Raw genomic sequence first — 109,495 nt, 5'->3', positions numbered from 1 at the left:
CGCGTCGCATTTTCCCTGATGCAGAACAAGGACGCATACCAGGCAGGAAAGAGGGCTAAAAAACTTTGCCCTCAACCATAGAATCTCCCACAGGGGATGGACTACCCGCTTGCGTAGCAGCACGGCTTGCCGGTGGAGCGGTGGAGCGGTGGAACGGTGGGGCACAGGAAGTTTGGGGTTTTGGACAAGAAAGGTTGCAAGCTAACGATTTTCAACCTTAATCTTTGCCGCTTGTTTCAACGCCCCTTTCAGCGAGCCAAGGCCCGGATCCGATGTCCTCCGTTTTAAATGTGTTGTTGCCGATCTTCGCCCTGATTCTGGTCGGTTACCTGTGTCGCAGAACCAATCGCCTCGGCCCGACCGCCGCCTCGGAAATCAATCGAATGGTGGTCTGGCTGTGCCTGCCCGCCCTGCTGTTCAATGCCACGGCCACCGCCACATGGGAGCAGATCTGGCACCCTGGTTTCGTGCTGGTGTTTACCCTGTCGACCATGACGATGTTCGTCATCACGCTGCTGCTTCGTCGCAGGAAGGCCGGGCATTTTGCCGATGCCAGTATCGATGCGCTGAGCGCCTCCTACGCCAACACCGGTTACATCGGCATCCCGCTGTGCGTGATGGTGCTGGGCCAGAGTGGCCTGGAACCGGCGTTGATCGCCTCGCTGCTGGTGGTCTGCGTGCTGTTCGGCATAGCGCTGGTCTGCATCGAAGTCGGCTTGCAGAGCGAAGCCCATGTGCACCGTATCGTGCTCAAGGTGCTGCTGGCGCTGGCGAAGAATCCGCTGGTGGTGTCGCCGATTCTCGGTGCCTGCTGGGCGAGCACCGGGGCGCCGTTGCCGGGGCCGCTGGAGAAGTTTCTCAGCCTGCTAGGCGCCGCGACCACGCCCTGCGCGCTGATTTCGCTGGGGCTGTTCCTGGCCCAGAAACAACAAGGCCCGCGCCATGGCACGAGCCTTCTGGTGTTGATCAAGCTGGTCGCGCATCCGTTGCTGACTTGGTTCCTGGCATTCCGGGTGTTTCACTTGCCGCCGCTATGGGCCAACTCGGCCCTGCTGCTCAGCGCCCTGCCCACCGGCACCGGGCCGTTCATGCTCGCCGAATACTACAAGCGCGAAGCCTCGGTGGTGTCGAGCACCATTCTGATTTCGACCCTGGGCTCGTTGGTCACCCTGTCGCTGTGCATCTATTACATCAACGGATAATCGGCAGTAGCACGCTCCTTTTTTAGGAGCGCGCTTGCCCGCGACGGCGTCTGACCTGTTAACAACGCTTCACCGCCCTACTCAAATCGCTTTACTCGATAACGCCTGGGCAATGAAATCCGCCTGACGAATCGCCAGCGTGACGATGGTCAATGTCGGGTTTTCCCCTGCGCTGGTGGTGAACTGGCTGCCATCGGAGATGAACAGGTTGGGGATCTCATGACTCTGCCCGTGCTGGTTGCACACGCCGTCCTCTGCCCTGGCGCTCATGCGGCAGGTGCCCAGGTTGTGGGTCGAGGGGTACGGCGGCACGCGGAAGGTCTGCACCGCGCCCACCGATGAATACAGCGCCTCGCCCTGCTTGAATGCGTATTCGCGCATGGCCAGATCGTTGGGGTGGTCATCGTAGTGCACGTTGGCCACCGGCAGTCCGAAGCGGTCCTTGACCCCGTCGTTGAGAGTGATGCGGTTGGTGGCCTGGGGCATGTCCTCGCCGACGATCCACATCGCCGCCAGTTTGGTGTACTGCTCCATCACGTTGGTGAAGTCGCGCCCCCAGGCGCCCGGATCGAAGAACGCCGCCAGGAACGACGGCCCCAGCGATACCGTTTCCATCTCGTAGCCACCGACGAAACCACGGTCGGGCTTGTGGTGGATCTCGTCGCTGATGATCCCGGCCATGATGGTCCCGCGATAGAAATGCACGTCTTCCTTGAACGAAGCGAACACGCTGCCGGTGGTGTGGCGCATGTAATACTTGCCCACCGTGCCCGAACCGTTGGCCAGGCCATGGGGGAACTGGCTGCTGGCGGAGTTGAGCAGCAGACGCGGCGTTTCGATGGAATTGCCCGCCACCGCGACCACCCGCGCCTTCTGGCGTTGCTCCTTGCCCTGGGCATCGAAATACACCACGGCGTTGACCCGGCCCTTGTCGTCGTGCTCGATCTTCGCCACGTGGCATTGCGCGCGCAGCTCCAGCTTGCCGGTGGCTTCGGCAGCGGGAATCTCGGTGTACAGGGTCGACCACTTCGCGCCCATCTTGCAGCCCTGGAAACAGAAGCCCAGTTGCTGGCAGCCGGCGCGGTCCTTGCGCGGCTGGCTGTTGATCGCCATGTGCCCGGTCGAACACTCCTTGTAACCCATCTTCTGCGCGCCGTTGTACAGCACCTTGAAGTTGTTGTTGCCCGGCAGGCCGGGAATGTCGTTGGTACGGGTCACGCCCATCTTGTCTTCGGCACGGGCATAGTAAGGTTCAAGCTCCGCCAGGGTGACGGGCCAGTCCAGAAGATCCGCGCCCTTGACCGGTCCGTAGGTCTGCAGCGCACGAAACTCGTGTTCCTGAAACCGCAGGCTGGCGCCAGCCCAGTGCGTGGTGGTGCCGCCAACCGTCTTGCAGATCCAGGCCGGCAGATTGGGGAAATCCTTGGCCACCCGCCAGGAGCCGGAGGTGGTGCGCACGTCGCCCCAGGACAACTGGGAAAACGACGGCCATTCATCGTTGATAAAGGTGCCCGGGGACTGGCGCGTGCCCGCCTCCAGCAACACCACCGGCACGCCCTTCTGGCACAGCTCGTTGGCCAGGGTCCCGCCGCCTGCCCCGGAACCGATGATGACCACCACCGAGTCGTCGTCGAAATTGTAAGTCGTCATGATTTCTCTCCTCAGGCAGGTACAGCCGGGCTGGCATCGACAGGCGGGTTCGGCAACCATTTCAGGTCGTTGAATCCGCGGTGGATGTAGCCGCCTTTGGGAAAGGACGCGCCTTCATAGCCGAAGTGCTGGTAGGCCAGTTCGTTGCTGTACAGGGTGTTGACCGAGGTGCCGCGCACCAGCGCGAAAAACGGCTCGCCCTGTACGTCCTTGAGCAGGCTCACCTGTTTGTCCTCGGCAAGCTTGCTCCAGTCGCCACCTGCGCGCTGATCGAGATCGGCCAGGCCTTTCTTCAGCAGATCGGCGATACCCGGATCCTGAGCAGCCTTCTCGTCCAGGGCTTTGACGGAAAATGCATAGACGGCATCTTCCATGGTGTCATGGGGGAAAATCCTACGGATCACCAGCAACAGCTTGCTGCCGGTGGCGCTGTCCAGCGTGCTCATCTCCAGCGCCCAGGTCCTGCTCGGCGCCAGCAATGCTATAGGTCCGGAGGTAAACAACAGGGTTCCCAACAGCAATCCGCCACTGCCCTGCAGGAAGCGGCGACGATCGAGCATCAGGTCTCTCATGGCTTTTGTCCTTGTTATTTTTGTTGTCGGTGCAATAGAGCTCAATTGATAGTAGTAGCGCTGCCGGGCACAAGGTAATAGCGGTCTACTACGTGGTTATAAGCCCACCCTGTGTAGGAGCGCGCTTGCCCGCGACCGGCGGCAAACCCGCCGTAAAACCCGCAAACACCGAGCTTCAGACTCACCGCGTGGGCAGGGTTCGCTGCCGGTTCCCGGCAGGTCGCGGGCAAGCGCGCTCCTACAGTCCGCACAGTAGTAATCCAGTATTACCTCGCCCGCCCGGCGGCTTTCTAAACTGCCTGACCACTCCTCACGAGCAGCCTGCCATGTCCTTCCAGAGCGAAACCCAACCCGGTGTCTGCACAACGCCCGATGCCGTCACTCAGGATTACGTGTTCAACCACACGATGTTGCGGGTGAAGGATCCGGCGCGTTCGCTGGATTTCTATACGCGGGTGCTGGGCATGGGTTTGCTGCGCAAGGTGGATTTTCCAGAGGCGAAGTTTTCGCTGTTTTTCCTGGCGATGACCAAGGGCGTCGAGGTGCCGGAGGATGACGCAGCGCGGATGAGCTACACCTTCAGCCGCGAGTCGGTGCTGGAACTGACCCACAACTGGGGCAGCGAAAGCGATGACTCGCATTACCACAATGGCAACAAGGACCCACGCGGCTTCGGGCACATCTGTTTCTCGGTGCCGGACATCGAGGCGGCCTGCGCGCGTTTCGAGTCATTGGACGTGCCCTTCGTCAAACGCCTGGACAAAGGCATGAAGCACGTAGCCTTTATCAGCGATCCGGACGAATACTGGGTGGAGATCGTTCAGGCTGACCTGCTGGGCAATCTGGGCCAGTAATCAGCCTGCAAGCCGCCCTGCCCTTGGGCGGCTTTCGTGGCGATGTCAGTCGAGCGCCGCCACCACGGCGTCGAAAAACGCCACCGGTGAAACCAGCGTCCGGCGCAGCGGCTTGGGCTGGGCGCCGAAGGTGACGATCACCACTTTCTGCGCCGGATTAACGTAGATGTTCTGGCCCTGCATGCCGATGGCCGAATAGGCACCGTCCTTGATCGATTGCTCGGTCTGGGCCGGCCACCACATGTAGCCGTAGGCCAGCGGTTTGCCGTCCTTGAGGGTGGTCGAAGAGGTGGCCTGCCTGACCCAGCCATCGGGCAGGATCGACTGGCCGCCGATCTTGCCCTGGTTCATGAAAAACATCCCGAAACGCCCGAAATCCCGCAGCGTGGCGCTGATGCCGCTGCCGCCGATTTCGATGCCGTTGGGTGAGTCCAGCCACCACTTGGCGTCGTGCTCCATGCCCATGGGGTGCCAGATCTTCTGCGTGAGGTAATCAGCCAGGGGCATCTTCACCGCACTGCGCACGACCTCGGCCAGCACCTGCGCTTCGCCGGTGTTGTAGTTGTTCACCGTGCCGGGTTGGGCCGCTCTTGGCCGGCTGGCCATCAGTGCCATGGCCGCCCCTGGTGTCTGCGACATCTGCGCACGCAGCAGTGCCCGGCGATCCGATTGAGGGTCGGTGAAGGCCTCTGTCCACTTCACCCCGGACGCCATCATCAGCACGTTGCGCAGTGTGACGCCTTCGTAAGCGGTGCCTTTTAGGCGAGGTACGTAGTCGGTCACCAGGTCATCGACGCTCTTTATATAGCCGTCACGGATCGCCGCGCCCACCAGCGTCGAGGTAATGGATTTCGCCTCCGACATCGACATCCAGCGGGTTTTCTCGGTGTTGCCGAACTGGTAGATCTCGTAGGCGATCTGGCCGTCCTTGAGCACGAGCATCGCCGTCACGCTGTCCAGCGCCACGTAGTCGAACAGGTCGTACTTCTTGTCCTGCCAGGTGAACTGCACGTTTTCCAGTTGCTTGTGGTATCGCGGCAACGGGTAGGTGTGGCCGCCCGCGCTGATGGTGCGCGAGGGAAACAGGCGGTCGATGTTGCGATAGGTGCTGACGGCCAGATCCGGCAGCATGGTGCCTTCGTAGATCTGCTCGACGCTGCCGATCGGCTCGTGAGCGTGTGGGTATTCATAATCATCGGCCCAGGCATGGGAGCCAGCGCCAAGAGTCAGCATGCCCAACGACAGCATCAGCGGGTGAATACGCTGAAACGAACGGCAAACAACGCGTGCAATCATGGAACATCCTTGTGTAGGAATCGGGACGATTTAGCACAATACAGTTACAGAATCTCTTAACCTGAGTTTTGTAATTCTGTATGTGACAAAAGGCCTGGGCCGATCAGACTAGCCGTTCGTTTTTTCGAACAGAACAATTCAAATGATCGAACAGCCGTCCCCAGCCAACTCTAAACCGTCCCCTCGCCTGTTCAGCCTGTTTTGCCTGGCCAGCTACCTGCTGTCGATGGCCTATGGCTCGACATTCCTGCTGTCGCTGTTGATGAGCAGCCACGGTGGTAACGAGAAGAATGCCGGCACTATCATTTCAGCCGCCATGGTCAGCACCTTCGTTGCAGTGGTGCTTTCCGGCCATCTGTGTGATCGCCTCGGCGCAGCCCGCTCGGTTGCGCTGTGCGGGATTGCGCTGGTGGTGGCCAATCTGGGGTTCGCAGTCAGTGCCAGTCAGTTTCAACTGGTGGTGCTGTTCGGCTTTGTGCTGGGGATCGGTTGGGGCGTGTTCTACACCCTCGGGCCGATCATGGTGGCGATGATGGTCGAGCCCGCCCAGCGCGCCCGCTATTTCGCGCTGCTGTCGGGCAGCATGATGAGCGGCATCGGTTCGGCGCCGCTGCTCGGCAGGCTGGCGAGCCAGGCCGGTCTGCCCATCACCTGGGCATTCGTGCTGGCGGCGCTGGCGAGCCTGATGGGCGTCCTGGTGTTCTGGCGGCTGGCTGATGCGCTCAGGAAGCTGCCGGACCAGTCGGGCGCGGTCGCCTCGAAGCTGTCCCTGGCCGGTGCGTTGAGCGTGCTGCGTTCCAAGGCGGTGTTCGCGATTGTGATGGTGGGCCTGGGTGGCGCGATTTTCGGTGGGCTGTCGAGTTTCCAGACCAGCTATGCCCAGGCACGCTCGCTGGATTATTCGCTGTTTTTCGCAGGCTTCATGGGCGCCGCCATTAGCGGGCGGATGCTGGTGGCGGGGATCGTGGTCAAGCGCGATCCGTATGTGATGTCCTGCCTGCTGTCGGGGCTGATCGTGGTGTCGGTGCTGATGTTTCAGTTTCAGGTGAGCAGCAGCCTGGGCTATCTGCTGGCCGCCATCGTGCTCGGCGTCGGGTACGGCCTGACCTATTCGGTGATCAATGGTCTGGCGGCGAACGAAGCACCGACCGGCACCACGACCCAGTCGCTGCTGTTGTTCAGCCTTTCGTATTTCATCGGCGTGTTCGGCTTTCCGCTGTTGGCGGGCAAAGTGATCGTCGAGCATGGGTTGTCGACCATGCTGGGGATTCTGCTGGGGGTGGCGGTGCTGAACTGGTTGATCACGGCCGTGCGGCTGGTGTGGCGGCTGCGCCCGGCCGTAGCACGAAGCACACCGTAGGAGCGCGATTGCCCGCGACAGCGGCGGGCCAGATGACAGCAGCGGCGTCTGACCCACCCCTGTCGCGGGCAAGCGCGCTCCTACAGGTGTGTGTACCCCGGAAACAAAACCACCGCCTCAAGGGCGGTGGTTTTTTGTTGCGTGGCAGGTGCCGTCAGGCTCAGACCTTGACGACCCAGCCCGCCGGTCCTTCGATGTCGCCGAACTGGATGCCGGTCAGTTCCTTGTACAGGCGTTGGGTCACCGGACCCACTTCAGTTTCGCTGTGGAACACGTGCAGCTTGTCCTGGTAGCTGATCCCGCCGATTGGCGTGATTACGGCCGCAGTGCCGCAGGCGCCGGCTTCCTTGAACTGGTCCAGTTTGTCGATGAAGACTTCGCCTTCGGTGACTTTCAGGCCCAGGCGGGTTCCGGCCAGTTCAATCAGCGACAGTCGAGTGATGCCTGGCAGAACCGACGGCGAACGCGGGGTGATGAACTGGTCATCGTGGGTGATGCCGAAGAAGTTGGCCGAACCGACTTCCTCGATCTTCGAGTGGGTCAGCGGGTCCAGGTAGATGGCGTCGGCAAAGCCGTTTTTCTTGGCTTCGCTGCCCGGCATCATGCTGGCGGCGTAGTTGCCACCGACCTTGGCGGCGCCGGTACCTTGTGGCGCGGCGCGGTCGAAGCTGGAAATCACGAAGTTGTGCGGCTTCATGCCACCTTTGAAGTACGGGCCAACCGGGATGCAGAACACCGAGAAGATGAACTCGGGGGCCGTGCGCACGCCGATGTTGTCACCCACGCCGATCACGAACGGACGCAGGTACAGCGCGCCGCCGGTGCCGTAAGGCGGAATGAAACGCTCGTTGGCGCGGACCACTTCCTTGCACGCCTCGATGAACATGTCAGTCGGCACGTGGGGCATCAGCAGGCGCGAGCAGCTGCGCTGCATGCGTGCGGCGTTCTGGTCCGGGCGGAACAGGTTAATCGAGCCGTCTTTGGCGCGGTAGGCCTTCAGGCCTTCGAAGCACTGCTGGCCGTAATGCAGCGCAGTTGAACCTTCGCTGATGTGCAGCACGTTGTCTTCGGTCAGGGTGCCCTTGTCCCACTGGCCATCACGCCAGACGGACAGGAAACGCTTGTCGGTCTTGATGTAGTCGAAACCCAGCTTGTCCCAGTTAATGCTTTCGTTACCCATGACACCCTCTATTTCCTGGCCAGCGCGCCCGGCGTGCGCAGGGGCTGGCGTTTCTACAATATGGTCGTGAAGGCCCGGTACAGGACACGGCCCGTTCCGATGTTTCGCCATATTACTGATTTTTTGCCCGGCAAACCGCCCTCTCGCCACTTAATCTGAAGAATCCTGTGCCCATGGCCTGGATCATCGGCAACGAGCATCTTCCGCAGGGCCGGCATTGATGGGCAGAATGGCGCTTTATCACGTCAAGGAGACAAATGATGTCAGCAAAATTGCCGAAACATGGCGCCGTGCTGTTTGCCAAGGACCTGCCGCGAGTTGCCCGCTTCTATAGCGAACTGCTGGGCATGGCACAGACTGTGACTGAAACACGGCTGATCGTGCTGGAGTCGGACAGCTTTCAACTAGTGATTCACGGTATCCCCAAGGCAGTGGCAGATCGTCTCGACATCACCACCCCTCCCCAGCGCCGGGTCGATCTGCCGACCAAACTGGTATTCCCGGTGCCAAGCCTGGCCCAGGCCCGGGCTGATGCCGTAGCGCTGGGCGGCCAGGTGGATGCGCCGTCTGCCGAGTTCAAGGCTCGCGGCTTCGTGGCCTGCGACGGGTTCGACCCTGAAGGCAATGTGGTGCAGTTCCGCGAAGCCGCATTGTAGGGCCAGCGGGCAATCTGCGCCGCCTGTATCAAAAGCTGAACACTGCCCGTGCAGATCCGCAAATCTTGCCTATCGTGTTGTAATTCACATGAAACAGGAGCAAGGCCATGGGTATCGAGCAACTCTTCGCGGATCTGGGCAGTCTTCCGAGCATTCCCAAAGTGGCTCAGGACCTGATTCAACAATTCGACAACCCTTCGTCGAATCTGGAAAGCATCGCGCGCAATATTCAGAAGGATCCAGTGATTTCGGCGAAGATTCTGCGCCTTGCCAATTCCGCGCGTTTTCGCGGGGCGCGGGAATCGTCGAGCATCGAGGATGCCGCTATGCGCCTGGGGTTCAACACCCTGCGCACGCTGGTGCTGGCATCAGCCGTGACCGGCGCGTTCAAGGCAGGCCCCAGCTTTGACCTCAAGGGTTTCTGGCTCAAGAGCTTCCAAGTGGCCGGGATCTGCCGTCTGCTGGCCAAGCAGTCCGGCGCCGATGCAGAAATCGCCTTTACCTGTGGGGTCATGCACGACATCGGCGAGTTGCTGATCCAGACCGGCGCGCCGACCGTGGCCGAGCGCATCAACGCGGCCACCAGGACCGGCACCACCAGCCGTGCGGCGCTGGAGACCCTGCAATTGGGCTTCGGTTACCCGGAAGTCGGCGCGGAACTTGCGCGGCGCTGGCAACTGCCTGCGGTCATCCAGCACGCCATCGCCTACCAGGCACGCCCGATGCAGGCCCCTGGCGATGCCACTCAGGCGCGGATCGTGGCCCAGGCGCTGACCATCTCCGATGCGCTGGAGAGCCACGGCGGCGCAACCCCTGAAGCGCAACAGGCGGCTGATGGCCCGCTGATGGAGGGTATCGATCTGACCGCACTGTTCGCCGCCCTGCCAGCGGTGCTGGAGGCGGACAAGGCGTTTGCCGAGTTGTTGAATTGAGCGCCCCAGCTTCCACGCCAATCACGTAGCAGCACGGCTTGCCGGCGGGAGCGGTGTATCTATGAAGGATGTATTCACTGACACACCGCCCCCGCCGGCAAGCCGTGCTGCTACGGGGTTTCGTGTATGGCATCACCTCGTCTAGTATCAGCGCACCACCGCGCTGACGAGGCCTCGCGCATGTTCGATACATCCGCCCACTCCCCGGTCGAATCCCTGCTGCAACTGATGACCGATCGACGGTTCGTGGTGTTGACCGGTGCCGGGATCAGCACCTCCTCGGGCATTCCCGATTACCGCGACAGTGATGGCGTGCGCCGTGGGCGGCAGCCCATGATGTTTCAGGAATTCCTCAATGCCCCCGAGGCCCGCCGGCGCTATTGGGCGCGGGCGATGCTCGGCTGGCCACGGGTACGCGCCGCGCAACCCAACGCCGCCCACCAGGCGCTCGCCCGGTTGCAACAGCAGGGCCTGATCAGCGGCGTGATTACCCAGAACGTCGACACCCTGCATGACCAGGCAGGCAGCACCGATGTGATCGAGCTGCACGGCAGCCTGCACTGGGTGCTGTGCTTGGATTGCCGTCAGCGTACCGAGCGGGATTTGATCCAGCACAGCCTGCTTGAGCAAAACCCGTACCTGCTGGGCGTGGACGCGGTGCAGGCGCCTGATGGCGATACCCTGCTGGACCCGGCGTTCGAGGAGCGTTTTCAGGTGCCGCACTGCCCTCACTGCGGCGGCCAGCGGATGAAACCGGACGTGGTGTTCTTTGGCGAAAACGTCGCCCCACCCACTGCCGCCCGGGCCATGGCGCTGGTAGAGCAAGCGGACGGGCTGCTGGCCGTGGGCACCTCGCTGATGGCCTATTCGGCGTTTCGCTTGTGCCGGGCGATAGCCGATCAGGGCAAGCCGTTGGTGGCGATCAACCTGGGCAAGACCCGGGCCGATGATTTGCTGGATCTTAAGATTGCAGCGTCGTGCGAGGTGCTGTTGCCGGAGTTGGGGCAGAGGATGATCGCGTAACGCAGGCGTTCGTGGGGTTTATGTCCGATCACGGATCCGTAGCAGCACGGCTTGCCGGCGGGGCGGCCGCAAGATCGCTGACGCCGGCAAGCCGGACTGCTACGGGGCTGAGGGATGTCTAACGTTTTGTACCAGGCAGACATCTGTGGGAGCGGGCTTGCCCGCGAAGTCGGTGTGTCATTCGACATCGAGTCATCTGGTCTGCCGCTTTCGCGGGCAAGCCCGCTCCCACAGACCACCTTCACGGCTTGATCGTGAGCAATGCCGCCAGCGCCTTGTCCCAGATCTGTCGCGTGCGCAGCCACACCACTTCCTGCCAATCCGGGTCCGCCGGGTAGAACTGCTCGAGCAACCCCAGCTTGATCCGCCGACCGGTTTCATCCAGCGGGTCGCCGTGCATGTGCAACCAGTGATCGTCGCGCAGATGCCCGTGCACCTCTGCACCCGGATAGGTGCCGCATTCGATGACGAACGGCATCAGGTGCACGCCGGGCAGCGCGTCGAGCAGCATCTGCGAGGTGTAGCCAGTGGAGGTGGCCGCAACGCCGGTCTCACTGACCTGCCCCGCCCCGGTAATCAATGTGAACAGCCAGGGCCCGAACAGCGCCTTGGCGTCATCGAGCGCCGGATAGGCCGACTCGACGATACTCATCAGCATCGGGTGACCATAATCCCCGGCGCCCGTGTGGAGGTCGAAACAGGCGGCCACTTCAACGCCACTGAGGTGCCCGGCAACGATGCTGCGCAGGGTCCGGTTCGACCAGCTCGGCTCGCGTCCACCGTAGAACAGCCCGTCGGCAAAGTCGTACTGCCCGGCCTCTACCACTGACATCAGCCCCGGCCAACCCATTTGCGAAATGGCTGCTTCGAAAGCAGCATCGGCCTTGTCCCGCTGCGGACCCTGCAACTGCGCGCAGGCGTAAATGGCGTGGACATCCTGGTAGGCACGGTTGTCAGGCAGCGGCTTGCTGAAGTCCAGGTAATTGCGGTTCTGGTCGAGGTTGTCTTCGTTGACCCGGCGCATCCACGCCGTGCCCCAGGGGTTGATGAGGTGGATCATCAGCACCGCGACGCCCTCAGGCAGCTCGCGCCCCTTGAGGCTTTCCAGCCAGCGGCTCTGGCAATCCGAGCCGTAATAGCCTTCCACGCCGTGGGTCCCGCTCAGCGCCACCAGCACCTTGCGCGCATCAGGATCGCCGAGCCACGCGACGTCAGTGGCCAGGGTTTCACCGAAGGGGCCTGCAAGCGGATGGACGTACTCGGTCAATAGCGCGCCAGCGGCCTGGGCGGCGCGGAGAAAGCGCTCGCGCAATTGACTGTAGGAAGGCCTTTGCGGGAAAAAAGAGCTCATTGAAACCTCTAGGACTTGGGACTGTACAGCGCAGGTCGAAGCGACATGCTGCCCCACCCCCGCCGCCTCGGCAAGCACCCTGAACACCTCGAAACAGGCCCTCTCCGACACAATTTGCAACAACTACTACACTGCAAAACGAAAGCGTATCATCGCGCCCCTTCGTTTATTGCCCGGTACCTCACCATGTCCACACTACCACTCACCTCCGAACGTCGAGGCTGGTCTTTCTGGTGGAAACCGCTGGTGTTTCTGCTGGTGGCCGCCATCGGCCTGTACTACGTGAAATGGTCGCCGTATTACCTGAAGTCCTTCGTCGCCGCCGACACCCACAACATCGGCGGCTCGATCATCAATGACAACCCGGCCAACCCATGGATGGCGGCCCTGGCCTATGCGCAGGTGTACTTCCTGGCGATCTGGAAGGCGGCCGTGCTGGCGGTGATTCTCGGCTCGCTGCTGCAGGTGCTGATCCCTCGTGACTGGCTGCTGCGCCTGTTTGGCCGTGCAGGGCTGGGCTCGACAGTGCGCGGCGGCCTGTTCGCCCTGCCCGGCATGATGTGCAGTTGCTGTGCGGCGCCAGTGGCGGCGGGCCTGCGCAAGCAGAACGTCTCGGTCGGTGCGGCGCTGGCGTTCTGGATCGCCAACCCGGTGCTCAACCCCGCGACCCTGGTGTTCATGGGTTTCGTGCTGGGCTGGGGTTTTACCGCGCTGCGGCTGGTGGCGGGCGTAGTGCTGGTGGTGGGTGTGTCGCTGGTGGCCCAGCGCATCTCGCGCCCCGAAGCCTTGCCTGAAGAGGCCGTGGAAGCGGTGGCTGAAGCGGAAGCCGCCGATCAGGGCAGCTTGCTCAGCCGTTGGGCCAGGACCCTGTGGCAGTTGTTCTGGACCACCATCCCGATCTACGTGCTGGCGGTTCTGGTGCTGGGCGCGGCGCGGGTCTGGCTGTTCCCCCACGTGGACGGCGCCATGGGCAACAGCCTGCTGTGGCTGGTGCCGCTGGCCATCGTGGGCACGCTGTTCGTGATTCCGACCGCGGCTGAAATCCCCATCGTGCAGACGCTGATGACTCTGGGCCTGGGCACGGCACCTGCGGTGGCGCTGCTGATGACCCTGCCGAGCGTGAGCCTGCCGTCGCTCTTGATGCTGCGCAAATCCTTCGACACCAGGGTGCTGGTGGTGGTGGGTGTGTTGACCATGGTTATCGGTGTGGTCAGCGGGCTGGTTGGGGCGGCGGTGTTGTGATGTGAACCCATCACTGCCGCGTACGGGCACCCTGTGGGAGCGAGCTTGCTCGCGAAGGCGTCAGTACAGTCAAATCTGAATTGACTGACCCTGCGTATTCGCGAGCAAGCTCGCTCCCACAGGAGTTGGGGGGCTACGGAGCGCGGCGGTGTTGCAGGTACTCCACGATGGCCTGCTGATCGCCGGCGAATTCGATTCGCGGGTGTTTGTTGTCGCGCTGGTAGGCGTACATCGGGTCGTAGTATTCGCCCAGCATGGCGCTGATCCAGGCGCGGTGCTGCTCGACATCCCCACTGCGTTCCTGCTCTTGCAACGCGCTGTCCATGATCGCCGCCAGCCGCTGGTAGCGCTCGCCACCCAGGCGCCGGGTGATGCTCACCAGGCTCTGTTTGAGACGCTCGGCGTACCCCGCAAATCCGCTCTCAAGCCCCTGCACGACAATGAACTCGGCGCACAGATCAATCACATAATCCTTGAGAATCCGCTCGACCCTGCCTTCAAAACTGTCTTCGAGCCACACCATCGGCGCGGCCTGCATGGTGCGGTACAACGCAAGCGGCACGGCGCGGCTGCCGACGATGCGGCCTTCGTCTTCGATCACGAACTGATGCCGGTGCCTTGCGCGCTTCTTGAGAATGTCGATCGAGAGCCGGTTTTCGAAATCGATCTGCCCCGGCTGCGGCGTTGCGTGTTTGCCGAAGCTCGAACCGCGATGGTTGGCGTGACCTTCGAGGTCCAGCCCGTTGTCCAGGCGTTGCAGCACCTCGGTCTTGCCGGTGCCGGTCATGCCACCGATCAGCACGAAATCGCATTCGGCCACAGCCTGTTCGGTGACGCCGATCAAGAAGTTACGCAGCGCCTTGTAGCCACCAATGACCCGCGGGTACTCGATGCCCGCCTCGCCCTTGAGCCACTGCTGGGTGATCTGCGAGCGCAAGCCGCCGCGAAAGCAATACAGAAAGCCCTCGGGATGCTGACGGGTAAACTCGGCCCAGGCTTCGATACGCACCTGCTTGAGTTCGCCACTGACCAGCTTGTGACCCAGCTCGATGGCCGCCTGCTGCCCTTCCTGTTTGTAGGCAGTGCCGACCTTCTGCCGCTCGATGTCGTTCATCAGCGGCAGGTTGATCACGCCCGGAAACGCCCCCTTGGTGAACTCGACCGGGGCGCGCACATCCATCATGGGCACGTCGTGCAGGAAGATGTCGCGAAAATGAGCGCTGTTGTCGCGCATCAGAACACCTCGACGGCGAGTCGCTGTCGCTCGACCAGCTCGCCGATGGGCGCAAGGGCCAAGCCCAGTTCTTCGGCCAGCGCCAGGAACGCCGGCTCCTCGGCAGGCTCCACGGCAACCAGCAGGCCGCCGCTGGTCTGCGGATCGCACAGCAACAGTTTCTGCGCCTCGCTCAGCGCGCCGATGCGCTCGCCGTAGCTGTCGAAGTTACGGTGGGTGCCGCCGGGGATGCACTGCTGCTCGATATAGAAATCGACGCTGCCCAGACGCGGCACCGCCGCCGCGTTCAGGCGTGCGGTCAACTGGCTGCCGTCGGCCATTTCCACCAGATGCCCCAACAGGCCGAAACCTGTGACGTCGGTCATCGCGGTGACGCCCGCCAGCCTTGAGAAACGCGCCCCCGGTTTGTTCAGCGTGCACATCACATCGCGGGCCAGGCCTGCGTCTTCGTCGCGCAGCAGACCTTTTTTCTCGGCGGTGGTGAGGATGCCGATGCCCAGGGGCTTGGTCAGGAACAGCTTGCTGCCAACCGTGGCGGTGTCGTTGCGCTTCATGAAGCGTTTTTCCACCAGGCCCGTCACGGCCAGGCCGAAGATCGGCTCGGGTGCATCGATGGAATGGCCGCCCGCCAACGGGATGCCCGCCGCGTCGCACACTGCGCGGCCGCCGCGAATCACTTCACGGGCAATTTCCGGGGCCAGCACGTTCACCGGCCAGCCGAGAATGGCGATGGCCATCAGCGGATCGCCGCCCATGGCGTAGATGTCGCTGATGGCGTTGGTCGCGGCAATGCGGCCGAAATCGAACGGATCGTCGACGATGGGCATGAAGAAGTCCGTGGTGGACACCACGCCTTTTTCGTCATCGATGGCATAGACCGCCGCGTCATCGCGCGAGGCATTGCCGACCCACAGGCGCGGGTCGAGGTTTTGCGCGCCGCTGCCGGCCAGGATGGTTTCCAGGACTTTGGGCGAGATCTTGCAGCCGCAACCGGCGCCGTGGCTGTACTGGGTAAGACGAACCGTGTCGTTCATGGGAGCCCCCTGAGTTTCAAGGCGCTGAAGTCTATCAGAGCCGGTCAGCCCCGGGTCATTCGCCGGGCCGTGAGTACCTGCGCGAGCATCAGCGCGCCGACGCACAGCAGCGCCTCGCGCAAGCCGATGAAGTGTGCGGCAAAGCCGATCAGCGCCGGCCCCAGCAGAATGCCGCAGTAGCCGATACCGGTGATGATGGCGATCGCCAGCCCTGCCGGCACCACGGTCTGCGCGCCTGCCACCGAAGCATAGACCGGAAACGTATTGGACAGGCCCAGGCCAATCAGGGCGAAACCGAGCATGAACAGCGGCCAGGGTTGCAGCAGCACCGCCATGGCGAACCCGGCCAGCACCAGCACACCGCCGCCGATCAGCAATTTCATCGCGCCGAAGCGCTTTCTCAAGGCATCACCGCAGAAGCGGCCCGCAGCCATGGTCAGGGAAAACACTGCGTAGGCCGCACCCGCAAGGGCCAGGTCGATCTGGTGGGCACGGTTCAGAAAGACCGCGCTCCAGTCCAGGATCGCGCCTTCGACCAGCAGCGCGATGAAGCACAGCAAGCCAATGCCCACCATGTGCAACGATGGCCAGGCGAAGGGCGCCGACGGATCATCGGCACCGTAGGGCAGCAGGTGCCGCGCATGCCAGGCGAGCATTCCGCCGACCAGCGCCACTACCACCAGCACCGCCACCAGCGGCGATGCACCGCTCCACAGCAACGCGCCCATCAGGGCGGCGCTGACGATACCGCCCAGGCTGAACAGCCCGTGAAACCCGGACATCATGGGCCGCCCGTGGTCCTGCTCGACCATCAGCCCCTGCACGTTCATCGCCACATCGATGCTGCCTAGCCCCGCGCCGAACAATGCCAGCGCCATTGCAAGGGTGACGAACGAATCGAGCGTCGCGAGCAACGGCAGCATCGCGCAGATCAGCACGCCACCAATGATCGCCACGAAGCGGCAGCCCTTGCGCGTGGTCATCATCCCCGCCAGCGGCATCGCCAGCATCGAGCCCAGGCCGAAGCACAGCAGCAACAGGCCAAGCTGCGTCTCTTCAAGCCCGGCTCGCTCTCGGGCGAACGGCACCAGCGGCGCCCATGCGCCCAGGGACATGCCGGAGAGCAGGAAGGTGAGGCGGTAGCTCCACAGGTGGTTGAGGGTTGGGGTGCGCTGGGCGATGGACAAGTGGCAAGGCCTTACTGAAAGAATGAAAAAACATGATCCACCCACTCCCTGTAGGAGCGCGCTTGCCCGCGATTGCGGTGTGTCAGTCGTTGAACAACCAATTGACACACCGCAATCGCGGGCAAGCGCGCTCCTACAGGTGTTGTGGTGGTTTCTAACCTTACATCATCGGCGAGACCATGCTCACCACCCGCAACGCCAACCCCTCGTAGGCATCCAGGGTAATGGTGAACTCGCCCTCCTCGGTCAGGTCGCCCTCGACCCGCTCGTTGATGATGTCCACCACCGGCCCCGGGGCGATGCCGGGCAGGTGCAGGGTTTCGACAATGGCTTCCGGGCTGAAGTTGAGCGCGGTGATCTGCGTGCCCTTCCCGGCCGGCAGTTCGTGAACCATGATCAGCAGCCCCGGGTGTTCGACGTCCGGGATAAGGATCTGCCGGCTGGCGGCGATGTCGTAGGCGCGGCGCACCGCCAGGATCTTTTTCAACTGCGAGGCAAAGGAATCGGGCACCTGCAATTGCTCTTCCAGGCTGCCGTACAGCGTCCTGGCCCGTGGCATGCCCCCTGCGGACACCTGACTGTCGGGGTCCAGGTCCACCAGGTCGTAGGCCCCGCGATGAATCCAGCGGGTGTCGCCATCGCCCATCAGGTGTTCGACCTGCTCGGCCGCCAGCGGCAAGGCACCCACCAGGTCCCAGCCTGATAGCGCGAAAACGCCCGGCTGCATGGCGTTGAACATCACCAGCAGCAGATGGATGTGCTTGACCTGCTGGATGTCGGCCAGAGTAATCGCGTCCAGGTCACGAATCCCCAGCGCGGCAGTGATGATGCTGGCCGTGGTGCAGGACACGCCGTTGGTGACGAACTTGAGGTTGTACGGCGCGTGCTCGCCGGCCAGGCGCTCGTACATCTCTTCGCGAATGTGCTCGCGCAGGATGTTGCCGGGGAAGGTCTGGCCCATGTACAGGTACTGATCGTGGGCGTGCAGGGTCCAGAAATGCACCAGCTCCAGGGTCAGTTCGTCGTGGTTCTGCAAGGCGTGGATCAGCGACGCCGGGTCGATGCCGAAGTCATGCACCTGGCGCAGCATCAGGCGCAGGAACTCGGTGCGGCCGGTCAGCAGCGCATGCTGGTAGGCAGGCCGCGTGATGAAGTCATAGGACAGGTCCGCGCCGCCGTGGGACATGGCGGCGATGTCGTCGATGGTCAGGTTCAGTTCCTGGAAGCTGAACCCGCCAGCCTTGCGAATCGCTCCGGCCAGCAACTGGTTGCCGGTGATCGCCAGCGGGTGGCTTTCCGACCACGCCGTGCCGTCGGCCTTTCGCTCGACCCCGAGGAAACCGTTGGCGTCCAGGCGCAGCACCCGCGCGCCCATCACGTCAATGGCATGCAGCGCGTCGCCGATGATCATCTGCTGCGCGGCAAAGCTTGGGTCCAGCCAGTTCAGCGATGGCTGGCCTTCCTTGAAGTAGTGCAGGTACACCCAGCGCCGGCTCTTGCCGTCGACCCCGGTGATGACCGGCGTGGCGCTCCAGTCGGTTTCCTTGACGCCGGGCTCGAAAAAGATCACCCGCTGCAACTGGCCGACGATGTAATGCTTGTCGCGCAATATGTCGCACGTGGCCGGCGGCAGGTTGACGGCATCGCGCCCGGCGGGCACCTCGGGCAGCAATGGCCAGTCTTCCTCGCGGATTTCCACCATGTGGTAGAGGCCGGGATAATCCTCATAGGCCAGTTCGGCCAGGCGGAAATCCGCGCCCTTGCCGGTGTGGGACGGAATCACGTCGTCAACGATGACCGCGTTGTGCGCGGCGGCGATGCGGCTGAGGTTGAGAAACTGCGCATCGGTGCCAAGGTCGCTGTCCACTTCGAAGCTGATGCGGTCGAAGTTGCCGTCGATGCTCGGCGTGCGCTGGCGCCCTTTCAAGCCGCCGGATGCTTTCAGCGGGCCGTTGTGGATGCCCTGGATGCCGATTTCCGAGAGCGCGTGCCAGAGCTTTTCATCACCCAGGGCCTCAAGGACCGAGCCGCCTTCGCGGGTGATGATAGAGGCCGGATAGGCGGTGAACCACACCGAAGCGATGGCCGAAGCGTCTCGCGGCCGGGCCTGGGCGTAGGGGCGTTGCCAGAGCCGTCCCTGGCCGCCGTAGAGCTTTGCGCGTTGCTTTGCGGCGTTGAGCATCGACTGCTCAACCAGCCATTCCACGTACTGCTTGTCCGGTGTGGTCATAGGATCTGGGGCTCCGTCTCGATTGGGTCTGCGCCGTTGCTTATGTCTATGAGCCCTCATGGACGTAAACGTTGCATCCAGAACGGATTTGTTGCCCGCGCCCGGGTCTTAACCCCGCGCTGCGTTGACGATGAACTCCTGGTAACCCGAGCCGATCACGTAGAGCGCGAAATAGCAGAAGATCGCCGCCGACACCCAGTAGGAATACTTGAGCAGCCGGTCACCCAGCAACCTGCCGCCGTGGCTGGCCGCAAAGCAGATGAACACGCACCAGGCCACGCCTGCGCTGAAGAAACCGGAAAGAAAGAACGCCGTACTCAGGCTGCCGTGGCCGCCCGCCCGGGAGATGAGCGTACCGCCGACGGCTGCGAACCAGAGGATGGCCGTCGGCGAAGACACTGCCAAAAAGACCCCGCGTGAAAATTCGCGCAGGCCGGAGCGATTGTCGGCGTCTTCGGCCAGTGCCAGATTGTTGTGGCTGCTCAGGGCCGAGATGACCATTTTCACCGCGAAACCGATCAGCAGCACCGATCCGCCGAGCCAGAGCGCCCAGCGCACCCATTCGTATTGCAGCAGCACGGTCATGCCGGCCAGCGCCAGGATCGCATAGAACAGATCGCCGAAACAGGTCCCCAGCCCCAACCAGAAGCCTTGCAGATAGCCGCGTTGCATCGCCAGCGTGATCATTGCGATGTTGGCCACGCCAATGTCCAGGCACAGGGAAAGGCTCAGTAAAAAGCCGCTGGTAAACTCCATGTTGGGTATCCGTCGAGCTGTCGGTGGAAAGAAAGCGCGCAGGATAGCGGGTCCGGCGGGTTTTGCCGACCGGCACGATGGTGAAATCCAGCCATCTGTGGGAGCGGGCTTGCCCGCGAATGCGGTGTGTCAGGCGACCTCGATGGCCCTGCCCCGACGCTTTCGCTGGCAAGCCAGCTCCCACAGAGATTGAGGGTGACCCCGGGGGCGACGCTCAGGCCGCCGGTTGCTTGCGAAAGCTGGTGGCCATGCGGTTCCAGCAGTTGATGGTGGCAATGCCGACCGTCAGGTCCACCACTTCCCTTTCGCTGAACTCGGCGCAAAGCCGGTCATAAAGATCCCCTGCCATCACCGGCCGGTCCAGCAAGGTCACCGCATCGCACCAGGCCAGCGCCAGGCGCTCGCGTTCGCTGAACAGCGTCGAGTCCTGCCACACCACCAGGCTGTGCAGGCGCCGGTCGCTTTCGCCGTTCTTGCGCGCTTCGGTGGCGTGCATGTCGGCGCAGAAGGCGCAGTCGTTGAGTTGCGAAACCCGCAGTTTGACCAGTTCCATCAAGGGCTTGTCGACACCCAGGTCGAAGTTCGCCGCCTCAAGCAGCATCAACGCCTTGAGCGCTGCGGGGGATGCGGTGTAATAGTCCAGACGTGGTTGCACGGCGCGGTCCTGAGTGAGTTTCCCGGAGTCTCAATCTAGGCCCGCAGGCAGCCTGTCACCACGCCCAATCCCCCGAATTCGCAGCAGACCAATCGAACAGCCCCGCCAATAGGCCAATCCGGGTTTTTTTCAGTGCGCAGCTATCCCGCCTTCCCGAGCGCTGGCTAGAATTCTCGAGCATGGGCCAACAGAGCCCTGTCTGTTCAGGAGCCGTTCGTGGAACTTCATATTGTCATTCAGGGCCGCAAGGACCTGGCGAACCAGGTGTATGAGCAACTGCGCGACAGCATCGAATCCGGGCGCCTGGCCGCAGGCGTGCAATTGCCGCCGAGCCGCCTGCTGGCCGCGCAACTGGGGCTTTCGCGCAAGACCATATCCGACACCTACAGCCGCCTGACGTATGAAAACTACCTGGTGGGCAAGATCGGCAGCGGCACCTTCGTCAACACCCTGAGCCGCACCACCCAGCGCCAGCAGATCACATCGGACCTGGCCAGCCTTGCGCTGGTGAAGAAGTGGGCGAACATCTCCCTGCCGCTGCGACACCCCACACTGGAAGGCACCCTGCGCTGCGACTTCATTGGCGGCGCCACCGCCAAGACCCAGTTCCCCCACGACGAATGGCGCCGCTGCACCCAGTACGCCCTGCGCCAGATGTCCCAGGCACGGGGGTTCTATAGCCAGCCGGAGGGCCTGCCGTCGTTGCGCAGCGCCATTGCCGGACACATCGCGTTCTCTCGCGGCGTTCGTTGCGTGGCCGAGGATGTGGTGGTGTGCAACGGCGTGCAGCAGGCGCTGGACCTCATCGCGCGGGTCTTGCTGGAACCCGGTTGCACCGTGGCCATGGAAGACCCCGGCTACACCCCGGCGCGTCTGCTGTTCGCAGCCCAGGGCGCCAATGTGGTCGGCGTGCCGCTGGACGCCGAAGGCATCATCGTCGATCAGATCCCCGAAAACGCCCACGCCATCTACGTCACGCCGTCGCACCAGATGCCACTGGGCATGCCCATGAGCGTGGCGCGGCGCGAGGCCCTGCTGGAGAAAGCCCGGCGCATCGGCGCGATCATCATCGAGGACGACTACGACAGCGAATTCCGCTACGAAGGCCGCCCTACCGATTCGCTGCAGAGCATGGATCAGTTCGGCGTGGTCGCCTACGTCGGCACCTTTTCCAAGACCCTGCTGCCCGAACTGCGGCTGGGCTATGCGGTACTGCCCAAGGCGATTCTGGAAGCCGTGATCAAGGCCAAGCAACTGACCGACTGGCACACCAGCACCCTGCCGCAATGGGCGCTGGCCAAATTCATCAGCGAGGGCTTGCTCAACAAGCACATCCGCCGCTGCCACAGCATCTACGCCAGCCGCCGGGACCGCATCCTGGCCCGATTCTCCGGTGACCTTGCACCCTGGCTCGAAGCCATCCCGTCCACCGCAGGCTTTCACATGGCGGTGATGTTCAAGGTGCCGATCAACCTGCCGCTACTGATCGAACTGGCGCGCAAGGTGGAAATCGGCCTGTATCCGCTGACCGGCTTCTACAGCGATACACCGCCCCGGGACGGCCTGATTCTGGGATTCGGCGCCATCGAGACGCTGGACATCGACCCGGCCATGGACCGCTTGCGCGATCTGCTGGTGCAGATCAGTTGATGAGGTTGGCGATCAGCCTTCCAGGCGCTGGCCGAAGCTGACCGTCAGGCGGTTCCAGCTATTGACCGTGGAGATCAGCAGCGTCAGGTCCACCCGCTCGCTTTCGCTGAAATGCTCGGATAGCCAGGCATAGTCGCTGTCCGGTGCGTGGGTGTGGGCAATGCGGGTCACCACCTCGGTCCAGCCCAGGGCGGCCCGTTCGCGATCGCTGAACAGCGGCGACTCGCGCCAGACGGCCACCGCATAGAGCTTGCGTTCCGACTCACCCTGCAGGCTCGCCTCATGGGTGAAGCGATCCACCGACCAGGCACAGCCATTGAGCTGCGAGGTCCGCAGCTTGACCAGCGCCGCCAGCGTCGCATCCAGCGGCAAGCGGTTGACCGCCTGCTCCAGCGCCTGCATCGCCTTCATCGCCACGGGCGAGGCTTGGTGATAGTCGATTCGGGATGTCATGGCCAGGTTCGCAATAAGAGTCAGGCTGCCAGCTTATGCCTGCCACGTGGCCTGCCCAATAACCAATACCTTGAAAGATCGGGAAGCCAATGCCGCGTCGGTCGCAAGATTCGGACAGCGGTTGCGGGCAGAAAAATGCAGTTGTATGATGACTGTCAACTTTGCAATGTCCATCACAGCATGGTCATTGTCGCCACGCTTCATGCACACTCACCGATTCCCTTTCAGGCCCGCGCCTGATCGATACGATCCAACAATAACAGGAGAAGCAGATGCCTAACGTTCTCGGCCAGAACTTCATCGGCGGCGCCCGCAGCGGCCTCGGCGAAGCGCGCCACAAGAGCCTCGATGCCACCACTGGCGAAGCCCTGCCCTACGCCTTTCACCAGGCCACCGACGGCGAGATCGATGCCGCTGCGCTGGCTGCCAAAGAGGCATTCGGCGAATTCCGTCAGTTGAGCCCTGCCCGTCGCGCCGAGTTCCTTGACGCTATCGCCGACGAACTGGACGCCCTGGGCGATGATTTCGTGGCGCTGGTCTGCCAGGAAACTGCACTGCCGGCCGGCCGTATCCAGGGTGAGCGTGGTCGTACCAGCGGCCAGATGCGTCTGTTCGCCAAGGTGCTGCGTCGCGGCGACTTCCTGGGTGCCCGCATCGACCTGGCCCTGCCAGAGCGCAAGCCACTGCCACGCGTCGACCTGCGCCAGCAGCGTCTGGGCGTCGGTCCGGTCGCCGTGTTCGGCGCCAGCAACTTCCCGCTGGCCTTCTCCACCGCCGGCGGTGACACTGCTTCTGCCCTGGCCGCCGGTTGCCCGGTCGTGGTCAAGGCCCACAGCGGCCACATGGCCACGGCCGATCTGGTTGGCCAGGCCATCGTGCGCGCTGCCGAAAAAACCGGCATGCCCAAAGGCGTGTTCAACATGATCTTCGGCAGCGGCGTGGGTGAAGGCCTGGTCAAGCACCCGGCCATCAAGGCTGTCGGCTTCACCGGTTCGCTGCACGGCGGCGACGCCCTGTGCAAACTGGCGGCCAACCGTCCTGAGCCCATCCCGGTATTCGCCGAGATGTCCAGCATCAACCCGGTGGTTCTGTTGCCTGGCGCCTTGTCGGCCCGCGGCGCAGCCATCGCTGGCGAGCTGGCGGCTTCGGTGGTCATGGGTGCTGGTCAGTTCTGCACCAACCCAGGCGTTGTGATCGGTATCGCTTCCCCTGCCCTGACTGCATTCACCGAGCAACTCAAAGAGCACATGGGTGGCCAGGCGCCGCAAACCATGCTCAACGAAGGCGGCCTGCGCAGCTACAGCAAAGGCGTACAGAAACTGCTGGCGCACCCGAGCGTCACGCACCTGGCCGGCAAACCGCAGGAAGGCCGTCAGGCTCAGGCGCAGCTGTTCAAGGCTGACGTGAGCATGCTGCTCAACGGCGACGAACTGCTGCAGGAAGAAGTGTTCGGCCCGACCACGCTGCTGATCGAAGTGGCCGACGACGCCCAGCTCAAGGCCGCCCTGCAGGCCCTGCGTGGTCAACTGACCGCGACCCTGATCGGTGAAACCGCCGACCTGCAGAAGTACCAGTGGCTGGTGCCGGTGCTGGAAGAGAAAGTTGGCCGTATTCTGGTCAACGGTTACCCGACTGGCGTCGAAGTCTGCGATGCGATGGTCCACGGCGGCCCGTACCCGGCCACTTCCGACGCCCGCGGCACTTCGGTCGGCACCTTGGCCATCGACCGCTTCCTGCGTCCGGTGTGCTACCAGAACTACCCGGACAGCCTGCTGCCGGCCGCGCTGCAAAACGCCAACCCGCTGGGCCTCAAGCGCCTGGTCAACGGCGAATGGAGCACCGACGTCATCGCTTGATGAACGTTGTGCGGCGCTGAAATGAAAACGGCGCGTCCTCGACCGGGCGCGCCGTTTTTTCATGGGCGATTGCCAGCGCGGGCAGGCGCCTTTAGCATCGCCGCCTGCTCAAGTTTCCACGGAACCGAGACCATGAACGACGAATTACAGATCATCGACCTTGAAGAAGGCACCGGAAAAGCGGCGGTCAAGGGCGCGCTGATTACCACGCAGTACACCGGCACCCTGGAAGACGGCACCGTGTTCGATTCCTCTTGGGAACGGGGCAAGCCGTTCCAGTGCGTGATTGGCACCGGGCGGGTGATCAAGGGCTGGGATCAGGGCCTGATGGGGATGAAGGTCGGCGGCAAACGCAAGCTGCTGGTTCCCGCGCAACTGGCCTACGGCGAACGGTCGATGGGCGCGCACATCAAGCCTCATTCGAACCTGATTTTCGAGATTGAGCTGCTGGAAGTGCTGACGCGGGAGGATTGACGCACCTGCGTCGCCCTCACAATCGCCCCCGCCGGCAAGCCGTGCTGCTACGGGGTTGATGTCGTACGCACCACCGTAGCAGCACGGCTTGCCGGCGGGGGCGGACTCATTGACGCCATCGCCCTTCAGCTTGCCACACCCACCCGCGCCAACACCCGCGCCAGTTTGCGCGCCAACTCTTCTTCCTTGTACGGCTTCTGCACGATCAATTGCTGGTCGACGTCGAGGATGTCGATGTCGGCGAAACCGGTGATGAACATCACCGGCAATTCCGGGCGATCGCGCTTGAGCAGATCGGACAGTTCGGCGCCGGTCATGTTGGGCATGGCGAAGTCGGTGAGCACCAGGTCGATCCCGCTGTCGATTTTCTTCAATGCGTCGTGGCCGCTGTCGGCCTCTACCACCGAGTAGCCCAGGGAGCTGAGCATCATCGAGGTCACCGAGCGCACGTCGGGGTCGTCGTCCACCAGCAGGATGGTGCGGTGCAGGTCGTCGGGCTCGGCGTGGCCGGGCATGTCCGACTGGCTGATGACCGGCACGGCGGTCTGCGCAATGCTCGGCAGGTAGACCTTGATGGTGGTGCCGGCATCCTGGGCGGTGTCGATGCTCACCCCGCCGCCGGACTGCTTGGCGAAACCGAACACCTGGGCCAGCCCCAGCCCTGAACCCTTGCCCACGGCCTTGGTGGTGAAGAAGGGTTCGAAGGCCTTGGCCAGCACCTCCTCGCTCATGCCGCAGCCCGAATCGCTGACCGACAGCACCACGTAGGCACCCGGATCAGGGTCTTCAGGCCGCTGCGGCAGGCGATAGACGATCTGGTTCCAGGTGCTCAGGCGCAGTTGCCCGCCCGATGCCATGGCGTCCCGGGCGTTGATCGCAAGGTTGAGGATGATCATCTCGGTCTGGGTCGGATCGACCAGCGCGCTCCACAGGTCATCGGCCAGGCTGGTTTCGACCCAGACGCTGCCTCCCAGGGCCCGCCCCAGCAGTTCGCGCATTCCGGCGATGGTGTCGTTGAGGTTCAACGCCACTGGCTCCAGGCGCTGACGCCGGGAGAACGACAGTAACTGGCTGGTCAGCTTGGCCCCGCGCTCACCGGCTTCGCGAATGTTCTGCAGACGCTGGGGCGATTTGGTGAACACGCCCTTTTCCAGGTCGCGAGTGAGAAAGTTGGCGCTGGTCAGGATCACCGTCAGCAGGTTGTTGAAGTCGTGGGCGACGCCTGCGGTCAGTTGCCCCACTACCTCAAGACGCTGCATCTGCTGCAAGGCCGCCTCGACCCGTTCGCGTTCGCGAATCTGGTCACGCAAACGTTTGTTGGTCGCCGCCAGTTCGTCCATCACCGCGCGCTCGCTGGTGATGTCGCGCACTGCGGCGTACATCAGGCCCTCGTCCGGCACGATGGTCCAGGACAGCCAGCGATAGCCGCCCTCTGCATGGCGCATGCGATTGACGAAGCGGGTGGTGACGTTGCCCTCGGCAACACTGGCGGTCTCGCGCAACGTCGCAGCGAGGTCATCCGGGTGAATCAAATCGCACAGCCCCTGTGCCGTGAATCCCGCACGCTTGAAGCCCAGCGTCGCTTCCCAGGCCGGGTTCAGGGCAATCGGCGTCATGTCCAGGCGCAATACGCCCAGCAATTCCCGGGACAGCTCCCAGGTGCGGTCGCGCTCACGGGTGCGCTGTACCACGCGCTCACTGAGGATTTCATTGAGTTGCAGCAGCGCCTGGGAGGTGCGCTTGCGCTCGCTGATGTCCTGCATGACGCCAGTGAAGCGCACGCACTTGCCGTCCTCGAACAGCGAGCGCCCGTTGGAAAACACCCAGCGCTCCTCGGCGCCGTCGGTCACCAGGCGATGCTCGATCTGAAAGCCGGTGTCGGCAGTCAGCGCGGCCATGACCTTGCTCTGCAGCAGGTCGCGGTCGTCGGGATGGCAACGGGAGAACATGAACGCCATGCTGACCTGCGCCTCGGGAGGCAAGTCGTACAGGGTCTTGCAGCGCTCGTCCCAGAACAGGGTTTCGGTACGCGGATCGTAGGTCCAGACGCCCATGTCCGCCGCTTCGATCGCCAGATGGGCGCGCACTTCGGCGTCCTGCAGGGTCTGCTCGGCGCGCAGGCGCTTTTCCCGCTCGCGGACTTCGGAGACGGCGCGATTGACCGCCTTGGGCAGCATTTTCAGGTTCTGCTTGAGCACGTAGTCGATGGCGCCCATGCGCATCATCTCGACCGCGTGCTGCTCGCCGAAAATACCGGACAGAAAGATGAAAGGCGTCTGTGGCGACAACCGCAGCGCCGTGTTCAGCACCTCGCCGCCGGACGAGCCCGGTAACAGATAGTCGCTCAGGATCAGGTCAAAGTCCTGGGCCAGCAACTCGCGCTCCACGTCCTGGTGCGTATACACCAGGGTGGCGTCGATTGTCAGACCGCTGCTTTCCAGGGTCAGCAACGTCAGTTCGGCGTCGTGCGGGCTGTCTTCGACCAACAGCAGTTTGAGGAGCGGTAGCGGCATGAATAGTCGTCAATAGAGTGAATCGGTCCGTGCCGCCCGGTCTTGCGCAGGCGGCATAGCCCAATCAGGTAAACCGATCAGGACCCCGGACGGCGCGTCAACCGCAGTGAGCCTGGCGGCGGCTCGTTGAGAACGGCCCAGAAAACCCCGAGATCGGAGATTGCCGAGACGAATTCCTTGAATTCGACCGGCTTGACCACGTAAGCGTTCACTCCTAAAGAGTAGGCCCGTTGCAGGTCTGGCTCCTCACGCGAGGAGGTCAGCATGACCACCGGAATACTGCGCAGATCGTCACTCTCGCGGATGGCCTTGAGCACTTCGAGCCCGTCGAGTTTGGGCAGCTTGAGGTCGAGCAACAGCACCGCCGGGTTGCCTGCCGCACGGTCCTGATGCTGGTTGCGTCGGAACAGGTAATCCAGCGCCTCGGCACCGTCACGCAGAACAATCACTTCGTTGGCAAGCTGGCTGCGCTCGAGGGCTACCAGGGTCAGCTCCAGGTCGTTGGGGTTGTCTTCGACCAGAAGAATGGGTTTGAGCATTGGGCGTCTCCTTAGACACTCAAAGGGATACAGTCAGGCTGCGCTTGGGCAGCGATACATAAAAAGTGGCGCCCTGGCCGGGCTCACTGTGGGCCCAGACCGTGCCGTCATGGCGCTCGATGATCCGCCGCACGCTGGCCAGGCCGATGCCGGTGCCTTCGAATTCTTCCATACGGTGCAGGCGCTGGAACACGCCGAACAGTTTACCGGCGTACTGCATGTCGAAACCCACGCCGTTGTCGCGGATATACAACACCTCCTGGCCGTCTTCCTCGTAGCTGCCGACCTCGATCAGGGCCGCGGACTCATTGCGGCTGTACTTGATGGCGTTGGACAGCAGGTTGCGCATCGCCAGGTGCAGGAACGCGGCATCGGCGATCACCACGGGCAAGGGCTCGGGAATGCTCCAGGTCAGATTGCGGCCTTCGTAGTCGGGCTGCATCTCCCGGCGGATCGCATCGACCATCGCGTTGAGGTCGACTTGCGAGTAGCGCATCGCCGAGCGGCCCATCTGCGAGAAGCTCAGCAGGTTGTCCACCAGGGTGCCGGCAAAGCGCGCCGACTCGCCAATGTTCTCCAGAAAGCGCACGCCACGGTCGGACAGCTTGCTGCCTTCGATGTCACCCAGCAACTCGGCGTAGCCTGCGATGTGCCGCAGAGGCGCACGCAGATCATGGGACACGCTGTAGGAGAAGGCTTCAAGCTCCTTGTTGGATTTCTCCAGTTCTTCGGCCAGCGCGGCCATTTCCTCGGCCTTGCGCAGCACGATACCCAGCACCGCCGCGCGCAGTTCGACCACGCCCTCGGTGTCCAGTTCGTCCCAGGGGCGCGAGAAGCCGCGCACGGTTTCCTGCCACAGGGCGAAGCTGTGACGGGGGCTCAAGGTGCCTGAATCATCGACGGATTTTTCAGGCTTGCCCGCCCAGTTCACGACCCGGGTCTGCTCGGGACGGAACCAGATGATGTAGTTCGAATGCAGCTCGGAAATCGCCATCGCCAGCACGCCGCTGACCGACTGGCTCAGTTGCGGCAACTGCGGGATGTCGCGGCCAACGTTGTCGGACTGGAACACCTCGTGGGAGTCACGCTCGCTCAACCATTGGGTCAGGGCCTTGATCTGCTCGCGGTCGGGCGTGTCGCCGTAGACATCCAGCGTTGATTCGGAAATCACCGCCGCGCCCGTCGCGCCGACGAATGCCAGCAGCACGTCGGGCATCGAACGCAGGCCGCCGATCACGCTGTCAAGGTCAGCCATGGCCGCCAGCATCTGCACGATCTGCCGGCGCAGGCTCAACATGCGCTGGGTCTTGGCCTGGGCTTCCTTGGTTTCGATCTGCAGGGACAGCACACTGCCCAGCAATTCGCAGGCGGTGCGGGTCTGGAAACTGACCGAACGCGGCAATGCGTGATGGCAGGAAATCAGCCCCCACAACTGGCCGCGCACCACGATGGAAATCGACATCGACGCCAGGGTCTGCATGTTGCGCATGTACTGGAGGTGCACCGGCGACACGCTGCGCAGGGTCGCGAAACTGAGGTCCAGCGGCGCCCCTGTGACAGGGTTGTGCACCGGCACCAGTGGCGATGCCTGGTAGTTGGCGTCTTCGATGACCCGGATCCGGTTGGCCACGTAGAGGGCGCGTGCCTGGGCTGGAATGTCGGTGGCCGGAAAGCTCAGGCCCAGGTAGCTCGGGTAATCCGCATCGGCGAGTTCGGCGTTGACCAGGCCGTTACCCTCGCCATCGAACCGATAGGCCTTGACCCGGCCAAATCCCGTGATGCGCTTGACCTGCGCCACCGACCGCTGACAGAGCTGGTCGATGCTTTCGGCCTCGTTCATCTGGCTGATGAAGGTGCGCATCAGCGGGTAGACATTGCCGTAGGCCGAGGTCATGTCCCCTGAAGGCTCGAACTCGGCAATCAGTACCCGGTCGTGCCGGTGCGCCATCATCGCAACCGGCTGGCCAGCGCGGCCGCCGCTGCGAAACTTCACATCGCCGACATGAAACGGATTCTGGTCATCGTCATGCAGTGCGGCCAGGCGTTCGAGCAAGTGCTCGCAATCCTCGAACACGTCGGCAAGGCCGGCGCCGATCAACGCCTGCGGCTCAAGCCCCAGCCAGGTCATGACGTTGGCGCTGACCTGGGCGACGGTCATGCTCGCTTCGTCGATGACCAGCAGAAAACCTTGCGGCTGGATGCTGCCGGGAATCTGGATGGGCTCACGGGCGCAGTTATCGATTGCGCTTTGGTGAAGTTCCTGGCTAAGGGTCAAAACGGGGTCTCCTTCACCATCCGGCTCGCCTCGGGGGCGATCGCCAACGGTGGGTGCCTTTGCGTGGGCACAGAATAAATTGGCGCAAACAGTATCAAATATCACACATGGGTGGTTGGTCGAAAACGTCGCAGCAACGCCTGCGACATGAATCCTGGCCGGTCAGGCGTCCAGTACCGCCCTGATTTTGTCGAGCAACTCCACCATCTGAAACGGTTTGATGATCATGTCCATGCCCTCCCCTAGAAAATCCTGGCGGTTCACGGCGTTTTCCGCGTAACCGGTCATGAACAGCACCGGTACGTCGGGTCGCCAGGTGCGCATCTGTTGCGCCAGCTCACGACCATTCATCAACGGCATGCCGACATCGGTGAGCAGCAGATCCACCGTCGGATCATTCTCCAGCATCGCCAGCGCGGTCTTGACATCGCCCACCTGGGTGCAGCGATAACCTGCGTCAGTCAGTACCTCGTTGACGAACATGCGCACCGATTCAGTGTCCTCGACTATAAGGACATGTTCGCCTGCGCCAAGTTCGGCAGGCTTCGCACTCGCAGGCGCGACAGCCGTCTGGTCCAAGGCTGCGGGCAGCATCAGCGTCACTTCCGTACCATGGCCGATCACGCTGCGGATCTGCACATCGCCCCGGGACTGGCGGGCAAAGCCGTAGATGGTCGACAGCCCCAGGCCAGTGCCCTCGCCCAGGGGCTTGGTGGTGAAGAACGGGTCGAACACCTTGTCGATCAACTGGTGCTCGATGCCCACGCCGTCGTCGCGCACCGTCAATGCGATGTAAGGGCCATCCGGCAGGCGGGAGTTGCCCTGGGAGTACGCCTCGAAGGTGCTGATCCAGACATTGCCGCCCTCGGGCAGCGCGTCCCGGGCGTTGATCGCAAGGTTGAGCACCGCGCTTTCCAGCTGGCTGGCATCGACCATGGCCACGGCGCTGCGGGAGGTGAGCTCCAGGGTCAGCGCGATGCGCTTGCCGATGGTGCGGCTGAGCAGGTCTTCCAGGGAACGCACATGCTGGTTGACGTCGGTTGGTCGCGTATCCAGGGGTTGTTGCCGGGCGAATGCCAGTAGCCGATGGGTCAGCGCGGCTGCGCTCTTGGCCGACGCCAGGGCCGCATCGGCGTAACCGAGCACCTTCTCGGTTCGACCGTCAGCCGTGCGCTTCTTGATCAGCTCGAGGCCGGTGACGATGCCGGTCAGCAGGTTGTTGAAGTCGTGGGCAATGCCGCCTGTGAGCTTGCCGATGGCGTCCATTTTCTGCGCCTGCAGCAATTGCGCCTCGGTGCGCGCGTGCTCGGCGACCTTCTGCGCCAACTGGCTGTTGACGCTGTCCAGTTGCTGGCGATGGGATTCTTCCCGGCGCCGATGCTCGGTCACGTCCTCGACAAACACCAGGCTCAGGCCCGGAACCCTGTAGGGCGAAACCTGCCACTCGGTCTCCCGCAACTCGCCGCGAACCCGCATGGTCAGCGTGCCCTTCCAGCGTTCCTCGGCCTTGAGCGCGTCGCGCAGGCCGGCAATGGCGTGATCCTGGTCGTCGCTGAAACAGGCTGGCAGGGCGCCGGTAGCCGCCCCCTGGGCGATCAGCCGGGCGAAGGCGTGATTGCATTCATGAACGCTGAGCTCGCCGTCCATCACGGCAATGGGCGCAGACACGTTGACGAAAATCTCGCGAAAGCGGTTTTCGCTGTCACGCAGGGCAAATTCGGTGTCACGCACCCGCAACAGCGTGCGCAGGGTCGCCAACAGCACATCAGGATCCACCGGGTGCACCAGATAGGCATCGGCGCCCGCTTCGAGGCCGGTGATGATATCGCCGGTCTGGATCGACGCCGCCGATACGTGGACCACCGGCAGCAACGCCGTGCGCGGTTCGGCCCGCAGTTGGCGCACGATGTCGAAGCCGCTCATGTCCGGCAGGTTGACGTCCAGGATCAGCGCATCGGGAATCTGCTCGGCGATCATTGCCAGGCCATCGGTGCCCGTGCCCGCTTCCAGGACGCAGAAGCCCTGGCGCTCCATGCGCCGGCGCAAGGCATAGCGGGTGGCAACGTTGTCATCGACGATCAGCAGGCGCGTGTCAGCTTTCATCGACGTTATCCTCGGCCAGCGCCAGGGCAATCACCACATAGAAGGTGGACCCCACGCCAGGCTGGCTTTCCAGCCCCACCCGCCCGCCAAGCAGTTCGGCGAAGCGCTTGCACAGCGACAGGCCCAGCCCGGTGCCCCGCAGGCGCTTCTGCAGCGGCGAATCGACTTGGGTGAAATCCTCGAACAGCGCCCCGTGCAGTTCCTGCGCAATGCCGATCCCGGTATCGCTGACCGCGAAGCGAATTTCCTTGTCGCCCTCAAGCCGGGCCGAGACCCGCACCTCACCGCGCTGGGTGAACTTCAGGGCATTGGAGATGAAGTTGCGCAGGATCTGCGCCAGCTTCTTGTCATCGGTATACAGCCGCGGAAGGCCCACAGGCTCTTCGAAGATCAGGTCCACCGCCGAGGTATCGACGATGGGGCGGAACATGCCACGCAGCGCCGAGAACAGGTCGAACATGTCGAACCAGGCCGGCGAAATGGTGATGCGCCCTGCCTCGATCTTCGCAAGGTCCAGCAGGTCATCGACCATTTCGCTCAGCTCGCGCGCGGCGGTGCTGACGAAATCCACCTGCTTGTGCTGTTCGGGGCTCAGCGGGCCGTCCAGTTCGTCGCGCAGCAGGCTGGCGATGCTCAGGATCGAACCCAGTGGCGTGCGGAACTCGTGACTCATGTAGGAAAGGAAGCGGCTCTTGAGGTCCGAGGCCTGGCGCAGCTGTTCTGCCTGCATGTCCAGTTCGGCATACAGCGCCAGTACGCCCTGGTTGGTTTCGTCCAGTTCGGCGCGAAGCGCAGCGGCCTCGTCACGCAGTTGCCGAAGCTCGTCCGATTCCTCAAGGGTTTCGTGGGCAGGGTGGTCAGTCATCAAGCTTCTCCAGCGCCAATACCAGTACGGTCACGTCATCCCTGCCCCGACAATAATCGCGGTGCAACACCGCCGCGATGATAGCCGGATGCCGATACATCAGGCCCGGATAGTCATGCAGATTCCAGCGCGATTGCAGGCCATCGCTGTACATCACCAGCAGTTGTCCTGCGCATTGAGCGTAGTCCACGGCCAGCACCTTCCGGTACTGCAAACCGACGATGCCGGGATGGGACGCCATGCCGCGCATCTTGCCTTCAGAGACCAGCGCCGCGCCAATGTTCCCGATGCCGACAAAGCGCACCCGTTCATCCCGGCCTTCGAAGCGGGCGATAGCCACCGCGCCGCCGCGAGTGCCGCGCATGTCATGGTGAATGTCTTCGAGCAACATCACGGGGTCCGCAAAGGGTTCGCGAGCGAAGGCTGCAGCGCCAGCCCTGGCCGCCGTTTCAGCTTCCGGGCCATGGCCCAGGCCATCGATCATCAGCACGCTGACGCTCTGGCCGCTGACTGCGACTTCCCAGGCATCGCCGCAGGCCGGGTCATCGTGCAGCGAGTGCTGGCTGATGCCCACGCGCAAGTCCGTGAAGGCTGCCGTGCGCGGATAGAACCGGGTCAGCAGCACCGTGCCGCGGCTGTCGCTGTGCACGTCGAAGACCTGGGCCTGACGCAACATCGCGCCCAGTCCGATGCCCTGGGTGCCGCGGGTCGAGACGCCATCGGGCATGCAGACGTGGACGTCGAACCCCTGCCCCCGGTCGATCGCGATCACTTCGATGCCGGGCACTGCGGCGGGCAACGCACGCAGGTGCAGCTCACCCAGGGTGGCGTGCTTGAGGATGTTGCTGGCAAGCTCAGTGACCACCAGCGCCACGCGGCCAGAATCGACCGCATCGAACCCCAGTCCCTCGGCGAGCTTCTGGGTGGTGCGCCGGGCGTGGCCGACCTGGCTGGCGTCCTCGATTTTCAGCACCTGGGTCAGGCTGCTGTGCAGTTTCAGGTCCATTTGCAGATCGTCACGCGTGTCCCTGCGCCAGGCGCTGTGTCCAGTTCGAAGTCATCGACCAGCCGTTTGGCGCCGGTCAGGCCCAGGCCCAGCCCGCTGCCGGAGGTCCAGCCATCGGTCATCGCCAGCTTGATATCGGGAATGCCAGGTCCTTCGTCGCGAAACGTCAGCCGCAGCCCCGTCCGGCTACCGTCCTCGACGATCTGCCAGTCCATGTCACCGCCGCCGCCATAGACCATGGTGTTGCGCGCCAGCTCGCTGACGGCGGTCACCAGCTTGGTCAGGTCGATCAGGCGCATGCCGCACTCCTGCGCCAGTTTGCGCGCCAGTTGCCGCGCCAGCACAACGTCCTGCTCGGCATGGATGGCCTGGGTGCCGCTGCTGCGCACGTTCATTGTGAATACGTCCGCTCACGCAACAGCGTCATGCCCCGCTCGACGTTCAGCGCCGTACTGACGCCGGGCAGCGTCATGCCCAGTTCCACCAGGGTGATGGCCACCGCTGGCTGCATGCCCACCAGTACGGTTTCGGCGTCCATGATCCGCGACAGGCCCGAGATCATCCCGATCATGCGCCCGATGAAAGAGTCGACCATGTCCAGCGCCGAGATATCGATCAGCACGCCTCGGGCGGATGTCCGGCTGATGCGCTCGGACAGGTCGTCCTGCAGTTGCAGGGCGAGTTGGTCGTGCATGTCGACCTGAATGGTCACCAGCAGAAAGTCACCCATCTGCAGAATCGGAATGCGTTCCATGGACCTACACCGCCTTGGTGACGGTCAGGCCCAGGCGGCGCAACGCAAGCGCCAGGGCGTCGGCCAGGTTGGCTTTGGTGACCACGCCTTGCAGGTCCAGCCCCAGGTGCACGATGGTCTGGGCGATCTGCGGACGCACGCCGCTGATGATGCAATCGGCGCCCATCAGGCGAATGGCGGTCACGGTCTTGAGCAGGTGCTGGGCCACCAGCGTGTCAACGGTCGGCACGCCGGTGATGTCGATGATGGCGATTTCAGAACCGGTGTCGACGATGCGCTGCAACAGCGACTCCATCACCACCTGGGTGCGTTGCGAATCCAGGGTGCCGATCATCGGCAGCGCCAGCACGCCGTCCCACAGCTTGACCACCGGGGTGGACAGTTCCAGCAGTTCTTCCTGCTGGCGCTTGATCACGCCCTCGCGGGATTTCTGGTAGATGCGGATGGTGTGCATCGCCAGCAGGTCCAGCAGTTGGGAGATTTCCCAGGTCTGTTCAGCGAGCGCCTGTGGCTGGCCGGCGAAGGCCTCTTGCAGCACCGCGAACAGCGGGCCTTTGAGGGCAAAGATGAAGTGCGCGGTCTGCTGCGAATCCTGGCCTGCGAGGGCGCGCTGATGGGAGAGCTTTTCCAGGAACAGTCGGGTCTCGTCCCATTCGGCAGCGGTGATGCCCTGCGGCGCGCCGCGTTCGAGCGCTACCATCAGCAGATCGAGAAACTCGCCGGTTTGCTGCTTGACGTCATCACCCTTCAGGTTGCGCATGGCACCGCTGGCTTCAAGATCGGCCAGCCAGCGTGCAGACAACTGAGCTTCGGCACGTTTGAGGGAATCGACGGTGGTTTGTTGCAGTGCTGCCATGGCGTAGCTCCTGAGAATGGGCGCGACTTCTTGTCGGGCACAGCGCCCGATGACAAACAAACATAGGAGAAGAACATCGTCAGCGGATCGGTTTTTCAAAACCGTGCGCTAACTCCTTAAAGACAAAGCATTTTTAGTGCTGCGAATAAAGCGAAGGGAATACGCCGCTGCCTGGTTGGTGTCAAGGTAACATCACCCAGCGCCAAAGGTTCCATTACCTGATACGAATTTGAACGATTTTCTGCATGCCTTGAAATCCGCGCTTACCCGGCGCGGCCAAAAGCGTTCAGGGAAAGGGGTTCGGCACCGAAGGGTGTGGCGCAGGTGCGCAAGTCATAACGCAGCTCGGCGATGAGGTCGGCGACCGCACGAATGGTGGTCAGGTTGGCGATGGACAGCTCCTCGACCCGCATGGCCACCCTGCCGGTGTCCGGGTCAAAGATCTTCACCATCAAGGCGCCGCCGGGCATGACCGTGCATTCGCATGCCAGGGGCAGGAAAGCACTCTCCAGCGTCCTGCGCAGTTCCGGAGTAAACAACATCGCATCACCTCCTTGTGGGTTCAGGCAGGCGCCACCTCACCCTCCGCGCCCAGACCGAAAACTCATTGTAGCCGGGCGTTTTGCGCGCAACCGGCGGTATCACTGCGCTGTGCGCTGGCTCACAGAACCCGATGGGCTTATTTCAGTTTTCCGGACGCGCGCGCCATGCAACGCACCCGGCGCTCCTCCACACGCTGGGCGAACCAGGCGGTGGTGAGCTTGCGGGTGATCTTCGGGCTTTCCAGCACGATGCCCGGCAGGATCGCCCTGGGCAGCGGCCTGCCAGCAGCCTTGTCGGCCAGGGCATAGACTTGCTTGTAGAGATCGGTGTCCTCGAAGGCCAGGGTCTCGCCCTTCTCGAGGTCGCTGCGGATCGTGGTGTTGCGCATGCCCAGTTGCGTGTGCAGGCTGCGCACAGCCAGTTCGGTCTGGCCCAGCGACGGCCCGAAACCATAGGCGATCAGGTCGCCATCCAGGGCCAGGCGCTTGCCGGAGACCCGCGCCACTGCACTCTGGAACGCGGCGTTGCGGCTGGCGTACCAGCCGGCATTGAAGTCGGCGAAGCGGTACAGGGGTTTGTCATAGCTGACCGGATAGCCCAACAGGTGGGCTATCCCGAAATACATGCCGCCCCGTCGGGTGAACACCTCATGTCGGATGGAGCCCTCAACGGTGTAGGGATAATCCTGGGCCTGACGCTGGGCAAACTCGATGCTGACCTGCATGGGGCCTGCGGTGTGCACCGGGTTGAAGTTGCCGAACAGCGTGCGCCCCAGCGGCACCATGCCGATGAAATCATCGAAGATCAGGCTCAGGTCCTTTTCGGTGCGCGCCGCGCTCAGTCGCTCGTTGTAGGTCTTGCCGGTGGGTGAGCGAATATCCAGCGCGCTGCGCACCAGCAGGTTGGGAATGTGAGCTTTGCTGGCGCGGCGGTCGATTTCATCCTGGGCGATCTTGCCCATGCCGGGCACGGCGGGATCGACCTTGAAATTGGACTCCTGCTCGGTCACGGCCAGCACCGAACAGAGGTTCTCGACGGTGGGGTCGAGCTTCTGGCTTTCGAAGGCTGTGTAGATATCGGTGGCCCAACCTGGCCGGTCCGCGACACTGACAGGCAGCAGGCGCACGATTTCGCTGCGCACCACGTCCGGAGCGGGCGGCGGTGTCTGGTTGCGCTGGGTGCCGCAAGCGGCCAGAAACGCCAAAATGACCAGCAGGCCGATATTTCTGGCGGACCGTTCTACGCTCATTCTCAGATTTCCTCGCTGGATGTCGGCGCAGCCTATGCCCGATTGATAGCGCAGGTCCAATAGAGCCTATTTGAAAAGGAACCCGACATGCCTAGATCCGCACTCATCTTGGTGGATATCCAGAATGACTACTTTCCCGGCGGCAAATGGCCGCTGGTCGGTGCCGACACTGCCGCCGACAACGCCGCCAGGGTGCTCAAGGCCACCCGCGAGGCGGGTGATCTGGTGGTGCATATCCGCCATGAGTTCACCAGCGATGACGCGCCCTTCTTCACCCCGGGTTCTGCCGGGGCGAACCTGCATTCGAAGGTCGCGAACCTGCCTGATGAAACGGTGATGCTCAAGCACTTCCCCAATTCGTTCAGGGAGACCGGCCTTGAACAATTGCTCGATCAGCACGGCATCGAGGATGTCACGGTGGTCGGTTCCATGAGCCACATGTGCATCGACGCCACCACCCGCGCCGCAGCCGACCTGGGATACAAGGTCAAAGTCGTGCACGACGCCTGCGCCACCAAGGACCTGGAATTCAATGGCACCCTCATCCCCGCCGCCCAGGCCCACGCCGCGTATATGGCGGCGTTGGGGTTTGCCTATGCAGAGGTGGTGTCGACCCAGGATTTCCTGCAGCGCTGATTTCCGCGGTCCTGTACGCGCGCTCCTACAGCGATGGGGGGATGCCTGTTTAGAACGTGTCGCCTGGCATACCGCGATCGCGAGCAAGCTCACTCCTACAGGATTTTTGTTCGCCGGGTGCCAGGCGGCGGGTGCGGACGCTGTAGGAGCGCGCTTGCCCGCGACGGCGGCGGGACGGACGAAGGCGATTCAACTGATTCACCACGATCCTTTGTAGGAGTGAGCTTGCTCGCGATAACGGTTTGCCTGCTTGCGCATCATCGTCTGGAAGGCCGCCGTCGCGGGCAAGCGCGCTCCTACAGTGATGGGGGGATGCCTGTTGCGAACGTGTCGCCTGGCACACCGCGATCGCGAGCAAGCTCACTCCTACAGGATTTTGGTTCGCCAGGTGCCAGGCGGCAGGCGCGGACGTTGTAGGAGCGCGCTTGCCCGCGACGGCGATGCATGGGACACCACAGCATGCGCAGATGCAACGCCACCGCGGGCAAGCATGCTCCTGCAGATGCAAACGTTAGTGGACAGAAGAAGATTGATTGGTGTTGTACGATGACGTATAACGAAGACTTCGTATTGAGTTGTCCATCCAACGCTAATCACGAGCCTCTAATAAAAATGACAATGCACACACTCACACGCCACAACTACGCCTCCAAACCCTCCTCCCTGCACCGCGAACCCTTCTCGCGACCCTGTTGCAACAGACATCCATAGCCCACGACTGCCCTGACCAGGCTTCGATAGCACGCGCGCGAATGAGGCATGTCGTCTGACAACGGCCCACTGCCGCACGACCTCTTTGCGACACCGACACCCCACGCACCCCTTTGAGGGTACGGAGAGAAACATGGACCCAAGAATAACAATCATCCTCTGCCTGACCGCCGGCTACTTCATCGTCATGTCGTACATCGGCTACAGCGTGCGCAAACACGCCAAGAGCAGTGACGGCTTCACCGGAGGCGGCCGCAGCTTTCCTCCCTTTCTGATCGGCGCCCTGCTGCTGTCGGAATTCATCGGCAGTTCGGTGAGCATCGGCACCGCGCAAAAAGGCTTCGAAGCCGGCATTTCCGCCGCCTGGAACCTGGTCGCCCTGTCCATGGGCTTCCTGTTGCTGGCCCTGGTGCTCGCCAAGAAGTACCGCGAGACCGGCCTTAACACCATTTCCGGGATCCTCGCCCAGAACTACGGCCAGGGCACGCGCTACGCGGCCTCGGTGCTGACCATCTGCGCCCTGAGCATCGTTTCGGTGGCCTTGTATGCCAGCGGCGGCGCGGTACTGGCCGCGGTACTGAACATCGACAAGACCCTGGCGATCCTGCTGGTGGGTGTGATCACGGTGTTCTATGTCAGCGTCGGCGGCATGCGTTCGGTGGTCTACACCAACTTCGCCCACGCGGTCATCAAGTACATCGGCATCGTCCTGGCACTCGCCTTCGCGCTGAACGCCACCGGCGGTATCGGTGCGATGCAGGCCAGGCTGCCTGCCGCCATGTTCGATTTCACCGGTGTGGGCTGGGGGCAGATTTTCGCCTGGATGATCGGCGGCATCGGTTCGATCTTCGCCACGCAATACGTGATTCAGGCGCTGGTCAGCACCAAAGACCACAAGACCGCCAAGCGCGCGTGCTTCTACGTATCGTCGCTGATGATTCCGTTCGGCATCATGGCCGCGCTGATCGGCATGGCGAGCGCCTACCTGTACCCCGGCATCAAGTCCATCGACGCCTTCCCTGCCCTGATCGCCCACATGCCGACCTTCTCCGCAAGCCTAGTGGTAATCGGCCTGGCCGGTGCATTGTTCGGCGGTATCTCGGCCAACACCCTCGCCTCGGCAACCCTGGCGATGAAGGATTTCTACGACCCCTTCTTCAACAAAGAGAAGAACGATCGCAAATCGGTGGTGTTCATCCGTCTGGCCATCGTGGTGATCGGATTCCTGCCGCTGATCCTCGCGCTGTTCGCCGACAAGATCCTGCTGATCGCCTTCCTCGGCAAAGCCCTGCGCGCCACCCTGGCGGTAATCGTGCTGATGTGTTTCTACGCACCGAAATTCGGCTCGGGCCGAGGCGCACTGGCGGGCGTGATCCTGTCGGTCATCTCCACCATCGGCTGGTTCCTGGCCGGCAACCCGTACGGCATCGACAGTTCGTACTTCGCCCTGTTCGCCCCGCTGCTGACCATGGCCATCGCCGAACTGCTCAAGACCGGGCGTTCCGAGGCGCAACCTGTGTTAAACAAGAACGGCTGATTCCGTCTTCATCCGTGCAATCGGTGCGTGGCTCGCGCCGCACGAGCCACGCCACAAGGAGGAAAAAATGAGCGACAAGAAAGCTGATGTGCTGGTCTGGGGCCCGATGCATGCCTCGCTGACCGCAGGGCTGAACCGCGACTTCAACGTGCACAACCTCTGGGAGATCAAGGACCTTGACGCCTGGGTCGCTGAACACGGCGCCAAGGTGCGTGGCGTGGTCACCAGCGGTGTCTTTGGCACGGACAACGCCCTGCTGGAGCGTTTGCCCAACCTGGAAGTGGTCAACAGCTTCGGCGTCGGTTATGACGCCAACGACACCGATTATCTGGCCCGCCGCGGCATCAAGCTGAGCAACACCCCGGACGTGCTGAACAATGCCGTCGCCGAAACCGCACTGGCGCTGATGCTCTGTGTGTCCCGGCGTATCAGCGAGGCCGAGCGCTTCGTGCGGGCCGGCAAGTGGACCAGCGGGAAATTCCCGCTGGGCAACGACCTGTGCGGCAAGACCTGCGGCATCGTCGGCCTGGGCAAGATCGGCAAGACCATCGCCAAACGCGCCGCAGGCTTTGACATGAACATCGCCTACTACCGTCGTGGCCAGGCTTATGCCGATGTGTCCTACACCCATTACGGTGACTTGCAAGAGCTGGCCAGGGCTTCGGACTACCTGGTGGTGATCGTGCCGGGCGGCCCGGAAACCGAGCGCCTCATCAACCGTGACGTGCTCAAGGCCCTGGGTTCCAGATCCTTCCTGATCAACGTCGCCCGTGGCTCGGTGGTGGATGAACAGGCGCTGGTCGGCGCGTTGCTGGAAGGCGACATCGGCGGCGCCGGGCTGGACGTCTTCGAGGACGAACCCAATGTGCCGGCCGAGCTGATGAAGCTCGACAACGTGGTCCTGACCCCGCACATCGGCAGCGGCACTTTCGAGACGCGCCAGGCCATGGCGGATCTGGTGTTCGCCAACGTCAGCCAGTATTTCGAGGACAGCTCTCTCGTCACCCCGGTCCAATTGTGACCTGTAGCAGTTCGGCTTGCCGGCGGGAGCGGTATGTCAGTGGAAATATCTTTCATAGACACACCGCTCCCGCCGGCAAGCCGTGCTGCTACGTTTCGTCAAATCTCCCGACCGTAGGTCAGTCTTCACCCCCGCCTGCCAACTTTTCCGGATAATGCCGGTCCAATCGCGCCATTAGCGCTCGTAGCCTTTATTGAACAACCCGGGGGAATCCTGCTTGAACATTGCCGGTGTCATTTTTGATTGCGACGGGACCCTGGTGGACAGCGAACGACTGGCCGCCGGGCTTCTGCGTGACATTTTGCAGGAACATGAGGTTTCGCTGAGTCTTGAGCAGGTGCTGGGCCGCTTCCGTGGCGTGCAGTTTGCCCTGTGCATGGAAGGCCTTTGCCGCGATTATCCCTGGCTGCCCAACATCGAGATCGTCAACAGTTTCCGCGCCCGCACCCTGCCGCTGCTGCAGGAGCGCCTTGAAGAAATGCCAGGCGCGGTGGAGTTCGTGCGCAGCCTCTCGCTGCCCAAATGCGTGGCCTCCAACGGGCCGCGCAGCAAGATCGAAACCTGCCTGAGCACCGTGGGCCTGCTGGATGTGTTTCATGGTTTGATCGTCAGTGCCTACGAAGTGCAGGCCTGGAAGCCTTCGCCGGTGCTCATCGAGCATGCGGCGGATCTGCTGGGGCTCAAGCCCGAGGAATGCCTGCTGGTGGAAGACAGCGTGCCGGGCGTTCAGGCCGGCCTGGGCGCAGGCGCGCAGGTGGCCGGGTATGGACATGACACCGACTTTTCCGAGTTTTTCGACCACGCCAATTTTCACCGAGTGCAGAATTTCGGCGAGTTGCGCGAGTTGGTACAGCGCATCAGCTAAAAGCATCACACCGCTCCCGATTCGATTGAAAATCCATCCATTCGACGCTTGTTAGTCGCCCTTCAACCCGATACTGTATATAAAAACAGTATCGGGTATTTCCATGCAGCTGATCGACAAGCTGAGCATCCTCGCCGACGCCGCCAAGTACGACGCCTCCTGCGCCAGCAGTGCCGCGCCCAAGCGCAGCTCCGAGGGCAAGTCCGGGCTTGGCAACAGCACCGGCATGGGCATCTGCCACAGCTATACGCCTGATGGCCGCTGCGTCTCGCTGCTGAAAATCCTGCTGACCAACTTCTGCCTGTATGACTGCCAGTATTGCGTCAACCGCCGCTCCAGCGACGTGCCCCGGGCGCGCTTCACCCCTGAGGAAGTCGTCACCCTGACCCTGGATTTCTACCGGCGCAATTGCGTCAGCGGGTTGTTCCTGAGCTCCGGCATCATCCGCTCGGCCGACTACACCATGGAGCAACTGGTGCGCGTTGCCAAGCTGCTGCGCGAGGAACACGAGTTTCGCGGTTATATCCACCTCAAGACCATCCCCGAAGCCGATCCCGCGCTGATCGAGGAAGCCGGACGCTACGCCGATCGCCTGAGCGTGAACATCGAACTGCCGACCCAGGCCGGCCTGCAGACGCTGGCGCCGGAAAAGGAAATGGGCTCGATCAAGCAGGCCATGAACACCATCTACACCGGCCAGCAGACAGTGCTCAACGAACCCAGGGCGCCGCGCTTCACCCCGGCCGGGCAAAGCACGCAGATGATCGTCGGCGCCGATGACACCGACGACAGCACCTTGCTGCACACTGCCGAATCGCTGTACGGCGACTATCGCCTCAAGCGCGTCTATTACTCGGCGTTCAGCCCCATTCCCAACAGCCCGAAAAGCGTGCCGCTGGCCGCCCCGCCGCTGATGCGCGAGCACCGCCTGTACCAGGCGGACTTCCTGCTGCGCGGCTATGGCTACAGCGCGGGTGAACTGCTGGCAGGGCCGGGCCACCTGGCGCTGGACATCGACCCGAAACTGGCCTGGGCGCTGGAACACCGTGACGTCTTTCCGCTGGACCTCAACCGCGCCGAACCTGCGATGATCGCGCGCATTCCCGGCATTGGCATCCGCACCACAAAGCGGCTGGTCGAGTTGCGCCGCGAACGGCGAATTCGCTATGAAGACCTCACCCGCCTGCGCTGCGTACTGGCCAAGGCCAGGCCGTTCATCATCACCAGCGACTACCATCCACGTTCTGCCGAGAGTTCCAGTGTCTCGCTGCGTGAGCAGTTGCGTGACCGTCCGCAGCCGCAACAGATGGCGTTGTGGGCATGATCATCCTCGACTGCGACGACCGGTTCGACACCTGGCGCCAACAGGCGCGCTGGCTGTTGAGCCATCAGATCGATCCCGATCAGGTCAGTTGGAGCCTGCGCGAGGACGCCGACCTGTTCAGCACCGACCAGCAGTACCCTGACACGCCTGGGCCTTTTCAGGCGCGGGTGCCGATGGCCTTGCTCGACCTGCTGCAGAACGCCGGCCAATATTGCGGCGAGCAGCGCTGGAGTCTGTTGTACGAGGTGCTGTGGCGGGTCAGCCATGGCGACCGCACCGCGATGCTGGCCGGGGACAAGCTGGGCAGCGAACTGCATCGGCGCCTCAAGCGGGTCAGTCGTGAAGCGCACCACTTGCATGCATTCCTGCGTTTCGTTGCCCTGCCCGGTGCAGCCCATGGCAAGGATCTGGCGGTAAAAGCCGCGCTGCTGGAAACCCACAAGCTGCCGGAGTTCGTGGCCTGGCATGAACCGGCCCATGACATCCTGCTGACTGCCAGCGAACATTTCATCGGGCGCATGGGCAGGCATTGCTGGATGATCGCAACGCCCAAGGATGGCGTGTTTTACGACGGCGAGCGTCTGGTCTATCAGCGCCAGTGCCCCGAGGCCTGGAAGACCCTGGCGCGCAACGCCGAAGATCCCCACGGCGAATTGTGGCTGACCTACTACAGCCACATCTTCAACCCGGCGCGGCTCAACCCCAAGGTGATGCAAGGGCACCTGCCTGCGCGTTTTTGGAAGAACTTGCCCGAGGGGCCGCTGATTCCGGCGCTGATCAGCGAAGCGCGTACCGGCAAGCAGCGAGATGGTCAGGCCCGGCAGATTGCCGAGCGGCGAGGAAAGGTAATTCGCAAGAGCAGTTGATCAAGCCCTGTAGGAGCGCGCTTGCCCGCGACTGCGGTGTGCCAGAGACGCATGTATCAATGACACACCGCGGTCGCGGGCAAGCGCGCTCCTACAGGTCTGAATCCTGATATCACTGCCGATGCACCGCCGTCTGCATGCCTGCCGTACTCATCGGTGTTCCCAGCGCGGTGCCGAAGAAGCGCACGGCCTCGCTGCTGAGGTTACGGTGGATGTCCTCGCGGTCCACTCCCACCGGATCGGTGCACAAACCAGGCTGGGTCGCCCGTTGCAGGTCATCGCAAGGCGCCATGAACACAAAGTGTCCGGCCCCGGGAAACAGCTTGAAGTCCGACACCTCGGGTAACTTGCGCGCCAGGGCTTCGGCGTTCTTGTCGATGGCCAGCAATTCATCGCCATCGCCGCTGTAGAGCAGCACCGGCACATGCACCTCAGACAAGGTATGGCGACCGAACATCAAGCCCAGTGGCGCCATCAGCATCAAGGCGCCGACACGGGGGTCGGCCTGGGCGTGCAGGTCATCGCGGTCAGCCAGCAGTTCGCCCTGGGTCTTGCAGGCATCGCGGTCCTGAGGCCGCTCCATGCAGTACTGACGCAAGCGCTGCAGGTCAGGTTGGGCGCCGGCGAGAATCAGCGCGGTTTCGCCCCCTGCCGAGTAACCGATCACCCCCACTCGCCGGGCACTGACATAGGGCGAGAGCATCGGGTCCAGCAAGGCGGCGCTGATCGCTTCGGAAATCTGCTGCGGGCGGCCATACAGGTTGCTCAGGCTGCCCAGGCGGCTGTGGTCCAGATAGTTGTCACCGGGGTGAAACACCGCCACCACCACAAAGCCACGGCGCGCCAGCGAGGTGGCCAAGTCATGCTGGGCCAGCGGCGTACCGGCATTGCCGTGGGAAAGCATCAGCAACGGAAAGCGCCCCATGGCGATGGTGGCGTCCTGGGTGGCCTCGACGGGATAGCCCTGGACGCGGGTCATCTGGTCCTGGTCGGTGGACGGGTAAAACGCGTAGGCGTGCATGGGCCGGGAATCGAGAGGATCGAGGAACGTCAGCTCATGAAAGCCGACGCTCCAGTTCGCCAGTTCGCTGGCCTGCACCGAAATCAGGCTGCCGAACAGGGCCAGTACCATCGCTGCACAAAGACGCATCATTGCAATGCCCCTCACCTTGTCAATCCATGCCCTGGAATCCAGACCCGAGATGTCTGATGTCCTTGTAAATCGGCGGCTGTAGCCATATGACCGGCGCGCGCCGAATACATTCAACGCCGCTTTCAAAGCGGCTTGCAGATCAATAGTGCACAAGACGGGCCAAACTCTGGAGAAACAGAAAAACTGGCCATTCCACGTACTGCGTCGACCAAACCGGGCGGCGATTCTACCCGCAACCCTTACACGTTACTCGCAAAGAAATCGCAAAGCCTGTCGCCCGGCTGAACGGGTGGTGACAAGGGGCCATAAACGACAAAAGCCCCATCGTCCGCTGGCTTGGCGCCGTTGAACGATGGGGCTTGCGGTGACACTGTCTGCTACCTCGGTGCATCGCTACACAATGCGCCGCTTAACGCCTGAAGAGGTCAGACATCAGGCAAACAGGGTTTCCTCGATGTGTTTCTTCGCAGCGCTCATGGCGTTGGCACGTGGCTCGTCGCCATAGGCCAGGCCCTGTGCGTGGACGAATTGCAGGTCGGTGACGCCGATGAAACCGAACAGCACCTTGAGCAGGTCGTCGTGGCCGGCGCTGGTTGGCTGACCGCTGTGCAGGCCGCCGGCGGTGGAAACCACGATCACTTTCTTGCCTTTGCACAGGCCTTCAGGACCGGCTTCGGTGTAGCGGAAGGTACGGCCGGCAACGGCGATGCGGTCGATCCAGGCCTTGAGTTGGCTGGAGATGCTGAAGTTGTACATCGGTGCGCCGAGAACCACGACGTCAGCCGACAGGAATTCCTGCAGCACGGCTTCGTTGGTGTCCACTTCGCGGGCTTGAGCAGCGTCGCGGCCTTCAGCCGGGGTGCCTGCTGCGGCCAGGGTGGCGCCGGAGAAATGGCTCAGTGCGTCGTTCGCCAAGTCGCGGTACACCACTTCGGTGCCCGGATGGGCGGCGGTGAAGGACTCGACAACGCCACGGCTCAGCTGGCGCGAAGCGGAATGATCGCCGAGGATGCTGGAATCGATGTGCAAGAGTTTCATAACGGGCTTCCTGAGTGAGTATCGCCGCTGGGCGACTGAATGGTGATCATCCTACCGCGCAAGCCAATAGCTGATTAGTCGGCAAAAATGCGATAGTTTGTCCCACTCACAGGACAATCAGATTTAACCCATGCAAGATCTCAACGATCTCTACTACTTCGTCCAGGTGGTCGAGTGTGGCGGGTTTGCCGCCGCCGGCCGCGCGCTGGGCATTCCCAAGTCCCGACTATCCCGGCGTATCGCGGAACTTGAAACCCGACTCAACGCCAGCCTGCTGCAACGCACCACGCGCAAACTGGCCCTGACCACCATCGGCGAGCGCTATCTGCAGCACTGCCAGGCCATGTTGCTGGAGGCGCAGATGGCCGACGAAGCCGTGGCCAGCCTGTCGTCGGAGCCTCGCGGGCGCTTGCGGGTGTCTTGCCCGGTGGGCATGACCCATTGGGGCCTGAGCGACGTGGTGACGGCATTCCTCGAACACCACCCGCACGTGCAACTGGAGTTGTTGCTGGTCAACCGCCGCGTCGATCTGGTCAACGAGAGCATCGACGTGGCCTTGCGCGTACGAGACATCGGCGACGAAGACCCCAGCCTGATCGTTCGCCAGCTCTCGCCAGCCGAAGCGGTGCTGGTGGCCTCCCCGGCCCTGGCCGCCAGCCACAGCATCCAGACGCCCCAGGATCTGGCCAGCCTGCCTGCGCTGGGCGCCATCGACGCTGACCGCAAGGTGCATTATCAACTGGTGCATCAGGACGGTCGGCGCTTTGAGGTGGTACTGGAGCCGCGCCTGGCCATCGACGATTTCCCGATCCGCAAGGCGGCCGCGGTGGCGGGGCTGGGTATCACCATGCTGCCGATGATGAACTGCCATGAAGAGTTGGCCGACGGCAGCCTGGTGCGGCTGTTGCCCGACTGGTCAATGCCCGGTGGCAACCTGCAAGCCGCCTATACCCAGCGGCGCGGATCCTTGCCCGCCGTACGTGCCTGGATCGACCACGTGACGGCGGCGTTCTCGGGCCAGTCCATGGGCTGCGCCTGAATCAACTGAAATCCAGCGGCGCGGCCCCGGTGAAATGCCGATACAGCACCACCGAGCGCAGCATCAACTCGCGCCTGCGTTCGTAGGCGCTCGGCGCGCATTTGGCGTATTCGTCCAGTTCACGGCGCACTCGCCCCTCCGCGCCTTCGGCAGCAGCCTCCAGAGCGCGGTTGGCACAGGCGGGCAGCGAATTGCGGATGCGCACATTGATGAGCAGTTCCTCGGTCGCGCCCTCCCCGGGAGGCACCACGGCCAGGCTCTTGTCCCAGTATTTCGTGAGCCAGGCCTCGAGCAGCCAGATCTGCGCCTCCTTGGTGCGCAGCGCGGCGCGGACCCAGGTACGGAAGGTCTGCCAGTCCAGGGACGTCAGCGCCGGGTTCTTGTACTTTCTGCAGTACCCGACATTGTGCGGGTTGTTGAAATGCTTGAACGCGGCGCCTTCCAGGTCAACGTCGATGGCCAGCGGCGCGCACACGCCTGCCGCCCGCAACTGACCATAAACACCTCCCTGGGTTGGTGGATAGAGCGCGGGACTGGTCAACCGGGCGAACGCCGACCGATGCTCGGCGGGCACCACGCCGCTTTGCAGCACGTAGTCCATGAAGGCGATCAGGTCGCCCTGATCCAGATGGGCGATGCCGACGCCGCCCACGCCGTAGCTCATCAGATGCTTGCCGGCGTTTGCGCTGGTCTGGGCGCTCCAGTCGCTCATGGCCGGGTCCTGGGGCAGGCCTGCGGGGTCGTCGATGCCCCATTGCGCCACGCCGAGGGTCAGCGCCAGCAATCCCAGCCCCAACTGAGCCGCGCGGTCCGTGGGTCGGTCGCGGTAGTCGAGCATCAGGCCCTTGACGAAGTCGGCCTTGAGCGTCTCGCCCTTGATGTTGTCGTCGGCCATGGGCGACCAGCCACCGCGTTCCAGAATCTGCTCGACCACGGCGTCCGGCAACGACACCTGCGCCGCCTCTGCCGGGGCGATGGCAGCCGCAAGTTGCCTGAGGTTCAAGCCGGGCCCCACCGTGGCGCCAGCGGCCCACGGCAGACAAAACACCGCGCCGCCGAAAAGAATGTCGCGTCGTGTCAAAGGCATTGCGTTTCTCCAGATGCTGACCCGCCTGCCTGCAACGGCGTTGACCGGGTATGGCAATGCATCCTGCAAAAATGATGGGCGCGACCGATCCGCTCGATCACACCCTGTCGTAAAGGGTGACAGGCGCTACAAGACTGAATCTGTTAAAACGGACATCGGACAGATTCACTGATCGAACAGGAACCCTATGAACATCGAAGACGTCGCCGAGTTTTGCCTGGGCCTGCCAGGTGCGCGGGAAGATTACAAATGGGGTGGCGTGCGGGTGTTCTCGATTGCCGAGACTAAAATGTTCGCGGTAATGGGCCTTGCCGGCAATGACCTGTCATTCAAGGTGGGGCCTGATCTGTTCCTGGGCTACATCGACCGTCCGGGCGTGCGCCCTGCCCCGTACCTTGCGCGGGCGCACTGGGTCACCCTGACCTATCCGTTCGCAATGAGCAGCGAAGAGCTACGCGAGCTGCTGACCCGTTCCCATCAACTGGTGGTCAGCAAGCTGCCCAAGCGCCGGCAAGTGGCGCTCAGGCTCGATGCTTGAACACGTCTGCAAGTTTTACCACCCCGTAGCAGCACGGCTTGCCGGCGGGGCGATCTTGAGGGCGCCCCCGCCGGCAAGCCGTGCTGCTACGGGATCCGGCTCAATAAAAATGTCGGGCCAGGAAGTTGCCACCCAGCAACAGTCGATCAATCCAGAACAACTGATGCGCCAACACAATCAGCCAGAACACCGTCTGATACGACACCTTGCGTGTCTTGTGTCGAAACATCTGCTGCGCCACCAGCGCACCCGGCCAGCCGCCCAGTAACTCCGTGGCGTGCAGGAGTTTTTCCGGGGTGCGCGGCCCCTGCTTGCGGGCCTGGCTTTTGTCATGGCCATACAGGCCGAAGGCAATCGCGCTGAGCACCGGGTAAACCAGCAGCGGCAGCCACGAGCCGCCCCGCAGCCCGATGGAGATCACCCCATACAGCGGCAATGCGCAGAGCAAGGCCATGGCGGCGAGCTTGAACTTGAGAAACCGCACGGATGCCTTGTCCGTGCGGCTGGCGGTCCTGGTTTGCGCGCGCGGGCTCACCGCATCAGGCCTGGGCACTGGACCAGTCGACCCAGCCGAACGCCCAGGTCGCCAGGATCAGCAAGCCGAAGGCAATGCGGTACCAGGCAAATACTGCATAGCTGTGGGTGGCGATGAACTTGAGCAGGCCACGCACGGCGATCATCGCGAAGATGAACGAGGTGATGAAGCCCACCGCGAACACCGCGAAATCATCAGGCTGAAACAGGTTGCGGTATTTGTAGCCGGAGTACACCGACGCCGCGACCATGGTCGGCATGGCCAGGAAGAAGGAAAACTCCGTGGCGGTCTTGCGCGACAGGCCGAACAACAGGCCGCCGATGATGGTCGAGCCGGAACGCGAAGTGCCGGGAATCATCGCCAGGCACTGGGCAAAACCCACTTTCAACGCATCGACCCAAGTCATCTCGTCCACGGTGTTCGCATGCACCTGGTGCTCGCGGCGTTCGGCCCAGAGCATGACAAAACCACCCAGCACCAGCGCCGCAGCGACCGTGATCGGGTTGAACAGGTAATGGTGGATCAGGTCGGAAAACAGTACCCCCAGTACCACGGCCGGCAACACGCCGACGATCAGGTTGAGGGTGAAACGCTGCGCCTGCGGCTTTGTCGGGAGGCCTGTGACCACCTCGAAGATCTTGTGACGAAATTCCCACATCACGGCCAGGATCGCGCCCAGCTGGATGATGATGTTGAACGCCATCGCCCGTTCGCCACCAAACCCGATGAGGTCGGCGACAATGATCTGGTGCCCGGTGCTGGAGATCGGCAAGAACTCCGTCAACCCTTCCACTACCCCAAGTATCAACGCCTGTGCGGCGGTCCAAAGATCCATCATTCCCCCAAAAAAAATGGAGCCCGCTCATGGCGAGACTCTCTTGAAATGTTCTGAGCACTGTTACGCGAACGATAAACGGTCCGATGTCAAAAAATCGCATGAACAGTCAAGATTTGCGGTGCCATGCACTCGCGCGCCGCGATCCTACCAGAGCCTTGTGGCAAACGCTCTAGCAAGGCTGTGTCAGGATCGCGGCGCGCAGGGTTCGACAGCTCACACGTCGATAGTTCGCAACCTCTGTCGCAATCGTGCCGCCACAACGCACGCCAAACGGCTTACAATCGCCGGTCGATTCATTCCCCCCTTTTCGAATGCAGGAGTCTTCATGTCCGGGCTTGAGCTGTTCGCCGCAGCACTGGGTGTCATCGCCGTCTGGCTGACCGTCAGGCAGAACCCCTGGTGCTGGCCGATCGGCCTGGTGATGGTGTTGCTCTACACCTGGATTTTCTTCGACGTGAAACTCTACTCGGACATGCTGCTGCAGGTTGTCTATGCCGTGTTGCAATTGTATGGCTGGTGGCAATGGACACGCCGCAGCGAAGTCATCGAGGGCCGTCGCGTGACGTCCCTGGGGGCCGGCCCGCTGGCCCTGAGCCTGGCCATCGGCGCGGTGGTCAGCCTGGCGCTGGGCGCTGCGATGGCCCATTTCACCGACGCCGCCCAACCCTGGCTCGACGCGGCCCTGACCGGTTTCAGCCTGGTGGCCCAGGTGTGGATGGCGCAGAAGCGCCTGCAGTGCTGGCCGTTGTGGATCGTGCTGGATGTCATCTTCGTCGGACTGTTCCTCTATAAAGATCTGTATCTGACGGCGGCCCTGTATGGCCTGTTCACCTTGCTGGCCGTGCAGGGCTGGCGAGACTGGCGCGCCGATCCGGCCATGGCCCGTTGACGCTCCCATGAAGGTATTGGTACTGACTGGCCCGGAGTCCAGCGGCAAGAGCTGGCTGGCCGAACACATCCAGCGGCATTTCGGTGGCGAACGGGTTTCCGAGTACGTGCGCTATTTCATCGAGCAGGAAGAGCGTGACACCTGCTACGCCGACATCCCCGCCATCGCTCAAGGGCAATTGGCCTGGGAAGATGCCGCCCGCGCCCGCGCGCCTGAACTGTTGATTCTGGACACACACTTGCTCAGCAATATCCTGTGGAGCCAGACCCTGTTCGGTGACTGCCCGCCCTGGCTCGATCAGGCCCTGGCCTCAAGGCACTACGACCTGCACCTGCTGCTGTCCCCGGACGGCGTGGAGTGGGTCGGCGACGGCATGCGCTGCCAGCCGGGCTTTGCCGAGCGCTGGGCGTTTTTCGAAGGGTGCCGGAGCTGGCTGGTCGAGACCGGGCAACGGTTTGAAGTGATCGACGGCAGTTGGAGCTACCGCAAGGACCGGGCGTTTGCAGCGGTGCAGCAGCTGCTGGAGACTGCGCAAAGCTGAGTCGAATGGCGTGCATTCGACTGGTTTCTTATTGCCCGCCTGTCATTCGCGAATGACTTCGCTCTCTCACAGGACAACAGGCCGGGTTCAACGAATCTGGTGTTTGTGCAATAACCGGTAAAACGTTGGCCGGGATATGCCCAGCACCTTGGCCGCCACGCTGAGGTTGTCGCTGTGGCGGGTCAGCACGTCGCACAGGGCCTGGCGTTCGGCCCGTGATTTGTACTCGTCCAGGGTGCCCATGCTGGAGCTGATTTCTTCCTCGCCCAGCAACCCCAGGTCAAAGGCTTCGATCTGTCTGCCTTCGGCCAGTACCAGGCCACGGCGCACCCGGTTTTCCAGTTCGCGCACGTTGCCGGGCCAGTCGTGCTTGCCCATGGCCACCAGCGCGTCCTGGCTGAAATTGCGCGGCCTGCGCCCGGTTTCCTGGCTGTAGAAATGGGCGAAATGATTGGCCAGCAACGCCAGGTCACCATGGCGCTCCCGCAGCGGTGCCGTCCCGACTTGCAGCACGTTGAGGCGGTAGTACAGGTCTTCGCGAAAGCGCTTCTTGCGAATGGCGGCTTCGAGATCCACATGGGTGGCGGCCAGAATCCGCACGTCCACGGCGACCCGCTCCCCGGCTATTTCGATGTGCCGGTCCTGAAGAAAGCGCAGCAGATTGGCCTGCACGTCCAGCGGCAGGTCGCCAATCTCGTCCAGGAACAGCGTGCCGCCATGGGCCGCTTCGATTCGCCCCGGCCTGCGCTGGCCGTCTTCGTCCTGGCCGAACAACTCGACCTGCAATTGCTGCTCGCCGGTGACGCTGCAATTGATCGACACGAACGGCTGATTGCGCCGCTGGGACTGCATGTGCAGGGTACGCGCCACCAGCTCCTTGCCAGTGCCGGGTTCGCCACGGATCAGCACCGGTGACTCGGTAGGAGCAAGCTTGGTCAGCAGGCGCCGCAGTTCGCGGATCGGGCGGCTCTCACCGAGCATTTCATGCTCCGGCCCACTGCCGTAATTGGCGCCCTGGGCACGCAGCCGTGCCATGCCATAGGCGCGGCCCAGGGTGACCTGCACCCGGGCGACGTCGAACGGCAATGTGTGGAAATCAAAAAACCACTCGCAGACGAAATCGCCGATCAACTCTCGGCGCAGGTCGTCGGCTGTCAGCACCGCGATCCATTCAGTGTTGCTGCGGGTGATCAATTCCTTGATCAACTGCGGCTGCTCGAAATGCTGCGGCATCAGGCGAATCAGGCCCACGTCACACGGATGGGAGGCAGCCGACTCCAGCGCGCAGCTGTCCACTTCCCATCCGGCTATGCGCAGGCCGGGAATCAGGCGCAGACATTCATCACAGGGTTCGACAATTAACAGGCGGCGGATTGATGCCATCTCATGCATATCAAGTTCCTTGGCGCCACGATTCGAATAATATTCCGTAGCAAAAACATTTTTAGAAACAGTGTCTTGGCAGCCTTGAAATGTACATTAGCAATGTTTTTGACGCGCGCTTGGACCGTTTGAATCTAAGGCTCAGATCGAAAGGTGATTAGAAAGATCAAAAAGGCATTAAAAAGGTAATCAAACTACTGGATCAGTATTGAAACACCCGTCCACAGGCAGAAACGCCGGCTGTAAACGGCACGGATCGCAAAAAAACGTAGATAAATTGAAAAATATCGAAATATCTTGTGACTCAACACTGGGGGCCGGTCATCAGTACAAGTAGCTGAACCAATGACTCTGCCGACTGGGAAGCCCGCCATCGGTGATTGAATGTTACGGGCACTTGAGGACTTTCCATGAACGCCCCTTTGCGCTTTAACGATGCTTTGCTGATCGCCGGTCACGCCTTCGAACCCTTCCAGTGCGTGGCCTGGTCCGCACAGGATGGCAATGGCGAGCTGAGCCTGACGGTCGTCGATCGCACCAGCACCCGCATTGGCCGCAAACAGATTCCAAGCAGCACCTACCGCGATCCGCAGCAACTGGCCCAGGCACTGGAACAGGCCCGCGCCGAGATCAGCGGTGAAGGTTACCGTCTGGAGCCGTGGACCATGCCAGCCTGAAAAGCGGCAGCGCCCCCAAGATCGCCCCGCCGGCAAGCCGTGCTGCTACGGGGCCTCGGTGAACTCAGATCCCGAGCACACCACATACCCGTAGCAGCCGGGCTTGCCCGCGGGAGCGATGTTGAGGGCCCCGACGCCGGCGAGCCGGACTGCTACGGAAAAGGGGGTGTATGCAAAATTGGCGTACGCAGAAAACCTCGTAGCAGTCCGGCTTGCCGGCGTAGCGATATCAGGGTGTTCACCCGCCCCAGCCGCTACCCAAGCTCGTCGATGTGCCGATACTCGGCATCCAGCAAGCGAGCAAGCTCATGCGCCCTGCCCAGCCGGATCGGTCCACGTTCGATATCGATCAACAGGCTCGGGCAGGCAAACGCGCTGACCGGCGAAATTTCCTTGATACGCCCATCGGTCAGAATCACCACCCGCTGCGCCTCCGCCGGGTAACGATCAAGCCGTTTGGCCAGCCATTCCCCCGCCTGCCCGATCGCTTCAAGCAATGGCGTGCCGCCCCCTGCACCCAAGGCTTCAAGCCAGGGCTGCAACGCCGCCCCTGCCTTCAATCCATGCTGCTGCCACCGCGCGCCGCCACCACTGGCGGTGAGCAAGGCCAGCCGCGCCCGCTGGCGATAAGCGTCATCGAACAACTGCGCCAACAGCCCTTTGGCCTGGCTCAAGGCGTGGTGCCGCCGGGTCGAAGCCGATGCGTCGACAATCACCAGCCACAGCGCCTGCGCCTTGTGTGTACGCGGCTGACGGACCAGATCGGCGCGGCGCTGCGGGCGGCCGCGCAGCAGTGTCGGCACCCAGGCAATAGCGCCTTCGCCACCGGCCCGGACTGGACCGCTCTTGCCGCCGTCAAGCCTGCCCGGCCGGGGGTTGGCATTCGCCCCCATGCTCTTGCGGGGGCGAATGCCTAAGGCTTTTTTGGCCAGCTGGGCACTTCACGCCGTGCGCCACTGGCAACGGGCTGCGCCGGCATCTGGCCCCAATTGCCCTCGCCCTGTTGCGGCGGGTTTTGGCTCGCCTGGCCAGAGCTGTCCTGATTCGGCGCGGTTGACTGCTGCGGCGGGCTTTCGCGACGACGATGGCGCAAGGCAAATTCGGCCACTGCGTCGATGTCCTCGTCCGCAATGGCTGACGCCCCGCGCCAGGCCGCATGGGCCCGAGCCGCCCGCAACCACACCAGGTCCGCACGCAGACCATCGACACCGGCCGCAAAGCAGCGCTCGGTGATCTTCGAGAGGCTCGCATCATCCAGCTCGATGCCAGCCAACAAACTGCGTGCCGTTTCGCAACGCGTCTTCAGCGCCTGCTGCTGCCCGGCCCACTGCTCGCAAAACGCCTCAGGCGCTGCATCGAAATCCAGGCGGCGACGAATGATCTGCCCGCGCTGTTCAGGCACCGTCTGCCCACTCAGGGCGACGTTCAAGCCAAAGCGGTCGAGCAGTTGCGGGCGCAGTTCACCCTCTTCCGGGTTCATGGTGCCAATCAATACGAATCGCGCTGGATGCTTGTGGGAAATGCCGTCACGCTCGACCAGGTTGACCCCACTGGCCGCGACATCCAGCAACAGGTCCACCAGGTGATCAGGCAGCAGATTGACCTCATCCACATACAGCACGCCGCCATCGGCCTTGGCCAGCACCCCCGGAGAAAAACTGGCCCGGCCCTCGCCCAGCGCCGCATCCAGGTCCAGGGTGCCCACCAGCCGTTCCTCGGTGGCGCCCAGCGGCAAGGTGACGAACTGACCACTGGCCAACAGGTCGGCCAGCCCGCGAGCCAGGGTCGATTTGGCCATGCCGCGGGGCCCTTCGATCAGCACGCCGCCGATCTTCGGGTCGATGGCCGTCAGGCACAGCGCCAGCTTCAGCTCGTCGGCACCGACCACGGCAGCCAGCGGGAAATGTGGGGTGTCGGTCATAGGCAACTCAGGTCTCTTCTATATCCAGCAACAGGTTTTCCAGCGCCTGGCGATACTCGCCCGGTTCCTGCCACAAACCGCGCTGCTGGGCTTCGAGCATGCGCTCGGTCATGTCGCGCAAGGCATCGGGGTTGTGCTGCTGGATGAAGTCCCGGGTGGAAGCATCGAGCAGGTAGGCATCGGCCAGCAGGGCGTACTGGTGATCGTCGATCAGTTCGGTGGTGGCATCGAAGGCGAACAGAAAATCCACGGTCGCGGCCATTTCGAAGGCGCCCTTGTAGCCGTGGCGCTTGACCCCTTCGATCCACTTCGGATTGGCCGCCCGCGAGCGCACCACCCGGTTGAGTTCTTCCTTGAGGCTGCGAATCTTCGGCAGGTCGGGCTGGCTGTGGTCGCCATGGTAACTGGCGACGGTTTCGCGGCTCAGGCTTTCGGCTGCCGCCAGCATGCCGCCCTGAAACTGGTAGTAATCATTGGAGTCCAGCAGGTCGTGCTCGCGGTTGTCCTGATTCTGCACCACGGCCTGCACCTTGCTCAGGCGGCGGGCGAAGTCGTTGCGCGCCGGGGTGCCTTCGTCGCCTGCGCCATAGGCATAGCCGCCCCAGTTCAGGTACACCTCGGCCAGGTCCTCGCGGGTCTGCCACAGGCGGCCGTCGATGGCGTTCTGCACACCTGCGCCATAGGCGCCGGGCTTGGCGCCGAAGATCCGCCAGCCAGCCTGTTTCGCCGCCTGCTCGGCACTCAGCCCTTCGCGCTCGAACTGCTCGCGCTCCTGGCGCACGCGGGCGGCCAGCGGGTTCATGTCATCCGGCTCATCCAGCGCGGCCACGGCCTGTACAGCGGCATCGAACAGGCGGATCAGGTTGGCGAAGGCATCGCGGAAGAAGCCGGACACCCGCAGCGTCACATCCACCCGCGGACGGTCCAGCAGACTCAGCGGCAGGATCTCGAAGTCATCGACCCGCTGGCTACCCGTGGCCCACACCGGGCGCACGCCCATCAGCGCCATGGCCTGGGCGATGTCATCGCCGCCGGTGCGCATGGTCGCCGTGCCCCAGACTGACAACCCCAGTTGACGCAGGTAATCACCATTGTCCTGCAAGTGCCTTTCCAGCAAGAGATTGGCCGATTGAAAGCCGATTCTCCAGGCGGTCATGGTCGGCAGGTTGCGCACGTCCACCGAGAAGAAATTGCGCCCGGTGGGCAGCACATCCAGCCGCCCGCGACTCGGCGCGCCGCTGGGGCCGGCAGGCACGAAACGGCCACCCAAGGCATCCAGCAGGCCACGCATTTCCGCAGGGCCGCAGTGATCCAGCCTTGGCGCCACGACTTCTAGCACCGCATTAACAATGAGTTCTAATTCATTGTTTTCAATCAATTTATAGCCATGCTGGTTATCAAGGATCTGCGTCAGCATCTGCTGCGCGTACAGCTCCAGACGCTCGCGGGTATCGCCGGTCGTGCGCCAGGGATCTGCACTGACTTCATGTAGTTCCTGAGGTTTCGGACCGCTCCACGGCTCGCCCAACGTACAGTCCAGCGGGTCGAAGCCCAGCTCGAACGCATGGCTCAAGGCACGCAACAGACTGGCTTGCGCACCTTTGCCATCACCGCGCGGCACTCGCAGAATCGCCAGCAGCGTGTCGATGCGCAAGCGGCCTTCCGGGGACTGGCCGAAGACGTGCAAGCCATCGCGAATCTGCGACTCCTTCAAGTCGCACAGGTAAGTGTCCAGGCGTGGCAGCCAGATGGCCGCGTCGGCATCTGCGTCCAGCCCTTCATCCAGCGCCAGCTCGCGGTCGATGTGGGTTTCGCGCACCAACCGCAGGATGTCCTTCTGCAGCTCGCGCGCTCGCCGTGGGTCGAGCAACTGCGCCTCGTAGTATTCGTCCGCCAGCAGTTCCAGATTGCGCAACGGCCCGTAGGTTTCGGCGCGGGTCAGCGGCGGCATCAGGTGGTCGATGATGACGGCCTGAGTGCGGCGTTTGGCCTGGGCACCCTCGCCCGGATCGTTGACGATAAAGGGATAGATGTTGGGCAACGGCCCCAGAATCGCGTCCGGCCAGCACTGCTCCGACAGCCCGACGCCCTTGCCCGGCAGCCACTCCAGATTGCCGTGCTTGCCCACGTGAATCACCGCGTGGGTGCCATAGGTCTGGCGCAGCCAGAAGTAGAACGCCAGGTAGCCATGGGGCGGGACCAGGTCCGGGTCGTGGTAGACCGCGCTGTGATCCACGTTATAGCCCCGCGCCGGCTGGATGCCGACGAAGGTCAGGCCCAAGCGCAGCCCGGCGACCATCATCCGCCCGTTGCGGCACATCGGGTCGTTCTGCGGCGAGCCCCAGCGCTCGATCACCGCCTCGCGATTGGCCTGGGGCAAGGCGTCGAACGCCGCCAGGTAGTCGTCCATCGCCATGCTTTGGTGGCAGGGGCGTTGATCGAGGCTATCGGGGTCGTTGGTCACGCCGCCCAGCAAAGCGTGTATCAGTGCGGTGCCGCTTTCCGGTAGGTCCTGGACCGGGTAGCCCTCATCCTGCATGGCCTTGAGTATGTTCAAGGCCGCCGCCGGAGTGTCGAGCCCGACGCCGTTGCCGATGCGCCCGTCGCGGGTCGGGTAGTTCGCCAGGATAAGCGCCACGCGCTTGTCGGCATTGGCGGTGCGCGCCAGCAACACCCAGCGTCGCGCCAGCTCGGCGACGAAATCCATGCGCTCGGGTTGCGCCCGGTAGCACACCACGTCGGACTGGCTGCGCTCGCTGCGCCAGGCCAGGTCTTTGAAACTGATAGGGCGGCTGATGATGCGCCCGTCCAGTTCCGGCAGCGCGATGTGCATCGCCAGATCCCGCGAACCAAGGCCCTGCTCGCTGGCCTGCCAGGCGGGTTCATTGTCCTGGGCGCAGATGGCCTGGATCACCGGCACATTTAGACGGAACGGTCGCAAATGCGGCGCTTCCGGGCTGGACTGGGCAAAGCCGGTGGTATTGAGGATCACCTCGCACTCGGCCTGATCCAGCCAGTCCTGCACGGCGTCCAGGCAGGCCGGCTCCTTGAGGCTCGCCACGGCGATGGGCAACGGGTTCAATCCCTGGGCCACCAGTCGCTGGCAGAACACGTCGATGAAGCCGGTATTGGCCGCCTGCAAATGCGAGCGGTAGAACAGCACCGCGGCCACGGGATGATCGACCTGCCATTCGGCCTGCCAGTCAGCCAGGGTCGCGCTGGCCTTGTGCGGGTGATAGATCGCCGTGCGCGGCAGGGTTTGAGGTTCTTCCCAGGCGTAGTCGCGGTCCAGCCAACGGCTGGCCAGGCAATTGAACAGCTGCAGGGCATTGTGCTTGCCGCCCTGGCGCAGGTAGTGCCAGAGCCGCTCGCGGTCCTCGGCAGGTTCAGTGCTCAGGTCGCTGAGTTCCGGGTCGGGGCGGTCGTCGCCCGGCACCAGAATCAGCTTCACGCCCGCACCTTTTCTGGAGGCCGCTGCCAGCTCCACCAGCCGTTCGACGCCGTAACGCCAGTAGCCGATGCCACCGTGCAGGGAAATCACGATGACTTTGGCGTGGCGCAGCACTTCGTCGACATAGAGGTCGACCGAGGCATGATTCTGCACCTGCATCGGGTTCGCCAGACGCAGACTGGGGTAATCGTCAGGCAGCTGCTGGGCGGTTTCGGCCAGCAGCGCCAGATGGGAATCACCGCTGCACAGGATCACCAGATCGGCAGGCGTCTGTCCCAGGTCGGCGATGCTGTCGTCGGGGACAAAGCCGCCGGGCTGGGTGCGCAGCAGGTGCATGGATCAGCCCTGAATCGCAGCGCGCAATTGGGCTTCGAGCACGGCGGCGTCCAGATCCTGACCGATCAGCACCAGATGGCTGACGCGTTCTTCGTCGGCTTTCCAGGCGCGGTCGAAGTGCTTGTCGAAACGCGTGCCCACGCCTTGCACCAGCAGGCGCATAGGCTTGCCGGGAATCGCCGCGAAACCTTTGACCCGCAGAATGCCGTGTTGCACCACGGCCTGGGTCAGGGCATCGAGCAGCAGCGCTTCGTCGGCCTGGGGCAGCGAAATGGAAATCGAGTCGAAGGCGTCGTGATCGTGGTCATCGTGATCGTCGCCTTCGTGGTGATCGTGGTGGGTCTTGCGGCCATCGATGTGCAGCTCGGACTCGGCGCCCAGGCCCAGCAACACGTTGATCGGCAACTGGCCCTTGCTGGCCTCGATGATTTTCACCGCAGGCGGCAGTTCTTCGGCGACTTCGGCACGCACGGCAGCCAGCGCCTGGGCATCGAGCATGTCGGCCTTGTTCAGGACCACCAGGTCAGCACTGGCCAGTTGGTCGGCGAACAGCTCGTGCAGCGGCGATTCGTGATCCAGGTTCGGATCGAGCTTGCGCTGGGCGTCGACCTGATCCGGGAACGCGGCGAAGGTACCGGCCACCACCGCAGGGCTGTCGACCACGGTGATCACCGCGTCAACGGTGCAGGCGTTGCGGATTTCCGGCCACTGGAAGGCTTGCACCAGGGGTTTTGGCAGGGCCAGGCCCGAGGTTTCGATGAGGATGTGGTCCAGATCGCCGCGACGGGCAACCAGCTCCTGCATCACCGGGAAAAACTCTTCCTGCACGGTGCAGCACAGGCAGCCGTTGGCCAGTTCGTAGACGCGGCCGTTGGCTTCTTCCTCGGTGCAGCCGATGGTGCATTGCTTGAGGATTTCGCCGTCGATGCCCAGCTCGCCAAACTCGTTGACGATCACCGCGATGCGGCGGCCTTCGGCGTTGTCGAGCATGTGGCGCAGCAGCGTGGTCTTGCCCGAGCCCAGAAACCCGGTAACGATGGTGACGGGGAGTTTGGCCAGTGTTTTCATCGGATGCCCTATGGGGTAGCGGCGGGCAAACAGGACGAGAACCGCGCAGCCGTCGCGCTGGACAGGCCTGCTGTTCGATTCGCCACCGGATCACCCCGCCCGGTTGTAATGAGAATTCGTGGACGTGGCGTCCGCTTCGAGGCAGGTCTCCTGGCTCACGGTGGCGAGGCTGACGCGGGTCAGGCCGCTCGCGTCCATCGCGCCTTCCCGCTCGCGCAGTGGCTGTGCAATGAACATGACCGTTTACAGTTGCGGGGGCAGCTGTGGCGTCAAACCACATTCCCTTCTTAGCACCGCAGCCTGCTTGACAGGCACAACGGTGAACCTCAAGTGCGCAAGGCTACGCAGTGCCTTGGCGAAGGTCAACGAGCAAACCGGGTGAACGGGCGCAAACGCGCCTTGCGCCGATTGACTGATCCTGCGCCCCATGCTCTCCTACACACCTTGTTACGGGTGCCCTTCACAGGGTGAAACGGGAAACCGGTGCGTGCGAGCCCCTTGGCTCGTGCAAGTCCGGCGCTGCCCCCGCAACGGTAAGCGAGCGAAGAGTCAGATCCACTGTGTCGGTCAGCGATATGGGAAGGCGATTCTTGAAGGCCGATGTCAGGCCCCTCGCAAGCCCGGAGACCGGCCCGACAACGTTCACATAACAAACCCGCGGTGGGCGGGTGCAGTTGCGTTCATCACTGACGTGCGTCAGTGGTGTGCCTTGCGCCTTCCCGTTCGCTGAAACTTTCAGAGGGAAGCGCCATGTCGATCAGCACGACCAACCAGACCAGCACCCAGACCGCCAGCTCCGCCGGCACCCAGAGCCAGCGCCTGACTGCCGCCGTCAGCGCGATGATTCTGGGCGCGTGCCTGGTTTATTTCGCGGGTTTCTCGCACATCGACGCCGTGCACAACGCCGCGCACGACACCCGTCACAGCTCCGCCTTCCCTTGCCACTGAGACCTGCCGCCATGTTCAAGCGTATCGCTCAAACAGCCGGTTTCACTGGCCTGCTCGCAGCCCTGCTGCTGACCCTCGTGCAAAGTTTCTGGGTCGCGCCGTTGATCCTGCAAGCCGAAACCTATGAAAAGGCCCCCGCCGCCGAAATGCACGAGCACGCCCACGAGCATGGCGACGCAGCCATGGCCGGCCACGTGCACGACGAAGAAGCCTGGGAGCCGGAAGACGGCTGGCAGCGCGTGCTGTCCACCACCGGCGGTAACCTGGTGGTCGCGGTGGGCTTCGCCCTGATGCTGGCGGCGCTTTACACCTTGCGCGCTCCGTCGAAAACCAGCCAGGGCGCACTCTGGGGCCTGGCCGGTTTCGCCGTGTTCGTCCTCGCCCCTACCCTGGGCCTGCCGCCGGAACTGCCGGGCACTGCCGCCGCCGACCTGACCCAGCGCCAGATCTGGTGGATCAGCACCGCCGCCTCCACCGCCGTGGGCCTTGCGCTGATCGTGTTCGCCCATAACTGGCTGCTCAAGGTGCTGGGCGCGGCCATCCTGGTGGTGCCGCACATCGTCGGCGCCCCGCAGCCGCTGGTGCATTCGGCACTGGCGCCTGAAGCGCTCGAAGCCCAGTTCAAGATTGCCTCGCTGCTGACCAACGCGGTGTTCTGGGTGGCGATGGGCCTGATCAGTGCCTGGCTGTTCCGTCGTCATGACGCCCACGCTGCACAGCCTGGCCTGAACCACGCGGTATGAATAAGGCAGCCGCGAGGCCGATCCTGGTGATCGGCCTGGGCTGCCAGCGCGGTTGCCCGGCACTGGTGCTGCGCGGTCTGATCGAGGTGACGCTGGTCGAGCATCGGCTGGCACTGTCAGACATCACGGCCCTGGCTTCCATCGACAGCAAGTCGACGGAGCCGGGGTTGCTGGAACTGGCCGAAGAGCTTGGATTGCCGCTGCATTTTTTCAGCGCTGCAGAAATGGCAGTGTTCGAACCGCAACTGACCCATCGTTCACTGATCGCCTTCGACACCACCGGCTGCTACGGTGTGGCGGAGAGCGCGGCGCTGGCGTTGGCCACACGCTTGACAGGCCGTGCGTCCAGGCTGTTGATAAAACGGCGTAAAACCTCCCGCGCCACTTTTGCGCTGGCCTCGAACCTGTAGGAGCGCGCTTGCCCGCGACGGCGGTGTATCAGTCACACCTGTGTCGTCTGGCACACCGCCGTCGCGGGCAAGCGCGCTCCTACAGGGTGAGATTTGATTTCGGAGATGCAATGACTGTTTTTTTCATCGGTGCAGGCCCAGGCGATCCGGATCTGATCACGGTCAAGGGCCAACGGTTGATCCGCACCTGCCCTGTCATCATCTACGCCGGATCACTGGTGCCAGAGGCAGTTCTGGAGGGGCATTCGGCGGTCCAGGTGGTCAACAGCGCCGAGTTGCACCTGGAACAGATCATCGCCTTGATGAAATCCGCTCATGCAAACGGCCAGGATGTGGCCCGCGTGCACTCCGGCGACCCGAGCCTGTACGGCGCCATCGGCGAGCAGATTCGCTGCCTGCGTGAACTCGGTATCCCGTTCGAAATCATCCCCGGGGTGACCGCCACTGCGGCGTGCGCTGCGTTGCTGGGCACCGAACTGACCCTGCCGGACATCTCCCAGAGCGTGATCCTGACTCGTTACGCAGACAAGACCGCCATGCCGGAGGGTGAGGAACTGGGGGATCTGGCGCAGCACAAGGCGACCATGGCGATCCACCTGGGGGTCAACAACCTGGGGAAAATCGTCGCCGAACTGACGCCGCACTATGGTCAGGATTGCCCGATAGCCGTGGTTCACCGGGCCAGCTGGCCGGATCAGGACTGGGTGGTCGGGACCTTGGCGGATATCGAACAGAAAGTGCAGGCCAAGGGGTTTCGACGCACGGCGTTGATTCTCGTGGGCCGGGTATTGGGCAATGACGTGTTCAGCGAATCATCGCTGTACCGCGCAGGGCATGCGCATTTGTTTCGCCCTTGAGCCCGCTCCCGCCGGCAAGCCGTGCTGCTACAGGATGGCGGGCACCGATGAATTTTGTGCCTTGCCTCGGCCCCGTAGCAGCACGGCTTGCCGGCGGGGACATTCTCAAGATCGCTCCCGCTGGCAAGCCATGCTGCTACGGGGTATCGACACCATGAAAAAAGCCCCGAACCAGTCGGGGCTTTTTTGCAGCGAAACACTCAGTAATAAGCGTTTTCTTTCTGCGTGTGGTCGGTCACGTCACGTACGCCCGACAGCTCAGGGATGCGCTCGAGCAGTGTGCGCTCGATGCCTTCCTTGAGGGTCACGTCAGCCTGGCCGCAGCCTTGGCAGCCGCCGCCGAATTGCAGCACGGCGATGTTCTTGTCTTCTTCCTCGACCACGTCGATCAGCGTCACCTGGCCGCCGTGGCTGGCCAGACCCGGGTTGATCTCGGTCTGCAGGTAGTAGTTGATGCGCTCGTTGATCGGGCTGTCGGCATTGACCATCGGCACCTTGGCGTTCGGCGCCTTGATGGTCAACTGGCCGCCCATGCGGTCGGTGGCGTAGTCGACCACGGCGTCGTCCAGAAAGGCCTCGCTGAAGGAGTCGATCCAGGCCGTGAAGCTCTTGAGGCCGATGGCCTTGTCTTCCGGTTTTTCTTCGCCCGGCTTGCAGTAGGCAATGCAGGTTTCAGCGTATTGGGTGCCAGGCTGGGTAATAAACACGCGGATGCCGATACCGGGGGTATTCTGCTTCTGCAGCAGATCGGCCAGGTAATCGTGGGCGGCATCGGTAATGGTAATAGCGGTCATGAAAATTCCTCGCAGACGTGGGGCGCAGTCTACGCCATTCCACGTCAACTGACAAAGTCCTAGTATTTCACTCAACTAATGCGAATGAAAATAAATTCTCATGAAAGCGCGGCCTCACGGGACGTCCTGCGGCTGTCCAGCCAGCCCTTCATGCGTCGGTACAGGCCCTTCTCGATCCACTCGTAACTGAGCCAGGCGCCCAGCGCGATCACCGGCACGCAGATGGCGAACGCCAGGTATGGGTTCAGGCCATAGCGCTCGCTGGCCAGCCAACCCCCATACAGCACCAGCACGTGCAGCAGGTACACCGAGTAGGAACAGTCGCCCATGGTCTTCAGCAACCTACTGCCGCGCATGTACGGTTCCAGCGAGATGCACGCCACCACGATCACCGCGCTCGGCAGGCCCCAGTTGACGATCCGTAGATCCGGCGGCAACTGCTTGATGGTCAGCAACGCCCCGCCGATGGCCAGCAGGGGCAGCCACAGGCGCTCGGTGATCCAGCCGCGACGGTAAGCGACGCCGATGCCGATACCCAGCAGGAACTCATAGACGATGTCATTGGCGTAAAAGCGGCTGATGAGGCCCGAGCGGCCCAGCACGTCGGTCACGGCGAACAGCGCGGCGGCAATGATAAGCGGTCGAAGGCGTTGCTGGAACAGGAAGACCATGGAAAACAGCACGTAGAACAGCATTTCGTAGTTGAGGGTCCAGCCGACGTTGAGCGTCGGATAGAGGCCATAGCCGCCGGGGTTTTCCGAGGGGATGAACAACAGTGAGAGGATGAAGCTCTGCCAGTCCACCACCTGATGGGGCAAGAGCGGATGGGCGACCACCACCAAAAGGCCCATGACCAGGGTGTAGAGCCAGTAGGCCGGCACGATGCGGATGATGCGGTTGAGCATGAAGCGGCTGGCGGGAATGTCCTTGTCCACCGTGGAGAGGTAGATCACAAGGCCGCTGATGACGAAAAAGATGTCGACGCCTACAGCGCCTTTCTCGGTGAAGAACCGGCCAATCGGGCCGCTGGGATGAAAATCGAAAAAAATCTGCATGAAGTGGTGACACACAACGACCCACGCGGCGAGTGCCCGCAGGGCCTGAACCGAAATCAACATCTGCAACCTCTTGCTTGTCCGGGCTTGACCCACCCTCCAGAACCTCGAAAACGCCATGCCGGGCACGACTGCTCACAGGGTCCGACTTCGACTTTGGCGAAAAGGTTCGGCAAGACTGACGGGCTGCATAATGGCTGCAGGCCATGATTTATAAGGCTTTTCCGGTTTTACCCCGCGTGCATGGGGGTGACATCAATGCGTCGGGCAACGCAAAAAAATGTAGCAGCACGGCTTGCCGGCGGGGGCGGCCTCAAGATCGCCCCCGCCGGCAAGCCGTGCTGCTACGGATCTGATATCACTCAGAGATTCTCGTACCGATTCATATCCAGCACCCCCGCCTCCTGCGGCTCGGTCTCCTGGATGTAATGATCAAGGTCATGGAAATAGGTCCAGAACAGCGGATGGCTGCGGCGCACGCCCCAGCGTTCGACGATCTTCTCGAACGCTTCCTTGTGGTCATGGGCCTTCTCCATCGCATCCACGAAGGCACTCACTTCATTGGCCGGAATGTTGAAGATGAAGTTCGGGTAGCTGCTCAGCACCCCGGGGTAGATCGTCAGGTTGTCCAGCCCCGGCTGATAGCGGTACGCCTCGCCCAGCAGGAACGCCACGTTACTGTGGGCGCGGTTGCGCAGCATGCTGTAGACGATGCGCTTGCCGGTGCCGTCCTGGATCCGCAGCATGGTCGCTTCCGGCAACTGATTGATGACCTTGAGCCCTGCCGCAGGGCGCGCCACCAGCCGGCTCAGCGACTGTTCCACATCGCTGAACACCGGCCCCACGCCCGGACGCGAACAATAGGCGCCCGAGCAGCGGTTGATCGGATCGGGAGCGGCGTTGAGCGTGCCGGCGCGCTCGATCAGCTTGCGTTCGAAGTCGCGCTTAGGGTCTTTCTCATCGAGTTTCATGCCGGTCGGGGTGTCATCGTCGATGGCCTGATAGTCCAGCCACATCTTCACTTTGCCGCTGTTCTGGTACCAACTGCCCAGGATGTCGTCGCGCTTGTCGGCCGGCATCAGGCGCAGGAAATTGACCTCCGCGCCATTGCGGATCAGGTCGAAATACAGACGCGTCTGCACCTGATGGGACACGTTGCCGTACACATCGAAGTTCACCACCAACTGGTAATAGGTGCGCTCCAGCAGCGGGTAGTCGAACAGCCACACGGTGGTTGGCAGGTCGCCGATCAGGCCCTTGTTCACCGTGGCGCTGTCGAAGTGGCGGAAGATGGTCAGCAATGCGTTGTCGTTGCCCGCCCACAGCGTCGCCCAGCCCGGTGGCGGCATGTGCGCGTAGGCATCGCTGCGCAGGTCTTCGTAGGCATTGCGCTTGTCGCGGTAGTTGTGCCAAAGGCTCAGGACACTGCCCACATCATCGTCCTGCCCCGGCATCGCCAGCAACGGCGTGGCCTGGGCGCGGTACGCCGCATCGGTGATGTAGCGATCGTGGGCCGGTTCCTGGAACAGCGCCCAGAAATGGTCGCGAATCACGTCGGTGGCGATCTGCCCTCGGCACACCGGCCCGCGAATGAAGGTGCGCACAAAGTATTCGGCGTTATCCAGCATGAACTGGTAACGGGCCACCGCCGGGATTTCCTTGAAGGTGTCGAACGGGTTGGCTCGACGCTGCGGGCCGTAGCCCGGCAGCGAGGTGGCGTGCCAGTTGCCGCTGTAGAACAGTTGCTTGACCCGCGCCAGCTTCTGCGGCCCCATCGGGTAGGTGATGTGGGTCTTGTGCACGATCACGCCCTGCACCGGCATCAGGCGGTAATAGAAGGTGGTGCCGGGGTCATCATCGGGGCGACGGGTAGCGATCAGGTCCACCGGCTGGCCACTCGGCGTGCGCGAACGCACCCACTGGAAGAAATGCCCCTGCTGGCCATCGGTGAAATAGATGTGCGCGAGGAACAGGTGCTCGTACAGCCAGCGCGCCACCAGCGCCTCGGTGGAGCCTGGGCGATTGAACAGGCTTTCCCATTCGTTGATCTGCGCGGCCTCTCCTGCGCTCGGCTGCAGCGGCGTCTGCTCGACCGGCGCACCGGCGGCCAGCCAGGTCTGCAAGGTGTTGTACTGGGCGTCGGTCAAGCCGGTGACCGCCAGCGGCATGCCCTGCCCCGGATGCGACTTGGCGTAGCCCTCGAACTCCTGGGGCAACGGGCACATGTTCTCGCGGTTGAGGCCTAGCACGATGTCGTCCGGCAGCTTGGCGTTGGGCACCAGCGGCGCGCTATGGCCGAACTCCAGCATTTTCGCCAGCAAGGCGGCCTGGTTGCTCTGGCCGTCGAGTACCGAATAGAAGCCCTTCTTGCGCCAGGCTTCCGGACCCTGGGCGTCATAGAAAATCCGCGACGGCGCGATCGCCTGGCTGCGGTCGCCCTGGTACACCGGCACTTTTGACGCCCCGCGCAGCACACCTTCGCCGCTGCCCAGGTTCAACTGGCAGGCGGCGTCGTTGCAGGCATGGCAGGCCACGCACTTCTCGGTGAAGATCGGCTGGATGTCGCGGCTGTAGGAAATGGCCGGGTGTGGAGAGACGGGTTGCGCAAGGGGTGACTGCGCGAACGCTGCACCGCAAAACAATAGGGCCAGGGAAATGGCGAACACGCGATGCAACATGGAACGGACGTCCTGAATATTTAAACCTGCGACGATTCTACCCGTGGCGAGCTGCCATCAACATGAGCAGAATTCATGAAAAAGCTGCAACGGTTTAAAAGCGTACAGGTTTGCTATTATTTCGCACCTTTCATCGTCACCTTTTTTGTCTTTTCCTGGTTCGGGTAACCCTATGTCAGATCGCAGCGCGCGTCTTCAAGCACTCCAGCAGGCTCTCAAAGAGCGCATCCTGATACTCGATGGCGGCATGGGCACCATGATCCAGAGCTATCGCCTGGAGGAAGAAGACTACCGCGGCAAACGCTTCGCCGACTGGCCAAGCGACCTCAAGGGCAACAACGACCTGCTGGTGCTGACCCGCCCGGACGTGATTGGCGCCATCGAGAAGGAATACCTGGACGCCGGCGCCGACATCCTCGAAACCAACACCTTCAACGCAACGCAGGTGTCCCAGGCCGACTACGGCATGGAAGCGCTGGTGTACGAACTGAACGTCGAAGGTGCGCGCCTGGCGCGTAAGGTCGCAGACGCCAAGACCCTGGAAACCCCGGACCGTCCGCGCTTCGTCGCCGGTGTACTCGGCCCGACCAGCCGCACCTGCTCGCTGTCGCCAGATGTGAACAACCCCGGCTACCGCAACGTCACCTTCGATGAACTGGTCGAGAACTACACCGAGGCCACCAAGGGCCTGATCGAAGGCGGCGCGGACCTGATCCTGATCGAGACCATCTTCGACACCCTGAACGCCAAGGCGGCGATCTTCGCCGTGCAGGGCGTGTTCGACGAGATCGGCTTCGAATTGCCGATCATGATTTCCGGCACCATCACCGACGCCTCGGGCCGTACCCTGTCGGGCCAGACTACCGAAGCGTTCTGGAACTCGGTGCGTCACGCCAAGCCGATTTCCGTGGGCCTGAACTGCGCCCTGGGCGCCAGCGACCTGCGCCCGTACCTGGAAGAGCTGTCGAACAAGGCCGACACCCAGGTCTCCGCCCACCCGAACGCCGGCCTGCCGAACGAATTCGGCGAGTACGACGAAAGCCCGGCCGAAATGGCCGCAGTGGTCGAAGAGTTCGCCCAGAGCGGCTTCCTCAACATCGTCGGCGGCTGCTGCGGCACCACCCCTGCGCACATAAAGGCGATTGCCAACGCGGTGTCCAAATACGCGCCACGGGCCATTCCGGACATCCCGAAAGCCTGTCGCCTGTCGGGTCTGGAGCCGTTCACCATCGATCGCCAGTCGCTGTTCGTCAACGTCGGCGAGCGCACCAACATTACCGGTTCCGCCCGTTTCGCCCGCCTGATCCGTGAAGACAACTACACCGAAGCCCTGGAGGTCGCCCTGCAACAGGTCGAAGCCGGCGCCCAGGTGATCGACATCAACATGGACGAAGGCATGCTGGACTCGAAGAAGGCCATGGTGACCTTCCTCAACCTGATCGCAGGCGAGCCGGACATCTCCCGCGTGCCGATCATGATCGACTCCTCGAAATGGGAAGTGATCGAAGCGGGTCTGAAGTGCATCCAGGGCAAGGGCATCGTCAACTCGATCAGCATGAAAGAAGGCGTCGAGCAGTTCATCCACCACGCCAAACTGTGCAAGCGCTATGGCGCAGCAGTGGTGGTGATGGCGTTCGACGAAGCCGGCCAGGCCGACACCGAAGCGCGCAAGAAGGAAATCTGCAAGCGCTCCTACGACATTCTGGTCAACGAAGTGGGCTTCCCGCCAGAAGACATCATCTTCGACCCGAACATCTTCGCCATCGCCACCGGTATCGAAGAGCACAACAACTACGCCGTCGACTTCATCAACGCCTGCGCCTACATCCGTGACGAACTGCCGTATGCCCTGACGTCGGGCGGCGTGTCCAACGTGTCGTTCTCGTTCCGTGGCAACAACCCGGTGCGCGAGGCGATCCACTCGGTGTTCCTGCTGCACGCGATTCGCAACGGCCTGACGATGGGGATCGTCAACGCCGGCCAACTGGAGATCTACGACGAAATCCCGGCCAAGCTGCGTGAAGCGGTGGAAAACGTGGTGCTCAACGTTGATGCAGAGGGCACCGAAAAACTGCTGGCCATTGCCGACGAGTTCAAGGGCGACGGTTCGGTCAAGGAAGCGGAAACCGAAGAGTGGCGCGGCTGGGAGGTCAACGAGCGCCTCAAGCACGCGCTGGTCAAGGGCATCACCACCCACATCGTCGAAGACACCGAGCTGTCGCGCCAGTCGTTCGCACGCCCGATCGAAGTGATCGAAGGCCCGCTGATGGCCGGCATGAACGTGGTCGGCGACCTGTTCGGCTCGGGCAAGATGTTCCTGCCGCAGGTGGTGAAATCCGCCCGAGTGATGAAACAGGCCGTGGCGCATCTGATTCCGTTCATCGAAGCGGAAAAAGGCGACAAGCCGGAAGCCAAGGGCAAGATCCTGATGGCCACGGTCAAGGGCGACGTGCACGACATCGGCAAGAACATCGTCGGCGTGGTGCTGGGCTGTAACGGCTACGACATCGTCGACCTGGGCGTGATGGTGCCTGCAGAAAAAATCCTGCAGGTGGCCAAGGAAGAGAAATGCGACATCATCGGCCTGTCCGGCCTGATTACCCCGTCGCTCGATGAAATGGTCCACGTGGCCCGCGAGATGCAGCGCCAGAACTTCAGCCTGCCGCTGATGATCGGTGGCGCGACCACCTCCAAGGCGCACACGGCGGTGAAGATCGAGCCCAAGTACAGTAACGATGCGGTGGTCTACGTCACCGACGCCTCCCGCGCCGTGGGTGTAGCGACGCAGTTGCTGTCCAAGGAACTGAAAGCCGGCTTCATCGAGAAGACTCGCGCCGAGTACGTCGAAGTGCGCGAACGCACCTCGGCCCGCAGCGCCCGCACCGAGCGCCTGAGCTACAGCGCGGCTATCGCCAAGAAGCCGCAGTTCGACTGGGCCGGGTATGAGCCGGTGAAGCCGACCTTCACCGGGGTCAAGGTACTGGAAGACATCGACCTGAACGTGCTGGTGGATTACATCGACTGGACGCCGTTCTTCATTTCCTGGGACCTGGCCGGCAAATACCCGCGCATCCTCACCGACGAAGTGGTGGGCGAAGCGGCGACCTCGCTGTTCAAGGACGCCCAGGAACTGCTGCGCAAGCTGATCGACGAGAAGCTGATCCGCAGCCGCGCGGTGTTCGGTTTCTGGCCGGCCAATCAGATTGACCACGACGACATCCAGTTGCTGGACGACAACGGCCAGCCATTGGCGAAACTGCACCACCTGCGCCAGCAGATCATCAAGACCGACGGCAAGCCGAACTTCTCCCTGGCCGACTTCGTGGCGCCAAAAGACAGCGGCGTGACCGACTATGTGGGCGGTTTCATCACCACGGCAGGCATCGGTGCCGAGGAAGTGTCCAAGGCGTATCAGGACAAGGGCGACGACTACAACGCGATCATGGTCAAGGCCCTGGCCGACCGTCTGGCCGAGGCCTGTGCCGAGTGGCTGCACCAGCAGGTGCGCAAAGAGTACTGGGGTTACGCCGCTGATGAGCAACTCGATAACGAGGACCTCATCAAGGAGAAATACGCAGGCATCCGCCCTGCCCCAGGCTACCCGGCCTGCCCTGACCACACCGAGAAAGGCGTGCTGTTCGACCTGCTGGACCCGACTCAGGGCGAAGGCAAACCCGGCATCAGCGGCGTGTTTCTTACCGAGCATTACGCGATGTTCCCGGCGGCGGCGGTCAGCGGCTGGTACTTCGCCCATCCACAGGCGCAGTACTTTGCCGTGGGCAAGGTCGACAAGGATCAGGTCGAGAGCTACAACGCCCGCAAAGGCCAGGAAATGCGCGTCACCGAACGCTGGCTGGCGCCAAACCTGGGCTACGACGAGTAAGCCCGGCCACCCCGGCGGCGTCTGAACCACCGCTTTCGCGGGCAAGCCCGCTCCCACAGATGTTGCGGTGTTCATCAATTCCGGGGCAGACCCAGACCCACTGTGGGAGCGGGCTTGCCCGCGAAAGCGTCAGACCTTTCACATCGGCGGCGTCTGACCCGACGCCGTCGCGGGCAAGCGCGCTCCTACAGGTGTTGCGGTGTTCATCAATTCCGGGGCAGACCCAGACCCACTGTGGGAGCGGGCTTGCCCGCGAAAGCGTCAGACCTTTCACACCGGCGGCGTCTGACCCGACGCCGTCGCGGGCAAGCGCGCTCCTACGGGGCTGCGGGTAGCTTCTGCCCGAAGAGCGAAGCAGCGCGGCTTGCCGGCGGGCTGGCGCGAAGCGGCAGTAGATCCTGAGCATCCGGTTTGCCTGACACACCGCGGCAGCCGGTTTTACTGGCGCTGCGCACCAGCCCGCCGGCAAGCCGTGCTGCTACGGGGTGGGATCGTTAGGGCGGCTGGGTTAAAGCCAGTTGCCCCCACGCAGGCAATATCGCGGCTATCCTTTCTTCAGCCCTTTTGCCGGCGCTGGAGCGAACATGGACAATCCATCCAACGACCCACCTGACAACAAGCCCCCAACACTCTGGCAGATGCTGCACAGCGTCATGGCGGCAGCATTCGGCGTGCAAAGCCAGAAGAACCGGGCGCGGGACTTCACCCACGGCAAGCCGTCGCACTTCGTGATCCTGGGCATCGTATTCACCGCAGTGTTCGCACTGATCCTGCTGGGCATCGTGCAACTGGTGCTGCACTTCGCCCTGCCCTGAGCCCTGCGTTTTTCAGTTGCTCCCCACCTTCACAAAGGGATACGCCACCCCCTCCGGGCTGCGGCCCTGGGTGAACTGGCGCACATCGATTCCGTAATCGTCACGGCTGTTGGCCTGCATGAAGCGCTGGCTGTCCTTGCGCTCACGAAGCTGCATCGCCGATACACGCCAGGTACCGAAGGGCTGGCGGGTCTGGCTGTCGGCCTTGTCGTAATCATCGAGCAGCACCAAGGCCCAGCCCCCGAGGGTGAAATGCCCGCCGGCGTCGACGCTCAACGTGCCGTCGTGCAACGCCTGCAACGCGGCGGTGGAATCGTTGATGGTGCCCACCAGAACGTCCTTGCCCGGCTGCTTGCCGGTTTCGCGCACGGCGTCCATCACGCCAAATGCCATCAGGTCGCTTGCGGCCCAGATCAGGCTGACGTCGGGATAGCGCTTGAGCAACACCTGCGCCTGCTCGTAGGCCCGGTCGCGGCGCCAGCCACCGAGCACGATCTGTCGCAACCGCACCTGAGGGAATTCGGCCAGTGCCCGGTAAAGCCCGCGCTCCCGCTGCAGCGACACCGGCGTGCTGTTGGTACCCGAGAACGCCAGCATGTCGATGAACTGCCCCGCCGGCACTGGCGGATGGGATTCGATCAGGCGCCTGGCAACCAGATAGCCGCCCTCTTCATCGTTGGCGACCACGCTGCCGAGAAAATCCGGGTAGCGACTGCGCAGGTCGCCCAGGATGCTCAATTGGTTGGAGGTAAAGGTGTTGTTGACCGCGACCAGCTTGACCCCGCTGCCCACCGACAGGCGCAGCACTTCGGGTGCGACGTTCAACTCGTTGGAGAACACCAGGTAATCAGGTCGGGCAGTGCCTTGCAGCGCCTGGCGCGCAAAGGTGAGCAGCGTGCGGGTATCGCGGTCGGTGTAGTGGATGGTCAGGTTCATGGCCAGCCGGTCGGCCGCAGCCTGCATGAAGCGGGAATAACTGGACCAATACGGATCCTGGGCCGAGCCCGGGTTGAGGAACACCACCGAAGCCGCCCACGCATTACCCAGCCACAACCCACCCACGACGAGCATGAGGCAGCCACTGAAAAACCTTGCCATCGGACACCGAGCCTCACGCCGAAAACGATACAACCGACCTGCATCAGGCCTGCTTATACCTTATCGGCAAGCGTCGGGTAAGCTCTACCCCGCGCATTGATACTCGGTGCCGGCGTTACTGGTGACTCACCCAGAACACCGCAGCGCCTACGACCAGAATGATGATAAAGAGAATCGCCCAGGCGTCTACGTGACTGTCGGACTTGGCAGGTTTAGGGTGGGATCGGCTCATTGCATCGCCTCTTGTCTGTCTTATTGTCGATGAGACATGGAACTGACCGAAGACGGTTGACCCCGGCCTGAACCTGAGTAAAGTCCAGGGTTATCCCTCTCACAAGTGTGGTCATGAGCAGCCGACGGGTTGCTTATCGCTTTTAGCTATTTGCATATAAAGAAACATCACTTTTGCGCATATTCTCAAACTGCTATTGTCCCCCCGGCCTCGTTGGAGGCTGCGCGACCGTGCGCGCAGATTTGTTTCGGACCCTGAATGCAGGCGGCATAGCATCGCCTCTCAGCTGGTCCAAGCAGCAGTGAACCGCCTGAGAACAGGACCACCATGTACGTATATGACGAGTACGATCAGCGGATCGTCGAGGACCGCGTCAAGCAGTTCCGCGACCAGACCCGCCGCTATCTGGCCGGCGAGCTGAGCGAAGAAGAGTTCCGCCCGCTTCGCCTGCAAAACGGCCTCTATGTCCAGCGCTTCGCCCCGATGCTGCGCGTGGCTGTGCCTTACGGCCAGTTGACGGCGCGCCAGGTGCGCATGCTGGCGAAAATCGCCCGCGACTACGACAAGGGCTACGCGCACATCAGCACCCGCCAGAACGTGCAGTTCAACTGGCCGGCGCTGGAAGACATCCCTGACATCCTGGCTGAACTGGCGACTGTGCAGATGCACGCGATCCAGACCAGCGGCAACTGCCTGCGCAACGTCACCACGGACCAGTTTGCCGGCGTCGCAGCCGACGAGCTGGTTGACCCGCGCCCATGGTGCGAGATCGTGCGCCAGTGGACCACCTTCCACCCTGAATTCGCGTACCTGCCGCGCAAGTTCAAGATCGCGATCAACGGTTCCACCTCCGACCGCGCCGCCATCGAAGTCCACGACATCGGCCTTGAGCCGGTCAAGAACGCCGCTGGCGAACTGGGCTTCCGCGTGCTGGTGGGCGGCGGTCTGGGCCGTACCCCGGTGGTCGGTGCGTTCATCAACGAGTTCCTGCCCTGGCAGGACCTGCTGAGCTACCTGGACGCCATCCTGCGGGTCTACAACCGCTACGGCCGTCGCGACAACAAATACAAGGCCCGGATCAAGATCCTGGTCAAGGCGCTCACGCCTGAAGTCTTCGCCGAGAAGGTCGAGGCCGAAATGGCCCACCTGCGCGGCGGCCAGACCACCCTGACCGAAGCCGAAGTGCATCGCGTCGCCAAGCACTTCGTCGATCCGGAGTACAAGGCACTGGCCGACTACAGCGCCGAACTTGCGAACCTGGACCAGGAGCACGCAGGCTTTGCCCGCTGGCGCTCGCGCAACGTGCTGGCTCACAAGAAGCCGGGCTACGTGGCCGTGACCCTGTCGCTCAAGCCGACGGGCGTTGCGCCTGGCGATGTGACCGACAAGCAACTGGACGCCATCGCGGATCTGGCCGATCGCTACAGCTTCGGCCAGCTGCGCACCTCCCACGAGCAGAACATCATTCTGGCCGACGTCGAGCAGAGCCAGTTGTTCACCCTCTGGGGCGAGCTGCGTGAAGGCGGTTTCGCCACGCCGAACATCGGCCTGCTGACCGACATCATCTGCTGCCCTGGCGGCGACTTCTGTTCGCTGGCCAACGCCAAGTCGATCCCGATTGCCGAATCCATCCAGCGCCGTTTCGACGACCTGGACTACCTGTTCGACATCGGCGAACTGGACCTGAACATTTCCGGCTGCATGAACGCCTGTGGTCACCACCACGTCGGCCACATCGGCATTCTGGGCGTGGACAAGAAAGGCGAAGAGTTCTATCAGGTATCCCTGGGTGGCAGCGCCAGCCGCGATGCCAGCCTGGGCAAGATCCTGGGCCCTTCCTTCGCACAGGACGCCATGCCGGATGTGATCGAGAAGCTGATCGACGTCTACGTTGAGAAACGTACCGAAGACGAACGCTTCATCGACACCTACCAGCGTATCGGCATCGACCCTTTCAAGGAGCGCGTCTATGCAGCGAATCATTAAGAACAACGAAGTCATCGACGAGACCTGGCACCTGCTGCCCAAGGACACCGAGTTCGACAGCCTGTCCAACTGCGACGACCTGATCGTGCCGCTGACCCTGTGGCGCGACCATGGTCACGCGCTCAAGGCCCGCGACGGCGGCCTGGGCGTGTGGCTGGACAGCGACGAAGAAGCCGAGGAAATCGGCGATGACATCAAGCACTTCCAGGTCATCGCCCTGAACTTCCCGGCGTTCACCGATGGTCGCAGCTATTCCAATGCGCGCCTGTTGCGTGACCGCTACGGCTTCAAGGGCGAGCTGCGGGCCATTGGCGACGTGCTGCGCGACCAGTTGTTCTACCTGCATCGTTGTGGCTTCGACGCCTTCGCCATTCGCGCGGACAAAGACCCGTACGAAGCGCTGGAGAGCCTCAAGGACTTCTCCGTGACGTACCAGGCTGCAACCGACGAGCCGCTGCCGCTGTTCCGTCGTCGCTAAGCCGACCTTTCGGCCAGCAACAAAAAGCCCCGGTTTCTTACGAAGCCGGGGCTTTTTGTTTGGGACATACACCCAACCCTGTGGGAGCGAGCTTGCTCGCGAAAGGGCCGGTACGTGCAACACATCTTACAAATCCGACCCGACGCCTTCGCGAGCAAGCTCGCTCCCACAGACTCAGCGCAATGAAATCATCGCGGTTTACCAGAACCGCTGCTGGGTCAGGCGGCTCCACCAGCCGGTCACCAGGCGGTCCACCGAGGTGCTGGCCGCAAGGCCCACGCGTTCCTGCAGACTCTTGCGCTCGGCATAATGCAGGTGGAACACCTCGGCGGTCTTGGCCTTGTCGGCCAGGTACTCGTCACTGGTCTTCAGTTCGTCCACCAGCAGCTTGTCCTTGGCTGCCATGCCCAGCCACACCTCACCGGTCGCCACTTCATCGATCTGCAACTGCGGGCGATAGCTGGCGACGAAGTTCTTGAACAGCTCGTGGGTGATGTCCAAGTCCTGCTGGAACTTCTCACGGCCCTTCTCGGTGTTTTCGCCAAACACCGTCAGCGTGCGCTTGTATTCACCGGCCGTCAGCACTTCAAAGTCGATGTCGTGCTTCTTCAGCAGACGGTTGACGTTGGGCAGTTGCGCCACCACCCCAATGGAACCCAGCACGGCGAAAGGCGCACTGATGATGCGGTTGCCGATACACGCCATCATGTAGCCGCCGCTGGCCGCGACCTTGTCGATGCAAATGGTCAGCGGAATGCCGGCCTGACGAATCCGCGCCAGTTGCGAGGAGGCCAGCCCGTAGCTGTGGACCATGCCGCCACCGCTTTCCAGGCGCAGCACCACTTCGTCCTTCTCGGTGGCCAGCGACAGCAACGCGGTGATCTCGTGGCGCATGCTTTCAGTGGCCGACGCCTTGATGTCGCCGTCGAAATCCAGCACATAGACGCGCGGCTTGACCTCGACCTGCTTCTTGTCCTTTTTCAGTTCCTTGGCCTGGGACTTGCGCAGCGCCTTGAGCCGCGCCTTGTCCAGCAGCGAGCCTTCCAGGCGGTCACGCAGGCCCTTGTAGAAATCGTTGAGTTTGGTCACATGCAACTGCCCGCCACCACCACGGCGACCGCGGCCGCGCAGCGAAGCGATGACAATCAGCACCATGACGATGGCAACCACCACGGTCACGGTCTTTGCCAGGAAGCTGGCGTAATCGAAAATGAACTCCACAGAGGCTCCTTACCTGCACGTCAGAACCTTGAACCAAGGCCCGTTCACAAATCGCGAATGACCCCAGCATACCGGCGCGCCTCGCGCCGGGCCAGCTACACGACTGTCAAAGATCATGACAATCGCACAATTCAAACAAGCGTATGTTTTTTTATTGACAGACCCCGCGCCCTGCTCATAACCTCGCTTCACTTTCAGCGTGTCGGGATGACGCGAACGTGGGCAGCATCTACCTCATAAGACATGGCCAGGCCTCCTTTGGTGCGGACGATTACGACGTTCTGTCGCCCACCGGCTATCGTCAGGCAGAAGTGCTCGGCGCGCACCTGGCACAACTGGGTCTGAGCTTCGACCGTTGCATCAGCGGCAGCCTGTTCCGCCAGCGTCATACGGGCGAAACGGTGATGGCCCAGCTGGACGCCGCCGGTTTCAAACAGCCCGCGCTGGAAATCGACCCCGGCTTCAATGAATTCGATGCCGAAGGCGTGATCCGCGCGCTGCTGCCGGCGATGCTTCCCGATGAACCCGAAGCGCTGGAGATCATGCGCAACGCCGCGCACAACCGCGCCGAGTTCCAGCGTCTGTTCGCGCTGATCATTGGCCGCTGGCTGGGCGGCGAGCACGACACCCCGGCACTGCAAAGCTGGCTGGCATTCGTGGCGCAGGCGCAGGCTGGCCTTGGGCGGATTCTCGACAGCGCAGCCCCTGGCGAGCGCATCGCCGTGTTCACTTCCGGCGGCACCATCACCGCCCTGCTCCACCAGATCACCCAGATGCCTGCGCTGCAGGCGTTCGAGCTCAACTGGCAAATCGTCAACACTTCGCTTAACCACCTGAAATTCCGTGGTCGCGAGGTGTCCCTGGCTTCCTTCAACAGTAGCGCCCATCTGCAACTGATGAAGGCGCCGGAGCTCATCACCTACCGCTGAGCCCGGCCAAATGCACCGCAAGGTGCCTGCAAATCACTTATCTAAAAGGATGACACCATGACTTCCGTAGCCGATGCCGTACAAGCCATGAAAGCCAAGTTCGACCCAAGCGCCGCTGCCGGCCTGGACCTGGTGTTCGGTTTCCGTATCGACGAATCCAAGCACTTCTCGCTGATCGTCAAGGACAAGACCTGCGAACTGCAGGAAGGCGAAAACCCTGACGCCCAGGTGACCCTGGTGATGGACGGCGAGACCCTGGCGGGCATCGTTTCCGGCGAAACCGACGGCATGCAGGCCTTCATGGGCGGCAAGCTGCGCGCCGAAGGCGACATGATGCTGGCGATGAAGCTGAGCGAGCTGTTTCCGTCGTAAGACGTGGCAACAACCCCTGTAGGAGCGCGCTTGCCCGCGACCGCGCCGTTTCAGACGGCACAGCGTGCGCAGGCACACCGCCATCGCGGGCAAGCGCGCTCCTACAGAGATCGAGCCAGACCGAAGCCTCCGGGCTTCGGTTTTTTTTGCTCTACGGTTTATGCACACCGCGAATCAAAGCGGCTGATCGCCCTGTAACACGCTCGCCTATAAGGCCCCGTGCACGTTGTTCCAGAGCCTTGCTCGCATTAGATTAGCCAATGATCCTGACCAACCAAAATAAACAGCAGGGATAAGCATGGCCTTAACCGACCAGTCCACCCAGGTTCGATCCGGCGAAGAACTCGACGCTGCGCTTATCGACCCTTACCTCAAGGCCCACATTCCGGGCCTGCGTGGCGAGCCGCAGATCAGCCAGTTTCCCGGCGGGGCCTCCAACCTCACCTACCTGTTGGCCTACCCCGATCAGGAGTTCGTCCTGCGCCGTCCGCCTTTCGGCCACAAGGCCAAGAGTGCCCACGACATGGGCCGCGAATTCCGTATTCTCAACCAGCTCAAGGACGCCTTCCCTTACTGCCCCAAGGCCTACGTGCACTGCACCGATGAAGCGGTACTGGGCGCCGAGTTCTACGTCATGGAGCGGGTCAAGGGCATCATCCTGCGCTCCGAGCTGCCCGCCGAACTGAACTTCGACGCTGCGCAGACCGAGGCGCTGTGCAAGAGCTTCATCGACAAACTGGTGGACCTGCACCAGGTCGACTACAACGCCTGCGGCCTGGGCGATCTGGGCAAGCCCCAGGGTTACGTCGAGCGGCAGATTCGCGGCTGGACCGAGCGCTATGAGAAGGCCCTCACCGCCGACGCGCCAAGCTGGGAGAAGGTCGCGCGCTGGCTGGACGACAAGAAGCCTGCCGACCACCCGGTGTCGAGCCTGGTGCATAACGATTACCGCTTCGACAACGTGATCCTCGACCCCGTCAACCCGATGCAGATCATCGGCGTGCTCGATTGGGAGCTGACCACCCTGGGCGATCCGCTGATGGACCTGGGCAACAGCCTGGCCTACTGGATCGAAGCCAATGACCCTGCACCCGTGCAGATGATGCGCCGCCAGCCCAGCCATGCGCCGGGCATGCTGACCCGCGAGCAGTTCGTGGCCTACTACGCCGAACGTTCGGGAATCCGCATCGACAATTTCGATTTCTATTACACCTATGGCCTGTTCCGCCTGGCCGGGATCGTGCAGCAGATCTACTACCGGTTTTTCCACGGCCAGACCCAGGACAAGCGCTTCGCCCAGTTCATCCACATGAACAAGCTGCTGGAACACATGGCCCTGCAGGTCATCGACCGCTCCGCGCTCTAACCTCTGACGATTGCGACACGATAAGGAAGACAACATGTCCAAGACCCACTTGTTCGACCTCGATGGCAAGATCGCCTTCGTTTCCGGCGCCAGCCGCGGTATCGGCGAGGCCATCGCCAAGCTGCTCGCGCAGCAAGGCGCCCACGTCATCGTCTCCAGCCGCAAGATCGAAGGCTGCCAGCAGGTGGCCGATGCGATCATCGCTGACGGCGGCAAGGCCACTGCGATTGCCTGCCACATCGGTGAAATGGAGCAGATCACCTCGGTGTTCGCGCGCATTCGTGAGGAATTCGGCCGGCTGGACATCCTGGTCAACAACGCGGCCACTAACCCGCAGTTCTGCAATGTGCTGGACACTGACCTGGGCGCGTTCCAGAAGACCGTGGACGTGAACATTCGCGGCTATTTCTTCATGTCCGTGGAAGCCGGCAAGCTGATGCGCGAGCACGGCGGCGGCAGCATCATCAACGTGGCGTCGATCAACGGCGTCTCGCCGGGTATCTTCCAGGGCATCTATTCGGTGACAAAGGCTGCGGTCATCAACATGACCAAGGTGTTCGCCAAGGAGTGCGCGCAGTTCGGCATTCGTTGCAATGCGCTGCTGCCGGGCCTGACCGACACCAAATTCGCCTCGGCGCTGGTCAGCAACGAGAAGATCCTCAATACCGCGCTGCAGCAGATCCCGCTCAAGCGCGTGGCCGATCCGGGCGAGATGGCCGGCACCGTGCTGTACCTGGCCAGCGATGCGTCGAGCTACACCACCGGCGTGGCGTTGAATGTGGATGGCGGGTTTCTGTCCTGACACCCAACCTCTGTAGGAGCGCGCTTGCCCGCGAATGCGCCATTTCAGGCGGCACAGCGTGCGCAGGCACACCGCCATCGCGGGCAAGCGCGCTCCTACGGGGCTGAGGTGAATTTGAGGGTTCGCTGATGGAATAATGATTCCATCCGAGCCCGGCAGCGAATACATTTTCCGCATAACAACATCCCGTCAAAGGAACTGCTGTCATGCGCGAATCGACTCTCCCCACCTTGGGCATCGGCCTGATCGGCACGGGCTTCATGGGCCGGGCTCACGCCCTGGCGTTCCAGAATGCCCGCACCACCTTCGATCTCCCGGTCAACCTCAAACTCAGCGCCCTGGCCGACGCCGATGCCGCCCGCGCCGAACAATGCGCCCACTCCTGGGGTTTCGAGCGCAGCCACGCTGACTGGCAACAGTTGATCGCCGATCCGGCCGTGGACCTCGTGGCCATCACCACCCCCAACCATCTGCACTACCCCATGGCCATGGCTGCGCTGGAAGCGGGCAAGGCGGTGTACTGCGAAAAGCCCCTGGCGGTGAGCCTTGAGCAAGCCCGGGCCATGCAGCAGGCCGCGCAAAAGGCCGGCGTGGTCACGCGGGTGGGCTACAACTACCAGCACAACCCGATGATCGGCCTGGCCCGGCAGATGATCGAAAGCGGTGAGCTGGGCCAGATCATCAGCTTTCAGGGCGAGTTCAGCGAAGACTTCATGGGCGATCCGCAGCAGCCGTGGTCCTGGCGTTGCGAGCAGGCCCACGCCGGTGGTGCGCTGGCGGACCTGGGCAGTCATTTGCTGGCCATGGCCCGCTACCTGTTGGGCGATGTGCAAGCGGTGTGCGCCGACGCCCAGACCGTCCACGGCCAGCGCCCGGCGAGCAAGGGCAGTCACGAGCAGCGTGCGATCGGCATCGACGACCAGACCTACGCCCTGCTGCGCTTTGCCAATGGCGCGCGGGGCACCTTTGCCAGCAGTTGGCTCAAGCATGGGTACAAGAACCACCTGAGCTTCGAGATCAGCGGCACGCTGGGGACTCTGTCGTTCGATCAGGAACGCTTGAACGAGCTGCGGCTGTATCGCGCAGGCGCACCGGGGCGTGATGGTTTCCAGCGTATCCTGGCCGGCCCCACGCAAGCCGGTTATGCGGCGTTCTGCCCGGCGCCGGGGCACCAGTTGGGGTACAACGAGTTGAAGACCCTTGAGGTCCATGCCCTGATCCAGGCGTTATGCGGGAAAGGCAACGAAGGGCCGGATTTCGCCGAGGCCCTTGAGGTGGAACGGCTGGCCAGTGCCATCCGCATCGCGGCCAGGGAGATGCGGTGGGTGACGGTTTCGGATGTCTGAAGCGTTCACCCGCTTTTGATTCTGGCCGGAGGCCGTAGGAGCGTAGCTTGCTCGCGATCTACCGCGAAGCGGTAGCAAAATCAGGCACCTCAGTCGTGTCAGCAGTACGGCGTGGGCAGGGTTTACTGCCGGTTCCCGGCAGATCGCGAGCAAGCTACGCTCCTACGCCCTCCGGGCAGAATCAAGAGCAATACCGCACCAAAACGGCAATCCTCGCTGGTAGAATGCCGCGCTTCCGGGCAGCCATTCTGCCCGTCTGCCAAGTAAGCCCTTGCCCATGCCGTTCGAACTCACCGTAGACCCCACCACGCTGCTGGTGCTCGCCCTTGTCGCCTTCGTTGCCGGTTTCATCGATGCCATCGCCGGTGGCGGCGGATTGCTGACCACCCCTGCCTTGCTCACTGCCGGTCTGCCACCGCACCTGGTGCTGGGCACCAACAAGCTCAGCTCGACCTTCGGTTCGGCCACGGCAAGCTTCACCTTCTACCGGCGCAAGCTGTTCCATCCCGCGCAGTGGAAACGCGGCCTGATCGGCACGCTGATCGGCGCACTGGTGGGGGCCGTCGTCGCGCACTACCTCCCTGCCGAACTGCTCAACCAGATGCTGCCAGTGATCGTCTTCGGTTGCGGCCTGTACCTGCTGGTCGGCGGCACGCCCAAGGCGCCGCTGGACAGCGACGCGCCGATCAAGACCCGCTGGCAGTTTCCCCAGGGTTTCGGCCTGGGCTTCTACGACGGTGTCGCAGGCCCCGGCACCGGAGCATTCTGGACCGTCAGCACGCTGCTGATGTACCCGGTGGATCTGGTCAAGGCCAGTGGCGTGGCGCGCAGCATGAACTTCGTCAGCAACGCGGCGGCCCTGACGATCTTCGCCATCAACGGCTCGGTGGACTGGGCGATTGGTCTGGTCATGGGCTCGGCGCTGATGGTCGGCGCGTTCCTGGGTGCCCGCACCGCCATCCAGGGCGGCGCGAAGTTCATCCGCCCGGTGTTCATCACCGTGGTACTGGCGTTAACCGTCCGCCTGGCCTGGCAGCACTGGTTCAGCTAAACCCAGGCGCTCGGCCAGATACAGGTCGATGAGGTAACGCGCGATCGAACGGCTGGCCGGTAACGGCGGCATGTCGTGAATGCTGAACCATTGCGCATCTTCGATCTCGTCGGCCTGGGGCACGATGTCGCCGCTTTCATACTCGGCGTGGAAACCCAGCATCATCGAGTGCGGGAACGGCCAGCACTGGCTGCCCTTGTACTGGATGTTCCTGACCTTGATCCGCACCTCCTCCATCACCTCGCGGCGCAGGCAATCCTCGGCCGATTCCCCCGGCTCGGCAAAGCCTGCAAGGGTGCTGTAGACCCCCGTGACGAAACGCGGCGAGCGCGCCAGCAGCACTTCATCGCCGCGGGTCACCAGCACGATCATGCTCGGTGAAATGCGCGGATAGGCGCGCAGGTCGCAGTCCTTGCAGTACATCGCCCGCTCGCCCGGCACTTGGGTCGTCGCCTGGCCGCAACTGCCGCAAAAGCGGTGTTCCCGCGCCCAGGTGCTGATCTGCGCGGCGTAACCGAGTTTCTGGAAAACGTCGATGTCATCCGCCAGCATGAACTGACGCAACGTCTGCCAGTGGGTGCCAGGCAGCTCCACCGCGTGCTTGAGCACCTGCACATAGACCGGCTCGCCGTCGAAATGGCCGATGCCATGCTCGCTGAGCAAAGGCAGATCCTGCTGCTTGAGCCACTGACGGGGGAACATCACCCCGTTGCCGTCGAGCATGAAGCCCTGATCACTGTGAACTACGGCCCAACCGCCTGCGCTCTGGGTGTCGAGCACAGCGGTGGTCCAACGCCTGGGGCGCGTCATGAAAGCACTCCTCTAATGGGCAACCTCGCCGCTCGGCGCGCGCCCACAGAGGTGCGCGTCAGGTTCGGCGGCGTCGGGTGCCTGCGAATCCGGGGTTGCCGGTCAATTGTCGAAGACCGGCTTCTGTTTGCCCATATGGGCAACCATGGCCAGTTTAAGGTCCGCTGATTGCAACATGGCAGCGTTCCACGTGGCAACGTATTCAAGCCCGTCATCGACACTGTGGTCGCGCATGTAGCCGATCATCCGCTTGCTGCCGGCGACGGCAATCGGCGACTTGGCGGCGATTTCCCTGGCGATGCCAAACACGCCTTCGAGCAGCTGTTCATGATCGGCGAAGGTGCGGTTGACCAGGCCGATGCGCAGCGCTTCGCTGGCGTCCACGTTGCGCCCGGTGTAGGCCATCTCGCGCATCATGCCGTCGCCGATCAGCCGGGGCAGGCGCTGCAGGGTGCCGACATCGGCGGCCATGCCCATGTCGATTTCACGGATGGAAAAGAGCGCGTCGTCGGCTGCGTAACGCATGTCGCAGGCGCTGATCAGGTCGATGGCGCCACCGATGCAGTAGCCCTGCACCGCCGCCAGCACCGGCTTGCTGCAACGGTCGACCACGCTGAATGACTCCTGCATCTGCAGGATCTTGCGCCGCAGCATCCGGGCGTTGCGCCCTACGTCCTTGCCCAGTTCGTTGGCCACCTGGGCCAGCATCATCAGGTCGATGCCAGAAGAAAAATGCTTGCCCGCACCGCTGAGCACCACCGCCCGCACTTCATCGGTGTCTTCGATCCAGTGGAAAATATCGACGATCTCGCTCCAGAACGCCGCGTTCATGGCGTTGATCTTTTCCGGGCGATTGATTTGCACGTGGGCGATGTGGTCGGTCAGTTCGACCTTGAAAGCGCTGTAGTCGGACACGGCGAAGATCCTTGAATGGCCTGCGGTGGGTGTGAAATCCAGACAGGCGACTATATCAAGCCCGATTTTCGGTCGCAGGCCACGGTTGCGCCATTTGCCGGACCAATGCCGAGCAGAATCAGTGACCGTCCATGTCTGCCCTGGCCCGAAGAATGGAACCGCCGCCTGGCTGTACGGTCCAGAATGATGGCAGCGAGCAATCGCACATCCTTGTCATGTTCGTTGCCCCGGCGGCAGTCTCAGGACGGCTCGCCACTCTTTCTCAAGTCGCATGAGGGCGATACTTGACTACATCAAAAGCAGCAACCGGCATCGTGGGCCTGGACGACATTCTGTCCGGCGGTCTTTCACGCAGCCACGTCTTCCTTCTGGAAGGCGAACCCGGCACCGGCAAGACCACCGTTGCCCTGCAATTTCTGCTGGCAGGCGCTGCTGCGGGCGAGCGTTGCCTGTATATCACGCTGTCGGAGACCGAGCGCGAACTGCGCGACGGCGCCCGCTCCCACGGGTGGGAACTGGACGAACAGATCAGCGTATTCGAGCTTACCCCGCCCGAAGACCTGCTCAATGCCGAGCACCAGCAGAGCCTGCTGTACTCCTCGGACCTTGAGCTGGGCGAGGCCACCCGGCAGATCTTCGACATCGTCGAGCAGGTCAAGCCGTCGCGAGTGGTGATCGACAGCCTCTCGGAAATCCGCCTGCTGGCCCAGAGTTCGCTGCGCTATCGTCGGCAGATCCTGGCGATCAAGCACTACTTCTCGCGGTATGACGCCACCGTCATCCTGCTCGATGACCTGACCACCGAACTGCTGGACAAGACCGTGCACAGCGTGGCCCACGGCGTGATCCGCCTTGAGGAACTGACCCCCAACTACGGTGCCGAGCGTCGGCGCCTGCGGGTGGTCAAGTATCGCGGCCAGCGCTATCGCGGCGGTTATCACGACTTCAACATCCTGGAAGATGGCGTGCATGTGTTCCCGCGCCTGGTGGCTGCCGAGCACCGCTCCGCCTACCAAAGCAACCAGTTGAGCAGCGGCATCGAGGAACTGGACGCGTTGCTCGGTGGTGGCGTCGACAGCGGCTCCAGCACCCTGATCCTCGGCCCTGCCGGTACCGGCAAGTCGCTGGTCAGCCTGGTGTTTGCAGCTGCCGCCGTGATGCGCGGCGAGCGGGTTGGCCTGTTCATCTTCGATGAAGAAATCGGCCTGCTGTTCGAGCGCATGCGCAAGGTCGGGCTCGATCTGGCTGCGCTGCAGGAAACCGGCAATCTGCTGATCGAACAAGTGGACGCCGCCGAACTGTCACCCGGTGAGTTCTCCCACCGTGTACGGCGCAGTGTCGACGAGTTGCAGATTCGCACCGTGGTCATCGACAGCGTCAACGGCTACCGCGCCGCCATGCCGGAAGAAAATGCGCTGGTGCTGCACATCCATGAGCTGCTGCTGTACCTTAATCGCCAGGGTGCATCGACGTTCATCACTGTGGCGCAGCACGGCCTGGTGGGTGACATGCAGTCGCCGGTGGACATCACTTACCTGGCCGACACCGTGATCCTGTTGCGCTACTTCGAGGCGCTGGGCAAGGTGCGTCGAGCCATCTCGATCATCAAGAAGCGCACCGGCAGCCACGAATCGACCATCCGGGAATACCGCATCAGCCGCAACGGCCTTAGAATCGGCATGCCGCTGGAAGCCTTCCAGGGCGTCTTGCGCGGGGTGCCGCAATACCTTGGCGAAAACAATCCGCTACTGCAGGATGAGGAAGTGTGAGCACACCGGGACAACTATCAGAACGGGCAATCATTCTCGCGCCCCACGGCCGCGACAGCCAGATTGCCTTGATGATCCTGCAGGAAGCAGGCTTCCCGGCACTGGTCACCCACGATCTGGCGGGCCTGTGTCGGGAGATGGCATCCGGTGCCGGCCTTGCCATCGTCGCCGACGAGGCGCTGCGCGGTGTCGATCTCAATCCATGGCTGACGCTGCTGGCGAATCAGCCTGCCTGGTCCGACCTGCCCATCGTGCTGCTGACCCACCACGGTGGGCCGGAACACAACCCTTCTGCGCGGCTTGGCAAGATGCTGGGCAATGTGACCTTTCTCGAGCGGCCGTTTCACCCGGCGACCCTGGTCAGCCTGGTGACCACCGCCGTGCGCGGCCGGCGCCGACAGTACGAAGCCCGCAGCCGCATGGAGGATCTGCTCGAAAGCGAGCAGCGCCTGCAACACGCGCTCAAGGCCGGACGGCTGGGTTCATGGCAACTGGAGGCCGAGCACTTGCAGCTCGATTGCTCGGCGATCAGCAAAGTGCACTTCGGACGCGATGAGCACGCATCGTTCAGCTACCACGACTGGCTGGAGTCGGTGTACCCGGAGGATCAGCCGCGCATGCAGTCCACGCTGCAGCACACGCTGGACAGCGGCGAAGATTTCATCATCGAGTTTCGCAACGTCTGGGCCGATGGCTCGCTGCACTGGGTCGACGCCCGCGCCCGGGCCATTCGCGGGCGCAACGGTAGGGTCAGCCTGCTGGTGGGCGTGACCTCGGACATCACCGAACGCAAACGGGCTGAAACCCAGTTGCGGCGCCTCAACGAAACCCTCGAGCAACAGGTCGAGGAGCGTACCTCGCAGTTGCGCCACAACGAAGAAGTGCTGCGCCAGTCGCAGAAAATGGAAGCGGTCGGCCAGCTCACCGGCGGCATCGCCCACGACTTCAACAACATGCTCACCGGCATCATCGGTAGCCTTGAACTGCTGCGGCGGCGGATCGCCCGTGGCCGCACCGACGACCTGGACGGTCTGATCGACCTGGGCGTGACCTCGGCCAATCGCGCCGCCGCCCTCACCCATCGGCTGCTGGCATTCTCCCGGCGTCAGTCGCTGGACTCAAAGCCGGTGGAGATGAACGAGCTGGTGCGCTCCATGGGTGAGCTGCTGCACCGCAGCGTCAATGAAAGCATCAGCCTGGACATGTGCCTGGACCCGCAACTGTGGACCGCCGAGGCCGACCCCAACCAGCTCGAAAGCGCCCTGCTCAACCTGGTGCTCAATGCCCGGGACGCCATGCCCAACGGCGGCATGCTGATGATCGAAACCTTCAACCGCAACCTGGACCGCCACTTCACCAACGCCCACGAGAATCTGCTGCCCGGGGATTACGTGGTGCTGAGCGTCACGGACACCGGCAGCGGCATGCCGGAAAACGTGATCAACCGCGCCTTCGATCCATTCTTCACCACCAAACCGATTGGCCAGGGCACCGGGCTGGGCCTGTCGATGATCTATGGCTTCAGCAAGCAGTCCCACGGTCATGTGTCCATCGACAGCCAAGTGGGCCATGGCACCACCGTGCAACTGTTCCTGCCCCGCTTCCATGGCAATAAGGATGAGGCGGACGTGGCACTGGATCACCCACCGGCCGGAGCGCTGGAGGGCGAGACGATTCTGATTGTCGAGGACGATCCGGCGGTGCGGGCGCTGGTCAGCCAGGTCCTCGGCGAGTTGGGCTATGCGTATCTGGAAGCGGCAGACGCGGTGGGTGCGGTGCCTATCCTGGAATCTGGCCAGCGCATCGATCTGATGATCAGCGACGTCGGCCTGCCAGGCATGAACGGCCGGCAACTGGCCGATATCGGCCGCCAGATGCGGCCTGAACTCAAGGTGCTGTTCATCACCGGCTACGCGGAAAACGCAGGCGTCAGGGCGGGCTTCCTCGAGACCGGCATGCAGATGATCACCAAGCCCTTCGCCTTCGACCAGTTGACGGCCAAGGTCCGCGAAATGATCGAGGGCTGAGCCCGGCCTTGCCCTCGGGGTCGTCCTCGAAAACGTCCCCGCCGGCAAGCCGTGCTGCTACGGATTCACTGGCGTTCACACCACCTCACCAGCCTACACCGCCCCGTAGCAGCCGGGCTTGCCCGCGGGGGCGTCCTCAAGATCGTCCCCGCCAGCACCCCGTGCTGCTACGGGTTTGAGTTGTTCTGTCGAACGGCAGGATGCAGTATTCTCCCATCGCCCAAGCGCGATGGAACGGTCAGCCATCGCCGTGGTTCTAAGAGCACATGCCCGTTCACCCTCGAAAAGTGCCACCCTACATGGAACGACTCCGACCTGAAGACGCCATCGGCATTGCTGCGGATGCGGCGTGGTTCTTGCCCGGCACCGGCGAGGTCAGCAGCCTGCTGAAATCCGCCCTGCATCAGCGCTCGCCTCTGGGCCCGCCGACGCAATGGTCCCACAGCCTGAAGACGCTGATGGCGACCACCCTTCCCGTTCAGGCGCAAATCGTCATCTTCTGGGGCCCGCACTACGTCGCGTTGTACAACGACGCCTACGCCCCCACCATCGGCGACAAACACCCCGGTGCCCTCGGGCGGCCGGCCGTGGAGTACTGGGCGGAACTCTGGGATGACCTCGAACCCTTGCTGCGCGGCGTGCGCGAGACCGGCCAGACCTTCTCCGCCAAGGACCGCCCCTTCTACATCAAGCGCAGTGACCGGGGTGAAACGGTGTATTTCGACGTGTCCTACTCGGCCGTGCGCGAACAGGACGGCTCGGTAGGCGGCGTGCTGTGCATCGTCACCGAAACCACCCAGCGAGTGCAGTTCGAGCGGCGCCAGGCCTTTCTGGTGGAGCTGGGCAAGGCACTGCCTTCGTTCAATGATCCAGATGTCATCCAGGCCCATGTGCTGCGTCAACTGGGCAACGAATTCGAGCCTGAGACCATTCGCTTTGCAATCAGCGAGGACGACGGCGAAACCTTCGAACGCCGCCAGTCCTACGAGCGCGGGCGGCTGTTCCGTGATGGCGAGATCCTGAAATGGGACAGCCTGACCCTGAGCCAGTTGCGCGCAGGCTACGTGATCTTCCACCATGAAAGCGGCGCCCGCAGTGGCATGCCGGATCCTGATATCTTCGCCTTTCTGGAGCACGAACCGCCCGCCCGCGTGGACATTCCGGTGATTCACCATGGCAAGCTGACGGCCGTCATGAGCATCAGGCCCGCCGCCCTGGAAACCTTTGGCGGCCACCACCTGCGCCTGACCCGGGAAGTCGCCGAGCTTGCCTGGCTGTGGATCAACCACGCCAAGGGCGAGCGCGATCTGCGGCGGCTCAATGAAGAACTCGAAGAGCGCGTGGTCAGCATCGTCGGCGAACGGGAAAGGGTTCTGGCGCAGTTGCACGAGTCGCGCAAGATGGAGATGGTCGGGCAGATCGGCGGCGGCATCGCCCATGACTTCAACAACCTGCTGACACCGATCCTGGCTTCGCTGGAACTCATCGGCCGCAGGACTGACGACACCGGCACCCAGAGACTGGCCAGCAGCGCCATGCAGGCCGCCGAACGCGCAAGGGCGCTGGTGGGCAAACTGCTGACCTTCGCCCGCCGCCAGACCCTCAAGCCCGAGCGCGTGAGCCTGGGGCACCTGGTAGGCGAGCTCCAGGACCTCGTCGAACGCTCGCTGGATGCGGGAATCGACCTCGACATCGCGATCCCTGCCAGCCTGCCCGAGGTGTTCGTGGACCCGCAGCAACTGGAACTGGCCGTGCTCAACCTCGCCGTCAATGCCCGTGATGCCATGCCCGAAGGCGGCCGGTTGTCGATAACCGCCGCCGAGAAATCCCTGACCGCGCCCCGTGGCTCGATGCCCGCTGGCCATTATGTCAGCCTGACCGTGGCTGACACCGGCTGCGGGATGACGCAAGACATCCTGCAGAGCTGCCTGGAACCCTTCTACTCCACCAAGGGCGCGGGCAAAGGCACCGGGCTCGGGTTGTCGATGGTTCAGGGCCTGGCGGTGCAATCGGGTGGCGGGCTCGACATTGCCTCCCGCCCCTGCGAAGGCACACAGATCACCCTGTGGCTGCCGCTTGCCTGACCTCAGCCCCCGTCTGGTCTGGATCTGTGGGAGCGGGCTCGCCCGCGAAAGGGGTGGGTCAGGCACCCTCGTAACGTCAGGCCTGACGCATTCGCGGGCAAGCCCGCTCCCACAGGGTTTCGGTACGCCCGGAATTTGCGATCACCCCCGGCCCCGTAGCATTCCGGCTTGCCGGCGTCGGGGCCCTTGAGACCGCCAACGCCGGCGAGCTGGACTGCTACGGGGAAATTGATTGAAGGGTTGAGGGCATTGGCCAGCGCCTCGGGATTTTTCTATCATGGCGCCTCGAATCCTGCCCGAGGTCACCATGAACACGCCCCTTTTTCGCGACGCCACGCCGGCGGACGTCTCCCGCTGCTATCAGATCGAGACCTCGGCCTACGAAGGCGACGAAGCCGCGACCCGGGAAAAGATCGCTATCCGCATCGACCAGTACCCGCAAGGTTTCCAGATTCTCGAACTGGACGGCGAAGTGATCGGCTTTATCAACGGCGGCTGCGCCCATGAGGTGGTCATGTCCGATGAGGCGTTCAAGGAGCTGATCGGCCACGACAGTGACGCGCCGAACGTGGTGATCATGTCGGTGGTGCTGGACCCCGCTCATCAGGGCAAAGGCTATGCCTCGCTGATGATGCGCCACTTCGTGCAGCACATGCGCGGGCTGGGAAAACGCACTATCCACCTGATGTGCAAGGATCGGCATGTCGAGCTGTACGCACGCATGGGCTACCGCTACGTCAAGCCGTCGGACTCCGACCATGGCGGCATGGCGTGGCATGAAATGGTGATGGAGCTCTGATCCATCACTCGACGCCCAACACCTTGCACATGAACACCCGGGCGAAACCGTTCTCGGTCGCCCGGTGTGTCTCGCGATAGCCAAGCCTGGTGTAGATCTCGACGTTCTCCACCATCCGCTCATGGGTATACAGCCGCACCGCGTGGCAGCCGTTGCTCAGCGCATACTCCTCACAGAACGCCATCAGCCGCTTGCCGCCGCCTTTACCTTTGAAGCCGGGCGCGACGGCGATGTTTTCCAGCAGCAGCCCGTCGCCCTCGACAATCATCACCAGCACCCCGACCACCTGCCCGGCATCGGTCAGCACGAAGGTGCCGGGCTGCGCAACCACCTGCCGGTAGTCATCGAGCATGGGCGCCGGCTTGCGGCCGATGCGGGGAATGTACGGGGCGTAGGCGTCGTGGACCAGAGCCGTGATGCTGTCGACATCTTCGGGGCCAGCGCGGCGAATGACGGGTTCGTTGTGCAAGCGTTCTCTCCCGGGCCAATGACGATTGTGAGCGCCAAGCATGGGCCAGAAGATGCACGCTTGCCAATGCCGGGACCGGAGAAAAACAACGCAGGGGCTGATCGTAAGCGGCCAGGCGTGGTGGCCGAGAACGGGCAGCCCCTGGGTTGAAACTAGCCCAGCTCGCGCTTGAGTTGCTCGCGATCCAGAGCGCCATCCCAACGGGCCACCACCAGCGTCGCCACACCGTTGCCAATCACGTTGATGAGCGCTCCGCCTTCGGAAATGAAACGGTAGACGCCCAATACCAGCACCAGCCCGGCCGCAGGAATCACATCCACTGAAGCCAGAGTCGCCGCCAGGGTGATGAACGCACCGCCGGTAACGCTGGCAGCGCCCTTGGAGGTCAGCAGCAGGATCAGCAACAGCGTCACCTGGTGATAGAGCGACACGTCGATATCCAGCGCCTGGGCGATGAAGATCGCCAGCACCGTCATGTTGATGCAGCTGCCATCCAGGTTGAAGCAATAGCCGGACGGTACCACCAGGCCCACCGTGGACTTCTCGCAGCCGAGTTTTTCAAGCTTGCCCATCAACCGCGGCAAGGCCGATTCGGATGATGAAGTACCGAGCACAAGCACCAGTTCCTCGCGGATGTATTTAAGGAACTTCCAGAGGCTGAAACCTGCAATCCGCGCCACGACATTGAGCACCACGAACACGAACACAAGCCCCGTGACGTAGTAGCACACCAGCAGGTTCACGTAGGCGCCCAGCGACTGCACGCCGTATTTGCCGATGGTGAACGCCATGCCGCCGAACGCCCCCAGCGGCGCCAGGTACATGACGATCTTCAGCATGCGGAAGAACGCCTTGGCCACAAGGTCAATGGTGTCCAGCAGTGGCCGCCCCGCTTCCCCCAGCAATTGCAGACCGAACGCGAACAGGACCGAGATAAACAGGACCTGCAGGATCTCGCCATCGGCAAAGGCGCCGAACACCGTGCTCGGCACGATATGGGTGATAAAGCCCACCACGCTCTGGTCATGAGCGGCCTTGGCGTAACCGGCGATGGCCGTGCTGTCGAGGGTGGCCGGGTCAATGTGCATGCCCACTCCCGGCTTGAACAGGTTGACACCGATCAGCCCGATGACCAGCGCGACGGTGGTCAACACTTCGAAGTACAGCAACGACTTGAAACCGATCCGGCCAATTCGTTTCAGACTCTGCATGCCGGCGATGCCGCTGACGACGGTGCAGAAGATGATCGGCGCAATCAGCATCTTGATGAGCTTGATGAAGGTGTCCCCCAAAGGCTTCATCTGCTCGCCCAGCGCCGGGCTGTAATGCCCCAGGATCACGCCGAGGATGATTGCGAACAGTACCTGCACGTACAGGTGGTGATAGATCGGCTTGCGCCGTGCCGTTGCGGGGGCAGCGGCAAGGGTGTCGATTGAAGAGCTGATTGTTTTTGTCATGGCTCTACCTGATGGGGTTGGATTTTTGAGGTCGCGGCGGCTCAGCTCACCACATTGACGGGCTTGCCGGCCGCGAAGGCCGCGATGTTGCTGGCCAGGACGGTTTTGAGCCGGGCCACGCTGCTCTGGCTAGCCCAGGCCACATGCGGCGTCACCAACAGATTGGGATGGGTGTGATGCAGCAACGGGTGGTCGGCGCGGGGCGGCTCCACGTGCAGCACGTCCAGTGCCGCGCCAGCCAACTGGCCGCTCTCCAGCCCCGCGAGGACTGCGTTTTCATCGACGAGCGCGCCCCGTGCAGTATTGATAAGGACAGCGCCTGGCTTCATCCGGGAAATTTGGCCAGCGCCAATCAGATAGCGGGTCTGGGGTGTCAGCGGGCAATGCAAGGTCAGTGCATCGGACCTGGCCAGCACCTCGTCGAAAGCCGTATACCCTTCCCTTGTCCGCTGGGCACCCTGGTGCTCGGCGAACAGCACATTGATTTCAAGCGCTTTCGCCAGGCGCGCCACGCGGCTGCCGATATCGCCGCGTCCGACGATGCCAAGGGTCGATCCCTGGAGGTCTTCGATAGGCGCGCCGTGTACGCAGAAATGCGAAGACTCAGGCCACTGGGTGGCGGAGAAACTGCGGTAAGCGAGCAAATGGCGACGCAGGGCGAACAGCGATGCGATGACCGATTCGGCGACACTGACGGCGCTGTACGCCGGAACGTTGCAGACCGTGATGCCCTGATCGCGACAGGCCGCGATGTCGACGCAGTCGTAGCCGGTCGCGGCGACGCAAATCAGTTTCAGGCCCGGTAGCTGTTCAAGCGTCGCACGATCCAGACGCACCTTGTTGGTAATGGCTGCATCAGCATCCCGCAAGGCATCGAGCACCTGGTCGGGCGATGTTTTTTCACGCAGGTTCCAGACCGTGGCTTGCGCCGGGCGCGGCAAGGCAGACGGCAGGCTCGCGCCGTCGAGAAATACGATATTCATGGCGTATCCTTTAGTGTGCGTTCGGCGCGAGCGGCTCGGAGATCTCGATCAGGTTAAGGTCCGGATCGCGCACGTAGACCGAACGGATCGGCCCGTTGGCGCCGGTGCGCTGCACGGGGCCTTCGATGATCGGCCAGGCCTGGGCCTGAAGGTGGGCGATCACTTCATCGAGCCCGACACTTGCGATGAAACACAGGTCCAGCGCGCCCGGTACCGGCAAGTGCGCCTTGGGTTCGAACTCACGTCCGCGCTCATGTACGTTGATCTTCTGATCACCGAAACGAAAGGCGGTCCGCCCGGCGCCAAAGGTCTCGAGGCGCATCCCCATTATCCGCACATAGAAGTCCTTGCAGGCTGCAATATCGGTGGTGGTCAGGACCAGATGGTCGAGGTGGTGGATCATGGCGCACGCTCCAGTTCGGCGTTGGCGACTTGCCTGCTCAGTGAATGAACATGCTCGGGGATCGGGTGCAGGTCCAGGCGGCGGCCGGCCTTGAGGATCTGACTCGGCGTCGGGTGGCCGATCAGCCCGGGCAACCTGGCCGATGCGGCCAGTACCCGATCCAGATCCATGCCGGTGTCGTATCCCATCAGGTCCAGCATATGGACCAGATCTTCCATGCAGACGTTGCCACTGGCACCAGGTGCGTAGGGGCAACCACCCAGCCCGCCCAAGGAGGCGTCGAAGCGGTCGATTCCGGCCTGCAACGCGGCGAGAGTGTTGGCCAGGGCCATGCCTCGCGTGTTGTGAAAGTGCAGCGTGAGCTGCAACTCGGGAAAGCGCTCACGGACCTGCCGCGACAGTGACTCGACCTGCGAGGGGTAGGCCATGCCCGTGGTGTCACACAGCGTGATGCCACGCACGCCCAGCGCCGCAAAACGCTCGACCCAGCCCAGCACATCCCGGGCAGGCACGTCGCCCTGCATCGGGCAACCGAACACCGTCGACAGCGATACGTTCACCGCCACCGGACTCTTCCCGACAACAGCAATCACCTCTCTCAACTGCTCAAAGGACTGCTCGCGGGTCATGCGCAGGTTCGAACGGTTGTGCGGCTCGCTGACCGACATCACCAGGTTGGCTTCGTCGATACCGCAGCCAAGCGCTCGCTCCGCGCCGCGCACGTTGGGCACCAGCACCGTGTACTCCACTCCGGGCTTGCGCCGGATACCGGCCATCACCGCCTCGGCATCGCGCAGCGCGGGGATGGCTTTGAGCGAGGTAAACGAGGTGACTTCGATCTTGGCGTAGCCACACTCGCTGAGCGAGTCGATCAGGGCAATCTTGTGCTCGGTTTCGATAAAGGTCTTTTCGTTCTGGAAGCCGTCACGGGTCGCGACTTCCTGCATGAACAGGCGTTTCATTACGCTCACTCCTTCTTGTTGTCGTCAGATCACGCCACGTGCGCGCCAGGCTTCACGGGTGCGGGCGTCGATGCCCAGCCCTTGCAAGACCTGATCGGTGTGCTGGCCCAGCGTGGGTGCACGGGACCGCACGCTTCCAGGTGTAGCGTCGAGCTTGGGCACGATGCCCGGCAGGATCACCGGTGTACCGTCGTCCAGTTCGCTGCAGAGCAGCATGTCGCGGGCCTGATAATGAGGATCAGCGGCGATGTCGGCGGCATCGTAGATCTTGCCCGAGGGAATGTTGGCGTCCTTCAACCCGGCCAGTACCTCATCCAGAGAACGCTCGGCAGTCCAGGTCGAAATCGCGGCATCGATCCGCGCCACGTGCCGCACACGACCATCGTTGTGCATCAGCTCAGGATCGTCGGCCAGGTCCATGCGCCCGATCTTTGCCATGAGGCGTCGGTAGATGCTGTCGCCGTTGCCAGCGATGAGGGCGTATTTGCCGTCCAGGCAACGATAGGCGTTGGTCGGCGCGATACCCGGCAGGCTGCTTCCGGCAGGTTCGCGCACGGTGCCGAACACCGAATACTCCGGAATCAGGCTTTCCATCATGTTGAACACCGACTCGTACAGTGCGACGTCGACCTGTTGCCCCGCTCCGCCGTTGCACTCCCGATGCCGCAACGCCAGGAGCACGCCGATGACACCGTGCAATGCCGAAAGCGAATCACCCATCGAGACGCCGACGCGTACCGGCGTACGACCGGGCTCGCCCGACAGATGCCTCAGCCCGCCCATGGCCTCCCCGATGACGCCGAAGCCGGGCAGGTCGCGATAGGGGCCGGTCTGGCCATAGCCGGAGACGCGCAGCATGATCAGGCCGGGATTGATGGCTGCCAGCACGTCCCAGCCCAGGCCCCACTTTTCAAGGGTTCCGGGGCGGAAGTTTTCGATCAGGATGTCTGCGTCCGCAACCAGTTTCCTGACCACGTCGTGGGCTTCGGCCTGGCGCAGGTCGAGGGTCACCGATTGCTTGTTACGTGACTGGGCGGCCCACCAGACGGAAGTGCCGTTGTGCAGCAAGCGCCATTTGCGCAGCGGATCACCGCTGGCAGGAGGCTCGATCTTGATCACTTGCGCGCCGAATTCGGCGAGGATCTTGGCGGCGAAAGGGCCGGCAATCAGTTGGCCCATCTCGACCACCTTGATGCCTTCCAGGGGTAGGCTCATGACGTTTTCCGTTCTTGTTGGATTCGATGAGCCGATCATCCACGCAAAATCTTCGAGTGAGAATTTCAAAGTTTTCCACTACCCTTTCCAAAATGGAAAAGGAAACAGCTCCATGCTCAATCTCCTGCCGCTGGACTTCGTGTCACTGCGACTGTTGGTACTGACTGCCGATCACCAGAACCTCACCAAGGCCGCCGACGCGGCCCACATGACGGTGTCGGCGGCGAGCAAGCGCCTGGCGGAACTGGAAAGGCTAACCCAGTGCACGCTCTTCGTGCGTCTGCCAAGGGGATTGCAATTGACGCCCGCGGGCAAGGGACTGGCCGAACACGCCCGCCAACTGCTCGACGGCGCCCAGCGCATGGCCCACGACGCCAGTGATTACGCCAGCGGAGTGCGGGGGCACGTGAGGTTGTTCGCCAACACCTCGGCGGTGATTCAGTTCCTGCCCCAGGACCTGACCCGTTTCCTGTCGACGAACCCTCATGTCCGTATTGGCCTGGAAGAAGCCCTCAGCGAAATGACCATAGAGGCCGTGGAAGACGGCCGCGCGGACATCGGCATTTTCGCTGACAACATCCCGGCCCCCAGGCTCGAAGTGCGGCCTTATCGAAGAGACCGTCTGGTGGTGCTGGTGCCGCAAGCCCACCCCTTGGCCCGGCGCGAGCGCGTGCATCTGGTGGACACCCTGGACTACGACTACGTCGCGCTGAATCAGGGCAGCTCGCTGCTCAGGCGCATCAGCGACGCCGCCACCCGCACCGGCAAACTGTTGAAGGTGCGCATCCAGGTCTCCAGTTTCGATGGCATCTGCCGGATGATCGATGCCGGATTAGGGATCGGTATCCTGCCGCTGGGCTCCGTGCAGCCCGGCCTGTTGGACGCCAAACTTCGCGCTATCACGCTGGAAGACGAGTGGGCCGCCAGGACATTGTTCGTGGGTGTGGCCGACGCGGCCAGATTGTCGCCGGAAGCGGCCAACCTGTTCAGCTACCTGAGTGATCTGGAGCCGCCCGCGCTCGGTTGACCGCTACGAGCGAGCCTCAAGGCTCCTTCTTCAACGCAGGCAAATTCCACCCATACCTGAGCGACAGCATACGCACCCCCGTGCACAGGGCAATCGCAAGCCAGGGGCTGAAGCGATCGTCGATCACCTGGGTATCGCCCAGCAACTGGACGAACGCCCCGGCAAACGCTGCAAGGGCGTAGATTTCCTTGGTCAGGATGGCGGGTACCCGGCCCAGCAGGATGTCGCGGATCACCCCGCCACCCACTGCCGAGATGACCCCGAGCACGATAGACAACTCGACATGGGGAATGTGGGCGAAGGTCTTGTGCACGCCGAATGCGGCAAAGAAGCCCAGGCCCACCGCGTCGAAAAACAGCGTGGGCTGGGCCAGCTTGAGCAACTGGTTCTGGAAGAACGCCGCCAACGCCACCGCGACGATCACCAGGCTCAGGTATTCGATGTTCACCAGCCCCGCCGGTGGAAACACGCCGATGCACAGGTCACGGATCACCCCGCCGCCGCACGCGGTGACGAATGCCACGACGAACACGCCGAAGATATCCAGCCGCCGATGGATCGCCGCCATCGCGCCGCTCAAGGCAAAGACGAAGGTGCCCATCAGATCGATATAGCGAAAGACTTCAAAACCCATCGAGCCGCCCTGCCTGACGTTGTGTGGCGATGCGCGCTGAGCATGGGGGGTTATCCGCGAATCGGCAAGGTCGACGGATCAATGAGGGTGAACAGTCCAGGCCACCAGCCGGGCAACCACCGGGCGCACGATGAGCACGCAAACGAACGCTGACGGCATGGCGACCCGATAGGCATTCATCACGCTTTCCATGTAATGCTCGCCAACACCGAATTCGGCAAGGGTAATGACCAGGCACATGAGAAACGCCATGATGGTCGCCATGTAGAGGGCGAACACATAGGGCGTCATGGGGTTGGGGAAGCGGATACGCGAGGGTTTTGTAGTCGTCATGTTTTCCATTGAGTGCTCCCTGTCAGTCACTGGGTTTGAGTGAGCGGCTAACCTAACAACTCCCTGAAAGCCTCGGTAGACGCCTTATGCTTGATTGATCATTAAGTAAATTCTACGAATCAAAGCAGACAGAAGGGATTCAATGGACATTCTGGGTCTGATCCACACATTTATCCGGGTGATCGAAAACGGCAGCATCGCCGCAGCGGCCCGCGCCCAGGGCATGAGCCCGGCGGCGGTCAGCCAGAGCATTACGCGGCTGGAAACCCACCTGGGTGTGCGCCTGCTTTCGCGCACCACCCGCAGCATGGCACTCACCGAAAGCGGCGCGCGTTACTTCGAGAAGGTGCGGCACATCCCCCATGACATCGAGCTTGCGTCCCAGGCCGCCGCGGTCGCTACGGCGCCACAGGGACCGTTGTGCATCGCCACGACCACAGCTTTCGGGCGATACGTGCTCGCACCGCTGCTGCCCGCATTCAAGGCTGCCTATCCGCGCATCAACATCGAACTGATCTGCACTGACCGGCGTGTCGATCACAGGCTGGAGGGTGTTGACGTCAGCCTGCGCATCGACGCGCAACTCAACGAGCAACTGATCGCCCGGCGCATCGCCTCGATCCCGTTCGTGTTCTGTGCCTCGCCAGGCTACCTCGAAGGCGCGGGGGTGCCGACAACGCCGGAAGACCTGCAACAGCATGCCTGCCTGGTGTTTCGCTACCCCACTGACGGGCGCTTTCTGCCCTGGCATTTCAGGCGCGATGGCCAGCGTTTCGAGGCTAGGGTCAATCCTGGATTCGTGTGCGACGACATCGACACCATCGCCCAGATCGCCCTGAACGGCGGCGGGATCGCACGGCTGGCCAGCTTCATTGCCCAGCCACTGATCGACAGCGGGCGGCTGGTGCCGTTATTCGAACCAGCCAGCCGCAGCGCCACCTGGGCCGAATCCGAACCCATGCAGGTTTACGCCTGCGTCAGCGAGCGGTCGGCATTGAACGCCAAGGTGCGGGCATTCATCGAGTTCGTCGAGCGGGCCATGCAAACCGACTGGCCCGTCAGCCCATCAGAAACTTGAACGCCCACAGCGCCGCCATCCCCAGCGCCAGCGTCAGCACCGTGCTTTTCGTGGCCCAGGCCACCAGCGCCGCGACGCAGGCTGCGGGCAGTTGCGGGTTGCTCGCCACCCATTCGCCCGGCCCTGCGGGGTAGACCACGGCGGGCAACACCAGCGCGGAGAGCACGCTGGCCGGCACGTAAGGCAATGCGCGGTTGAGCAATGCCGGAATGCGCCAGCGGCCATGGATTTCAACGAAGGACAGGCGCAGCAGGAAGGTGCCGATCCCCGCGCCCAGAAACATGCCCCACATCGACAGATCGTTCATGGCGTTTGCCCCTCGACTTGCGGCGCGCGGTTGCGCACGTTCTCGGTCAGCAGCCCCGCCGCGACCCCGCCGATGGCTGCCGTCACCAGCCCCAGGTTATAAGGCAAGCGGGCTGCCAGCACGGCCAGCAACCCACCGACCACCGCAGCCGCAAGACTTGGAACGTTGCGGATGGCCGGCACCAGCAGCGCCAGGAACGACAGCGGGATGGTGAACCCTAGTGACCACGCCTGCGGCACCTTCGCCCCCATCAGGATGCCCGCCAGCACTGACAGGTTCCACACCAGCCACATCGCAAGGGCCGTGCCTGCATAGAAATGATGGGCGAAACGCCCCAGCTCCCCCGAAGCCAGCTTGAAGCTGCACAGCGCAAAGGACTGATCCGACAGCAGATAGGACAGCGGCCAGGTCCAGCGGCGCGGCAACCCGTGCAGGTGCGGCGCCATGGACGCGCTGTACATGATGAAACGCAGATTGATGATCAGCGCCGTCACTACGATCGCCACCGGCACCACGCCCTGATGCAGCAGTTGCAGGGCAACCATCTGCGCGGAGCCGGAATAGAAGATCAGGGTCATGCTCATGGCGGTGGCCGGCGACATGCCCATGTCGATGGCCATGACCCCCGTTACCAGCCCGAACGGCACAACGCCCGTTGTCAGGGGCAGCAGCGCGCGCACCCCGGCCATGAACGCAGCTGTTGCAGATCCGAAAGCCATGTGGGTCCTCGTTGTTATTATTTGCCAACTCAGGCGCCCGCGAGCGCGTTGTGCGATAGAGTGTAAGCGCCGCTGGTGGATGGGCAGAACCGACTTTTTCTTCGCACAATCAGGCATTTTTTGTTATGGCCAACGGCCTTTTACCCGACCACGCGTTGATGAAGATGCCGTCGTTCAAAGCGATGCGCTCGTTCGTGGCAGCCGCCAAGCACCGCAATTTCTCGCGGGCAGCCCAGACCCTGTGCGTCACCCAGGCGGCGATCAGCCGTCAGATCCGCGACCTTGAGCTGTACCTGGGCACCGAATTGTTCATCCGCACCGGGCGCGAATTGGAATTGACCGAACAGGGTGTCGCGCTGTTCGACGCCGCGCAGTTGTCGTTGCTCAACATCTTTCAGGCCACCGAACGCATCCGCCGGGAACAGCACGACAGCCGTCGCATCACCCTGTGCTGCTCGCCGGCCCTGTCGGCGTTGTGGCTGTCGCCCAGGCTTCGGGGTTTCATCGAGGCCAATCCGGACGTCGATCTGAACGTCATCACCACCGCGCATTTCCTCAACATGGAACCGGGCATTCACCCCGATATTTTCATCACCAAACGCACCGACGCGCGCCCAGGCTACCTGCACATCCCGCTGTTTCACGAGACTGTATTTCCGGTGTGTACGCCCGCGTTTCTGGCCGCCAACCCGCAGTTGTGCACGCCCGAAGGCATGCGCCAGAGCAGGCTGCTGGACCTTGACCCTTATGGGCGTTCGCAGTTGTCGGAGCAGGTGGACTGGGACGTGTGGTTCGCCTTCCAGTCCCCGGACCTGCACATCCCCGCCGCCCGCAGCCAGCCGTATTTCAGCAGCAACGACTACAACCTGCTGATTCAGATGGCCCTGGACGGGCAAGGGCTGGTGCTGGGCTGGGATCACCTGATCCGCCATCACCTGCAGCAAGGCCGGCTGGTGCGGCCAGTCGAGGACCAGATGATCCTGCGCGAATCACTGCAGTATCTGGTGATCAACGAACAGCAGGCTCAGGATCCTGCCGTGGGGCGGCTCAAGGACTGGCTGATCGCGCAGTTCGCCTGAGTCGCCCGGCGCACCGAGCGATCAGGGCTCGACTCCTTCCAGTGCATTGCCCACCGTCTCGATCAACAGATCGGCATGTTCGCGCTGGAAGGCCAGTAACGGCCGGATCTTGAGAATGTTTTCCAGAGGGCCAGCGGCACTGATGAGCACACCCTGCTCGCGCATGGCGTTGACCACCTTGCGCGTCTGCGCCGCCGCTGGCTGCTTGGTGGCTCGATCGGTGACCAGTTCCACCCCGAGAAACAGCCCGGCCCCGCGCACGTCGCCGATGATCGGATAACGCTCGGCCAACTGACGCAGCCCTGTCAGCAGGTACTGGCCCATCTCATGGGAGCGCGCCTGCAACTGCTCGTCGCGGATCACGTCCAGCACAGCCTGGCCTGCGGCGCAGGACACTGGATTGCCGCCAAAGGTGTTGAAGTAGCGCATGTTCTTGCCGAAATGATCGACCACCTCCGCCCGCCCTACCAGCCCGGCAATCGGCTGGCCGTTGCCCATGGGTTTGCCCAGGGTCACGATATCCGGCTGCACGCCGTGGCGCTGGAAGCCCCACATGTTCAGGCCCGTGCGAGCGAATCCGGACTGGACCTCATCGGCGATGTACAGCAGCCCCTCGGCCTGGGCCAGCGCGATGCCCTGGGCGAGAAATCCCGCAGGTTCGGCCAGCACACCGTCACTGGCAAAGATGCCGTCGAGCAGGATCGCCGCCGGACGAATGCCCTGGGCGCGCATGTCCTCGATGGCCGCCTGCACATCGGCGGCAAACACCTGCGCGACATTCTCGGCTCCCAGGCGATAGGCATCCGGCGCACGCACCGTTCGCACGTGGGGCGGCAACACCATGGCAGGCCCCAGTGAAGGCGAGAGTTCAGCGATATCCCCGGTCACCCCGTGATAGGCGAACCGGGTGATGATGACCCCGGTGCCGCCCGTGAACTGCCGGGCGATGCGCAAGGCCAGGTCGTTGGCCTCGCTGCCAGTGCAGGTGAACATCACCCGCTGCAGGTGCTCGGGAAAGGTACCCAGCAACTGCTCGGCGTAATCGATGATGCCTTCCTGCAGATAGCGGGTGTGGGTATTGAGTTGGGCGGCCTGGCGGGCAATGGCTTCCACCACCCGTGGATGGCAGTGGCCCAGGGACGCCACATTGTTATAGGCGTCCAGATAGCGCCGCCCCTGATCGTCATACAGCCACACGCCCTCACCGCGCACCGTGTGCAGCGGATGCTCGTAGAACAACCGGTATGCGGTGCCCAACACCCGGCTCCGGCGTTCGATCAGCTGCCTTTCGTGCTCCGAAAGACGCTCGGCATCGCCGGCGGTAAATCCGTTGATCATGCTCATGGGCTCACCTTCTGCCGGCACGCGGCAACTATTCTGTCGTGGATCTGGGCGTCGGACACCTCGGCCAGCCCCATCAGGCTGTCACGGGCACGGTACGAATTGCGCAGGATGTACTCGCGGTTGTCCGGGTGCAGGTCCGCTCGCCAGAAATTGATGCACAGCGACAGCGCCACGCGGGTCGAGATCAGCACCGGCAACAGTTCCAGTTCGTCGATGCCCAGCGGATTGACCCGATGATAGGCGCCGATCATGTCCAGTGCCGGCTCCAGCACATCCCCCGCTCGCCCCAGTTGATAGGACGCCGCGACCGCTACGTCGTTGACCCGCGGCGCGTGGACCATGTCGCCGAAGTCCAGGATATTGCGCAGTACGTCGGGCTGATCCGGATCGACGATGATGTTGTGCGGATTCATGTCGTTGTGAATCACCTGCTTTCTCAACCCTGAAAGCCTGGGCCGCGCCTGCTCTTCGAAGCACTCGAGCCTGCGGCGAACCTGGTCACGCAGCGCGCCCTGCTCGATATGGTGCAACAGCGGCTGCATGCGTTCGGCGTGCTGCATGTCCCACAGCAGCACGTGCCCGGCGGCCGGGTGGTTGAAGCCTTCCAGAGCGATGTCGAAACGGGCCAGCGCGTGGCCCAGATTCTGGCGAAACAGCGGCGAGGTGTGACCCACGCGATGCAGCGGCAGGCCGTCGACAAACGACAGCAGCCTGACCAGCATGGGCTGACCGCCGATCTCGACCTTCTCCACGAACTCGCCGTTGAGCGAAGGGTAGACGCGCTGCACCGGCAGATCGGGGTCGCGCTGCTCGATCAGGCGCATGGCCTGGTTGTGGAAGTCCACCACCTCGGGGCTTTCCAGAGGGTGGGACATCTTCAGCAGGCACGACGAACCATCGGCGAGCATGACGCGGAAATTCAGGTCGCGCTCGCCGCCCATTCTTTCCAGGCTCGCGCTCAGGCCATAGCATCGCCTGAGCACATCAAGGACCTGCGCCTCGGTCACTTTCGCCGGGGCAGCCTGCAACAGGCAGGCTTGAGTCAATACAGTATCGAGCGACATCTTCTGGCTCCTCGCTCAGGTAATACGGGCCTGCCTGCGACCGCACAGGCCCGCCGCATCATTTGTTGGCCCAGGCAGTGAAGCGCTCTTCCAGGTCTTCGCCGTGATCGATCCAGAACTCCGCGTCGGTGGCCCGGGCGTTCTGCAGGTTTTCAGGCGACGTCGGCAGCTTCTTGCCCACCGCAGCATCGACCAGCGGCACCGCGTTCTTGTTGCTTGGCCCGTAGGGAATCGTCTCCACGAAATTTTTCTGCTGCACAGGCTCGCTGGCGAACGCAATGAACCTCTCGGCCAGCGCCTTGTTCGGCGAGCCTTTCACGATGGCCCAATGGTCCAGGTCATACAGGCTGCCGTTCCACTGCATCGCGAACGATTGCCCGTCATTCTGCGCCGACGTCACACGGCCGTTGTACGCCGAGGTCATGACCACGTCACCTGCTGCCAGCCACTGCAACGGCTGGGCGCCGGACTCCCACCACTGGATGTCGGGCTTGATCTGGTCCAGCTTGCGAAACGCCCGCTGAACGCCTTCCTCGGTGCCGAGCACCTTGTACAGGTCTTCCTTGGCGACACCATCGGCCAGCAGCGCGAACTCAAGGCTGAACTTGGCGCCACGACGCAGGCCGCGCTTGCCCGGATACTTCTTCACATCCCAGAAATCGGCCCAGCTCTGGGGTGCATTCTTGATTTTCCTGGGGTCGTACGTCAGTACGGTAGACCAGATGAAAATGCCGATCCCGCAATCACTGACGGCAGCGGGAAGAAAATCCTCTTTCTTGCCGATGCGCGACCAGTCCAGCGGTTCGAACAGGCCCTCGCTGCAACCGCGCAGCAGTTCCGGGGTTTCGACTTCGACTACGTCCCAACTGGTCTTGCCGGTGTCGGCCATGACCCGGATCTTGGCCATCTCGCCGTTGTAATCGTCGGCGGTGATTGCGACTCCCTTTTGCGCGGTGAACGGCGCGTAGAACATCTTCTCCTGGGCCTGGCGGTTGTTGCCGCCGAAGGAGACCACGGTGAGTTTTTCGGCGGCGCTCGCGCTGCCTGTGAGCGCGGTAAGCGCTGTGAGTGTCAGTACAGCTGCAAACTTTTTGTTCATGCGTCTCTCCACATTCGCTACGTGCGTTAGCGGCAGCTTTAAGGGATGGCAGGTCGTTTTTTGTTTTTGGCAGCGGTGTAGCGGTCAGCGCCGGGCGTCGAGCGTCCGGTGGCTGGCGTCAGGGATGAGCCTGGGCGCGGCTCATTAGTACCATATTTGGAATATGATGCATCATAATTTTTTGTGGTGTAGGCTGAGCCCTGCAATCCACTTCCAGGAGGCGCGACTATGACCGGGCAACGAACACTGCTTCTGACAGGCGCAAGCCGCGGTATCGGGCATGCGACGGTGAAACATTTCAACGCGGCGGGCTGGCGGGTCTTCACCGCTTCCCGGCAGGACTGGACCGAAGGTTGTCCGTGGGCCGAGGGGCTGTTGAACCATATTCATCTGGATCTGGAAGACATCGACGAGGTCCGCCGTAGCCTTCCGCTGATCCGCGAAAAGCTCGGTGGCCGGCTGGATGCGCTGGTCAACAACGCAGGGATTTCGCCCAAAGGCGAGAACGGTTCACGGCTGGGCGTGCTGGAGTCCGACTACGCGACCTGGCTTCGCGTATTCAACGTGAACCTGTTCTCCACCGCGCTGCTCGCCCAAGGCTTGTTCGATGAGCTCAAGGCGGCCCAGGGTTCGGTCATCAACGTCACTTCCATCGCTGGCTCGCGGGTGCACCCCTTTGCCGGGGTCGCCTACGCCTGTTCCAAAGCCGGGCTCGCGGCGCTGACCCGGGAAATGGCCCACGATTTCGGCCCCCATGGCGTGCGGGTCAACGCCATAGCGCCGGGTGAAATCGAAACCTCGATTCTGTCGGCGGGCACCGAGCTGATCGTCGAGCGTGACATCCCCATGCACCGCCTGGGCAGGCCGGAGGAAGTCGCCTCGCTGGTGCATTTCCTCTGCACCAACGGCGCGGGGTACATCAATGGCGCGGAAATCCACGTCAATGGCGGCCAGCACGTGTAAGGCGCTGGAAATCCCGGCCGGAAACTCCCATCATTCAGGCCGGGCATCTGCCGTGAACGAGCAATACATGAGCCACCCCTACCCCATCCAGACCCTTAATCACTCCTACCTGGGCAGCGGGATCTACGAGCTGCTGCGTGAATCGTTGATCACCGGACGCTTTAAGCCCAACGACCGCCTGCGCATCCGCGACCTGGCCGAGCAACTGGGCACCAGCGTGACCCCGGTGCGGGACGCCATCCTGCAACTGGCCAAGGAGCAGGCGCTGATCCTCAAGACGCCCCGGGACATCCGCGTGCCCATGCTCACCGTGGCGCAATACGCCGAGATCCGCAGCATCCGCCTGGCGCTGGAGGGCCTGGCTGCAGAAACCGCCGCGGGCCTTGTCACCGATGCGGAGCTGATCGATCTGCAAGCCTGCATCGACAGAAACATCGCGGCGATCAACGACCAGGACCTGACTGCCGCCCTCAAGTGCAATCAGGAGTTTCACTACGCCCTGACCACCATCGCCCGCATGCCCGTGCTGGCCGGTATGCTCGACAGCCTGTGGATGCGCACCGGGCCCTTGATCGCCCAGGCCTACGCAAGCTTCAACGAACGCATGGCCATCGATCATCACTGGGAAGTGCTCGACGCGCTCAAGCGCCGGGACGGACCGGCTGCGCGCGCGGCGATCTGCTGCGACATTCTGGACGGCAACCAGAAGATGGTGGAGTACCTTCAAGCCGGTGAAGCCAATACCTAGGCCAGGAGTTCGGTGATCCACTGAATCTGGCGGGTCAGTTCCTGGACTTTCTGTTCGGGAACGGCCTGGGCGCGGGCGAATTGAGCGAGGGTGCGCTGCTTGAGGCGCAACATGCGCTGCCACTTGAGCAGGAAATCGGCGCTGCGCAGTTGCATCTGCAATGGGCCGAAGTAGAGCTCGCGGTCGCTGTAGGTTACGGGCCCCGAGGGTTCGGCGACGATGATCTCGTAGAAGAAGCGATTCTCGTGCAGCACCTGCTCGGCCACGATGCGATAACCCTGGGTCATCAACCAGAGGCGCAGGGGCTGCTCGCCGCCGTTGGGTTGCAGGATCAGCAGTTCCTGGCCATTGAGGCGTGCCTGGTCCTGTTCGAGGATGTCGCGAACGGTCTCGCCGCCCATGCCGCACAGGGTGATCGCGGTGATTGCATCCTGTGATTCGATGGCCGCCAGACCGCTGGCCAGACGCACGGTGATCTGCTGTTCCAGGCCGTTGTCACGCACAGTGCGCTGCGCGGCGTGATAGGGCGTCAACGCCACCTCACCCGCCACCGCCGTCGATATCACGCCACGCTTGACCAGCGCCACCGGCAGGTAGCCATGGTCCGAGCCGATATCCGCCAGCCGCGCGCCCGCCGGCACATACGCCGCGACCCGCTCAAGGCGCATGGACAATGTCTGTTCGTTCAACCGCCGTTCCTCAATCCACACCACCCGGCACCTGCCACCGGATCGGGCGGCGATTGTGCCGGGCGCATCCCTGGACAGCAAGCCGGACACAACCACCCACGGGGGCGATCTTGAGGACGCCAACGCCGGCAAGCCGTACTGCTACGGCTTCGGTGAATCCATTAGAACGCAAGAAATAACCATAACCTGTGGGAGCGGGCTTGCCCGCGAAAGCGTCAGGCCAGGCGACCTTGTAGCGCCTGGGCTGTGGCATTCGCGGGCAAGCCACGCTCCCACGGATTCAAGGGCGCCAACGCCGGCAAGCCGTACTGCTACGGCTTCGGTGAAATCCATCAGAACACAAGACAACCCACAGCCTGTGGGAGATTCTATGGTTGAGGGCAAAGTTTTTTAGCCCTCTTTCCTGCCTGGTATGCGTCCTTGTTCTGCATCAGGGAAAATGCGACGCGG

At 62.8% G+C, this 109,495-nt stretch carries 98 protein-coding genes and 2 riboswitches; of the genes, 44 read left to right on the top strand and 54 right to left on the bottom strand.

Going from position 1 to position 109,495, the window contains the following annotated elements:
* Positions 1-272: 272 nt before the first annotated feature.
* The gene (locus ACIPOO_RS25740) at positions 273-1,202 is read left to right on the top strand and encodes an AEC family transporter (protein WP_400610738.1); all 930 of its coding nucleotides are present in this window, start codon (positions 273-275) and stop codon (positions 1,200-1,202) included.
* A gap of 81 nt (positions 1,203-1,283) precedes the next feature.
* Here the strand turns inward: ACIPOO_RS25740 and ACIPOO_RS25735 are convergent, their stop codons facing one another.
* Complete coding sequence (locus ACIPOO_RS25735; RefSeq protein ID WP_400610736.1) at positions 1,284-2,852, bottom strand: GMC family oxidoreductase; 1,569 nt, start codon at positions 2,850-2,852, stop codon at positions 1,284-1,286.
* Between the two features lie 11 nt (positions 2,853-2,863).
* Positions 2,864-3,424: a tat (twin-arginine translocation) pathway signal sequence gene (locus ACIPOO_RS25730; protein ID WP_274133421.1), complete on the bottom strand. Its 561-nt coding sequence runs from the start codon at positions 3,422-3,424 to the stop codon at positions 2,864-2,866.
* Between the two features lie 326 nt (positions 3,425-3,750).
* Between ACIPOO_RS25730 and gloA the strand changes: the two genes are divergently transcribed.
* Entirely contained in the window at positions 3,751-4,278 is a 528-nt protein-coding gene (gene gloA, locus ACIPOO_RS25725; RefSeq protein ID WP_400610734.1) for a lactoylglutathione lyase, read from the top strand.
* Between the two features lie 45 nt (positions 4,279-4,323).
* Here gloA and ACIPOO_RS25720 read toward each other — a convergent pair whose 3' ends face one another.
* Positions 4,324-5,574, bottom strand: a complete 1,251-nt coding sequence (locus tag ACIPOO_RS25720) for a serine hydrolase domain-containing protein (RefSeq protein WP_400610732.1) — start codon at positions 5,572-5,574, stop codon at positions 4,324-4,326.
* 142 nt (positions 5,575-5,716) lie between these two features.
* On the opposite strand from ACIPOO_RS25720, the gene ACIPOO_RS25715 reads away from it, so the two are divergent.
* The gene (locus tag ACIPOO_RS25715; RefSeq protein WP_400610730.1) at positions 5,717-6,934 is read left to right on the top strand and encodes an MFS transporter; all 1,218 of its coding nucleotides are present in this window, start codon (positions 5,717-5,719) and stop codon (positions 6,932-6,934) included.
* Positions 6,935-7,094: 160 nt separating this feature from the next.
* On the opposite strand, the gene ACIPOO_RS25710 is transcribed toward ACIPOO_RS25715, so the two are convergent.
* Positions 7,095-8,114 carry a branched-chain amino acid aminotransferase gene (locus tag ACIPOO_RS25710; protein ID WP_274133417.1) on the bottom strand — a complete coding sequence of 340 codons (1,020 nt, stop codon included), beginning with the start codon at positions 8,112-8,114 and terminating at the stop codon, positions 7,095-7,097.
* Between the two features lie 260 nt (positions 8,115-8,374).
* Here ACIPOO_RS25710 and ACIPOO_RS25705 point away from each other — a divergent pair, with 260 nt between their 5' ends.
* From ACIPOO_RS25705 to ACIPOO_RS25695, 3 genes are all read left to right on the top strand, one after another.
* Positions 8,375-8,770, top strand: coding sequence for a VOC family protein (locus ACIPOO_RS25705; protein WP_400610728.1), 396 nt, complete (start codon positions 8,375-8,377; stop codon positions 8,768-8,770).
* 107 nt (positions 8,771-8,877) lie between these two features.
* Entirely contained in the window at positions 8,878-9,702 is an 825-nt protein-coding gene (locus ACIPOO_RS25700) for an HDOD domain-containing protein (protein ID WP_400610726.1), read from the top strand.
* A gap of 180 nt (positions 9,703-9,882) precedes the next feature.
* Positions 9,883-10,725: an NAD-dependent protein deacetylase gene (locus tag ACIPOO_RS25695; RefSeq protein WP_400610724.1), complete on the top strand. Its 843-nt coding sequence runs from the start codon at positions 9,883-9,885 to the stop codon at positions 10,723-10,725.
* Positions 10,726-10,966: 241 nt separating this feature from the next.
* Here ACIPOO_RS25695 and ACIPOO_RS25690 read toward each other — a convergent pair whose 3' ends face one another.
* Positions 10,967-12,076: a DUF2817 domain-containing protein gene (locus tag ACIPOO_RS25690; RefSeq protein WP_400610722.1), complete on the bottom strand. Its 1,110-nt coding sequence runs from the start codon at positions 12,074-12,076 to the stop codon at positions 10,967-10,969.
* A gap of 186 nt (positions 12,077-12,262) precedes the next feature.
* On the opposite strand from ACIPOO_RS25690, the gene ACIPOO_RS25685 reads away from it, so the two are divergent.
* A complete protein-coding gene (locus tag ACIPOO_RS25685; protein ID WP_400610720.1) occupies positions 12,263-13,318 on the top strand; it encodes a permease in 1,056 nt (351 codons plus the stop codon).
* Positions 13,319-13,451: 133 nt separating this feature from the next.
* Here ACIPOO_RS25685 and mnmH read toward each other — a convergent pair whose 3' ends face one another.
* The 6 genes from mnmH to ACIPOO_RS25655 form a co-directional block, all read right to left on the bottom strand.
* Entirely contained in the window at positions 13,452-14,552 is a 1,101-nt protein-coding gene (mnmH, locus tag ACIPOO_RS25680; protein WP_400610718.1) for a tRNA 2-selenouridine(34) synthase MnmH, read from the bottom strand.
* Entirely contained in the window at positions 14,552-15,586 is a 1,035-nt protein-coding gene (selD, locus tag ACIPOO_RS25675; protein WP_400610716.1) for a selenide, water dikinase SelD, read from the bottom strand. Before selD ends, mnmH begins: the two co-directional genes overlap by 1 nt.
* 44 nt (positions 15,587-15,630) lie before the next feature.
* Positions 15,631-16,773, bottom strand: coding sequence for an MFS transporter (locus ACIPOO_RS25670; RefSeq protein ID WP_400610714.1), 1,143 nt, complete (start codon positions 16,771-16,773; stop codon positions 15,631-15,633).
* A gap of 160 nt (positions 16,774-16,933) precedes the next feature.
* Positions 16,934-19,003, bottom strand: a complete 2,070-nt coding sequence (gene treS, locus ACIPOO_RS25665) for a maltose alpha-D-glucosyltransferase (protein ID WP_400610712.1) — start codon at positions 19,001-19,003, stop codon at positions 16,934-16,936.
* A gap of 108 nt (positions 19,004-19,111) precedes the next feature.
* Positions 19,112-19,759 carry a LysE family translocator gene (locus ACIPOO_RS25660; RefSeq protein WP_274135792.1) on the bottom strand — a complete coding sequence of 216 codons (648 nt, stop codon included), beginning with the start codon at positions 19,757-19,759 and terminating at the stop codon, positions 19,112-19,114.
* Between the two features lie 214 nt (positions 19,760-19,973).
* Positions 19,974-20,414 (bottom strand): carboxymuconolactone decarboxylase family protein, encoded by a 441-nt coding sequence (locus tag ACIPOO_RS25655; RefSeq protein WP_400610709.1) that lies wholly within the window; start codon positions 20,412-20,414, stop codon positions 19,974-19,976.
* Positions 20,415-20,630: 216 nt separating this feature from the next.
* Between ACIPOO_RS25655 and ACIPOO_RS25650 the strand changes: the two genes are divergently transcribed.
* On the top strand, positions 20,631-22,064 hold the full coding sequence (locus ACIPOO_RS25650; RefSeq protein ID WP_400610707.1) for a PLP-dependent aminotransferase family protein: 1,434 nt from the start codon (positions 20,631-20,633) through the stop codon (positions 22,062-22,064).
* A gap of 12 nt (positions 22,065-22,076) precedes the next feature.
* Here the strand turns inward: ACIPOO_RS25650 and ACIPOO_RS25645 are convergent, their stop codons facing one another.
* Complete coding sequence (locus tag ACIPOO_RS25645) at positions 22,077-22,517, bottom strand: carboxymuconolactone decarboxylase family protein (RefSeq protein ID WP_274135795.1); 441 nt, start codon at positions 22,515-22,517, stop codon at positions 22,077-22,079.
* Between the two features lie 272 nt (positions 22,518-22,789).
* On the opposite strand from ACIPOO_RS25645, the gene ACIPOO_RS25640 reads away from it, so the two are divergent.
* Together ACIPOO_RS25640 and ACIPOO_RS25635 are read left to right on the top strand one after the other, a co-directional pair.
* Positions 22,790-24,373: an aldehyde dehydrogenase (NADP(+)) gene (locus ACIPOO_RS25640; RefSeq protein ID WP_400610705.1), complete on the top strand. Its 1,584-nt coding sequence runs from the start codon at positions 22,790-22,792 to the stop codon at positions 24,371-24,373.
* Between the two features lie 132 nt (positions 24,374-24,505).
* On the top strand, positions 24,506-24,847 hold the full coding sequence (locus ACIPOO_RS25635) for an FKBP-type peptidyl-prolyl cis-trans isomerase (RefSeq protein WP_400610703.1): 342 nt from the start codon (positions 24,506-24,508) through the stop codon (positions 24,845-24,847).
* A gap of 125 nt (positions 24,848-24,972) precedes the next feature.
* Here ACIPOO_RS25635 and ACIPOO_RS25630 read toward each other — a convergent pair whose 3' ends face one another.
* The 11 genes from ACIPOO_RS25630 to ACIPOO_RS25580 all read right to left on the bottom strand — a co-directional run bounded on the left by ACIPOO_RS25630 (position 24,973) and on the right by ACIPOO_RS25580 (position 37,550).
* Complete coding sequence (locus ACIPOO_RS25630; RefSeq protein WP_400610701.1) at positions 24,973-27,360, bottom strand: response regulator; 2,388 nt, start codon at positions 27,358-27,360, stop codon at positions 24,973-24,975.
* 77 nt (positions 27,361-27,437) lie between these two features.
* Positions 27,438-27,899, bottom strand: a complete 462-nt coding sequence (locus ACIPOO_RS25625) for a response regulator (protein ID WP_274135799.1) — start codon at positions 27,897-27,899, stop codon at positions 27,438-27,440.
* A gap of 19 nt (positions 27,900-27,918) precedes the next feature.
* A complete protein-coding gene (locus tag ACIPOO_RS25620) occupies positions 27,919-30,174 on the bottom strand; it encodes an ATP-binding protein (protein ID WP_400610698.1) in 2,256 nt (751 codons plus the stop codon).
* Positions 30,175-30,336: 162 nt separating this feature from the next.
* The gene (locus tag ACIPOO_RS25615) at positions 30,337-32,277 is read right to left on the bottom strand and encodes a response regulator (RefSeq protein WP_400610696.1); all 1,941 of its coding nucleotides are present in this window, start codon (positions 32,275-32,277) and stop codon (positions 30,337-30,339) included.
* Entirely contained in the window at positions 32,267-33,142 is an 876-nt protein-coding gene (locus ACIPOO_RS25610) for a sensor histidine kinase KdpD (protein ID WP_274135803.1), read from the bottom strand. The genes ACIPOO_RS25615 and ACIPOO_RS25610 overlap by 11 nt, the downstream gene beginning before the upstream one ends.
* Positions 33,135-34,148, bottom strand: coding sequence for an ATP-binding protein (locus ACIPOO_RS25605; protein WP_400610694.1), 1,014 nt, complete (start codon positions 34,146-34,148; stop codon positions 33,135-33,137). Before ACIPOO_RS25605 ends, ACIPOO_RS25610 begins: the two co-directional genes overlap by 8 nt.
* Positions 34,139-34,543 (bottom strand): anti-sigma regulatory factor, encoded by a 405-nt coding sequence (locus ACIPOO_RS25600; protein WP_400610692.1) that lies wholly within the window; start codon positions 34,541-34,543, stop codon positions 34,139-34,141. The genes ACIPOO_RS25605 and ACIPOO_RS25600 overlap by 10 nt, the downstream gene beginning before the upstream one ends.
* On the bottom strand, positions 34,540-34,902 hold the full coding sequence (locus tag ACIPOO_RS25595; protein ID WP_274135807.1) for an STAS domain-containing protein: 363 nt from the start codon (positions 34,900-34,902) through the stop codon (positions 34,540-34,542). Before ACIPOO_RS25595 ends, ACIPOO_RS25600 begins: the two co-directional genes overlap by 4 nt.
* A 4-nt stretch (positions 34,903-34,906) precedes the next feature.
* Positions 34,907-35,758, bottom strand: coding sequence for an STAS domain-containing protein (locus ACIPOO_RS25590; RefSeq protein WP_274135809.1), 852 nt, complete (start codon positions 35,756-35,758; stop codon positions 34,907-34,909).
* Positions 35,759-36,021: 263 nt separating this feature from the next.
* Positions 36,022-36,300 (bottom strand): DUF1652 domain-containing protein, encoded by a 279-nt coding sequence (locus ACIPOO_RS25585; RefSeq protein ID WP_274135811.1) that lies wholly within the window; start codon positions 36,298-36,300, stop codon positions 36,022-36,024.
* Positions 36,301-36,437: 137 nt separating this feature from the next.
* Positions 36,438-37,550: a DUF1615 domain-containing protein gene (locus tag ACIPOO_RS25580; protein WP_400610689.1), complete on the bottom strand. Its 1,113-nt coding sequence runs from the start codon at positions 37,548-37,550 to the stop codon at positions 36,438-36,440.
* 87 nt (positions 37,551-37,637) lie between these two features.
* On the opposite strand from ACIPOO_RS25580, the gene ACIPOO_RS25575 reads away from it, so the two are divergent.
* The 6 genes from ACIPOO_RS25575 (at position 37,638) to ACIPOO_RS25550 (ending at position 44,510) form a co-directional block, all read left to right on the top strand.
* A complete protein-coding gene (locus ACIPOO_RS25575; RefSeq protein WP_274135815.1) occupies positions 37,638-38,186 on the top strand; it encodes a cysteine hydrolase family protein in 549 nt (182 codons plus the stop codon).
* An 844-nt stretch (positions 38,187-39,030) separates the two neighbouring features.
* Positions 39,031-40,434: a sodium:solute symporter family protein gene (locus ACIPOO_RS25570; protein ID WP_400610687.1), complete on the top strand. Its 1,404-nt coding sequence runs from the start codon at positions 39,031-39,033 to the stop codon at positions 40,432-40,434.
* Positions 40,435-40,501: 67 nt separating this feature from the next.
* Entirely contained in the window at positions 40,502-41,455 is a 954-nt protein-coding gene (locus ACIPOO_RS25565) for a 2-hydroxyacid dehydrogenase (protein ID WP_400610685.1), read from the top strand.
* A 217-nt stretch (positions 41,456-41,672) separates the two neighbouring features.
* The gene (locus tag ACIPOO_RS25560; RefSeq protein WP_274135820.1) at positions 41,673-42,320 is read left to right on the top strand and encodes an HAD family phosphatase; all 648 of its coding nucleotides are present in this window, start codon (positions 41,673-41,675) and stop codon (positions 42,318-42,320) included.
* A gap of 103 nt (positions 42,321-42,423) precedes the next feature.
* Positions 42,424-43,644, top strand: a complete 1,221-nt coding sequence (locus ACIPOO_RS25555; protein WP_400610683.1) for a putative DNA modification/repair radical SAM protein — start codon at positions 42,424-42,426, stop codon at positions 43,642-43,644.
* Positions 43,641-44,510 carry a TIGR03915 family putative DNA repair protein gene (locus tag ACIPOO_RS25550; protein WP_400610681.1) on the top strand — a complete coding sequence of 290 codons (870 nt, stop codon included), beginning with the start codon at positions 43,641-43,643 and terminating at the stop codon, positions 44,508-44,510. Before ACIPOO_RS25555 ends, ACIPOO_RS25550 begins: the two co-directional genes overlap by 4 nt.
* A 112-nt stretch (positions 44,511-44,622) precedes the next feature.
* Here the strand turns inward: ACIPOO_RS25550 and ACIPOO_RS25545 are convergent, their stop codons facing one another.
* Positions 44,623-45,663, bottom strand: a complete 1,041-nt coding sequence (locus ACIPOO_RS25545; protein WP_400610679.1) for an alpha/beta hydrolase family protein — start codon at positions 45,661-45,663, stop codon at positions 44,623-44,625.
* A 432-nt stretch (positions 45,664-46,095) separates the two neighbouring features.
* The gene (locus ACIPOO_RS25540; RefSeq protein ID WP_274135826.1) at positions 46,096-46,701 is read right to left on the bottom strand and encodes an FMN-dependent NADH-azoreductase; all 606 of its coding nucleotides are present in this window, start codon (positions 46,699-46,701) and stop codon (positions 46,096-46,098) included.
* A 130-nt stretch (positions 46,702-46,831) separates the two neighbouring features.
* Here ACIPOO_RS25540 and ACIPOO_RS25535 point away from each other — a divergent pair, with 130 nt between their 5' ends.
* Positions 46,832-47,740 (top strand): LysR substrate-binding domain-containing protein, encoded by a 909-nt coding sequence (locus ACIPOO_RS25535; RefSeq protein ID WP_400610677.1) that lies wholly within the window; start codon positions 46,832-46,834, stop codon positions 47,738-47,740.
* A 1-nt stretch (position 47,741) separates the two neighbouring features.
* On the opposite strand, the gene ACIPOO_RS25530 is transcribed toward ACIPOO_RS25535, so the two are convergent.
* Positions 47,742-48,827, bottom strand: coding sequence for a hypothetical protein (locus tag ACIPOO_RS25530; RefSeq protein WP_400610675.1), 1,086 nt, complete (start codon positions 48,825-48,827; stop codon positions 47,742-47,744).
* A 187-nt stretch (positions 48,828-49,014) separates the two neighbouring features.
* Here ACIPOO_RS25530 and ACIPOO_RS25525 point away from each other — a divergent pair, with 187 nt between their 5' ends.
* Positions 49,015-49,365, top strand: a complete 351-nt coding sequence (locus ACIPOO_RS25525; protein ID WP_274135829.1) for an MmcQ/YjbR family DNA-binding protein — start codon at positions 49,015-49,017, stop codon at positions 49,363-49,365.
* A 100-nt stretch (positions 49,366-49,465) separates the two neighbouring features.
* On the opposite strand, the gene ACIPOO_RS25520 is transcribed toward ACIPOO_RS25525, so the two are convergent.
* Both ACIPOO_RS25520 and ACIPOO_RS25515 read right to left on the bottom strand, forming a co-directional pair.
* A complete protein-coding gene (locus ACIPOO_RS25520) occupies positions 49,466-49,900 on the bottom strand; it encodes a DUF1294 domain-containing protein (protein ID WP_400610673.1) in 435 nt (144 codons plus the stop codon).
* Positions 49,901-49,904: 4 nt separating this feature from the next.
* Positions 49,905-50,735, bottom strand: coding sequence for an undecaprenyl-diphosphate phosphatase (locus ACIPOO_RS25515; protein WP_274136624.1), 831 nt, complete (start codon positions 50,733-50,735; stop codon positions 49,905-49,907).
* 328 nt (positions 50,736-51,063) lie between these two features.
* Between ACIPOO_RS25515 and pnuC the strand changes: the two genes are divergently transcribed.
* Both pnuC and ACIPOO_RS25505 read left to right on the top strand, forming a co-directional pair.
* Positions 51,064-51,627 (top strand): nicotinamide riboside transporter PnuC, encoded by a 564-nt coding sequence (gene pnuC, locus ACIPOO_RS25510; protein ID WP_400610671.1) that lies wholly within the window; start codon positions 51,064-51,066, stop codon positions 51,625-51,627.
* A gap of 7 nt (positions 51,628-51,634) precedes the next feature.
* On the top strand, positions 51,635-52,168 hold the full coding sequence (locus tag ACIPOO_RS25505) for an AAA family ATPase (protein ID WP_400610669.1): 534 nt from the start codon (positions 51,635-51,637) through the stop codon (positions 52,166-52,168).
* A gap of 87 nt (positions 52,169-52,255) precedes the next feature.
* Here the strand turns inward: ACIPOO_RS25505 and ACIPOO_RS25500 are convergent, their stop codons facing one another.
* Complete coding sequence (locus tag ACIPOO_RS25500) at positions 52,256-53,560, bottom strand: sigma-54 dependent transcriptional regulator (protein WP_274136627.1); 1,305 nt, start codon at positions 53,558-53,560, stop codon at positions 52,256-52,258.
* A gap of 401 nt (positions 53,561-53,961) precedes the next feature.
* On the opposite strand from ACIPOO_RS25500, the gene ACIPOO_RS25495 reads away from it, so the two are divergent.
* Positions 53,962-54,228, top strand: coding sequence for a hypothetical protein (locus tag ACIPOO_RS25495; protein ID WP_274136629.1), 267 nt, complete (start codon positions 53,962-53,964; stop codon positions 54,226-54,228).
* Between the two features lie 254 nt (positions 54,229-54,482).
* On the opposite strand, the gene ACIPOO_RS25490 is transcribed toward ACIPOO_RS25495, so the two are convergent.
* From ACIPOO_RS25490 to cobW, 4 genes are read right to left on the bottom strand one after another with little or no spacing between them, the layout of a single operon-like run.
* Positions 54,483-55,121, bottom strand: coding sequence for a VWA domain-containing protein (locus ACIPOO_RS25490; RefSeq protein ID WP_400610666.1), 639 nt, complete (start codon positions 55,119-55,121; stop codon positions 54,483-54,485).
* 20 nt (positions 55,122-55,141) lie between these two features.
* Positions 55,142-56,149 carry an ATP-binding protein gene (locus tag ACIPOO_RS25485; RefSeq protein WP_400610664.1) on the bottom strand — a complete coding sequence of 336 codons (1,008 nt, stop codon included), beginning with the start codon at positions 56,147-56,149 and terminating at the stop codon, positions 55,142-55,144.
* Between the two features lie 7 nt (positions 56,150-56,156).
* Positions 56,157-59,936, bottom strand: a complete 3,780-nt coding sequence (cobN, locus tag ACIPOO_RS25480; RefSeq protein ID WP_400610662.1) for a cobaltochelatase subunit CobN — start codon at positions 59,934-59,936, stop codon at positions 56,157-56,159.
* Between the two features lie 3 nt (positions 59,937-59,939).
* A complete protein-coding gene (cobW, locus tag ACIPOO_RS25475) occupies positions 59,940-61,004 on the bottom strand; it encodes a cobalamin biosynthesis protein CobW (RefSeq protein WP_400610660.1) in 1,065 nt (354 codons plus the stop codon).
* A gap of 122 nt (positions 61,005-61,126) precedes the next feature.
* A riboswitch (cobalamin riboswitch) is annotated at positions 61,127-61,348 on the bottom strand.
* Positions 61,349-61,438: 90 nt separating this feature from the next.
* A riboswitch (cobalamin riboswitch) is annotated at positions 61,439-61,655 on the top strand.
* Between the two features lie 99 nt (positions 61,656-61,754).
* Here cobW and ACIPOO_RS25470 point away from each other — a divergent pair.
* From ACIPOO_RS25470 to cobM, 4 genes are all read left to right on the top strand, one after another.
* Positions 61,755-61,952 (top strand): CbtB-domain containing protein, encoded by a 198-nt coding sequence (locus ACIPOO_RS25470; protein WP_400610658.1) that lies wholly within the window; start codon positions 61,755-61,757, stop codon positions 61,950-61,952.
* Between the two features lie 11 nt (positions 61,953-61,963).
* Entirely contained in the window at positions 61,964-62,695 is a 732-nt protein-coding gene (locus tag ACIPOO_RS25465) for a CbtA family protein (RefSeq protein WP_274136638.1), read from the top strand.
* On the top strand, positions 62,692-63,105 hold the full coding sequence (locus ACIPOO_RS25460; protein ID WP_400610656.1) for a cobalamin biosynthesis protein: 414 nt from the start codon (positions 62,692-62,694) through the stop codon (positions 63,103-63,105). The genes ACIPOO_RS25465 and ACIPOO_RS25460 overlap by 4 nt, the downstream gene beginning before the upstream one ends.
* A 110-nt stretch (positions 63,106-63,215) precedes the next feature.
* Positions 63,216-63,962 carry a precorrin-4 C(11)-methyltransferase gene (gene cobM, locus ACIPOO_RS25455; protein ID WP_400610654.1) on the top strand — a complete coding sequence of 249 codons (747 nt, stop codon included), beginning with the start codon at positions 63,216-63,218 and terminating at the stop codon, positions 63,960-63,962.
* 200 nt (positions 63,963-64,162) lie between these two features.
* On the opposite strand, the gene nfuA is transcribed toward cobM, so the two are convergent.
* From nfuA to ACIPOO_RS25440, 3 genes are all read right to left on the bottom strand, one after another.
* Positions 64,163-64,756: a Fe-S biogenesis protein NfuA gene (gene nfuA, locus ACIPOO_RS25450; RefSeq protein ID WP_274136641.1), complete on the bottom strand. Its 594-nt coding sequence runs from the start codon at positions 64,754-64,756 to the stop codon at positions 64,163-64,165.
* Between the two features lie 98 nt (positions 64,757-64,854).
* On the bottom strand, positions 64,855-65,874 hold the full coding sequence (locus tag ACIPOO_RS25445; RefSeq protein ID WP_274136642.1) for an acyltransferase: 1,020 nt from the start codon (positions 65,872-65,874) through the stop codon (positions 64,855-64,857).
* 299 nt (positions 65,875-66,173) lie between these two features.
* A complete protein-coding gene (locus ACIPOO_RS25440) occupies positions 66,174-68,489 on the bottom strand; it encodes a fatty acid cis/trans isomerase (RefSeq protein ID WP_400610652.1) in 2,316 nt (771 codons plus the stop codon).
* Positions 68,490-68,661: 172 nt separating this feature from the next.
* Between ACIPOO_RS25440 and metH the strand changes: the two genes are divergently transcribed.
* Together metH and ACIPOO_RS25430 are read left to right on the top strand one after the other, a co-directional pair.
* Positions 68,662-72,372: a methionine synthase gene (gene metH / locus ACIPOO_RS25435; protein WP_400610650.1), complete on the top strand. Its 3,711-nt coding sequence runs from the start codon at positions 68,662-68,664 to the stop codon at positions 72,370-72,372.
* A gap of 584 nt (positions 72,373-72,956) precedes the next feature.
* Entirely contained in the window at positions 72,957-73,187 is a 231-nt protein-coding gene (locus ACIPOO_RS25430) for a DUF2970 domain-containing protein (RefSeq protein WP_400610648.1), read from the top strand.
* Positions 73,188-73,199: 12 nt separating this feature from the next.
* On the opposite strand, the gene ACIPOO_RS25425 is transcribed toward ACIPOO_RS25430, so the two are convergent.
* On the bottom strand, positions 73,200-74,285 hold the full coding sequence (locus ACIPOO_RS25425) for an ABC transporter substrate-binding protein (RefSeq protein ID WP_400610646.1): 1,086 nt from the start codon (positions 74,283-74,285) through the stop codon (positions 73,200-73,202).
* A gap of 559 nt (positions 74,286-74,844) precedes the next feature.
* Here ACIPOO_RS25425 and ACIPOO_RS25420 point away from each other — a divergent pair.
* Positions 74,845-76,503 carry a nitrite/sulfite reductase gene (locus ACIPOO_RS25420; RefSeq protein ID WP_274130293.1) on the top strand — a complete coding sequence of 553 codons (1,659 nt, stop codon included), beginning with the start codon at positions 74,845-74,847 and terminating at the stop codon, positions 76,501-76,503.
* A complete protein-coding gene (locus ACIPOO_RS25415; protein ID WP_274130295.1) occupies positions 76,487-76,981 on the top strand; it encodes a DUF934 domain-containing protein in 495 nt (164 codons plus the stop codon). Before ACIPOO_RS25420 ends, ACIPOO_RS25415 begins: the two co-directional genes overlap by 17 nt.
* Before the next feature lie 198 nt (positions 76,982-77,179).
* Here ACIPOO_RS25415 and sohB read toward each other — a convergent pair whose 3' ends face one another.
* A complete protein-coding gene (gene sohB / locus ACIPOO_RS25410) occupies positions 77,180-78,202 on the bottom strand; it encodes a protease SohB (protein ID WP_274130297.1) in 1,023 nt (340 codons plus the stop codon).
* Positions 78,203-78,420: 218 nt separating this feature from the next.
* Between sohB and ACIPOO_RS25405 the strand changes: the two genes are divergently transcribed.
* The 6 genes from ACIPOO_RS25405 to ACIPOO_RS25380 all read left to right on the top strand — a co-directional run bounded on the left by ACIPOO_RS25405 (position 78,421) and on the right by ACIPOO_RS25380 (position 84,068).
* Positions 78,421-79,131: a histidine phosphatase family protein gene (locus tag ACIPOO_RS25405; protein WP_274130298.1), complete on the top strand. Its 711-nt coding sequence runs from the start codon at positions 78,421-78,423 to the stop codon at positions 79,129-79,131.
* A gap of 57 nt (positions 79,132-79,188) precedes the next feature.
* Complete coding sequence (locus ACIPOO_RS25400; protein ID WP_274130299.1) at positions 79,189-79,503, top strand: SCP2 sterol-binding domain-containing protein; 315 nt, start codon at positions 79,189-79,191, stop codon at positions 79,501-79,503.
* Positions 79,504-79,801: 298 nt separating this feature from the next.
* The gene (locus ACIPOO_RS25395) at positions 79,802-80,869 is read left to right on the top strand and encodes a phosphotransferase family protein (RefSeq protein ID WP_400610642.1); all 1,068 of its coding nucleotides are present in this window, start codon (positions 79,802-79,804) and stop codon (positions 80,867-80,869) included.
* Between the two features lie 34 nt (positions 80,870-80,903).
* Positions 80,904-81,671, top strand: a complete 768-nt coding sequence (locus ACIPOO_RS25390) for an SDR family oxidoreductase (RefSeq protein ID WP_274130303.1) — start codon at positions 80,904-80,906, stop codon at positions 81,669-81,671.
* Positions 81,672-81,877: 206 nt separating this feature from the next.
* Positions 81,878-83,017 carry a Gfo/Idh/MocA family protein gene (locus ACIPOO_RS25385; protein ID WP_400610640.1) on the top strand — a complete coding sequence of 380 codons (1,140 nt, stop codon included), beginning with the start codon at positions 81,878-81,880 and terminating at the stop codon, positions 83,015-83,017.
* Positions 83,018-83,294: 277 nt separating this feature from the next.
* Positions 83,295-84,068: a TSUP family transporter gene (locus ACIPOO_RS25380; RefSeq protein ID WP_400610638.1), complete on the top strand. Its 774-nt coding sequence runs from the start codon at positions 83,295-83,297 to the stop codon at positions 84,066-84,068.
* Here the strand turns inward: ACIPOO_RS25380 and nudC are convergent.
* Together nudC and ACIPOO_RS25370 are read right to left on the bottom strand one after the other, a co-directional pair.
* Positions 84,030-84,878 carry an NAD(+) diphosphatase gene (gene nudC / locus ACIPOO_RS25375; protein ID WP_400610636.1) on the bottom strand — a complete coding sequence of 283 codons (849 nt, stop codon included), beginning with the start codon at positions 84,876-84,878 and terminating at the stop codon, positions 84,030-84,032. The two genes, ACIPOO_RS25380 and nudC, sit on opposite strands and share 39 nt — an antisense overlap.
* Positions 84,879-84,980: 102 nt before the next feature.
* Complete coding sequence (locus ACIPOO_RS25370; RefSeq protein WP_400610634.1) at positions 84,981-85,793, bottom strand: crotonase/enoyl-CoA hydratase family protein; 813 nt, start codon at positions 85,791-85,793, stop codon at positions 84,981-84,983.
* Between the two features lie 284 nt (positions 85,794-86,077).
* On the opposite strand from ACIPOO_RS25370, the gene ACIPOO_RS25365 reads away from it, so the two are divergent.
* The 4 genes from ACIPOO_RS25365 (at position 86,078) to ACIPOO_RS25350 (ending at position 92,472) form a co-directional block, all read left to right on the top strand.
* A complete protein-coding gene (locus ACIPOO_RS25365) occupies positions 86,078-87,562 on the top strand; it encodes an ATPase domain-containing protein (RefSeq protein ID WP_400610632.1) in 1,485 nt (494 codons plus the stop codon).
* Positions 87,559-89,589, top strand: coding sequence for a response regulator (locus ACIPOO_RS25360; RefSeq protein ID WP_400610630.1), 2,031 nt, complete (start codon positions 87,559-87,561; stop codon positions 89,587-89,589). The genes ACIPOO_RS25365 and ACIPOO_RS25360 overlap by 4 nt, the downstream gene beginning before the upstream one ends.
* Before the next feature lie 299 nt (positions 89,590-89,888).
* Positions 89,889-91,673 (top strand): ATP-binding protein, encoded by a 1,785-nt coding sequence (locus ACIPOO_RS25355; protein ID WP_400610628.1) that lies wholly within the window; start codon positions 89,889-89,891, stop codon positions 91,671-91,673.
* Between the two features lie 307 nt (positions 91,674-91,980).
* Positions 91,981-92,472, top strand: a complete 492-nt coding sequence (locus ACIPOO_RS25350; RefSeq protein ID WP_400610626.1) for a GNAT family N-acetyltransferase — start codon at positions 91,981-91,983, stop codon at positions 92,470-92,472.
* A 4-nt stretch (positions 92,473-92,476) separates the two neighbouring features.
* Here ACIPOO_RS25350 and ACIPOO_RS25345 read toward each other — a convergent pair whose 3' ends face one another.
* The 6 genes from ACIPOO_RS25345 to ACIPOO_RS25320 form a co-directional block, all read right to left on the bottom strand.
* A complete protein-coding gene (locus ACIPOO_RS25345; protein ID WP_400610624.1) occupies positions 92,477-92,941 on the bottom strand; it encodes a GNAT family N-acetyltransferase in 465 nt (154 codons plus the stop codon).
* A gap of 152 nt (positions 92,942-93,093) precedes the next feature.
* Positions 93,094-94,398 (bottom strand): C4-dicarboxylate transporter DctA, encoded by a 1,305-nt coding sequence (gene dctA / locus ACIPOO_RS25340; protein WP_274130316.1) that lies wholly within the window; start codon positions 94,396-94,398, stop codon positions 93,094-93,096.
* 41 nt (positions 94,399-94,439) lie between these two features.
* Positions 94,440-95,381 (bottom strand): D-2-hydroxyacid dehydrogenase, encoded by a 942-nt coding sequence (locus tag ACIPOO_RS25335; RefSeq protein WP_400610622.1) that lies wholly within the window; start codon positions 95,379-95,381, stop codon positions 94,440-94,442.
* Between the two features lie 10 nt (positions 95,382-95,391).
* A complete protein-coding gene (locus ACIPOO_RS25330) occupies positions 95,392-95,784 on the bottom strand; it encodes a VOC family protein (protein WP_400610620.1) in 393 nt (130 codons plus the stop codon).
* Positions 95,781-96,746 (bottom strand): hydroxymethylglutaryl-CoA lyase, encoded by a 966-nt coding sequence (locus ACIPOO_RS25325; RefSeq protein WP_400610618.1) that lies wholly within the window; start codon positions 96,744-96,746, stop codon positions 95,781-95,783. Before ACIPOO_RS25325 ends, ACIPOO_RS25330 begins: the two co-directional genes overlap by 4 nt.
* Positions 96,747-96,770: 24 nt before the next feature.
* Positions 96,771-97,961 (bottom strand): CaiB/BaiF CoA transferase family protein, encoded by a 1,191-nt coding sequence (locus ACIPOO_RS25320; RefSeq protein WP_400610616.1) that lies wholly within the window; start codon positions 97,959-97,961, stop codon positions 96,771-96,773.
* Between the two features lie 112 nt (positions 97,962-98,073).
* On the opposite strand from ACIPOO_RS25320, the gene ACIPOO_RS25315 reads away from it, so the two are divergent.
* Complete coding sequence (locus ACIPOO_RS25315) at positions 98,074-98,988, top strand: LysR family transcriptional regulator (RefSeq protein WP_274130321.1); 915 nt, start codon at positions 98,074-98,076, stop codon at positions 98,986-98,988.
* A 16-nt stretch (positions 98,989-99,004) separates the two neighbouring features.
* Here the strand turns inward: ACIPOO_RS25315 and ACIPOO_RS25310 are convergent, their stop codons facing one another.
* Positions 99,005-99,622 (bottom strand): trimeric intracellular cation channel family protein, encoded by a 618-nt coding sequence (locus ACIPOO_RS25310; RefSeq protein ID WP_274130322.1) that lies wholly within the window; start codon positions 99,620-99,622, stop codon positions 99,005-99,007.
* A 78-nt stretch (positions 99,623-99,700) separates the two neighbouring features.
* A complete protein-coding gene (locus ACIPOO_RS25305) occupies positions 99,701-99,964 on the bottom strand; it encodes a DUF2798 domain-containing protein (RefSeq protein WP_400610614.1) in 264 nt (87 codons plus the stop codon).
* Between the two features lie 133 nt (positions 99,965-100,097).
* Here ACIPOO_RS25305 and ACIPOO_RS25300 point away from each other — a divergent pair, with 133 nt between their 5' ends.
* Positions 100,098-101,033, top strand: a complete 936-nt coding sequence (locus tag ACIPOO_RS25300) for a LysR family transcriptional regulator (RefSeq protein ID WP_400610612.1) — start codon at positions 100,098-100,100, stop codon at positions 101,031-101,033.
* Here ACIPOO_RS25300 and ACIPOO_RS25295 read toward each other — a convergent pair.
* On the bottom strand, positions 101,014-101,340 hold the full coding sequence (locus tag ACIPOO_RS25295) for an AzlD domain-containing protein (protein ID WP_400610610.1): 327 nt from the start codon (positions 101,338-101,340) through the stop codon (positions 101,014-101,016). The two genes, ACIPOO_RS25300 and ACIPOO_RS25295, sit on opposite strands and share 20 nt — an antisense overlap.
* Positions 101,337-102,059: an AzlC family ABC transporter permease gene (locus ACIPOO_RS25290; RefSeq protein WP_400610608.1), complete on the bottom strand. Its 723-nt coding sequence runs from the start codon at positions 102,057-102,059 to the stop codon at positions 101,337-101,339. The genes ACIPOO_RS25295 and ACIPOO_RS25290 overlap by 4 nt, the downstream gene beginning before the upstream one ends.
* A 125-nt stretch (positions 102,060-102,184) precedes the next feature.
* On the opposite strand from ACIPOO_RS25290, the gene ACIPOO_RS25285 reads away from it, so the two are divergent.
* The gene (locus ACIPOO_RS25285; protein ID WP_400610606.1) at positions 102,185-103,138 is read left to right on the top strand and encodes a LysR substrate-binding domain-containing protein; all 954 of its coding nucleotides are present in this window, start codon (positions 102,185-102,187) and stop codon (positions 103,136-103,138) included.
* A gap of 21 nt (positions 103,139-103,159) precedes the next feature.
* Here the strand turns inward: ACIPOO_RS25285 and ACIPOO_RS25280 are convergent, their stop codons facing one another.
* Genes ACIPOO_RS25280 through ACIPOO_RS25270 form a run of 3 tightly spaced genes read right to left on the bottom strand, consistent with a single transcriptional unit; the run spans position 103,160 to position 106,645 of the window.
* On the bottom strand, positions 103,160-104,482 hold the full coding sequence (locus ACIPOO_RS25280; RefSeq protein ID WP_400610604.1) for an aspartate aminotransferase family protein: 1,323 nt from the start codon (positions 104,480-104,482) through the stop codon (positions 103,160-103,162).
* Positions 104,479-105,546 (bottom strand): phosphotransferase, encoded by a 1,068-nt coding sequence (locus ACIPOO_RS25275; RefSeq protein ID WP_400610602.1) that lies wholly within the window; start codon positions 105,544-105,546, stop codon positions 104,479-104,481. Before ACIPOO_RS25275 ends, ACIPOO_RS25280 begins: the two co-directional genes overlap by 4 nt.
* A gap of 58 nt (positions 105,547-105,604) precedes the next feature.
* Entirely contained in the window at positions 105,605-106,645 is a 1,041-nt protein-coding gene (locus tag ACIPOO_RS25270) for an ABC transporter substrate-binding protein (protein ID WP_400610600.1), read from the bottom strand.
* 228 nt (positions 106,646-106,873) lie between these two features.
* Here ACIPOO_RS25270 and ACIPOO_RS25265 point away from each other — a divergent pair, with 228 nt between their 5' ends.
* Positions 106,874-107,608 carry an SDR family NAD(P)-dependent oxidoreductase gene (locus ACIPOO_RS25265; RefSeq protein ID WP_400610598.1) on the top strand — a complete coding sequence of 245 codons (735 nt, stop codon included), beginning with the start codon at positions 106,874-106,876 and terminating at the stop codon, positions 107,606-107,608.
* A 67-nt stretch (positions 107,609-107,675) separates the two neighbouring features.
* A complete protein-coding gene (locus ACIPOO_RS25260) occupies positions 107,676-108,356 on the top strand; it encodes a GntR family transcriptional regulator (RefSeq protein WP_400610596.1) in 681 nt (226 codons plus the stop codon).
* Here ACIPOO_RS25260 and ACIPOO_RS25255 read toward each other — a convergent pair.
* Positions 108,353-109,045: a tRNA (adenine(22)-N(1))-methyltransferase gene (locus tag ACIPOO_RS25255; RefSeq protein WP_400610594.1), complete on the bottom strand. Its 693-nt coding sequence runs from the start codon at positions 109,043-109,045 to the stop codon at positions 108,353-108,355. The genes ACIPOO_RS25260 and ACIPOO_RS25255 overlap by 4 nt on opposite strands.
* Positions 109,046-109,495 lie beyond the last annotated feature (450 nt).

This window comes from Pseudomonas sp. NPDC090201, assembly GCF_044746825.1.
GTDB lineage: Bacteria > Pseudomonadota > Gammaproteobacteria > Pseudomonadales > Pseudomonadaceae > Aquipseudomonas > Aquipseudomonas putida_AD.
The sequence above is the reverse complement of the archived record's forward strand: the minus strand, read 5'-3'. Positions and strand labels throughout refer to the sequence as shown.

Excerpts from the sequence above, each read along its gene's own strand:
- ACIPOO_RS25330 (WP_400610620.1), bottom strand. The coding sequence starts at position 95,784 with ATGATCCACCACCTCGACCATCTGGTCCTGACCACCACCGATATTGCA.
- treS (WP_400610712.1), bottom strand. The coding sequence starts at position 19,003 with ATGACCACACCGGACAAGCAGTACGTGGAATGGCTGGTTGAGCAGTCG.
- ACIPOO_RS25385 (WP_400610640.1), top strand. The coding sequence starts at position 81,878 with ATGCGCGAATCGACTCTCCCCACCTTGGGCATCGGCCTGATCGGCACG.
- ACIPOO_RS25505 (WP_400610669.1), top strand. The coding sequence starts at position 51,635 with ATGAAGGTATTGGTACTGACTGGCCCGGAGTCCAGCGGCAAGAGCTGG.
- ACIPOO_RS25515 (WP_274136624.1), bottom strand. The coding sequence starts at position 50,735 with ATGGATCTTTGGACCGCCGCACAGGCGTTGATACTTGGGGTAGTGGAA.
- ACIPOO_RS25525 (WP_274135829.1), top strand. The coding sequence starts at position 49,015 with ATGAACATCGAAGACGTCGCCGAGTTTTGCCTGGGCCTGCCAGGTGCG.
- ACIPOO_RS25315 (WP_274130321.1), top strand. The coding sequence starts at position 98,074 with ATGCTCAATCTCCTGCCGCTGGACTTCGTGTCACTGCGACTGTTGGTA.
- ACIPOO_RS25690 (WP_400610722.1), bottom strand. The coding sequence starts at position 12,076 with ATGAGCTCTTTTTTCCCGCAAAGGCCTTCCTACAGTCAATTGCGCGAG.
- ACIPOO_RS25685 (WP_400610720.1), top strand. The coding sequence starts at position 12,263 with ATGTCCACACTACCACTCACCTCCGAACGTCGAGGCTGGTCTTTCTGG.
- ACIPOO_RS25695 (WP_400610724.1), top strand. The coding sequence starts at position 9,883 with ATGTTCGATACATCCGCCCACTCCCCGGTCGAATCCCTGCTGCAACTG.
- ACIPOO_RS25555 (WP_400610683.1), top strand. The coding sequence starts at position 42,424 with ATGCAGCTGATCGACAAGCTGAGCATCCTCGCCGACGCCGCCAAGTAC.
- gloA (WP_400610734.1), top strand. The coding sequence starts at position 3,751 with ATGTCCTTCCAGAGCGAAACCCAACCCGGTGTCTGCACAACGCCCGAT.
- dctA (WP_274130316.1), bottom strand. The coding sequence starts at position 94,398 with ATGACAAAAACAATCAGCTCTTCAATCGACACCCTTGCCGCTGCCCCC.
- ACIPOO_RS25270 (WP_400610600.1), bottom strand. The coding sequence starts at position 106,645 with ATGAACAAAAAGTTTGCAGCTGTACTGACACTCACAGCGCTTACCGCG.
- ACIPOO_RS25390 (WP_274130303.1), top strand. The coding sequence starts at position 80,904 with ATGTCCAAGACCCACTTGTTCGACCTCGATGGCAAGATCGCCTTCGTT.
- ACIPOO_RS25275 (WP_400610602.1), bottom strand. The coding sequence starts at position 105,546 with ATGTCGCTCGATACTGTATTGACTCAAGCCTGCCTGTTGCAGGCTGCC.
- ACIPOO_RS25545 (WP_400610679.1), bottom strand. The coding sequence starts at position 45,663 with ATGATGCGTCTTTGTGCAGCGATGGTACTGGCCCTGTTCGGCAGCCTG.
- ACIPOO_RS25460 (WP_400610656.1), top strand. The coding sequence starts at position 62,692 with ATGAATAAGGCAGCCGCGAGGCCGATCCTGGTGATCGGCCTGGGCTGC.
- ACIPOO_RS25610 (WP_274135803.1), bottom strand. The coding sequence starts at position 33,142 with ATGACTGACCACCCTGCCCACGAAACCCTTGAGGAATCGGACGAGCTT.
- ACIPOO_RS25740 (WP_400610738.1), top strand. The coding sequence starts at position 273 with ATGTCCTCCGTTTTAAATGTGTTGTTGCCGATCTTCGCCCTGATTCTG.
- mnmH (WP_400610718.1), bottom strand. The coding sequence starts at position 14,552 with ATGCGCGACAACAGCGCTCATTTTCGCGACATCTTCCTGCACGACGTG.
- ACIPOO_RS25325 (WP_400610618.1), bottom strand. The coding sequence starts at position 96,746 with ATGAAACGCCTGTTCATGCAGGAAGTCGCGACCCGTGACGGCTTCCAG.
- ACIPOO_RS25715 (WP_400610730.1), top strand. The coding sequence starts at position 5,717 with ATGATCGAACAGCCGTCCCCAGCCAACTCTAAACCGTCCCCTCGCCTG.
- ACIPOO_RS25635 (WP_400610703.1), top strand. The coding sequence starts at position 24,506 with ATGAACGACGAATTACAGATCATCGACCTTGAAGAAGGCACCGGAAAA.
- ACIPOO_RS25660 (WP_274135792.1), bottom strand. The coding sequence starts at position 19,759 with ATGGAGTTTACCAGCGGCTTTTTACTGAGCCTTTCCCTGTGCCTGGAC.
- ACIPOO_RS25400 (WP_274130299.1), top strand. The coding sequence starts at position 79,189 with ATGACTTCCGTAGCCGATGCCGTACAAGCCATGAAAGCCAAGTTCGAC.
- metH (WP_400610650.1), top strand. The coding sequence starts at position 68,662 with ATGTCAGATCGCAGCGCGCGTCTTCAAGCACTCCAGCAGGCTCTCAAA.
- ACIPOO_RS25260 (WP_400610596.1), top strand. The coding sequence starts at position 107,676 with ATGAGCCACCCCTACCCCATCCAGACCCTTAATCACTCCTACCTGGGC.
- ACIPOO_RS25615 (WP_400610696.1), bottom strand. The coding sequence starts at position 32,277 with ATGAAAGCTGACACGCGCCTGCTGATCGTCGATGACAACGTTGCCACC.
- ACIPOO_RS25285 (WP_400610606.1), top strand. The coding sequence starts at position 102,185 with ATGGCCAACGGCCTTTTACCCGACCACGCGTTGATGAAGATGCCGTCG.
- cobM (WP_400610654.1), top strand. The coding sequence starts at position 63,216 with ATGACTGTTTTTTTCATCGGTGCAGGCCCAGGCGATCCGGATCTGATC.
- ACIPOO_RS25630 (WP_400610701.1), bottom strand. The coding sequence starts at position 27,360 with ATGCCGCTACCGCTCCTCAAACTGCTGTTGGTCGAAGACAGCCCGCAC.
- nfuA (WP_274136641.1), bottom strand. The coding sequence starts at position 64,756 with ATGACCGCTATTACCATTACCGATGCCGCCCACGATTACCTGGCCGAT.
- ACIPOO_RS25535 (WP_400610677.1), top strand. The coding sequence starts at position 46,832 with ATGCAAGATCTCAACGATCTCTACTACTTCGTCCAGGTGGTCGAGTGT.
- pnuC (WP_400610671.1), top strand. The coding sequence starts at position 51,064 with ATGTCCGGGCTTGAGCTGTTCGCCGCAGCACTGGGTGTCATCGCCGTC.
- ACIPOO_RS25700 (WP_400610726.1), top strand. The coding sequence starts at position 8,878 with ATGGGTATCGAGCAACTCTTCGCGGATCTGGGCAGTCTTCCGAGCATT.
- ACIPOO_RS25705 (WP_400610728.1), top strand. The coding sequence starts at position 8,375 with ATGTCAGCAAAATTGCCGAAACATGGCGCCGTGCTGTTTGCCAAGGAC.
- ACIPOO_RS25585 (WP_274135811.1), bottom strand. The coding sequence starts at position 36,300 with ATGTTGTTTACTCCGGAACTGCGCAGGACGCTGGAGAGTGCTTTCCTG.
- cobW (WP_400610660.1), bottom strand. The coding sequence starts at position 61,004 with ATGAAAACACTGGCCAAACTCCCCGTCACCATCGTTACCGGGTTTCTG.
- ACIPOO_RS25530 (WP_400610675.1), bottom strand. The coding sequence starts at position 48,827 with ATGCCTTTGACACGACGCGACATTCTTTTCGGCGGCGCGGTGTTTTGT.
- ACIPOO_RS25395 (WP_400610642.1), top strand. The coding sequence starts at position 79,802 with ATGGCCTTAACCGACCAGTCCACCCAGGTTCGATCCGGCGAAGAACTC.
- ACIPOO_RS25495 (WP_274136629.1), top strand. The coding sequence starts at position 53,962 with ATGAACGCCCCTTTGCGCTTTAACGATGCTTTGCTGATCGCCGGTCAC.
- ACIPOO_RS25305 (WP_400610614.1), bottom strand. The coding sequence starts at position 99,964 with ATGGAAAACATGACGACTACAAAACCCTCGCGTATCCGCTTCCCCAAC.
- ACIPOO_RS25350 (WP_400610626.1), top strand. The coding sequence starts at position 91,981 with ATGAACACGCCCCTTTTTCGCGACGCCACGCCGGCGGACGTCTCCCGC.
- ACIPOO_RS25290 (WP_400610608.1), bottom strand. The coding sequence starts at position 102,059 with ATGGCTTTCGGATCTGCAACAGCTGCGTTCATGGCCGGGGTGCGCGCG.
- ACIPOO_RS25470 (WP_400610658.1), top strand. The coding sequence starts at position 61,755 with ATGTCGATCAGCACGACCAACCAGACCAGCACCCAGACCGCCAGCTCC.
- ACIPOO_RS25600 (WP_400610692.1), bottom strand. The coding sequence starts at position 34,543 with ATGAACGTGCGCAGCAGCGGCACCCAGGCCATCCATGCCGAGCAGGAC.
- ACIPOO_RS25720 (WP_400610732.1), bottom strand. The coding sequence starts at position 5,574 with ATGATTGCACGCGTTGTTTGCCGTTCGTTTCAGCGTATTCACCCGCTG.
- ACIPOO_RS25605 (WP_400610694.1), bottom strand. The coding sequence starts at position 34,148 with ATGGACCTGAAACTGCACAGCAGCCTGACCCAGGTGCTGAAAATCGAG.
- ACIPOO_RS25575 (WP_274135815.1), top strand. The coding sequence starts at position 37,638 with ATGCCTAGATCCGCACTCATCTTGGTGGATATCCAGAATGACTACTTT.
- ACIPOO_RS25645 (WP_274135795.1), bottom strand. The coding sequence starts at position 22,517 with ATGACATCCCGAATCGACTATCACCAAGCCTCGCCCGTGGCGATGAAG.
- nudC (WP_400610636.1), bottom strand. The coding sequence starts at position 84,878 with ATGACGCGCCCCAGGCGTTGGACCACCGCTGTGCTCGACACCCAGAGC.
- ACIPOO_RS25590 (WP_274135809.1), bottom strand. The coding sequence starts at position 35,758 with ATGGCAGCACTGCAACAAACCACCGTCGATTCCCTCAAACGTGCCGAA.
- ACIPOO_RS25485 (WP_400610664.1), bottom strand. The coding sequence starts at position 56,149 with ATGACCGACACCCCACATTTCCCGCTGGCTGCCGTGGTCGGTGCCGAC.
- ACIPOO_RS25570 (WP_400610687.1), top strand. The coding sequence starts at position 39,031 with ATGGACCCAAGAATAACAATCATCCTCTGCCTGACCGCCGGCTACTTC.
- ACIPOO_RS25425 (WP_400610646.1), bottom strand. The coding sequence starts at position 74,285 with ATGGCAAGGTTTTTCAGTGGCTGCCTCATGCTCGTCGTGGGTGGGTTG.
- ACIPOO_RS25430 (WP_400610648.1), top strand. The coding sequence starts at position 72,957 with ATGGACAATCCATCCAACGACCCACCTGACAACAAGCCCCCAACACTC.
- ACIPOO_RS25310 (WP_274130322.1), bottom strand. The coding sequence starts at position 99,622 with ATGGGTTTTGAAGTCTTTCGCTATATCGATCTGATGGGCACCTTCGTC.
- ACIPOO_RS25300 (WP_400610612.1), top strand. The coding sequence starts at position 100,098 with ATGGACATTCTGGGTCTGATCCACACATTTATCCGGGTGATCGAAAAC.
- ACIPOO_RS25420 (WP_274130293.1), top strand. The coding sequence starts at position 74,845 with ATGTACGTATATGACGAGTACGATCAGCGGATCGTCGAGGACCGCGTC.
- ACIPOO_RS25280 (WP_400610604.1), bottom strand. The coding sequence starts at position 104,482 with ATGAGCATGATCAACGGATTTACCGCCGGCGATGCCGAGCGTCTTTCG.
- ACIPOO_RS25415 (WP_274130295.1), top strand. The coding sequence starts at position 76,487 with ATGCAGCGAATCATTAAGAACAACGAAGTCATCGACGAGACCTGGCAC.
- ACIPOO_RS25500 (WP_274136627.1), bottom strand. The coding sequence starts at position 53,560 with ATGCATGAGATGGCATCAATCCGCCGCCTGTTAATTGTCGAACCCTGT.
- ACIPOO_RS25445 (WP_274136642.1), bottom strand. The coding sequence starts at position 65,874 with ATGTTGATTTCGGTTCAGGCCCTGCGGGCACTCGCCGCGTGGGTCGTT.
- ACIPOO_RS25380 (WP_400610638.1), top strand. The coding sequence starts at position 83,295 with ATGCCGTTCGAACTCACCGTAGACCCCACCACGCTGCTGGTGCTCGCC.
- ACIPOO_RS25595 (WP_274135807.1), bottom strand. The coding sequence starts at position 34,902 with ATGGAACGCATTCCGATTCTGCAGATGGGTGACTTTCTGCTGGTGACC.
- ACIPOO_RS25735 (WP_400610736.1), bottom strand. The coding sequence starts at position 2,852 with ATGACGACTTACAATTTCGACGACGACTCGGTGGTGGTCATCATCGGT.
- ACIPOO_RS25490 (WP_400610666.1), bottom strand. The coding sequence starts at position 55,121 with ATGGGGGCGAATGCCAACCCCCGGCCGGGCAGGCTTGACGGCGGCAAG.
- ACIPOO_RS25465 (WP_274136638.1), top strand. The coding sequence starts at position 61,964 with ATGTTCAAGCGTATCGCTCAAACAGCCGGTTTCACTGGCCTGCTCGCA.
- ACIPOO_RS25565 (WP_400610685.1), top strand. The coding sequence starts at position 40,502 with ATGAGCGACAAGAAAGCTGATGTGCTGGTCTGGGGCCCGATGCATGCC.
- ACIPOO_RS25540 (WP_274135826.1), bottom strand. The coding sequence starts at position 46,701 with ATGAAACTCTTGCACATCGATTCCAGCATCCTCGGCGATCATTCCGCT.
- ACIPOO_RS25265 (WP_400610598.1), top strand. The coding sequence starts at position 106,874 with ATGACCGGGCAACGAACACTGCTTCTGACAGGCGCAAGCCGCGGTATC.
- selD (WP_400610716.1), bottom strand. The coding sequence starts at position 15,586 with ATGAACGACACGGTTCGTCTTACCCAGTACAGCCACGGCGCCGGTTGC.
- ACIPOO_RS25625 (WP_274135799.1), bottom strand. The coding sequence starts at position 27,899 with ATGCTCAAACCCATTCTTCTGGTCGAAGACAACCCCAACGACCTGGAG.
- ACIPOO_RS25710 (WP_274133417.1), bottom strand. The coding sequence starts at position 8,114 with ATGGGTAACGAAAGCATTAACTGGGACAAGCTGGGTTTCGACTACATC.
- ACIPOO_RS25640 (WP_400610705.1), top strand. The coding sequence starts at position 22,790 with ATGCCTAACGTTCTCGGCCAGAACTTCATCGGCGGCGCCCGCAGCGGC.
- ACIPOO_RS25355 (WP_400610628.1), top strand. The coding sequence starts at position 89,889 with ATGGAACGACTCCGACCTGAAGACGCCATCGGCATTGCTGCGGATGCG.
- cobN (WP_400610662.1), bottom strand. The coding sequence starts at position 59,936 with ATGCACCTGCTGCGCACCCAGCCCGGCGGCTTTGTCCCCGACGACAGC.
- ACIPOO_RS25580 (WP_400610689.1), bottom strand. The coding sequence starts at position 37,550 with ATGAGCGTAGAACGGTCCGCCAGAAATATCGGCCTGCTGGTCATTTTG.
- ACIPOO_RS25335 (WP_400610622.1), bottom strand. The coding sequence starts at position 95,381 with ATGAATATCGTATTTCTCGACGGCGCGAGCCTGCCGTCTGCCTTGCCG.
- ACIPOO_RS25320 (WP_400610616.1), bottom strand. The coding sequence starts at position 97,961 with ATGAGCCTACCCCTGGAAGGCATCAAGGTGGTCGAGATGGGCCAACTG.
- ACIPOO_RS25295 (WP_400610610.1), bottom strand. The coding sequence starts at position 101,340 with ATGAACGATCTGTCGATGTGGGGCATGTTTCTGGGCGCGGGGATCGGC.
- ACIPOO_RS25550 (WP_400610681.1), top strand. The coding sequence starts at position 43,641 with ATGATCATCCTCGACTGCGACGACCGGTTCGACACCTGGCGCCAACAG.
- ACIPOO_RS25730 (WP_274133421.1), bottom strand. The coding sequence starts at position 3,424 with ATGAGAGACCTGATGCTCGATCGTCGCCGCTTCCTGCAGGGCAGTGGC.
- ACIPOO_RS25440 (WP_400610652.1), bottom strand. The coding sequence starts at position 68,489 with ATGTTGCATCGCGTGTTCGCCATTTCCCTGGCCCTATTGTTTTGCGGT.